The sequence below is a fragment of the Pseudoalteromonas sp. BZB3 genome (assembly GCF_040104455.1).
In the GTDB taxonomy this organism is placed as follows: Bacteria; Pseudomonadota; Gammaproteobacteria; order Enterobacterales; family Alteromonadaceae; genus Pseudoalteromonas.
Genome location: NZ_JBECOS010000010.1, coordinates 1 through 115,343, shown reverse-complemented (window position 1 = coordinate 115,343; position 115,343 = coordinate 1). Strand labels below are relative to the sequence as shown.

The 115,343-nt window shown below is 40.3% G+C and carries 109 protein-coding genes and 3 tRNA genes (1 of these 112 running past the window's edge); 76 read left to right on the top strand and 36 right to left on the bottom strand.

Annotated features, from left to right (window positions below; all coding sequences use genetic code 11):
• The 12 genes from ABMY35_RS10855 to ABMY35_RS10800 all read left to right on the top strand — a co-directional run.
• Positions 1-278, top strand: partial view of a homocysteine S-methyltransferase family protein gene (locus ABMY35_RS10855; protein ID WP_349286213.1) — the end only. 778 nt of this gene lie to the left of the window's left edge; only the last 278 of its 1,056 coding nucleotides appear in the window; its start codon lies off the left edge, out of view; its stop codon occupies positions 276-278.
• A gap of 10 nt (positions 279-288) precedes the next feature.
• Positions 289-2,922: a methionine synthase gene (metH, locus tag ABMY35_RS10850; protein ID WP_349286212.1), complete on the top strand. Its 2,634-nt coding sequence runs from the start codon at positions 289-291 to the stop codon at positions 2,920-2,922.
• A 257-nt stretch (positions 2,923-3,179) separates the two neighbouring features.
• Entirely contained in the window at positions 3,180-5,147 is a 1,968-nt protein-coding gene (betT, locus tag ABMY35_RS10845; RefSeq protein WP_349286211.1) for a choline BCCT transporter BetT, read from the top strand.
• A 336-nt stretch (positions 5,148-5,483) separates the two neighbouring features.
• On the top strand, positions 5,484-6,524 hold the full coding sequence (locus tag ABMY35_RS10840) for a Glu/Leu/Phe/Val dehydrogenase (RefSeq protein WP_349286466.1): 1,041 nt from the start codon (positions 5,484-5,486) through the stop codon (positions 6,522-6,524).
• Between the two features lie 63 nt (positions 6,525-6,587).
• Positions 6,588-7,223, top strand: coding sequence for a CatA-like O-acetyltransferase (locus ABMY35_RS10835; protein ID WP_349286210.1), 636 nt, complete (start codon positions 6,588-6,590; stop codon positions 7,221-7,223).
• Positions 7,224-7,626: 403 nt separating this feature from the next.
• On the top strand, positions 7,627-8,397 hold the full coding sequence (locus tag ABMY35_RS10830; protein ID WP_058030195.1) for a DUF3450 domain-containing protein: 771 nt from the start codon (positions 7,627-7,629) through the stop codon (positions 8,395-8,397).
• Between the two features lie 6 nt (positions 8,398-8,403).
• Entirely contained in the window at positions 8,404-9,768 is a 1,365-nt protein-coding gene (locus ABMY35_RS10825; RefSeq protein WP_349286209.1) for a MotA/TolQ/ExbB proton channel family protein, read from the top strand.
• Positions 9,768-10,292: a MotA/TolQ/ExbB proton channel family protein gene (locus ABMY35_RS10820; RefSeq protein WP_058030193.1), complete on the top strand. Its 525-nt coding sequence runs from the start codon at positions 9,768-9,770 to the stop codon at positions 10,290-10,292. Before ABMY35_RS10825 ends, ABMY35_RS10820 begins: the two co-directional genes overlap by 1 nt.
• Before the next feature lie 14 nt (positions 10,293-10,306).
• Positions 10,307-10,711: a biopolymer transporter ExbD gene (locus ABMY35_RS10815; protein WP_130255180.1), complete on the top strand. Its 405-nt coding sequence runs from the start codon at positions 10,307-10,309 to the stop codon at positions 10,709-10,711.
• Positions 10,711-11,325, top strand: a complete 615-nt coding sequence (locus ABMY35_RS10810) for an energy transducer TonB (RefSeq protein WP_058030191.1) — start codon at positions 10,711-10,713, stop codon at positions 11,323-11,325. The genes ABMY35_RS10815 and ABMY35_RS10810 overlap by 1 nt, the downstream gene beginning before the upstream one ends.
• A gap of 14 nt (positions 11,326-11,339) precedes the next feature.
• Positions 11,340-12,593, top strand: coding sequence for a hypothetical protein (locus ABMY35_RS10805; RefSeq protein ID WP_349286208.1), 1,254 nt, complete (start codon positions 11,340-11,342; stop codon positions 12,591-12,593).
• 44 nt (positions 12,594-12,637) lie between these two features.
• A complete protein-coding gene (locus tag ABMY35_RS10800; RefSeq protein WP_349286207.1) occupies positions 12,638-13,600 on the top strand; it encodes a hypothetical protein in 963 nt (320 codons plus the stop codon).
• 65 nt (positions 13,601-13,665) lie between these two features.
• Here ABMY35_RS10800 and ABMY35_RS10795 read toward each other — a convergent pair whose 3' ends face one another.
• Positions 13,666-14,025 carry a conjugal transfer protein TraR gene (locus ABMY35_RS10795; RefSeq protein WP_349286206.1) on the bottom strand — a complete coding sequence of 120 codons (360 nt, stop codon included), beginning with the start codon at positions 14,023-14,025 and terminating at the stop codon, positions 13,666-13,668.
• A gap of 34 nt (positions 14,026-14,059) precedes the next feature.
• Entirely contained in the window at positions 14,060-15,046 is a 987-nt protein-coding gene (locus tag ABMY35_RS10790; RefSeq protein WP_349286205.1) for a tRNA-dihydrouridine synthase, read from the bottom strand.
• Between the two features lie 152 nt (positions 15,047-15,198).
• Here ABMY35_RS10790 and ABMY35_RS10785 point away from each other — a divergent pair, with 152 nt between their 5' ends.
• The 7 genes from ABMY35_RS10785 to ABMY35_RS10755 all read left to right on the top strand — a co-directional run bounded on the left by ABMY35_RS10785 (position 15,199) and on the right by ABMY35_RS10755 (position 21,113).
• On the top strand, positions 15,199-15,669 hold the full coding sequence (locus ABMY35_RS10785; RefSeq protein ID WP_349286204.1) for a hypothetical protein: 471 nt from the start codon (positions 15,199-15,201) through the stop codon (positions 15,667-15,669).
• A 138-nt stretch (positions 15,670-15,807) separates the two neighbouring features.
• The gene (locus ABMY35_RS10780; RefSeq protein WP_349286465.1) at positions 15,808-16,629 is read left to right on the top strand and encodes a DUF692 domain-containing protein; all 822 of its coding nucleotides are present in this window, start codon (positions 15,808-15,810) and stop codon (positions 16,627-16,629) included.
• The gene (locus ABMY35_RS10775) at positions 16,629-17,366 is read left to right on the top strand and encodes a putative DNA-binding domain-containing protein (protein ID WP_349286203.1); all 738 of its coding nucleotides are present in this window, start codon (positions 16,629-16,631) and stop codon (positions 17,364-17,366) included. The genes ABMY35_RS10780 and ABMY35_RS10775 overlap by 1 nt, the downstream gene beginning before the upstream one ends.
• 110 nt (positions 17,367-17,476) lie before the next feature.
• Positions 17,477-17,599: a hypothetical protein gene (locus ABMY35_RS10770; protein ID WP_257720514.1), complete on the top strand. Its 123-nt coding sequence runs from the start codon at positions 17,477-17,479 to the stop codon at positions 17,597-17,599.
• 168 nt (positions 17,600-17,767) lie between these two features.
• Complete coding sequence (gene apt / locus ABMY35_RS10765; RefSeq protein WP_349286202.1) at positions 17,768-18,313, top strand: adenine phosphoribosyltransferase; 546 nt, start codon at positions 17,768-17,770, stop codon at positions 18,311-18,313.
• A 1-nt stretch (position 18,314) separates the two neighbouring features.
• Positions 18,315-20,729 carry a DNA polymerase III subunit gamma/tau gene (gene dnaX / locus ABMY35_RS10760; RefSeq protein WP_349286201.1) on the top strand — a complete coding sequence of 805 codons (2,415 nt, stop codon included), beginning with the start codon at positions 18,315-18,317 and terminating at the stop codon, positions 20,727-20,729.
• A gap of 57 nt (positions 20,730-20,786) precedes the next feature.
• Positions 20,787-21,113: a YbaB/EbfC family nucleoid-associated protein gene (locus ABMY35_RS10755; protein ID WP_058030182.1), complete on the top strand. Its 327-nt coding sequence runs from the start codon at positions 20,787-20,789 to the stop codon at positions 21,111-21,113.
• A gap of 172 nt (positions 21,114-21,285) precedes the next feature.
• Here the strand turns inward: ABMY35_RS10755 and ABMY35_RS10750 are convergent, their stop codons facing one another.
• Together ABMY35_RS10750 and ABMY35_RS10745 are read right to left on the bottom strand one after the other, a co-directional pair.
• Positions 21,286-21,918 carry a LysE family transporter gene (locus tag ABMY35_RS10750; protein ID WP_349286200.1) on the bottom strand — a complete coding sequence of 211 codons (633 nt, stop codon included), beginning with the start codon at positions 21,916-21,918 and terminating at the stop codon, positions 21,286-21,288.
• An 808-nt stretch (positions 21,919-22,726) separates the two neighbouring features.
• Positions 22,727-24,793, bottom strand: coding sequence for a M13 family metallopeptidase (locus tag ABMY35_RS10745; protein ID WP_349286199.1), 2,067 nt, complete (start codon positions 24,791-24,793; stop codon positions 22,727-22,729).
• Positions 24,794-25,044: 251 nt separating this feature from the next.
• Here ABMY35_RS10745 and ABMY35_RS10740 point away from each other — a divergent pair, with 251 nt between their 5' ends.
• Positions 25,045-25,662 (top strand): rhomboid family intramembrane serine protease, encoded by a 618-nt coding sequence (locus ABMY35_RS10740; protein ID WP_349286198.1) that lies wholly within the window; start codon positions 25,045-25,047, stop codon positions 25,660-25,662.
• Here ABMY35_RS10740 and iadA read toward each other — a convergent pair.
• The 3 genes from iadA to ABMY35_RS10725 are packed head-to-tail and all read right to left on the bottom strand — an operon-like array spanning position 25,659 to position 31,191.
• Complete coding sequence (gene iadA, locus ABMY35_RS10735) at positions 25,659-26,831, bottom strand: beta-aspartyl-peptidase (protein ID WP_349286197.1); 1,173 nt, start codon at positions 26,829-26,831, stop codon at positions 25,659-25,661. The two genes, ABMY35_RS10740 and iadA, sit on opposite strands and share 4 nt — an antisense overlap.
• A 3-nt stretch (positions 26,832-26,834) precedes the next feature.
• Complete coding sequence (gene yfcC, locus ABMY35_RS10730; protein ID WP_349286196.1) at positions 26,835-28,235, bottom strand: putative basic amino acid antiporter YfcC; 1,401 nt, start codon at positions 28,233-28,235, stop codon at positions 26,835-26,837.
• Positions 28,236-28,269: 34 nt separating this feature from the next.
• Positions 28,270-31,191 carry a TonB-dependent receptor gene (locus tag ABMY35_RS10725; protein ID WP_349286195.1) on the bottom strand — a complete coding sequence of 974 codons (2,922 nt, stop codon included), beginning with the start codon at positions 31,189-31,191 and terminating at the stop codon, positions 28,270-28,272.
• A 452-nt stretch (positions 31,192-31,643) separates the two neighbouring features.
• Between ABMY35_RS10725 and ABMY35_RS10720 the strand changes: the two genes are divergently transcribed.
• Positions 31,644-33,257, top strand: coding sequence for a cyanophycinase (locus ABMY35_RS10720; RefSeq protein WP_349286194.1), 1,614 nt, complete (start codon positions 31,644-31,646; stop codon positions 33,255-33,257).
• A gap of 21 nt (positions 33,258-33,278) precedes the next feature.
• Here the strand turns inward: ABMY35_RS10720 and dctP are convergent, their stop codons facing one another.
• Positions 33,279-34,406 carry a TRAP transporter substrate-binding protein DctP gene (gene dctP, locus ABMY35_RS10715; RefSeq protein WP_349286193.1) on the bottom strand — a complete coding sequence of 376 codons (1,128 nt, stop codon included), beginning with the start codon at positions 34,404-34,406 and terminating at the stop codon, positions 33,279-33,281.
• A 335-nt stretch (positions 34,407-34,741) separates the two neighbouring features.
• Here dctP and recR point away from each other — a divergent pair, with 335 nt between their 5' ends.
• Positions 34,742-35,344 (top strand): recombination mediator RecR, encoded by a 603-nt coding sequence (recR, locus tag ABMY35_RS10710; RefSeq protein WP_138482184.1) that lies wholly within the window; start codon positions 34,742-34,744, stop codon positions 35,342-35,344.
• 230 nt (positions 35,345-35,574) lie between these two features.
• Positions 35,575-36,381 carry a DUF3667 domain-containing protein gene (locus ABMY35_RS10705; RefSeq protein WP_349286192.1) on the top strand — a complete coding sequence of 269 codons (807 nt, stop codon included), beginning with the start codon at positions 35,575-35,577 and terminating at the stop codon, positions 36,379-36,381.
• Positions 36,382-36,416: 35 nt separating this feature from the next.
• On the opposite strand, the gene ABMY35_RS10700 is transcribed toward ABMY35_RS10705, so the two are convergent.
• The 7 genes from ABMY35_RS10700 to ABMY35_RS10670 form a co-directional block, all read right to left on the bottom strand.
• Entirely contained in the window at positions 36,417-36,635 is a 219-nt protein-coding gene (locus tag ABMY35_RS10700) for a helix-turn-helix transcriptional regulator (protein ID WP_058030153.1), read from the bottom strand.
• Positions 36,628-37,125 carry a hypothetical protein gene (locus ABMY35_RS10695; RefSeq protein WP_349286191.1) on the bottom strand — a complete coding sequence of 166 codons (498 nt, stop codon included), beginning with the start codon at positions 37,123-37,125 and terminating at the stop codon, positions 36,628-36,630. The genes ABMY35_RS10700 and ABMY35_RS10695 overlap by 8 nt, the downstream gene beginning before the upstream one ends.
• A gap of 189 nt (positions 37,126-37,314) precedes the next feature.
• Positions 37,315-38,253, bottom strand: coding sequence for a LysR family transcriptional regulator (locus ABMY35_RS10690; protein WP_130255821.1), 939 nt, complete (start codon positions 38,251-38,253; stop codon positions 37,315-37,317).
• Positions 38,250-39,983 carry a bifunctional isocitrate dehydrogenase kinase/phosphatase gene (gene aceK, locus ABMY35_RS10685; protein WP_349286464.1) on the bottom strand — a complete coding sequence of 578 codons (1,734 nt, stop codon included), beginning with the start codon at positions 39,981-39,983 and terminating at the stop codon, positions 38,250-38,252. The genes ABMY35_RS10690 and aceK overlap by 4 nt, the downstream gene beginning before the upstream one ends.
• A 154-nt stretch (positions 39,984-40,137) precedes the next feature.
• Positions 40,138-40,614 carry a DUF4124 domain-containing protein gene (locus tag ABMY35_RS10680; RefSeq protein WP_349286190.1) on the bottom strand — a complete coding sequence of 159 codons (477 nt, stop codon included), beginning with the start codon at positions 40,612-40,614 and terminating at the stop codon, positions 40,138-40,140.
• A gap of 76 nt (positions 40,615-40,690) precedes the next feature.
• Positions 40,691-42,190, bottom strand: coding sequence for a DUF3413 domain-containing protein (locus ABMY35_RS10675; RefSeq protein ID WP_349286189.1), 1,500 nt, complete (start codon positions 42,188-42,190; stop codon positions 40,691-40,693).
• Between the two features lie 4 nt (positions 42,191-42,194).
• Complete coding sequence (locus tag ABMY35_RS10670; RefSeq protein ID WP_138482174.1) at positions 42,195-42,407, bottom strand: DUF1414 domain-containing protein; 213 nt, start codon at positions 42,405-42,407, stop codon at positions 42,195-42,197.
• A gap of 64 nt (positions 42,408-42,471) precedes the next feature.
• Between ABMY35_RS10670 and yejK the strand changes: the two genes are divergently transcribed.
• Positions 42,472-43,485 (top strand): nucleoid-associated protein YejK, encoded by a 1,014-nt coding sequence (yejK, locus tag ABMY35_RS10665; protein WP_349286188.1) that lies wholly within the window; start codon positions 42,472-42,474, stop codon positions 43,483-43,485.
• Between the two features lie 376 nt (positions 43,486-43,861).
• Entirely contained in the window at positions 43,862-45,349 is a 1,488-nt protein-coding gene (locus ABMY35_RS10660; protein ID WP_349286187.1) for a diguanylate cyclase, read from the top strand.
• Positions 45,350-45,363: 14 nt separating this feature from the next.
• Here the strand turns inward: ABMY35_RS10660 and ABMY35_RS10655 are convergent, their stop codons facing one another.
• From ABMY35_RS10655 to ABMY35_RS10645, 3 genes are read right to left on the bottom strand one after another with little or no spacing between them, the layout of a single operon-like run.
• Complete coding sequence (locus ABMY35_RS10655; RefSeq protein WP_349286186.1) at positions 45,364-46,386, bottom strand: hypothetical protein; 1,023 nt, start codon at positions 46,384-46,386, stop codon at positions 45,364-45,366.
• Positions 46,334-46,948 carry a penicillin-binding protein activator LpoB gene (locus tag ABMY35_RS10650; protein WP_349286185.1) on the bottom strand — a complete coding sequence of 205 codons (615 nt, stop codon included), beginning with the start codon at positions 46,946-46,948 and terminating at the stop codon, positions 46,334-46,336. Before ABMY35_RS10650 ends, ABMY35_RS10655 begins: the two co-directional genes overlap by 53 nt.
• A gap of 12 nt (positions 46,949-46,960) precedes the next feature.
• A complete protein-coding gene (locus tag ABMY35_RS10645) occupies positions 46,961-48,550 on the bottom strand; it encodes a hypothetical protein (protein WP_349286184.1) in 1,590 nt (529 codons plus the stop codon).
• A 292-nt stretch (positions 48,551-48,842) separates the two neighbouring features.
• On the opposite strand from ABMY35_RS10645, the gene ABMY35_RS10640 reads away from it, so the two are divergent.
• On the top strand, positions 48,843-49,421 hold the full coding sequence (locus ABMY35_RS10640; RefSeq protein WP_349286183.1) for an LPP20 family lipoprotein: 579 nt from the start codon (positions 48,843-48,845) through the stop codon (positions 49,419-49,421).
• Positions 49,422-49,475: 54 nt separating this feature from the next.
• Positions 49,476-50,822, top strand: coding sequence for a transglycosylase SLT domain-containing protein (locus tag ABMY35_RS10635; protein ID WP_349286182.1), 1,347 nt, complete (start codon positions 49,476-49,478; stop codon positions 50,820-50,822).
• Between the two features lie 58 nt (positions 50,823-50,880).
• Here ABMY35_RS10635 and rne read toward each other — a convergent pair whose 3' ends face one another.
• Entirely contained in the window at positions 50,881-54,042 is a 3,162-nt protein-coding gene (gene rne, locus ABMY35_RS10630) for a ribonuclease E (RefSeq protein WP_349286181.1), read from the bottom strand.
• 500 nt (positions 54,043-54,542) lie between these two features.
• Between rne and rluC the strand changes: the two genes are divergently transcribed.
• Positions 54,543-55,496 carry a 23S rRNA pseudouridine(955/2504/2580) synthase RluC gene (gene rluC / locus ABMY35_RS10625; RefSeq protein ID WP_349286180.1) on the top strand — a complete coding sequence of 318 codons (954 nt, stop codon included), beginning with the start codon at positions 54,543-54,545 and terminating at the stop codon, positions 55,494-55,496.
• Positions 55,496-56,167, top strand: a complete 672-nt coding sequence (locus ABMY35_RS10620) for an HAD-IA family hydrolase (protein ID WP_349286179.1) — start codon at positions 55,496-55,498, stop codon at positions 56,165-56,167. Before rluC ends, ABMY35_RS10620 begins: the two co-directional genes overlap by 1 nt.
• Here ABMY35_RS10620 and ABMY35_RS10615 read toward each other — a convergent pair.
• Positions 56,117-56,719 carry a Maf family protein gene (locus tag ABMY35_RS10615; RefSeq protein ID WP_349286178.1) on the bottom strand — a complete coding sequence of 201 codons (603 nt, stop codon included), beginning with the start codon at positions 56,717-56,719 and terminating at the stop codon, positions 56,117-56,119. The genes ABMY35_RS10620 and ABMY35_RS10615 overlap by 51 nt on opposite strands.
• A gap of 119 nt (positions 56,720-56,838) precedes the next feature.
• Between ABMY35_RS10615 and yceD the strand changes: the two genes are divergently transcribed.
• From yceD to ABMY35_RS10530, 17 genes are all read left to right on the top strand, one after another.
• On the top strand, positions 56,839-57,363 hold the full coding sequence (gene yceD, locus ABMY35_RS10610) for a 23S rRNA accumulation protein YceD (RefSeq protein ID WP_058030135.1): 525 nt from the start codon (positions 56,839-56,841) through the stop codon (positions 57,361-57,363).
• A gap of 10 nt (positions 57,364-57,373) precedes the next feature.
• The gene (gene rpmF, locus ABMY35_RS10605) at positions 57,374-57,544 is read left to right on the top strand and encodes a 50S ribosomal protein L32 (protein WP_058030134.1); all 171 of its coding nucleotides are present in this window, start codon (positions 57,374-57,376) and stop codon (positions 57,542-57,544) included.
• Between the two features lie 12 nt (positions 57,545-57,556).
• Positions 57,557-58,612 carry a phosphate acyltransferase PlsX gene (plsX, locus tag ABMY35_RS10600; RefSeq protein WP_349286177.1) on the top strand — a complete coding sequence of 352 codons (1,056 nt, stop codon included), beginning with the start codon at positions 57,557-57,559 and terminating at the stop codon, positions 58,610-58,612.
• A gap of 43 nt (positions 58,613-58,655) precedes the next feature.
• On the top strand, positions 58,656-59,582 hold the full coding sequence (gene fabD / locus ABMY35_RS10595) for an ACP S-malonyltransferase (protein WP_349286176.1): 927 nt from the start codon (positions 58,656-58,658) through the stop codon (positions 59,580-59,582).
• Between the two features lie 13 nt (positions 59,583-59,595).
• Complete coding sequence (gene fabG / locus ABMY35_RS10590; RefSeq protein WP_349286175.1) at positions 59,596-60,342, top strand: 3-oxoacyl-ACP reductase FabG; 747 nt, start codon at positions 59,596-59,598, stop codon at positions 60,340-60,342.
• Between the two features lie 220 nt (positions 60,343-60,562).
• A complete protein-coding gene (gene acpP, locus ABMY35_RS10585) occupies positions 60,563-60,799 on the top strand; it encodes an acyl carrier protein (RefSeq protein ID WP_058030130.1) in 237 nt (78 codons plus the stop codon).
• 86 nt (positions 60,800-60,885) lie between these two features.
• Complete coding sequence (fabF, locus tag ABMY35_RS10580; RefSeq protein WP_349286174.1) at positions 60,886-62,124, top strand: beta-ketoacyl-ACP synthase II; 1,239 nt, start codon at positions 60,886-60,888, stop codon at positions 62,122-62,124.
• Positions 62,125-62,164: 40 nt separating this feature from the next.
• Positions 62,165-62,980 (top strand): aminodeoxychorismate lyase, encoded by an 816-nt coding sequence (gene pabC, locus ABMY35_RS10575; RefSeq protein ID WP_349286173.1) that lies wholly within the window; start codon positions 62,165-62,167, stop codon positions 62,978-62,980.
• Positions 62,973-63,962 carry an endolytic transglycosylase MltG gene (gene mltG / locus ABMY35_RS10570; RefSeq protein WP_349286172.1) on the top strand — a complete coding sequence of 330 codons (990 nt, stop codon included), beginning with the start codon at positions 62,973-62,975 and terminating at the stop codon, positions 63,960-63,962. The genes pabC and mltG overlap by 8 nt, the downstream gene beginning before the upstream one ends.
• The gene (gene tmk, locus ABMY35_RS10565) at positions 63,952-64,581 is read left to right on the top strand and encodes a dTMP kinase (protein ID WP_349286171.1); all 630 of its coding nucleotides are present in this window, start codon (positions 63,952-63,954) and stop codon (positions 64,579-64,581) included. Before mltG ends, tmk begins: the two co-directional genes overlap by 11 nt.
• Positions 64,581-65,480: a DNA polymerase III subunit delta' gene (holB, locus tag ABMY35_RS10560; protein ID WP_349286170.1), complete on the top strand. Its 900-nt coding sequence runs from the start codon at positions 64,581-64,583 to the stop codon at positions 65,478-65,480. Before tmk ends, holB begins: the two co-directional genes overlap by 1 nt.
• A 9-nt stretch (positions 65,481-65,489) precedes the next feature.
• Positions 65,490-65,816, top strand: a complete 327-nt coding sequence (locus ABMY35_RS10555; protein WP_058030124.1) for a PilZ domain-containing protein — start codon at positions 65,490-65,492, stop codon at positions 65,814-65,816.
• Positions 65,817-65,824: 8 nt separating this feature from the next.
• Positions 65,825-66,604, top strand: a complete 780-nt coding sequence (locus tag ABMY35_RS10550; RefSeq protein ID WP_349286169.1) for a YchF/TatD family DNA exonuclease — start codon at positions 65,825-65,827, stop codon at positions 66,602-66,604.
• 5 nt (positions 66,605-66,609) lie between these two features.
• A complete protein-coding gene (locus ABMY35_RS10545; RefSeq protein WP_349286168.1) occupies positions 66,610-68,466 on the top strand; it encodes a metallophosphatase in 1,857 nt (618 codons plus the stop codon).
• Between the two features lie 75 nt (positions 68,467-68,541).
• Positions 68,542-72,174, top strand: a complete 3,633-nt coding sequence (locus ABMY35_RS10540; RefSeq protein WP_349286167.1) for a two-component regulator propeller domain-containing protein — start codon at positions 68,542-68,544, stop codon at positions 72,172-72,174.
• A 105-nt stretch (positions 72,175-72,279) separates the two neighbouring features.
• Positions 72,280-72,531: a succinate dehydrogenase assembly factor 2 gene (locus ABMY35_RS10535; RefSeq protein WP_349286166.1), complete on the top strand. Its 252-nt coding sequence runs from the start codon at positions 72,280-72,282 to the stop codon at positions 72,529-72,531.
• Positions 72,518-72,955 (top strand): hypothetical protein, encoded by a 438-nt coding sequence (locus ABMY35_RS10530; RefSeq protein ID WP_349286165.1) that lies wholly within the window; start codon positions 72,518-72,520, stop codon positions 72,953-72,955. Before ABMY35_RS10535 ends, ABMY35_RS10530 begins: the two co-directional genes overlap by 14 nt.
• A 36-nt stretch (positions 72,956-72,991) precedes the next feature.
• Here the strand turns inward: ABMY35_RS10530 and nadB are convergent, their stop codons facing one another.
• Positions 72,992-74,587, bottom strand: coding sequence for an L-aspartate oxidase (gene nadB / locus ABMY35_RS10525; protein WP_349286164.1), 1,596 nt, complete (start codon positions 74,585-74,587; stop codon positions 72,992-72,994).
• A 235-nt stretch (positions 74,588-74,822) separates the two neighbouring features.
• Here nadB and rpoE point away from each other — a divergent pair, with 235 nt between their 5' ends.
• The 11 genes from rpoE (at position 74,823) to ABMY35_RS10470 (ending at position 84,122) form a co-directional block, all read left to right on the top strand.
• On the top strand, positions 74,823-75,404 hold the full coding sequence (gene rpoE, locus ABMY35_RS10520; protein WP_058030117.1) for an RNA polymerase sigma factor RpoE: 582 nt from the start codon (positions 74,823-74,825) through the stop codon (positions 75,402-75,404).
• A 2-nt stretch (positions 75,405-75,406) separates the two neighbouring features.
• The gene (locus ABMY35_RS10515) at positions 75,407-76,012 is read left to right on the top strand and encodes an anti sigma-E factor RseA C-terminal domain-containing protein (protein ID WP_349286163.1); all 606 of its coding nucleotides are present in this window, start codon (positions 75,407-75,409) and stop codon (positions 76,010-76,012) included.
• Complete coding sequence (locus ABMY35_RS10510; protein ID WP_349286162.1) at positions 76,012-76,962, top strand: MucB/RseB C-terminal domain-containing protein; 951 nt, start codon at positions 76,012-76,014, stop codon at positions 76,960-76,962. Before ABMY35_RS10515 ends, ABMY35_RS10510 begins: the two co-directional genes overlap by 1 nt.
• Positions 76,959-77,408, top strand: coding sequence for a SoxR reducing system RseC family protein (locus ABMY35_RS10505; protein ID WP_349286161.1), 450 nt, complete (start codon positions 76,959-76,961; stop codon positions 77,406-77,408). The genes ABMY35_RS10510 and ABMY35_RS10505 overlap by 4 nt, the downstream gene beginning before the upstream one ends.
• A 69-nt stretch (positions 77,409-77,477) precedes the next feature.
• Complete coding sequence (gene lepA / locus ABMY35_RS10500; protein ID WP_058030113.1) at positions 77,478-79,265, top strand: translation elongation factor 4; 1,788 nt, start codon at positions 77,478-77,480, stop codon at positions 79,263-79,265.
• A gap of 12 nt (positions 79,266-79,277) precedes the next feature.
• On the top strand, positions 79,278-80,213 hold the full coding sequence (lepB, locus tag ABMY35_RS10495) for a signal peptidase I (RefSeq protein WP_138482106.1): 936 nt from the start codon (positions 79,278-79,280) through the stop codon (positions 80,211-80,213).
• A 1-nt stretch (position 80,214) separates the two neighbouring features.
• Positions 80,215-80,892, top strand: coding sequence for a ribonuclease III (rnc, locus tag ABMY35_RS10490; RefSeq protein WP_138482104.1), 678 nt, complete (start codon positions 80,215-80,217; stop codon positions 80,890-80,892).
• Positions 80,882-81,781 carry a GTPase Era gene (era, locus tag ABMY35_RS10485; protein ID WP_349286160.1) on the top strand — a complete coding sequence of 300 codons (900 nt, stop codon included), beginning with the start codon at positions 80,882-80,884 and terminating at the stop codon, positions 81,779-81,781. The genes rnc and era overlap by 11 nt, the downstream gene beginning before the upstream one ends.
• On the top strand, positions 81,782-82,471 hold the full coding sequence (gene recO / locus ABMY35_RS10480) for a DNA repair protein RecO (RefSeq protein WP_349286159.1): 690 nt from the start codon (positions 81,782-81,784) through the stop codon (positions 82,469-82,471).
• A gap of 4 nt (positions 82,472-82,475) precedes the next feature.
• Positions 82,476-83,210 carry a pyridoxine 5'-phosphate synthase gene (gene pdxJ, locus ABMY35_RS10475; protein ID WP_349286158.1) on the top strand — a complete coding sequence of 245 codons (735 nt, stop codon included), beginning with the start codon at positions 82,476-82,478 and terminating at the stop codon, positions 83,208-83,210.
• A 72-nt stretch (positions 83,211-83,282) separates the two neighbouring features.
• Entirely contained in the window at positions 83,283-84,122 is an 840-nt protein-coding gene (locus ABMY35_RS10470; protein ID WP_349286157.1) for a kinase, read from the top strand.
• A gap of 12 nt (positions 84,123-84,134) precedes the next feature.
• Here ABMY35_RS10470 and ABMY35_RS10465 read toward each other — a convergent pair whose 3' ends face one another.
• Positions 84,135-85,115, bottom strand: coding sequence for a 2-hydroxyacid dehydrogenase (locus ABMY35_RS10465; RefSeq protein ID WP_349286463.1), 981 nt, complete (start codon positions 85,113-85,115; stop codon positions 84,135-84,137).
• Entirely contained in the window at positions 85,081-85,665 is a 585-nt protein-coding gene (locus ABMY35_RS10460) for a glutathione peroxidase (RefSeq protein ID WP_349286156.1), read from the bottom strand. Before ABMY35_RS10460 ends, ABMY35_RS10465 begins: the two co-directional genes overlap by 35 nt.
• A gap of 64 nt (positions 85,666-85,729) precedes the next feature.
• Here ABMY35_RS10460 and ABMY35_RS10455 point away from each other — a divergent pair, with 64 nt between their 5' ends.
• The gene (locus ABMY35_RS10455) at positions 85,730-86,614 is read left to right on the top strand and encodes an NAD(P)-dependent oxidoreductase (protein WP_349286155.1); all 885 of its coding nucleotides are present in this window, start codon (positions 85,730-85,732) and stop codon (positions 86,612-86,614) included.
• A gap of 67 nt (positions 86,615-86,681) precedes the next feature.
• Here the strand turns inward: ABMY35_RS10455 and bcp are convergent, their stop codons facing one another.
• A complete protein-coding gene (gene bcp, locus ABMY35_RS10450; RefSeq protein WP_349286154.1) occupies positions 86,682-87,155 on the bottom strand; it encodes a thioredoxin-dependent thiol peroxidase in 474 nt (157 codons plus the stop codon).
• Between the two features lie 8 nt (positions 87,156-87,163).
• Positions 87,164-87,697 (bottom strand): ACT domain-containing protein, encoded by a 534-nt coding sequence (locus tag ABMY35_RS10445; protein WP_138482089.1) that lies wholly within the window; start codon positions 87,695-87,697, stop codon positions 87,164-87,166.
• A 524-nt stretch (positions 87,698-88,221) separates the two neighbouring features.
• Here ABMY35_RS10445 and bamC point away from each other — a divergent pair.
• Together bamC and ABMY35_RS10435 are read left to right on the top strand one after the other, a co-directional pair.
• Positions 88,222-89,283, top strand: coding sequence for an outer membrane protein assembly factor BamC (bamC, locus tag ABMY35_RS10440; protein WP_349286153.1), 1,062 nt, complete (start codon positions 88,222-88,224; stop codon positions 89,281-89,283).
• Between the two features lie 66 nt (positions 89,284-89,349).
• Entirely contained in the window at positions 89,350-90,720 is a 1,371-nt protein-coding gene (locus tag ABMY35_RS10435) for a YjiH family protein (protein ID WP_349286152.1), read from the top strand.
• Between the two features lie 30 nt (positions 90,721-90,750).
• Here ABMY35_RS10435 and ABMY35_RS10430 read toward each other — a convergent pair whose 3' ends face one another.
• Positions 90,751-90,912: a DUF2897 family protein gene (locus tag ABMY35_RS10430; RefSeq protein ID WP_349286151.1), complete on the bottom strand. Its 162-nt coding sequence runs from the start codon at positions 90,910-90,912 to the stop codon at positions 90,751-90,753.
• A gap of 165 nt (positions 90,913-91,077) precedes the next feature.
• On the opposite strand from ABMY35_RS10430, the gene ABMY35_RS10425 reads away from it, so the two are divergent.
• Entirely contained in the window at positions 91,078-92,406 is a 1,329-nt protein-coding gene (locus ABMY35_RS10425; RefSeq protein WP_349286150.1) for an ankyrin repeat domain-containing protein, read from the top strand.
• 92 nt (positions 92,407-92,498) lie between these two features.
• Here the strand turns inward: ABMY35_RS10425 and ABMY35_RS10420 are convergent, their stop codons facing one another.
• From ABMY35_RS10420 to ABMY35_RS10400, 5 genes are read right to left on the bottom strand one after another with little or no spacing between them, the layout of a single operon-like run.
• The gene (locus ABMY35_RS10420; RefSeq protein ID WP_349286149.1) at positions 92,499-92,942 is read right to left on the bottom strand and encodes a DUF2069 domain-containing protein; all 444 of its coding nucleotides are present in this window, start codon (positions 92,940-92,942) and stop codon (positions 92,499-92,501) included.
• The gene (wrbA, locus tag ABMY35_RS10415; protein WP_349286148.1) at positions 92,939-93,490 is read right to left on the bottom strand and encodes an NAD(P)H:quinone oxidoreductase; all 552 of its coding nucleotides are present in this window, start codon (positions 93,488-93,490) and stop codon (positions 92,939-92,941) included. The genes ABMY35_RS10420 and wrbA overlap by 4 nt, the downstream gene beginning before the upstream one ends.
• Positions 93,490-93,837, bottom strand: a complete 348-nt coding sequence (gene arsC / locus ABMY35_RS10410) for an arsenate reductase (glutaredoxin) (protein WP_349286147.1) — start codon at positions 93,835-93,837, stop codon at positions 93,490-93,492. Before arsC ends, wrbA begins: the two co-directional genes overlap by 1 nt.
• A 51-nt stretch (positions 93,838-93,888) precedes the next feature.
• Positions 93,889-95,298 carry a M48 family metalloprotease gene (locus tag ABMY35_RS10405; RefSeq protein WP_349286462.1) on the bottom strand — a complete coding sequence of 470 codons (1,410 nt, stop codon included), beginning with the start codon at positions 95,296-95,298 and terminating at the stop codon, positions 93,889-93,891.
• A 40-nt stretch (positions 95,299-95,338) separates the two neighbouring features.
• Positions 95,339-96,010, bottom strand: a complete 672-nt coding sequence (locus ABMY35_RS10400; protein WP_349286146.1) for a hypothetical protein — start codon at positions 96,008-96,010, stop codon at positions 95,339-95,341.
• Between the two features lie 351 nt (positions 96,011-96,361).
• Between ABMY35_RS10400 and ABMY35_RS10395 the strand changes: the two genes are divergently transcribed.
• The 3 genes from ABMY35_RS10395 (at position 96,362) to adk (ending at position 100,267) form a co-directional block, all read left to right on the top strand.
• On the top strand, positions 96,362-97,429 hold the full coding sequence (locus ABMY35_RS10395) for an AI-2E family transporter (protein WP_349286145.1): 1,068 nt from the start codon (positions 96,362-96,364) through the stop codon (positions 97,427-97,429).
• 125 nt (positions 97,430-97,554) lie between these two features.
• Positions 97,555-99,468 (top strand): molecular chaperone HtpG, encoded by a 1,914-nt coding sequence (gene htpG / locus ABMY35_RS10390; protein WP_349286144.1) that lies wholly within the window; start codon positions 97,555-97,557, stop codon positions 99,466-99,468.
• A gap of 154 nt (positions 99,469-99,622) precedes the next feature.
• The gene (gene adk / locus ABMY35_RS10385; RefSeq protein ID WP_138482065.1) at positions 99,623-100,267 is read left to right on the top strand and encodes an adenylate kinase; all 645 of its coding nucleotides are present in this window, start codon (positions 99,623-99,625) and stop codon (positions 100,265-100,267) included.
• A gap of 54 nt (positions 100,268-100,321) precedes the next feature.
• Here the strand turns inward: adk and tpx are convergent, their stop codons facing one another.
• Positions 100,322-100,939 carry a thiol peroxidase gene (tpx, locus tag ABMY35_RS10380; RefSeq protein WP_349286143.1) on the bottom strand — a complete coding sequence of 206 codons (618 nt, stop codon included), beginning with the start codon at positions 100,937-100,939 and terminating at the stop codon, positions 100,322-100,324.
• Between the two features lie 193 nt (positions 100,940-101,132).
• On the opposite strand from tpx, the gene ABMY35_RS10375 reads away from it, so the two are divergent.
• Both ABMY35_RS10375 and ABMY35_RS10370 read left to right on the top strand, forming a co-directional pair.
• Complete coding sequence (locus ABMY35_RS10375; protein WP_349286142.1) at positions 101,133-102,137, top strand: response regulator; 1,005 nt, start codon at positions 101,133-101,135, stop codon at positions 102,135-102,137.
• A gap of 4 nt (positions 102,138-102,141) precedes the next feature.
• Positions 102,142-103,113 (top strand): diguanylate cyclase, encoded by a 972-nt coding sequence (locus ABMY35_RS10370; RefSeq protein ID WP_349286141.1) that lies wholly within the window; start codon positions 102,142-102,144, stop codon positions 103,111-103,113.
• A 16-nt stretch (positions 103,114-103,129) separates the two neighbouring features.
• Here the strand turns inward: ABMY35_RS10370 and ABMY35_RS10365 are convergent, their stop codons facing one another.
• From ABMY35_RS10365 to ABMY35_RS10350, 4 genes are all read right to left on the bottom strand, one after another.
• Positions 103,130-104,638: a SpoVR family protein gene (locus tag ABMY35_RS10365; protein WP_349286140.1), complete on the bottom strand. Its 1,509-nt coding sequence runs from the start codon at positions 104,636-104,638 to the stop codon at positions 103,130-103,132.
• 15 nt (positions 104,639-104,653) lie between these two features.
• Complete coding sequence (locus tag ABMY35_RS10360) at positions 104,654-105,940, bottom strand: YeaH/YhbH family protein (RefSeq protein WP_349286139.1); 1,287 nt, start codon at positions 105,938-105,940, stop codon at positions 104,654-104,656.
• Positions 105,941-105,965: 25 nt separating this feature from the next.
• A complete protein-coding gene (locus ABMY35_RS10355) occupies positions 105,966-107,888 on the bottom strand; it encodes a PrkA family serine protein kinase (RefSeq protein ID WP_349286138.1) in 1,923 nt (640 codons plus the stop codon).
• Positions 107,889-108,082: 194 nt separating this feature from the next.
• Entirely contained in the window at positions 108,083-108,664 is a 582-nt protein-coding gene (locus ABMY35_RS10350) for a Fe-Mn family superoxide dismutase (RefSeq protein WP_349286137.1), read from the bottom strand.
• A 240-nt stretch (positions 108,665-108,904) separates the two neighbouring features.
• On the opposite strand from ABMY35_RS10350, the gene ABMY35_RS10345 reads away from it, so the two are divergent.
• The 10 genes from ABMY35_RS10345 (at position 108,905) to ABMY35_RS10300 (ending at position 115,289) form a co-directional block, all read left to right on the top strand.
• Complete coding sequence (locus tag ABMY35_RS10345; RefSeq protein WP_058030084.1) at positions 108,905-109,246, top strand: Grx4 family monothiol glutaredoxin; 342 nt, start codon at positions 108,905-108,907, stop codon at positions 109,244-109,246.
• Between the two features lie 848 nt (positions 109,247-110,094).
• Positions 110,095-110,784 carry a protein TolQ gene (gene tolQ / locus ABMY35_RS10340; protein WP_349286136.1) on the top strand — a complete coding sequence of 230 codons (690 nt, stop codon included), beginning with the start codon at positions 110,095-110,097 and terminating at the stop codon, positions 110,782-110,784.
• Between the two features lies 1 nt (position 110,785).
• Positions 110,786-111,211, top strand: a complete 426-nt coding sequence (gene tolR / locus ABMY35_RS10335; RefSeq protein ID WP_058030082.1) for a protein TolR — start codon at positions 110,786-110,788, stop codon at positions 111,209-111,211.
• A 2-nt stretch (positions 111,212-111,213) separates the two neighbouring features.
• Entirely contained in the window at positions 111,214-112,152 is a 939-nt protein-coding gene (tolA, locus tag ABMY35_RS10330) for a cell envelope integrity protein TolA (RefSeq protein WP_349286135.1), read from the top strand.
• Positions 112,153-112,160: 8 nt separating this feature from the next.
• Positions 112,161-113,519: a Tol-Pal system beta propeller repeat protein TolB gene (gene tolB, locus ABMY35_RS10325; RefSeq protein WP_349286134.1), complete on the top strand. Its 1,359-nt coding sequence runs from the start codon at positions 112,161-112,163 to the stop codon at positions 113,517-113,519.
• A gap of 38 nt (positions 113,520-113,557) precedes the next feature.
• On the top strand, positions 113,558-114,094 hold the full coding sequence (gene pal / locus ABMY35_RS10320) for a peptidoglycan-associated lipoprotein Pal (RefSeq protein ID WP_138482044.1): 537 nt from the start codon (positions 113,558-113,560) through the stop codon (positions 114,092-114,094).
• A 15-nt stretch (positions 114,095-114,109) separates the two neighbouring features.
• A complete protein-coding gene (gene ybgF, locus ABMY35_RS10315) occupies positions 114,110-114,859 on the top strand; it encodes a tol-pal system protein YbgF (protein ID WP_349286133.1) in 750 nt (249 codons plus the stop codon).
• Positions 114,860-115,009: 150 nt separating this feature from the next.
• A tRNA-Lys gene (locus ABMY35_RS10310) sits at positions 115,010-115,085 on the top strand.
• Between the two features lie 24 nt (positions 115,086-115,109).
• Positions 115,110-115,185, top strand: a tRNA-Lys gene (locus ABMY35_RS10305).
• A gap of 28 nt (positions 115,186-115,213) precedes the next feature.
• Positions 115,214-115,289 (top strand) — tRNA-Lys (locus ABMY35_RS10300).
• Positions 115,290-115,343 lie beyond the last annotated feature (54 nt).

The following is a 115,343-nucleotide window of genomic DNA, read 5'->3' as shown; positions in this document are numbered from 1 at the left end:
AGCTGTCGCGTGTGTGTGAAACCTTTACTTCTGTTCACCCTAACGCAGGTTTACCGAATGAATTTGGTGAGTACGACCTAGAAGCTGATGAAATGTCAGTAGAAATCATCGACTGGGGCAAAGAAGGCTTCATCAATATCGTCGGTGGCTGTTGTGGTACAACACCTGAACATATTAAGGCATTTGCTAATGGCCTTGCGCAAATTAAACCAAGATCTCTGCCTGAGCTAGATGTGCGTATGCGCTTAGCGGGCCTTGAAGCGTGTAACTTGAATTAGGAAGTATCAGATGACGCAACAAAATACCGCAATTTTTACCAACGTTGGTGAGCGTACCAATGTTACCGGTTCTGCAAAGTTCAAACGCCTAATTTTAGAAGAAGATTACGAAACAGCCCTTGATGTCGCGCGTGAGCAAGTAGAAAACGGCGCACAAGTTATCGACATCAACATGGATGAAGCCATGTTAGATTCGAAAGCGGCGATGACAAAATTCTTAAACCTGATTGCTTCTGAGCCAGACATCTCGCGAGTGCCTATCATGGTTGATTCGTCTAAATGGGAAGTTATTGAAGCGGGCCTAAAATGTATTCAAGGTAAGGCGATCGTTAACTCGATTTCACTTAAAGAAGGTGAAGAGCCGTTTATCCGCCAGGCTAAAATCATTAAACGATTCGGCGCTGCAGCCGTTGTCATGGCGTTTGATGAAACAGGGCAAGCTGAAACAGCCGACCGCAAATTTGAAATTTGTGAACGCTCTTACCGTATTTTAGTGGACCAACTAGGCTTCCCACCCGAAGATATTATCTTTGACCCGAATATCTTTGCAGTTGCAACAGGTATTGAAGAGCACGATAACTACGCGGTTGACTTTATCGAAGGCACACGTCGCATTAAGCAAAACCTGCCACACTGTAAAGTGTCGGGTGGTGTATCTAACGTGTCATTCTCGTTCCGTGGCAATAACCCAGTACGTGAAGCCATTCACTCAGTGTTCTTATACCACGCCATTCAAGCGGGTATGGATATGGGCATTGTAAACGCCGGTCAGCTTGCAGTTTATGATGATATTCCCCTTGAGCTGAGAAAAGCTGTTGAAGATGTTGTATTAAATACTGATCCTGGCGCAGGTGAGCGTCTGGTTGAGTTGGCACCTAAGTATTCAGGTTTGGCGCAAGCAGAAAAAGTGGAAGACCTAGAGTGGCGTACTTGGTCAGTCGAAAAACGTTTAGAGCATGCACTTGTTAAAGGCATTACCGAATATATTGAAGAAGATACCGAAGAGTGTCGCGCTTCGATGGATAAACCAATTCAAGTGATTGAAGGTCCATTGATGGACGGCATGAACGTGGTGGGTGATTTATTCGGTGCTGGTAAAATGTTCTTACCTCAGGTTGTAAAATCAGCCCGTGTAATGAAACGTGCTGTTGCTTACCTAGACCCGTATATCGAAGCGGAGAAAGAAGAGGGCGCAACCAATGGTAAAATTATCATGGCAACGGTTAAAGGCGACGTACACGACATTGGTAAAAACATTGTGGGCGTAGTACTGCAATGTAACAACTATGAAGTGGTCGATTTAGGTGTGATGGTACCTGCTGAGAAAATTTTGCAAACTGCCATAGATGAAAAAGCCGATGCCATTGGTTTGTCAGGCCTTATTACGCCATCGCTTGATGAAATGGTGCATGTGGCAAAAGAAATGACGCGTCGTGGTTTTGATATTCCACTTTTAATTGGTGGTGCAACGACTTCTAAAGCTCACACTGCGGTTAAAATTGAGCCTCAGTACAACAAAGGCGTAGTGTATGTGAACAATGCCAGCCGTGCGGTAGGTGTGGTATCAAGCTTATTAAGCAAAACACAAAAACCGGAGTTTTTAGCAAAAACCACTGCTGAGTACGAAAAGGTTCGTGAGCAACAAGCGCGTAAAAAGCCACGTAGTAAACCTGTTACTATCCAGCGTGCCCGTGATAATGCCGCAAAACTTGATTGGGATAGCTACACGCCACCTGTGCCGAAAAAGCTGGGTGTTACAGAGTTTAGAGATGTCAGCATCAAAACATTGCGTGAATACATCGACTGGACACCTTACTTTATGACTTGGTCATTGGCTGGTAAATTCCCTCGTATTCTCGACGACGAAATTGTTGGTGAAGAGGCGAAAAAGCTTTATCACGATGCTAATGCGATGCTTGATGAGTTTGAAAAAACACAAGCGCTGAAACCACTTGGCGTGATTGGTTTATTCCCAGCAAACCGTGTAGGTGATGACATTGAGATCTACACAGATGAAACTCGTTCTGAAGTATTAGAGTTAAGTTGTCACTTACGTCAGCAAACGGAGAAAACTGATTTCCCGAATTACTGTTTAGCCGACTATGTCGCGCCGAAAGGCACACCTGACTACTTTGGTGCATTTGCTGTAACTGGCGGTCTTGAAGAAGACGACTTAGCTGAAGCATTCGACGCGCAACAAGATGACTACAACAAGATCATGGTTAAAGCGGTTGCTGACCGTTTAGCCGAGGCGTTTGCTGAATATCTTCATGAGCAAGTTCGTAAAGAGTACTGGGGTTATGCAGCTGATGAAAACCTCAGTAATGAAGAGCTTATTCGTGAAAATTACCAAGGTATTCGTCCTGCTCCAGGTTATCCTGCCTGTCCTGAACATACTGAGAAGAAAAAAATCTGGTCGTTACTGCAAACTGAAGATCGTATCGGTATGCAACTTACTAGCTCATATGCAATGTGGCCGGGTGCTGCCGTATCGGGGTGGTATTTCTCTCACCCTGATTCGAAATATTATGCAGTAGCACAAATTCAAAAGGATCAGGTTGAAGACTACGCGAAGCGAACTAACATGACGCTTGCTGAAGCTGAGCGCTGGTTGTCACCAAATCTTGGCTACGAGCCTGAATAGGTATTCAGCTTAAAATCAAATCACTCTAAAAAGCACTTACTTAGTTAAGTGCTTTTTTTATACATCACTTGTTACTCTAGAGCTTTTACTTAGAGCCGGGATTACTTTTGTAAGAAAACTTCATATAATTAGTTAGAGATGAAATTAATTATTCATGAAGTTGTCATCTATTTCTTTATCTTTCAGTTTAAAGCGTGCAACTTTAATTGGCATTTTTATTTATAGATGAAAGCTTTTTTTAGCGAAAAAGGTGTTACATGCTCGGACAACAAGCAAAATTAAACAAAGCGGTGTTTTACCCCGCTTCTCTAGTTATCCTGCTACTGATGATAGTCACTGTTTCAGCCCCAAATATGGCAAAGGCATTATTTGCAGATATTCAAAACGCAATCACAGCCAATGGCAGTTGGTTTTATGTGCTTACCGTTGCCATCATTTTGGGCTTTGTATTGTATCTTAGCTTATCTCGATTTGGCTCGGTAAAACTAGGGCCTGACCATGCCACCCCTGATTACTCATTAGGCACCTGGATCTCCATGCTTTTCGCAGCAGGCATGGGAATTGGCTTGATGTTTTTTGGCGTGGCAGAACCTATTATGCACTATTTGTCTCCGCCAACGGCGGAACCGGGCTCTTTAGAAGCCATCAAAGAAGCAATGAAAATTACCTTTTTCCACTGGGGCTTTCATGCTTGGGCTATTTACGCCATCGTTGCTTTAGTGCTGGCTTACTTTAGCTATCGTCATAAACTACCTTTAACATTACGCTCTGCGCTTCATCCAATCATTGGCGATAAAATCTATGGTTGGCAAGGGCACTTAGTGGATATTTTTGCGGTTGTCAGTACAGTTTTTGGTGTGGCGACTTCTTTGGGGTTAGGTGCAAGTCAGGTAAATGCCGGACTTAATTATTTATTCGAGTTTGACGTCAGCCAAACCAATCAAGTCATTATCATGGTGGTCATCACCACACTGGCGTCGGTGTCGGTGGCAACGGGATTAGATAAAGGCATTAAAATACTCTCTGAAGCGAATATGCTAATGGCGATAGCTTTACTTGCATTTATCTTCATACTAGGCCCTAGCGTATTTTTACTTCAAGCCTATGTACAAAACGTTGGCGCTTATCTCTCAGAAATTGTCTCGAATACATTCAACTTATTTGCATATGAGAAGAAAAGTTGGATTGGCGGTTGGACCATTTTCTATTGGGGTTGGTGGTTAGCTTGGGCACCTTTTGTCGGTTTATTTATTGCACGTATTTCAAAAGGCAGAACCATTAGGGAGTTCGTATTAGGCGTGATGGTGGTGCCAACCGCATTTACACTGCTTTGGATGACTGTTTTTGGAAATAGTGCAATTTATATGGTGGTTGAGCAGGGCGCTCAGCAAGTTGCAAATATGGTGAGCGAAAACTCTTCTGTGGCTTTATTTGTGTTCTTAGAGCAATTTCCGTGGTCAACAATATTAACGCTTTTGTCGGTGGCCATGATTGTGATTTTCTTTGTTACATCTTGTGATTCAGGCGCTATGGTAATCGATATGCTGTGTTCAAATGGTGAAAATGATACACCAGTCTGGCAGCGTTTGTTCTGGGCAATCAGTGTTGGTGTTGTTGCAGCTGTGCTCAGTTTAGTTGGTGGTTTAGAGGCCCTGCAAACCATGACTATTGCCAGTGCTTTACCATTCTCACTTGTGCTCCTGTTTTCATGTTTCGGGTTAGTGAAAGCTCTTGAAGTAGAAAGCGCAAAGCGTGAGAGCTTGCAGCATCATGCTGTGATAAATATGAGTGGAGAAGAAACCGCAGATTGGAAAGAAAAACTGAATAACATAGTCTCAACGCCAGATAAAAAAGACATCAATCAGTTTCTAAATAAAGAAGTGAAACGTGCGTTCAAAGCGTTAAAAGCACAGTTTGAGTTAAATGATATTGAGGTAAAAATTAAAACTTCAGAAAAGAGTATTTCTCTCGTTGTGAACCACGGTGAAGAGCATGACTTTATATATGGCGTGTATAAAAAAGAACACGTGCAACCAAGCTTTAGTCATGACCAAGAGGAAGGTTATGAAAGTTATTATCGTGCAGAGGTGCACTTACTTGAAGGTGGACAAGATTACGACATTATGGGGTGGTCAGAAACTGCAGTGATCAATGATGTGATAAATCAATATCAAAAACATATGCACTTTTTACATATCCTTCGAGATGAAGGGCCTGTTTTATAGAATCTGAGCATTTATCACAATACAGTACTTATCAAACAAAAAACCGCCAAATGGCGGTTTTTTGTATTAAAAATTTTACACTCAGCATAACCTTTACGTTAACGTAAGCTCTTTATGCCGCTTGAGTAACTATTTTTAACTTAAGCAAATATTTACTGGTTTTAATTTAACTATAATTACCGGTAAATTTACATTTTTTGAATTAAAATTGTCAATTAAGATAATTGTAGGGGATGATTGCCTCAATTTATAGAGAATTTAAAAATATAGTGATAGAGTCGATGCAGTTTCAGCGCTATGCCCGATTATTGGGTAAAAATTTCGGAGAACTATAAAGTGGCTGTATTTAACCAAGTTGAATTTGATAACCATGAACAAGTGGTGTTTTGCTCTGATAAAGAATCAGGCTTAAAAGCAATTATTGCTGTACATAGCACAAAGTTAGGTCCTGCAGTGGGTGGCTGCCGAATGTGGGATTATGCAAAAGATGAAGATGCTGTTTATGATGTATTGCGTCTTTCTAAGGGCATGACTTATAAAAATGCAGTTGCTCGTTTGCCATTTGGCGGTGGCAAGTCTGTGATCATTGGTGATGCGAAATCAATTAAATCAGAAGCTTTATTCAGAGCATTTGGTAAGCAACTTGAGCGTTTAGGTGGCACTTATTATTCAGCAGAAGACGTGAACATCACAACAGGTGATGTAATGACGATGCACAAAGAAACTAATTACGTAATGGGCTTAGAAGGTAAAAGTGGTAACCCTTCGCCGTTTACAGCCCTTGGTACTTTCCTTGGTATTAAAGCTGCTTTTAAACACAAGCACGGCCATGAAGATCTAAATGGCGTTAAAGTATCTGTTCAAGGTTTAGGGGCAGTAGCTTATACATTATGTAAATATTTGCATGAAGCGGGCGCACAGTTATTCGTTACTGATATTAATCAAGAATCTGTAGAAAGAGTTGTAAACGATTTTGGCGCTACAGCAGTGAATATCGACGAGATTTACGACCTAGACGTTGATGTATATGCGCCGTGTGCACTTGGTGCAACGGTAAATGACGAAACAATTCCTCGTTTGAAAGCACAAATCATTGCTGGTTGTGCGAATAATCAGCTAGCAGAGTCTCGCCACGGTGAAATTTTACGAGAAAAAGGCGTTTTATACGCACCAGATTATGTGATTAATGCTGGTGGTATTATTAACGTTTACTACGAAACTAAGCCGGCTGGTTATAATGAAGCAGATGCCACTAAGCATGTGGAAGGCATTTATGACACACTAGCTGAAATCTTCAAGCGTTCAGAAGAAGAGCAAAAGTCGACACATATAATTGCTGATGAACTAGCACAAGAAATTATCGCGAACGGTCTATAATTCCTTTGCTTTGAATAATGTAATTGTTCTAATAGAGGGATGTAATCAAGCATCCCTTTTTTTATGAAAAAAATTGATCTCGACACTTGGCCGAGAGCCGAGCACTTCAAGTTCTTCTTACCTTTCTCACAACCCTTCTTTAATGTAGTTATTGACCTTGAAATGAAAGCGCTGTTTAAGTTTGCAAAATCACAGCAATTGAGTTTCACAGCTTGCTACTTATATTGCTTGCAAGAAGCGGTAGCGCGTTATGCACCAATAAGGTATCGAATAGTTGATAATGAACCTGTTGAAGTAACAGATATTACCTTGAGTACTGTATTTTTGCGCTCAGATGAGAGTTTTAGGTTCGTTCCATTAGAAACACAAAATTCATTATTAGCATTTTGTGAACATTACACACAGCAAAAACATACTTTTTTAGATAAACCATTGTTAAATCCTTCTTTTATTGAAGGTGCCGATAAAATTACACAAATGTATATTTCAATCTTGCCATGGTTTAAATTCTCAGGTTTTAAACACGCTGAGCATACGCCTATTGCTTCGGGCATTCCGAAAATTGTATTTGGACAATATCAAAAAGAGCAAGGAATAATACCCGTCTCAATTGAAGTACATCATGCATTAATGGATGGATTACATATATCGCAGTTCATCGATGTTTTTAATCAAGTCGTCGCAGAAATTTGTACATAAAACTGAGCCATTTAAGTGTAGTTTTGCTATCACAAGTAAAAAAAACACAAAAAAACAAGGATTAATAAAAGTGATTTTAAAACAACCACTTAAAATTAAAGTTCGGTATTTTAAAACTTCAGTTACAGGATGTTTTTACCCTGTAACAAAATGTAAAAACAATGTGTGCTTTGTCCGTTTTTCATAGGTAGAATGCTTTGGTGAATGATTTGTGATGTTAATATTATGTTTTATATAAAAAATATTAATCCATTTTCAAAAAATTAGTTTTGCCTATGAAGTTGACACATGGCCTTGCATTTAGCATTATTGGAAAGTTGATATCTGTAGAAAGATATCAGGGTAGCTCTACTATAAAGAGCAAAAAATTATAAAAGTAACATTACTTAATTGGTTGGGAACTATGTCTGTTAAAATCAGAAAGAGTCTTGTAGCTACAGCACTTCTAGGTGCAACAGCTTTCGCAAGCAGCAACGTGATTGCAGATCCTTTGAATGACATACAAAAAGTAGGTCAGCAAACTCAAACGGCTGCAAAAAAATCACAAGAAAAAATTGATAACATTTATGGTCAAACTCAAGAGATGATCGGTGAGTACCGCAGTGTTGTTGATGAAACAGAATTATTAAAAGTTTATAACGACCACGTAGCACGTTTGGTAGCTGACCAAAATGCTAGCATCGAGTCACTTAATCGTCAGATTGGTACGATTGAGAAAACTAAACAGGACGTTGTGCCTCTGATGTATCGCATGATCGATACGCTTGAGCAATTCATCAAAGCGGACGTTCCGTTTGACACTGAAACTCGTTTAGGTCGTGTTGAAAAACTACGTGATCTTCTTTCTAACTCTAAAGTAACGACTTCAGAGAAGTTCCGTCAGGTTCTTGAAGCATACACAATTGAGACTGATTACAGCTCAACAATGGTTGCATCTCAAGGCTCACTAGAAATCAACGGTAAAAACATCAACGTTGACTTCGCACGTATTGGCCGTGTTGCATTTGTTGCTCAATCATTCGACCTTAAGCACGCTTGGGTTTGGAACAACAGCGCAAAACAGTGGGATGAGCTAGGCGAAGAGTACATCAAGCCAGTTAAAACTTTCATCCGTATCGCACGTGGTCAGGCTGCACCTGAACTACTAGCACTTCCAATCTTTGGCGCGGAGTAATAAATAATGAAGAAATTATTTAAAGGTTTTGCAGTAGCGGCTGCTCTATCTGTTTCAGCTGGTGCAGCTCTAAACGCGCACGCAAACACTGAAACTCTAGACAAAATCCTTCAAGAAGTTAAACAAAACCGTATTTCTGAAGGTAAAATCAACAAGCAACGTGAGCAAGAGTTCCTTTCTGCTCGTGCTGATAAGCAAGCACTTCTAAACAAAGCTAAGCGTGATTTAGCTAACGAGAAGGCACGTGGTGAGCGTTTAAACAACCAGTTTAAACAAAACGAAATCACACTTGCTGAAAAAGAAGTTGAGCTTCAAAACGCAACGGGTACTTTAGGTGAGATGTTCGGTGTTGTTCGTCGTTCAGCTTCTGAAGCGATTGGTTCAATCGAAGCATCACTTGTAAGTGCACAAAAGCCAGGTCGTGCAGAAGTTCTTCGTTCACTAGCTGCTGCTAAAGAACTACCGACTACTCGCGAACTAGAAGAGCTTTGGATTGCATTCCAAACTGAAATGACTGAATCTGCAAAAGTATCTACTTTCGAAGCACAAGTTGCTGAGCTAAGTGGTGAAATCAATACTAAGCAGGTTACTCGTATTGGTAACTTCAACCTAATCACAAAAGACGGCTACGTAGTATACGATGCAGCTAACAAAGCTATCGTTCCACTAGGTAAGCAGCCAGATGGTCACATCTTCAACACTGTTGCTGATCTTCTAAATACACAAGCTGGTTCATACACTAAGTTCTATGTTGACCCTGCGCGTGGCGGTATCCTACGTCTAAACACTCAGCGTGCAACTGTTGAAGAACGTTGGCACCAGGGTGACACAGTTGGTTACATCATCACTGCATTACTTGCAATCGGTGCGTTACTAGCGTTAGTTCGTTTCCTAGACCTTCTAATGGTTAGTGCTAAAATCAAAGCACAGGTTAAGAACATCAACACGCCTAACGAAAACAACCCACTTGGTCGTATTCTTAAAGTATACCATGACAACAAAAACCAAGACGTTGAAAACCTTGAGCTTAAGTTAGACGAAGCAATTCTTCGTGAAACGCCTCGTATCGAAGCTGGTATCAACATCATCAAGATCTTAGCTGCTATCGCACCGCTACTAGGTCTACTTGGTACAGTTGTTGGTATGATCTTAACGTTCGAATCAATCACACTATTCGGTACTGGTGATCCGAAGATCATGGCAGGTAACATCTCTCTAGCGCTTGTAACAACAGCTCTAGGTCTGATTGCTGCACTACCACTAATCCTATTACACGCAATCGTTTCAGGTCGTAGTAAAGCAGTTCTACATATCCTAGACGAGCAGAGTGCAGGTATTGTTGCTGCACATGCGGAGAAGGAGAAAGCCTAATGCTAGTCCTGATGGAGATTTGGGAATCTATCAGGGATTTTGTTGGCACAGGCGGCCAGGTATTATACGTGGTCGCGATAGCACTCTTTCTAATGTGGGTATTAATGATTGAGCGCTATTGGTTCCTACTCGCCGAGTATCCGAAAATGAAAGCGGATATCGTAGCGAAGTGGGACGCCCGCCAAGACACTACGTCTTGGTACGCACACAGAATCCGCGATGCATGGATTTCTGAAGCGTCTGAAAAATTAGAAGCGCGCATGTTGATTATCAAAACATTGGTAGCCATGTGTCCATTAATCGGCCTACTAGGTACTGTAACGGGTATGATCAGCGTTTTCGAAACGATGGCTACTCAAGGTACTGGTAACGCTCGTCTAATGGCATCGGGTATTTCAATGGCAACGATACCAACAATGGCAGGAATGGTTGCGGCACTATCTGGTGTATTCTTCAGCACTCGCCTAGAAGCTAGAGCGAAAATGGCTAAAGAAAAGCTAGTAGATAGTTTGCCTCATCACTAAAGAGAGATATTAATATGGCACGTAAACAACGTTTTCGTGAGGAAGAAGAAGCAGCAGTAGACATGACACCGATGCTAGACATCGTATTCATCATGCTTATCTTCTTCATCGTAACAACTTCTTTCGTGAAAGAAGCTGGTATTGAAGTACAAAAGCCAAAGGCTGCACAAGCTCAAACTAAAAAGAATGCTAACGTCTTTATCGCTATTAAAGAAAATGGTGAGATCTGGATGGATAAGCGTGCTGTTGACGTTGAGCGTGTTAGTGCAAACCTTGAGAGCATCCTAGCTGAGCAACCTACTGAAACCGTAATTATTCAAGCTGATAAAGGCGCGAAGCACGGTGTGGTTGTTAAAGTTATGGACCAAATCAAGGCGACTGACGATCAATTAAAAATCTCAATCGCTGGAGCTAAGTAATGATTCGTTTTCTGTTTTCACTTGTAACAGGTGGGGCAGTTACTTTCGGCTTGTTTTATTTTATGGCATTTCTGATCTCTGGCGGAGCAGATAGAGCTGAAAATAAAAAAGAAGAAATTGTAGTCGAAATTTTGACGAATCCACCTGAATCTGAGGTTCAAGAGCGCAGACGTGTTCCGCCTCCACCTCCGCCGCCGCCGCAGCAGCCGCCTAAACCGCAGCCGCCGCAGCCTGACAATGCTAACCCAAACCCGGGTGCTATTGGCTTTAACATGCCAAGCATCGACATTGGTGGTACTGCAGGTGGCCTAAGTGGGCCTGGTGAATTTGGTCGTGATGGTGATGCAACACCTATCGTACGTATTGAGCCGAAATACCCGACTCAAGCGGCACGTGATGGTAAAGAAGGTTGGGTACAACTTTCATTCACTATTAACGAGCTTGGTGGTGTTGAAGATGTAAAAGTTATTGATGCTGAACCGAAGCGTATTTTCAACCGTGAAGCGATGAGAGCCTTGCGTAAGTGGAAATACCGTCCGAAAATCATCGATGGCAAACCGCAAAAACAACCTGGTCTTACTGTACAGTTAGACTTTAAACTTAACCAAGATTAATAAGGAGCGAAGAAATGAAGCAATTACATAAAGTAACAGCTCTTGCGCTACTTATGACGCTTACAGGTGTATGCAGCAACGCTGTTGCTGCGCCTGACCCAGCTAAGATCGAAGCTCGTAAAAAAGCTAAGACTAAGATCATGGGTGAGCGTACTGGTAAGAAAGTTGTTAAAGCATTTGAGCTTTACAACAACGACCAACTTGACGAAGCAATTGCGTTGATGGAAGAGTTAGATCCGTCTAATGATTTCGACAAAGCAACTGTAGATAGATACTTAGGTAACTTCTATGCTCAAAAAGAAGATTACGTTAAGGCACTTGATTTCGTTAAACGCTCTGTTGAACCGGATGTTTTAAACTTCAAAGACCAAGCCGATACCCTTAAATTTGTTGCAGATCTTTACTTTGGCCAGCAAAAGTATGTTGAAGGTATTAAAGCCTACAATGCTTGGATGGACTTTACTGGTGAGGAAGATGACAAAGTATATGCCAAAATGGCACAAGGCTACTTTGAGTTAAAACAGTTCGCTAAGGTTATCGAACCAGCAGACAAAGCAATTAAGTTGGCAAAAGAGCCAAATAAAACTTACTTCATGCTGAAGGTCGGTTCATACTTTGAACTTAAGCAGTTTAATAAAGTTGTAGAAGTTGGTGAGACTCTAGTTAAGTTGTTCCCTGATGACAAACAAAACTGGACTCGTCTAGGTTCTTTCTATATGTCTACCGAGCAGTTCAGTAAAGGTCAGACAATTATGGAAGTAGCTTACAGAAAAGGCTATTTCGAGAAAGAGAACCACTACAAAATTTTAAGCAGCTATTACTCGCTAAATGATATTCCTTACAAAGCAGCCATCGTTATGGAAAAAGCTTTGAAGGAAGACAAAGTTAAGCGTACTAAGCAAAACGTTACTGCTGTTGCAAGTTACTTCCACCAATCGAAGCACCTTGTAACTGCCGCTAAATACTATGAAGAAGCAGCTAAATTTGATGACGATGCAGATCTTTATAGAAAAGCAGGTAACTTGTTACTTACTGAGCAAAAGTACAGTGCTGCAGTTGAGCGTTTGAACAAAGCGCTTGAATTAGGTACTGACAAGAAGGGCTCGACTTACTCTGACTTAGCTGAAGCTTACTTATACCAAGAGAAGTATAAGCAAGCTTATAGAGCGATTGTCAAAGCACAAGAAGACCCACGTACACGTAAGTTTGCTAGAGGTTGGGCAACGTTCATTAAAGACAAAGCACAACGCAAAGGCATAAGCTTATAAATAAAAAGCCCCGAAAGGGGCTTTTTTTATAGTTGGAAGTGAAGGTGAATAATAAATTTCTTTTAATCATACTCCCCATTCTGTTTTTGTTATCAGCGTGCACTGAACAGCAGAAACTTAGTTCTTTTGAAGAAGTGCAATCACAGCTGAAAAATATCAATGCTGTTTTATTGACCGACAGCAAAAATGAACTACCAGAAGTATTACCTTTCAGTGAGGCCTATTTAAAGCAAAGGCACATAGCTTTAAACTCTGCTGACCCTCAGTCACTCACTGAGTATCAAGTTAATGAACTTCAATATTTGATAATTCAAGAACGTTACCCCGAGAGATATTTACCCTGGCCAGCAGCAATTAATGTTGCAAAGAATCTTAGTGAAGCACAAAGAAAGAAATGGCAAAACCTGGTTCTTACTAGGTTAGAAGATGCTAAACAAAGCAAAATACTTTATAACAGGTATGAACTGAAAAAGTTAAAAGCGTACTCTGAATCTGCATCATTAACGGGTCTAACTGACTATTTTAAAACATACAAACCAAGAAGCCGTTTAGGCATTTACCAACTACCTAACGGTAAAGAGTGGTATCAAAGCAAAGTGAATCATTATTTAGGTAATGTAGAAAACCCTCAGGTTATTTTAGCGAATATTCAAGCTTTAACAAATGAGTATGATAATCATGAAAACCATTTAGAAGCACTAAGCTTAGTTGAGATTGCAAAAAAGCATTGCTCTATTGTTGGAGGTTTAAACTGGGAACATGAGTTTGTTAACTTACATGAGACTTTCGAACAGTGTGAAAAACAGAAGCTAGTAGCCTATAAACAGCTAATATTAGTATTGGCTGAGATAGATTTGGGCATTCACTTTCAGGCTTGGTCAGAACAACAAGCCATGGTGGTATTAAATCAAAAGTTATCACTGCAACCAGAGCAAGCAATGCATTTCTTAGATTATATCGTCATGAAACCTTCTGCAGTTTTATCTTTAGCTAGAATTTATTTTTAGAGTGCAACTGTGAGTGATGGACAATAAAAAGGCCTTTTCTTACTAAGGCCCTTTCAATCAGTTATTTACTTTTTTTGCTTTTTCTCTTCACAAACCGGGCAACGTTGTTTGGCAGGATCTTTTGAAAGCACCAGAAGATCAAGTTTTGTCTCACAATCACAGCAATATCCAAATTGGCCAATATCTATTTGGCATAAAGCAGCTTCTAGCTCCATAAGCCGCTGAAAGCGGGGAAACTGATTTGGGTTAATTTTAGTGACCGCTAAGTCAATCCACTCTCCTGGTGTTGAGTTTTCTAACATTGAAGCTAATTCGCCAGTAAACTCATGTTGTGCGTCTTTAAGCTCATTTAAAAACTCACATCGAACAGAGTCTAATTCAATTTTTAGCTTGCTTTGAAAGTCTTTAGTTTGATTTGCATTCATGATCGCTCTCCTATGAGCAATCATTATGGTACTTCTAGTCGAATTCGTTATGATTTGAATCAATGCTAGGACACTTTGCATATTTCTCTAGCACAGCGACAACCTCGTCTTTATTTTTAAGTTTTCTAATTTCGTCAAAAAGATCATTGGCTTGTGGATATTGAAGCTTAAGATAGCCAAGCCATTGCTTAGTTCGTGATGAAAAATACTTTTCACTTAAAGAAGGGTCTTGGTGCATAGACGAATGCAAAATATGGTAAATCACATTTTCCCAAGATAAAGGTGTGTAAGGCTTATTTTCTCTATGTGCTTTAATCTTTGCAGCTAAGTCTGGAGTTGCTAATGCACCGCGGCCAAGCATTAGATCTGAGCAACCACTGCGCTCTTGACAGCGATAAGCGTCTTCGACTTGCCAAATCTCACCGTTTGCGACGATGGGCATTGTCACTCGATCTAGAAGAGGTTTTATTTTTTCCCAGTATGCAGGCGGTTTATAGCCATCTCGCTTGGTTCTCGCATGAATTGCCAAGCTTGAAGCGCCCGCACTTTGAACAGCATCGACAATTTCGGCAGTATTGCTGTCATCATCAAAGCCTAAACGTATCTTGGCGCTGACTTCATGCTCGGTTGGTACCGCTTCTCTTACTGCTTTAATAATTTGATACATGAGTTCAGGCTCTTTTAACAGAACCGCACCACCTTTACTTTTATTCACTGTTTTTGCAGGGCAGCCAAAGTTAAGGTCGATACCATGTGAGCCAAGCATGACGGCTTTACGCGCATTTGCAGCAAGCGCATGGGGAACTTGACCCAGAAGCTGAATGCGAACAGGGGTGCCAGACTCGGTATAGCCATTATTTAATAGTTCAGGGCAAGTTTTGATAAATACTCTACGTGGAAAAGTGAGATCAACAACACGAATAAACTCAGTTACACATAAATCAAAGTCACCAAGGTTAGTTAAAAGTTGGCGCATTTTAAAATCTACAACGCCTTCCATTGGTGCCAAAATCAATTTCATAACTTGCTCTATACTACTTAAAGGGCGCTTATTTTAAACGAGAGGGAGAGTGTTGCTAAGTTAAAATTGAATTTTTTTAGATTTAATGAAATATTCTTTTTTGTCGTAGGGTCTACTAAGTGAATTGAACGAAATATCCCAAAGGGTCGAGTATGAAAAATTTAAAAACAAAATCAATCGCTGCTACGTTAGGTGCTGTAGTTGTCGGCACAGCAAGTTTAACTGCCTCAGCAGAAGTAAATGCAAACCCATTTGCATTTACTACCATGTCTTCTGGTTATCAATTAGATGCTGCAGAAGGTAAGTGCGGTGAAGGCAAATGCGGCGAAGGCAAATGTGGCGGCAAAGCTAAGAAAGAAGGCAAGTGCGGCGAAGGAAAATGCGGTGGCAAAGCTAAAAAAGAAGGCAAGTGCGGCGAAGGTAAATGTGGCGGTAAAGCTAAAAAAGAAGGCAAGTGCGGCGAAGGTAAATGTGGCGGCAAAGCTAAAAAAGAAGGCAAGTGCGGCGAAGGTAAATGTGGTGGCAAAGCTAAAAAAGAAGGCAAGTGCGGCGAAGGTAAATGTGGCGGCAAAGCTAAAAAAGAAGGTAAGTGTGGCGAAGGTAAATGTGGTGGCGCTCACTAATTCTTAGTTTTCTTCTTTGAGGCAGGTTATCTGCCTCAAACTTCTTAGTAAAATTTCCTCTTATTTTATTATCCAGAACTCAGGTTAAATACAAGCCATGAACTCAAAGGTATTAATATGGTAGTTAATGATATAGGCATGGTAGGTCTAGGCCTCAGACGTGAAATGTTGGATGACTTTATTGAGTCACCACCGGGTCAAGTTGATTTTCTAGAGGTTGCGCCCGAAAATTGGCTGAAAATGGGCGGGAAATTTGGTAAGCAGTTTAAACAACTTACCGAAAAACACACTTTTATTTGCCATGGCTTATCACTATCAATAGGTTCACCTGAGCCGCTTGATGTTGAATTTGTAAAGTCTCTTAAAAGCTTCTTCAAAACTCACAATATCAAACTTTATAGTGAGCATTTGAGCTACTGCTCGGGTACAGGTCATATGTATGATCTGATGCCAATTCCATTTACTGCAGATGCAATTAAACACGTAGCTGCTCGAATTAAACAAGTACAAGATATTTTAGAGCAGCGGATCGCTGTAGAAAATGTTTCTTATTATGCCGCACCCGGTCAAGAAATGTCAGAGCAAGAATTTACGCTCGAAGTTTTAAAGCAAGCCGACTGTGACTTACTACTTGATGTAAATAACATTTATGTAAACAGTGTCAATCACGGTTACGATGCAATTGAGTTTTTACAAGCCATGCCAAGTGAACGTGTTTTATATGGTCATGTCGCTGGGCATTATGAGGAAAGTACTTCTTTGCTAGTTGATACACATGGTGCGGATGTATGTGATCCTGTGTGGAATCTACTCGCAAAAGCCTATGATTATCACGGTTTGTTTCCTACTTTACTCGAACGTGACTTTAATATTCCGAGCATGCCAGAAGTGCTGAGCGAAGTAGACATAATTAAAAAACTTCAGTCTGAGTTTTTAGCTAAAAGTAAAGGAGTTGCCTAGTGTCATTCATCGATGTTCAAAATGCATTTATGGCTCATATTCGTGATCCCGATAATATTGAAAAGCCTCATGATGTAACTGAAGAAAGAATGACAGTTTATAAAGAGCTGTTTTTTAACAACGTCGAAGGGTTTGTCAGCTCCGCCTTTCCGGTTCTAAAAAGCTTATATTGTGAATCACATTGGCAGACACTTGTTCGCACCTTTTTCATTAGCCATGATTGCTCATCTCCGTATTTTTTGGACATCAGTGCAGAGTTTTTAGCTTTTCTGCAGCATGAATATGTTATGCAAGGAAGTGACCCCATATTTATGTTAGAGCTTGCACATTATGAGTGGGTTGAGTTGGATGTGTCAGTTTGTTTTGAAGATGAAATGCAAAAACAGCTTACAAACTTAGATAATCAGCCTTTGTATCTGTCAAACACCGCGCGTAACCTATCTTATCAATACCCAGTTCATCAAATTAGTGAAGACTTTCAACCAACTGAGCCCAGTGAACAACCCCATTATTTTGTTGTGTATCGTGACGAAGAGGATGATGTAGGCTTCATCGCTTCAAACCCTATGACCGCGATTTTGTTAGAGCAACTAGAGAATAATCCGGGTATTAGCTTGTTAGAGCTTGTGTCAAAAGTGCATGAAATTATTCCACAATTTAGTGAGGAGCAGCTAATAGGTGGTGCAACACAAACACTAAACGCTTTGACAGAGTTGGGTATTGTAGTCACCAAATAGCCTTTTTGTGTAACCAGCTTAGCGAATTTTTGCACTTCTCACTTTAACGCATAGCTCGGATCGTCTATTATGAGCGCCGTTCTTCGTGCTTAAAAATTTATAGGTGTACTATGTCAAAGGGTGATTTTAAAGATCCGTTTAATGCTAAATACTTCATTGCTTTCTTAGCTGTTTTTGTAGGTATTGGCTGTCTAAATGCAATTCTTGGTTTAGCAACGGCTTTTACAGCTTAATCATCAAAGAAAATAAAGACATTTTGTCTTAACTAAAGGCTACGTTATGTAGCCTTTTGCCGTTTTATTGCGCAAACAAGCTAAAAACATGGCTTTGTGATTTCTCAAAGTTTCAACTTTTCTCATTCTTGTTATAATCACTTTCTTTACAAAATAGAAAGCTTCATTATGACACAAGCTAATCTCACGCTGATCAAAGACAGTATCGCTACGGTACCTAACTACCCTAAAGAAGGTATTATGTTCCGTGACGTAACCACTTTACTTGCTGATCCTAAAGCGTTTAAAGAAACGATTGATGCATTCATTACAGCATACAAAGATCAAGGCTTCACTAAAATTATTGGTACAGAGTCGCGCGGTTTCATTTTTGGCGCACCTTTATCTTATGCTTTAGGTATTCCTTTTATTCCAGTGCGCAAGCCAGGTAAATTACCGCGTGAGGTGATAAGCCAGTCTTACCAGTTAGAGTATGGTCAAGATGTGCTTGAGTTACACACTGATGCAATTGTTGAAGGCGACAAAGTATTGTTAGTTGACGACTTACTTGCAACAGGTGGCACCATTGAAGCAACAGCTAAGCTTGTGCAGAAGCTTGGCGGTAATGCAACTGACGCAGCTTTTGTTGTATCGTTACCTGAACTAGGCGGTGAGCAACGTGTTGCAGACTTAGGTATTAATATTCTTAAGTTAGTTGAGTTCGAAGGCGAATAATATGAGTTATCAAGTCCTAGCACGGAAGTGGCGTCCGCAAACCTTTCACCAACTTGTCGGCCAAGAGCATGTCAAACAGGCGCTTGTAAATGCCCTCAATGAGCAAAGGTTGCACCACGCTTATCTTTTCACTGGGACTCGGGGCGTTGGTAAAACCACCATCGCCCGTATATTCGCGAAAAGTCTAAACTGCGATGAAGGGATCACTTCAAATCCTTGTGGCAAGTGCCAAAGCTGTTTAGATATTGAAGCGGGTAAATTTATTGATTTAATAGAAATCGATGCTGCTTCCAGAACGAAGGTTGAAGATACGCGAGAGATCCTCGACAACGTTCAATATGCGCCGACTCGCGGTCGCTATAAAGTGTACCTCATCGATGAAGTGCACATGTTGTCAAAGCACAGTTTTAACGCGCTTTTAAAAACACTTGAAGAGCCGCCAGAGCATGTTAAATTCTTATTGGCGACGACAGATCCACAAAAACTACCGATTACTATTTTGTCACGTTGCTTACAGTTTAATTTGAATGCGATGTCGCAGTCACAAATTGTATCGCAGCTGACTCATATTCTGCCGCAAGAGCAAATTCAGTTTGAAGAGCCAGCTTTAAAAGCACTGGCGAAAGCCGCTGATGGTAGTATGCGTGATGCGTTGAGTTTGACTGATCAAGCCATAGCTCAAACCAATGCTCAGCTTACTTTAGCTGCTGTTCAAGAAATGCTTGGTCTGATGGATGTAAGTCATGCCGTGAGTATTTTGGCTTCAGTACTTTGCCAAGATGCACCGGCAGTCTTAGAAGAAGTAGAGCAAATTGCAGTTAAAAATGGTAATTATCTTGCCGTTTTAGACGATTTAATCGCACTTCTACATGCCATTCAGCTCACACAATTGGTGCCGCAGGCAGCAAAAATATCGGTATTTTCAGAATCTGATATTGCAACACTGAGTGAGCAGATTAATCCGCAGCAAGTTCAGCTGTTTTATCAACTGCTGTTAAATGGTAAAAAAGACCTTCAGTGGGCACCAGAGCAAAAACTTGGCCTTGAAATGGTGTTGCTGCGTTTAATTGCGTTTGAGCATGCAGATAGTCAATCTTCTGCCACGTCTAATATCCAAGCCGACCCTGCATTAAACAGCTCTGTTGAAGCTCAGCCTGCACCATCTGCGTCACCAAGACAAGGTTTGCAAGATATTCGCGCTCGCTTAAAGCAAAATAATGCTTCAGTAGGTGGCAGTACCACTCAGCAACCTCATGCTACACCTGAGATGCCTGTAAAATCAGCAACGCCTCAGATTGAAGCAGAAGCTGTTCAAGTTCAGCCTATTCAGGCCGAACCTAAGCAGGCTGAACCTATCCAGGTCGAAGCTAGCCAGCAGTCGGGGGTAGAAAATAGTGTTACTGATCAGCATTCAGAATTAACTCAATCGGTTGCACAAAGTTCACAAGAGCATTCTATTGAGCAACCACACAATCAACTGAATGTTGAAAGCAATGCGTTTAATCAGCAAGCTCAGCAAAATCCGCAAGCACCAGCGCAACAAGAATATGCGCCAGAGCCTCAAGAGCAAGAATTAGCCGCGCAATATGAGCAAGTGATGCAAGATGCGCAAGAGCAAGGCTATACGCCGGCTTATGAACCTCAGGCTACACAAGAGGTGCAGCAAGAAGCTAGCTCTCAAAACTCAGAGTCAGCTTCTGCACGTTTACAAGCTCAACAAGGGCAGGCACAATCTGCCATTGCACGTATTTTGCAAAACCGAAATATCTCAGGGGCAGGGCAGTTATTATCTGCTCGAGGAGATGAGCCAAAAAAGTCTGAGGCGCAAAACGCGCCAGACTCAAGTGTGGCGCCAATAATACCGAAGAAAAAACCAGTACCATTTAGCGAAAGGCACAAAGCGGACGAGAGTAAACTAGCGCCTGAGTTGTTAGAGCAAATTGCACCGCAAACTTCTCAAGCGCAAGAAACGCCTAAAGAAGAAGCTGTGCCTGTGCCTGAAGGGTTTGCGAGCCCAATCAGTGAAATTCGTTTTGCCCATCAGCAAGATGACTGGGCGAAGTTGATTGAGAAAATGGCACTGGGTGGTCGTATGCGCCAATTTGCGCTGCATTCGATCTACCACTACGAGAGTAATCAAGCCAACATTCAAGTTGATATCAGTCAGCGTCATTTAGACAGTGCCGTTTTAAGACAAAAACTGCAAGCTGCACTGAATGATATGTACAACTCTGAGGTTGAGCTTATCGTTGAATTTGCAGAAGGGGTGATAGACTCACCGTATCTCATTCAACAAAAAATAGATGCACATAGGCATCAGCAAGCGATAGAAACGATTAATCAAGATCCTATTGTATTACAACTTATCGAGCAATTTAGTGCCGAGGTCGATGAAAATACCATACAGGCATTGTAATCGAGTACAATAGACCTTATCTTTTAGCCAAATAAAATATATGTAAGAGAGCGTATTATGTTTAAAGGTGGAATGGGCAATATCATGAAGCAAGCTCAGCAGATGCAAGAGCGCATGGAAAAAGCCCAAGAAGAGATCAAAAGCCTAGAAGTAACAGGCGAAGCTGGTGCAGGCCTAGTTAAAGTCACTATGCTAGGTAGCCACAATGTTAAGCGCGTTGAAATTGACGAAAGCTTAATGGAAGACGACAAAGACATGATTGAAGATCTTCTAGCTGCAGCTGTAAACGATGCAGTGCGTCGTGTGGGTGAAGAGTCAGCTAAACGTATGTCTGATGTTACTGGCGGTATGCAGATGCCTCCAGGCTTCAAAATGCCATTCTAAGCTTAATGCTCTGAATTAAAAAGTTTTTATTCTGTTTATTCCCGCAAGGGACAAATAGGGGACAAAAACTAATGAAAGCTCAGGTAATAAATCGCCAGAGCTTTTTTGTATTTAAGAGGTGTTTAAACTAATTTGTAACAATCTGCCTAATAATACAGTTTATTTTTAGTTGTTAAGCCAGTACCTGAAATACTTCTGGTGCTGAAGTATATAAAGCGAAACAGGCTATCAGTAATAAGATTGTCCCAGAACATTTATTTATTTTATTTGCAGTGTTTTCTTTTGATACTTTAGTGAAGAAAAAAGAAAGTAAAAATAACAGTGCGTAATCTAATATTACCCAAATCGTCAGTAACACAAACATTGAGGCGGTTTTATTGTCTGTGACATTAAAAAATGTCGGAAAGAAAGCAATAAAAAATAAGATATCTTTTGGATTTGAAATACCAATTAAAAAGCCGCTTCTTAACCAAGACTTGCTTTTGTTCTGGTCTAAACTTTCTTGCGATAAATTAACTTTTGATTTGAGAGTGTCTATAGAGAAGTAGATAAGATACAGCGCGCCAAAAAATGTTAGAAAGCTGAGTGCATGGTCATTGGCTGAAAATAAACCATTTATCATCAAAAATGATACGGAGATTAAAATAATAGATGCTAAGTTAGTCCCAATGATTGTTTTCATCCCCGCTGATATTCCGCCATTTACGCTGCTATTGGCGACCAAAACTGCAACAGGCCCTGGAGTACCTAAGAAAACCACAATTGAGCTTATGTATAATAATATTAGAGTGTAATCAATCAGCATGTTTAGTTTCCTTTCTTGAATTTATTAATGGGCAGCTTGTAACCCATTGGTTGTTTGATGGAAGTATGTAACGCTTCCATTTCCTTTTGAAAAATCACAAATCCTTTGTGCAAATTTTTTGCATAACAATATCCATCGTAAGTTAAAGAAAAAGAGTGGGGCAAGTGAATTTTAAGAAAGTTAAATTGACTTAGATATAACCAATACGATCTTAGACTTTAGTGCAGTTATGTTTATATTAGCTTTCATGTAACTTAAGAGGTTTTAGTAGGTCACTAATATTGTGTAGGGCAAAATTGTAGCCGCATTTTGATATGAGTGATCCTGCGGTATAGACATATTTATAACGTATCATTTTTAAGTCGGTTTTTATTTCATAATCCGGATTCTATCTGTAAATTATTTAGTATGAAAAATATTCAGCAATTATAGATTTTATATATTCAACATAAATAAGGCTGAATATAATTGTTATTTAACAATCTTAGCCTCTGTAATCCCTGTGACTAAATTCGCGATAAAAGTCCAAATGCCTCATTCAGTTTATTAATATACTTATGTGGCAACATGTGCTCACCTTGGATACACGATAAATGAAGCTTGCATTAAAGCTGTGTGAGTGTTTGGAACTTTGGTTGTAAATACCGCTATTGATATATCTATATTATTGGTGCACTAGAAGAATTATGTAGGTGGGATAATTGCTATTGAAATGTATTTTAAAAGGAATAAAGCGGTTTAGCAGTAAGCGTAAATATAAAAGCCCAGCAAAAATGCTGGGCTTTTTAAGTATTAAGCTTTTTGCTTTTTACCAGATGCGTACGCGATCTTCAGGTTTAAGATATAACTTATCACCTGGTTTTACGTCGAACGCTTTGTACCATGCGTCATGGTTACGTGGAGCAAGGGCACGGAAGCGACCTGGTGCGTGTGTACCTGCACGAAGCTGGTTTAGCATGCTTTGCTCAGTGCGCTTTTCTTTCCAAACTTGTGCCCAAGCTAAGAAGAAACGTTGGTCGCCAGTCAGACCATCGATAATTGGTGCTTCTTTACCATTTAAGCTCAGCTTGTACGCGTGGTAAGCCATTGCTAAGCCACCTACGTCACCAATGTTTTCACCAAGGCTGTTACGGCCGTTTACGAAGTTACCTTCGATTGGCTCGTACTGGCTGTACTGAGCTGCAAGCTTGTCAGCTTTTGCTTCGAAAGCTGCTCGGTCTGAGTCAGTCCACCAGTTACGTTGGATACCTTCAGCATCAGACTTAGAGCCTTGGTCGTCAAAACCGTGACCCATTTCGTGACCGATAACTGCGCCGATGCCACCGTAGTTCACAGCTGCGTCAGCATTTGGATCGAAAAATGGTGGTTGTAAAATCGCTGCAGGGAATACAATCTCATTAAATGAGCTGTTGTAGTAAGCGTTTACTCGTTGAGGTGTCATACCCCAACGGTTACGGTCAGTTTTCTCAAGCTCTTTTGATGCGCTGTCATCTCTGAAGAATTGACGCAGGTTTTTAACATTGCCCATTAGGTCATTGTTCTTAAGTGCTAGGCCATCAAATGACTGCCATACATCTGGGTAACCAATTTTAGGCACGAATGCCGCTAGTTTAGCTTGTGCATTGACTTTGGTTTCTTCGCCCATCCAGTCTAAACCTTCAATGCGCTCGCCAAGGGCTTTACGCAGGTTTTCAACTAATTCAGACATTTGCTCTTTCGAAGACTCAGGGAAGTGCTTATCAACGTACACTTTACCAATTGCAAAGCCTAAAGATTGTGTACCAGACATTTGGCTTACAGCACGCTTCCAACGAGGGCGAGGTTCTTGCTGACCACTCAGGTGCTTACCATAGAACTCGAAAGATGCGTTGAAGATATCTTCTGAAAGTAGGTTTGCATTGCCACTGATAGCGTGGAAAGTCAGGTAATCTTTCCAAACAGCCAGGTCTTCTTTATTCACAAGGTCAATCATTGCTTTGATTGGCTCAGGCTGAGACATATTTAGCTGAGGCACTTTGTAACCTGTTTGTGCAAAGTACAGATCCCAATTGAAACCAGGGTACTCTTTAGCTAAATCTTCACGCTTGATTTGGTTTAGTGTCAAGTCGCGGTTACGACGCTTTTCACGTGGCCAATGGCCTTCAGCCATTTTAGTTTCTAGTGCAAGGATCGCTTGTGCGCGCTCAGTTGTATTCTCTAAGCCTGCAAATTTAAGCATGTTTGCGATATGAGCAACATATTCTGCGCGTGTCTTCTCAAAACGCTCTGCTTCTTCTAAATAATATGAACGATCCGGTAAACCTAGACCGCCCGCACCCATAGACATTTCATATTTGTTAGGGTCAAGGCGGTTAAACCACATGCCACCGCCAATCGGTGAGTTTACGCCTGTAAGCCAAGACTGACCGAACGCTTTTGTTAGGCCGTCTGTATTATCAATGGCTTTGATCTCATCAAGTAAGCCTTGAATTGGTGTGATCCCTAATTTGTTAAGGGTTTCAACATCCATAAATGCGTTGTAGAAATCAGCAATCAATTGCTCTTCTGCATTTAAGTTATCGCGAGAAATAATGTCTTCGATGATGGCATTAACTTGTTTTTCACTGCGCTCAGCAAGTGACGTGAATGCGCCGTAACGCGTTTTGTCAGCAGGCATTTCGTAGTTTTTATACCAAGTGCCACTTGCATACATGAAGAAGTCGTCACCAGGTTTAACGCTTTCATCACGTGCTTTTAGGTCAACACCGAATGTGCCTAGTTCAGCTTTGCCAGCTGTTTGTTCTACTTGTTGTACTTTTTCAACTTTTGGTTCTGACTCAGAACAGCCAGCTAAAAAGACAGCAGCTAAGGCTGTCGCAATAACAGTTCTTTTCATTGTTATCTTCTCTTTTTAATTGAGTAAAATCTCAATCTATGTTTTAAGTAAGAAATGTTCCTCATTAAACAACAATAGAGGAATAAACCCATTGTCAGCCCACAAACAGTGAAGGGCAAGTTTTTTAGGTAAATGAGGGGAAAATACCGTTGAATAGTGAAAGTTCGTGTTAATTTTCTCTAAAATGACGTCAATTAGATGAACGATGTCTAACTACAAATTTTTGCAAATAATGAAAGATGCCAAATGCAATGAATGAAAAAAAGCGCACAAAGCTTTTTCCATACAACTTCAGATTATTATTGTTAGCTATGTTGCTTATGCATGTGCTTATGGCAATGGCATCGTTTTATCCTCCTATTATTTCTAATTTTGGGTTAGTGCCTCAGCTACCCGAGCGTTTATACGGTATTTTTACAGCACCTTTCATCCATGCGAGTTGGGGTCACTTAACAGGGAATAGCATTGGTCTATTTATTAGCGGATATTTAGCGAGTTTGCAGGCTGGGTTTAAACGTGTCACTGTTTTTATCATGGTTGTGACGGGATGTTTGGTCTGGGTATTTGGTGAATATGGTAATCATATTGGCGCATCGGGCATTGTGATGGGCTATTATGGCTTTTTATTTGGCACTGCAGTGTTCAATCGTAACTTGATTGGTGCAATTAGTTTTACCGTGTTAGTTGCCGTTACCTATTACATGGACTTTGCTTTTTTGGCGACATTATTAGACTTTTCTGCTCAAACCAGCAGTTCTAATCATATTTTTGGTTTTATAAGTGGTTTATTGGGTGCCTACATTTTTAGGAGGAAAGTAAAAAAGCCTAAATCCGCCAAAAACGAAAATAGGCTTGGGACGAAACTTTAGGCTTTTGCAAAGAATCCAGATGTAATGACTTTTTGCTCTGCAACCATTAGCTTTCCATTACTCCAAACATTTTCAACTGCTAAGTTGTCTTGTTTTAACAAAACTAAATCAGCATCGCCTGTGACTTTTATCTGTCCTTTAGGCAAGCCGAGTATATGTGCAGGGTTTTGAGTGATAGCCATTAACGCCTTTCCAATTGGTACGTTAAATTCTAATACAGCTTGTCGAAATGCATGTAAAAGCGATGACTCTTGGCCCACTTCAAAGCCAACCAAGTTATTGTGTGTATCATAAATAGGCAAGCTTGCATGCCCATCCGAGCTCATGGTGAGCTGACTCTCAGAGACACCTTTTTCAAGGCAGTAGGCAAGGGCTTCTGCGGCAGCGAGCTCTCCATGTGCTAAATCATAGTCTGTGGTACTGGTGGTGAAGTCTATGGTGCCACCCGCTCTGCAAAACGCAATACCAGCCATCAGCAGCTCTGAATTACGATTCATATGCGTTGGGTAAAACATATCTAAAGGTAGCTCAGTTGTTTGAGCGACTTCATGCAATAAGTCGAGTTTTGTATCGCCACTACCGACATGAATTGAGACTGTGCCTCTTTTGCCGCTGAGCAATCCTGCAGTGCGTGATTCAGCGGTGACTTCGGCAAGTTGTTGGACGGTGATTTGGCGACCGCGATGATCTGCGATGGCGACTTCACCGACACCGATTATTTCATCGATAAACATGATGTCTTTACTGATTGAATCAGTGAGCGTTTTTATAGGCAAATGATAAGAGCCTGTATGGCAAAAAGCATTTAGGCCTTCTTGTTTTAACCCTTTTGCTTTGGCAACCAAATCAGCATGTGTTCGGCTAATATCGTCAGTACCAAGCGCGCCAACAACAGTTGTTATACCATTTAAAGTTGCATCAGTGAGGTGCATTTCGGGTGTACGACTGGCAAATCCGGCTTCACCTCCACCACCAATAAAATGCACCAAGGAGTCAACAAACCCAGGCACTAGGATAAAACCATTACCGTCAACTAGATTGACGAGTGTGTCATGATGAAGTGTGATGCTTTCTTCGATGGCAATGATTTTTTCACCGCCGAAGAGCACGTCTTTTTTACCAAGATAGCGTGGAGCATATACCTCAGCATCTTTTATAAGTGTAAGCATAATTTATTGATAATTAATGAGTTGAGCGAAAACCATGGCAAGTGTAGAAAGACCAAAAAGCACCAACATAAAGCGCCAAATGAACTTTGCCCAATCGCCCCAGGATAAGTTAACCACCCCTAAGCAGCCAATGAGACTCGCAGAGGTTGGAATGATGATATTGGTAAGACCGTCACCGAGTTGAAATGCGAGCACTGCCGTTTGCCTAGAAACGCCAACTAAGTCAGCCAAAGGCGCCATGATTGGCATAGTTATGGCCGCTTGTCCTGAGCCCGAAGAAACAAAAAAATTGAATACAGACTGGAAGACATACATTGACCAGGCAGCTATTACATCGGGTATATGTGATATCACACTGGCACAATGATAAAGCAAGGTGTTAAGCATAGACGGTGAATTTAATTCACTGCCGCCAAGTAATAAAACCAGTCCTTTTGCTAAGCCAACCAGCATAGCAGCCGGTAATAATGCGGCACTACCGTGTTTAAATGCGTCAACTGACTCAGATATGCTTTGGCGTTTACCAAGCTTGGCAATGATGGCCACAATCAAGCCTAAAACAAAGAATTGTGCAGCAAGCTCAGGAATGTAATAACCTTTTGCAGTAACGCCATAAATCACCCATATAATTACAGCTAAAAACGCAATGAGCAGTACTTTATCGACCGTACCGAGTTGAGTATGTGACTGTGGTGTTGAGCAGTCCACACTTTTACGAGATTGCTTTGCGTAGTGCATGGTAAACACCATGCCTACCACAATAAAAATAGCGGTTAATGCAACACGCAGCTCCACACCTGAGAACACCTCAAGCCCAGCAATGCTTTGTGCGATGGCAATACTAAATGGATTCATCGGTGAGGTGGCAAAGCCAATTTGTGTGGCAACATAAGTGACTAACACGGTTACATACGCGTTATATCCAAGCTTTTGCATAATTGGGTAGAGCACAATACAAAACGCAATGGCTTCTTCCCCCATACCAAAAATGGCGCCACCTAGGCTAAAGGCAATAAATAAGCTGGGAATAAATAACCAATCAATTTTTTGTGTGTTATTTATTAGCGACATCACGCCATTATCGATGGCTTTGGTTTGCATAAGCACGCCAAATGCCCCGCCAGTGATTAAAATGAATGCGATAACGCCGATAGCCGCGCCATTTTTGTCACCACTGACTAGCCCTTCAAATAAGACGTTAAAGAAGCCGAGAGTCCCACCTTCGCCAAACAATGCCATCGGGGCAGGTGATGCAATTTGACTAAACTGCGACAGCATGACCGTATTTGTTTGCTCCGGCGTATTAAAAAAACCGGGGAGTACAAAAAAAGAGGCCAGATAACATAGTACGACCATCATCATTAAGATGACGAAGGCATCTGGCATTTTATATTTTTGATGCATGTTAATTTAGAATGGGGTTGCCCCCATTCCTCCATTAGAACTTAGCTGATAAGCCAATTTGATAAGTCGTACCAAACGCATCGTGGTTAATTGAATCAAAGCCACGCTTTGAACCAAATACTGCTGGTGGTGCTTTATCAAATAAATTTTTGATACTGGCTCTAATGAACAGGTTTTCACTCAACTCCAGACCTGCATTGAGATCCATAACAGTCCAGCTATCTACTGTGTGTTGCTGTTGTGCATCGAGTAAGCCTAGTTCGTCAAGCTCATCAATTTCACGGCCTTTTAAACCTTCAATATCATCAAAGTAACTGTCAGTATAGTTGGCAGACAATGAGATGTAGTAGCTATCAGTATCTAATGTGACTGACAGGCGCCCGACATTTTCAGGGTATCTAAATGTGCCGACAAGAGATTCAATTTGATCTGAGCCTGGCTTATTGCGGTCATATTCAAGATAGTGCGTCGCATCTAACGCCAGTTTTAAATCGGCAAAACCCAGTTCGAATCTGTGATCGAACTTAATATCTAACCCGCGAATATCCTGAGTGCCAGTATTTTCAAGTTGGATTACATGATCGCGATATAGCTGAAGTGATTGTGAACGTGGATCAAACTCTGAGATATAAGCACCTAATATTTCTGATAAGTTCGCGCCAGATTCATCAATTTTAAGCCCTGCATTATCGGTGACACTACAAACATCTTCACCATATGATATGCCCATTTGATTTTGCGGTACGATGCCACAGTGGCGAAGTGAGGCGTCTGAAATAGCGCGTTCTAACACTGCAGTCATGTTGGTATCAATGACTTCTTTGTAATCAAACTGCCAATAATCGATCATCACTGTGGTCTGCCTAGAAGGACTCCATGCAAAGCCAATTGAAAGTGAATCAGACTCTTCAGCGTTTAAGTTTTCATTACCTAACTCTAAGCTGTTTACGCTGACAAGTGTGCCGTCACCTTCACAATATAGGTCAGCAATTGCTTGGTTTGTACCGCAATCAAAAGTTGAGGTAGTAGTACGAAGCTTGACACCTGCTTGCGTTAAAGACGGTGCTCTGAAAGACGTTGCCCAACCCGCGCGAAGTAAAATGGTGTCAGTTGGTCGATAACTGATACTGACTTTTGGGTTAAACGTTGAGCCAAAATCATCAAAGTGATCGTAACGCCCTGCTAATTGCATCTCGACTTGCTCAGTGAGTGGAACATAAAGCTCGGCAAAAGCACCATATTGCGTACGCTCTGCTTCAGCTATACTCGAGCCATAACCAAATACATCGACCAAATACTCGTTTTCAGCTTTTGCCACTGCATTTGCAGATGGAATATCGGAAAGCTCTTCTTTACGGGCTTCAAATCCAAATGAAGATTGCACATTAATATCACCGAGCGTGAATAACTCGCCCGAGAAAGTGAGATCTATACCATAGACTCTACTTTTGCCTTCGCGTGTTGGCATAGCTTGTGTGAGTGCAAGAATTGCATCATTGTTTGCGTCTGCGACTAAGAATGGATTATAAAAATCAAGCAACTGACCGCTGTTACAGGTGACACCATTATCGCTGAGAGCACCAATCGAACCATCAGAGCATAGCTCGCCAGCCAATGCTGCATGGAATTGGTAACGGTTATACACGCCCTTTATTGCTTGCTGCTCTGAGCGAGACTCAGAGAACAGCACGCCCGATTGCCAATCCCACTCTCCAAATTGACCTTCAAGACTAGAAACTAGGCGGAAGTTTTTAGATTCTACCTCAATGGTTCTTGGGTCGTTAAATCGTGCATCAAACCGAAAACCCCATTGCTCTTGGCCTAAAAAAGTATCGAATGGGTCGATATACAAAGCATCTAAAAGGGCGTTATTGCCTTGGGCATCATCAAATATAAACAACGCATCCTCTTTCACCCAAGGACCTTCAGCATCATCAAGTTGATTAATGGCAGCTGGCGTTGAATAGGCAGTTGATTTAGTGGTGCTGTAAAAAAACTCAGAGTTCCAAATTAGGTCACTAAATGCTTTATTAACCATAAAGCCTGCAGATAAGCTTTCAAATGGCGCGCTTAATACGTCATCTCGATTACCATAATAGGCGCAAATTTCTTCCCCATATTCCGTTGTGACGAGTTCAGTTTTACAGCCCGGTGCGCCTATTTCATTACCATCTTGGCTGCTGTAGTAGTAAATGTTGGGGGTATTTTCGAGTTTAGGTAGGTAAGAGTAACTGTTAATCAAAGACGGATTAGCTGTGTAATCACGATCTGAGGCATTAAACTGGTTTTTATCGAAGTAATCAGCAAATACGGTGACATTGCCACCTTCAATTTCGCTACCCCAGATCAGGTTAAGTTGTTTTTTGCTTTCATCGCTGTCTTCAAAGCTATCTGAAAATGACACATCCAGCTCTGCACCTGTGAAGTCTTTTTTAAGAATGTAGTTGATAACGCCTGCAACCGCATCTGCGCCATAAATCGCAGAAGCCCCGGTCGCTAAAATTTCAACACGCTCAATGGCAGCCAGTGGAATGGCGTTTACATCGACAAAGTTTTGTGTACCTGCTGCAAAAGAGCTTGGTGCAATTCTTCGCCCATTGATGAGTGTCAATGTAGCTGAAGGCCCCATACCACGAAGGCTGGCAGCTGCTTGACCTGCAGGGGTTGAAGTCGACGTACTGCCACTTTCACTGGTTGTAAAGGTGCCCGCACCACCTTTAAGTTGTGGTAAATCTTGTAAAAGTTCAATGACAGAGGTTGCGCCAGAGCGGCTAATGTCTTCTGAAGAGATAATGGTTATTGGTTGAGTACCTTCTAGGTCAACGCCTTTAATGCGAGAGCCTGTGACTTCAATACGTTCGACTTTTTCTAAACTTGCTTGTTCTGATTGTTGTGCATGAGTGTAGCCACTGTTCAGCAGCGCAGCAGCAACACCAAGAAATAACTTGTTGTACATGTTTCACCTAACTTTTGGTTAGCCGTCGATGCAATTTGGGTGAACAGGTAGGAGTCTTACCATCCTCACAAACACTTAACTGAATAATGAGAGCAGGTAAAAAACGTAACTATCCTGTAAATGGCATTAATCAGCATAGAGCTCGCAAGATGATCAAGGCCTTCGACAGCTAGAATTTATTTTTTATGATTTTTTGAGGTGGGTTGCATACCAATAGACAACACCACGGTGTTGATACCGTGTGTCTACTCGTCGAACCACTCCGAAAGGTAGTGAGGTGAGTAGAAGTAGCAAACAAGCTTAAACGCTTTTTTATACATAGCTTCATCTCTTCATTTTTGACAATGCAAACTGGCCTGTGCTAGCTTGCTTCCTGCAATGTTCATAAAAGTTATATCACAGCTTTTTTTGTGATGACAAGTCTGATTTTTTAAATTTATGGAAAAGTCCGTATGAACTTTGCTCGTTTTTTGTCCAGTATCAGTCTGGGCTATTTGTTACTTTTTAGCGCGTCATCTTTAGCGCAAACCCTTTATCTTATTGGCGGTTCGCTTAAAACTTGCTCAAGTCAAAGTACTCAAAATTGTTCAAAAAAAGTCAATTTTGAAAGTGCTGCTAAGCGCCAACAATTATTTTTAGTTCATGACCTCACGTTAAATGCTGTGAATGAAAAATGGCCAACTCATAACACACAACATAAACATCGCACTAGAAAGCTGCTAAAAGCAATTAAATCGAAGACGTTGTATTCAAAATCAGCGCTGATAGCTGCAATTAAGCAACAAGATAGCTACTTGTATAAGCGTTGGAGTAATGAAGAATATTACTTTGTTTTTGATATGTTAGAAGTACCTGTTTTGTATGAACAACGTAGAGCGAAAGAGCAGGTGTTAACGCAGTTTAATAATGAACCTGCCAGCACTGAAATCTTAAATGACATTGTAGAAACGCTAAAACAGCAAAATAATGCAAAATTACTCCTGAGTACCGCGTCTTCTCGTGACCCATACGAGTCAGCTGATTTCTATCAGGGTCTTTTTAGTGCATATGGTATAGAAGCAACCTGGTTTGCATTGACCCCAGCTTTAGCCAAAGCAATCAGTAATAACGATTGTGACAACCTAGATATTTACCGAAACAAGCTGAATAACGTGTTTAATCGTGAATTGGTTTATCCCGACTTAACCGCGCAAGAGCTAGCTCTGTGTAAAAAAGGCATCGACAACCTCACTCAAGAAATTACAAGCGCTGGTGGCATGATGTTTAATGGCGGCGATCAGTCTCTGACAAAACAGGTCATGGTTGATAACGAAACAGGCAAGGCGTTTCCTTGGTTTGAGGCGATACAAAATCGCCCAGTGTTGATTGGAACCAGTGCAGGTACAGCGGTGCAGTCTGGTGGCCAAAATGCATCTGGACAAGTGCCTATGATTACCAATGGCACAAGCTTAAGTGCGCTTGAGTCAGGGGCATTTGCGAAAGCGCCACCTAAGCAGAACTGTCAGCAACATGGCGGATGTGACATTTTACCCCATGATGCGTTGACGTATGACAATCGAGGTGGGTTAGGCAGCTTTAATTTCGGTATTCTAGACACGCATTTTAGTGAAAGAGGTCGCACACCAAGGCTAGCGGTGTTATTAGCCGAAACTAACCAAAAGTGGGGTTTTGGGGTGGATGAAACCACGGTACTTAAAGTTGAAAAAGCAGTAAATAAATTTTCTGTGCTCGGAAAACAAGGTGTTGTGTTACTCGAAAGGCTTTCAGAACAGTCATTTTTATATAATTTTTACCCTACTGGTAGTGAGTTGGAGTTGCATCCAAATGTGGAAAATTTAGCTGATGGTAAAGTAAAAGGGCGAGTTGAGTATTCAGTTGATTTGATCTCGGACGGTTTAATAAGAGAAAGGCTAAGAGCGTTTTGTGCAGACGACATATCAAGCCTAATTAACAAAGAGCAAGGCATAAAGAATAAGGAACTCATATTCAAAAAGCTTGAGCAAACTCGGTGCGAAGAATTAGGCCTAAGTATGAAAATTGAAAACCTGTTGATGGAGATTAATTAACACATACGGGTGATCACAATACTAAGAAAGCTGGAAGCGGCTGGTTTCATTGGTGGCATCTAGTAATTTATCAAAGGTCTTGAGATCACCTAATAAATCTTTTTTTATGTCCCGCCAGGCAGGTTGGTGATGACCAAACTGCCTTATCCATCCTGATTGCTCTTCGTTGCTTGGTTCGTAAATAGCGGTGCCATATTTTGAGAGTCCTTTTATACATTCGGTATGAATGGCATTAAAATTATTAATGTGATGATCAAATGTCTTTTCAGCGGCAATGGTAACTACCTCTTTTAAAGAGGCTGGTAACTGTTTTAGCCAAGCTTGGCTGATAACGGTTACCCATGCATCCGGTACCGTGTCGATTTTAGTAACATGTTTTAAGTAACTTTTTAAACCGTCAGGACCTGAATGAAGTCCAACTATACTAGGATCAAGTGCGTGTATTAGACCTAGGCGTGCCATTTTTGCGGTTTTACTCCATGGCACCTCGATAATGTTCGCCTGCGTCAGGGTATAAAAGTGATTGAGTACTTTCGATGCGGGTACGCGTAAATTCACGCCTTTCAAGTCTTCAGGCATTATGACGCGTTTATTTGAGCGTTTTACCGTCGTTAATGTACGTGAACCCACAATATGGTGTAAAAGAATTTGAAATTTACTCTGCTCCTTGATGGGGGTGAGTACCAAATCGTGCCATTGTTTAGAACTGATTAAATTTAAGTAAGCTTGGTTGCTACTAGCCCAAAAAGGGATGTTTAAGATGTCGAGTAATGGCAATGCACGAGATAAGTTAGAGACTGAAATTAATGCAGCATCTATTCGTTTATGGCTAATTGCAGCCATTAACTCTGTTCCAACACCTAGCTGGCCATTGTCAAACAGCGATACGTATATTTTATCTTCAGATAATGACTCTAAATAAAATTTTAATTGTTGGTGAAGGTGAGGGGTTGTTTTGTATTGGCTGGTTGTATAAGGAGAAGCAAAGTTAAGAATGTAGTCAGCTCTACTTCGTTTATCTCGCTCTTCCATTAGGTCATATTCCATTTGAATAGTTTCAATTGGAAGGCACAAAAGCGGGGCGCAATAATTTAGAGCACCAACACTCAATGCCCCTTTTATAAACAAGCGTCGATTTATCTTCATCATTTCAGTATAGCTGGAAATATTAAGCTGGCACGAAACGACACTTATCTATGATTTTTCTATAAGTCATTCAATTATGCTTGTGACTGGTTTGTCGCACTTTTATAATCACATCAATCTAACAAGACATACTTAGTACACAATACTAACCCTTAGTAATATTTAATCATTTTGAGGGACTAAAACTGACGCTAACTTCGTTGAAAACATCTTATTTAGAACAACTAAATAGAAAAAATTTTCGCCTTGTTATCGACATGTTTCACTTGCCTTAAAATAGATCACTTAATAAAGAGGGTTGGTATAAGTGTTGAGTTTTAAATAAAAAAAGAAGCGTTATGCAACTATCTGGAACCTTATCACAACTCATTGAAGCCTTGCGCTGTTTACCCGGCATTGGCCCTAAATCGGCTCAGCGTATTGCTTTTCACCTGCTTGAAAGAGACAGAGAAGGCGGCAGCCAGTTAGGGCAAAGCCTAACTAAAGCGATGCAAGTTATTGGGCACTGCCAAACTTGTCGCACGTTTTGTGAAGAGCCAGAGTGTTCGCTTTGTCAAAATATTAAACGCCAAGATAGTCGTTTGTTGTGTGTAGTTGAATCGCCAACTGATGTGCTTGCCATCGAGCAAACAGGCCAGTATACGGGCTTGTATTTTGTATTAATGGGGCATTTATCACCGTTAGATGGCATTGGCCCAAATGAAATTGGTTTAGATGTGTTAGAGCGACGCCTTTCTGAAGGTAATATTGATGAGGTGATTCTCGCTACTAACCCAACCGTAGAAGGTGAAGCAACTGCACATTTTATCTCTGAGCTTTGTCAAAAGTATGATGTACTTGCTTCTCGTATTGCTCATGGTATGCCTGTAGGTGGCGAGCTTGACTTAGTTGATGGTATGACGCTAATGCATGCGTTTTCAGGGCGAAAAGCCATTACCTAAAGTGTACTCTGACCTATGAAGCATTTAGAAAAGCTAATCATATAACATGATTAGCTTTTTTATTTTCTGTGGCTATTGATTAATACAGAAAAGGAAGTTGTTTTATTTAATGCATTGATATCGTAAATGTAAATAAACCTTTGACAGGAAGTATCAGGTTAGGGACAATTTAATTTCAAGAATAGTATTTAACACTCTATTTTTAGTCGTTTTCGATAGGGATATATCACGTGGTAAACTTTGACGAGCAAGTAAATTGCTTAAACTGTGGTGCAAAATTAACAACGCGCTTTTGTGGCGAATGTGGTCAAAAGAAAGCAAAACGCATTACTCTAAAAGAGCTGTTTAAGACAGCTCAAAGAGCGCTGTTAGAGTTTGAATCTCCTTTTCTACATACTTTCATTAAAATGACCGTTCAGCCTGCTGTAGTTTGTAAGGATTACATTGAAGGTAAAAGAGCTAGATATTTTAATCCAATAAAATATGCGTTTTGGAGTATTACATTTCTGGTATTTTTAACCGCATTTACCGATCAATCTTTGGCTGAGCACTATAGCTTCTCAACCTCTTCTTACAACAGTGAGTTTGCAAAAAATATGGGGAGAGTGGTTGAGAGCTCTCTGTTATTTTTGACCTTTCTAAATTCTGTTTTGTTTGCTGCCATGCTGAAATTGATGTTTAGAAAATCAGGCTATAACCTGACTGAATTGTATTTACTTGCTTTATTGCCTTCTGCACATGTCTCTTGGTTTACTTCACTTTTACTTATTCTAGGGCTGATAAACTCCCAAATAGGGCAAGTTATCTCTGCCACTATTGGAATCGTTTTTCCTTTATACGCATTCACGACCTTCTTTACAGGTAGTAAAATTAAAGCCTTTATTAAATCTAGTTGTGTGAGTTTGGTATCCTTGGTATTGATGGGTGTGCTAGCAATATTTCAAACAAGTATTTTTTTGGGCTATGAGGAAGCAGAACTTCAGCGTAAATTAGAACAAGCTGAAAGTGAAAAGCAGGTTGAAACTAATAATCTCTAACCCTTTTCAAAGAGAGTAAAGCCAACCCTTTGGCTTTACTCAGCTTCTTTATATTGAAATACTTCTTCAAGTGGTAAAGAGAAGACCTCAGCAATTTTGAAAGCCACTTCTAAACTTGGCGAGTATTTATTGGCTTCTATTGCCATCACTGTTTGACGAGTCACCCCGATGGCTTCAGCAAGTTGCTTTTGCGTCATCTCATTGTTTAAAAATCTCAACGTTCTAATCGAATTTGTGATAACGCGATCAGTCATAAATCGCTCCTGTACGGCCTTTAATGAGTTGTACACCATAAAAAACGATTTCAGCTAAGATAAAGGCGATGACCATAATATGTAGTGGTAAAAATGGTATACTGATTTTATCTGCAAAAAACGGGTTAGCTTCAATCTGATATTGGAAAATGCCTATACCCAAACCTATTTGTAAGATCCAGGCTGAGTATTTGTAGCCGATTAAGTTGATTTGCTTTTCACGCACATCCATGGGTTGCTCTAGTTCTTTGTCACTTGCAAATGCTAAAAGAATATAACTAGCTATCATCAAAACAATACTATAAAAAATTACATTACCAAGAAGCCCTGATAACCAAGTTATATCACTCAACTGCTCGGTACTTGCTAATAACACAGCTCGTAAATAATAAAACAAGATGTAGCCACAAATCAGCAAGTCAACGAGTAATGTCACTTCTCGAAAGCTACAGCTATCAAGCCATTCTTTAAATTTCTGTTGTCTAGTCATGTTCGCTCCATTTTACTTTAGGTTAAATATTTTTAACATGAACAAAATTACGTCAAAATAGCAGTTGGGTCAAAAATTTTTTACTTCGAGTTAGCTTTATTTGCCATTTTAAATGTAACGACGTGTGTATTTTGAACAAAAAAATACCTGCATAAGCAGGTATTCGTTTTTAATTTCATAAGGTTAGGTTTATTTTAACTCTTCGGCGACTTCTGCCACTTTCTGTCGCAGCCAAATATGGCTCGCGTCGCGGTGAAGGAGAGGGCTCCAGATCATATCCAACTCGAAAGGTGGAATAGGGAACGGCGGCTCTAAAATAGCTAACTGTGGATCATCTTTATAAATGTTGGCGGCTTTTGATGGCAGTGTAGCAATCAAGTTTTGCTCTTTAGCCAGATGAATAGCGACATGATAGTTACGGGTAAAGGTAGCTATGTTTCTGTGTTTACCAAAGTGCGCAAGTGCTTCATCAACCCACCCCAGTTTTTGCACATCTTCTGGGTCCATACCAACACCCACACCAAAGCCAGTTTTACTTACCCAAATATGGCGTGCTTTTAAATATGCATCGAGGTTAAATTTATCTATGATTGGGTTATCAGACTTAATTAAACAGCAGAAACTGTCTTTCCAGATACGTTTATGGTGGAAAGATTGAGGTAGATTTTCAAAACGGTTGATGGCCATATCTACCTTACCATTTTCTACATCATGAAAGGTGACGTCACTTGGCGTTAATATATCTAGTGTGGTGTCAGGTGCTTCTTCATGTAACTTAGTTAATAACTTTGGCGCAAGCGTACTTGCGGCGTAGTCACTTGCCATGATCCTAAATACACGCTTACTTTGACTTGCTTCAAATTCTCGATTTGGTGCAAGGGTTTCTTCAAGCGTCATTAAAATACCACGGATAACGGGCTGTAACTCTAAGGCACGCTCTGTAGGCACCATGCCATCACTGGTTCGAACCAAAATAGGATCATTGAATAAGTTACGCAGTCTCTTTAGGCCATTACTCATGGCTGGTTGCGTAATACTAAGCTGGTTTGCAGCTCGAGTAACATTGCATTCTCGTAATAAAGTGTCGAGATATACTAATAAATTTAAATCTATTTTACTGATATTCACATTAATCTCTTTTGTTTCGCAATGTGGTTAAATCTTTGCTCTGGCGGGTATGGGTAAATATGCTTACTTATTTTATTGACGATATCGGCTTGTGCATTTTGCCAATACTCAACGGTTAATAATTCGGGATGCGTCTGCTCAAAGAATGTTTTCAATTTAGGGTTCGTCATCACAAAAGTTAATAACTGCTCAGGAAATACATCTTGTGGTGCAACTGAATATAAATCAGCCCCTGAGTATAAGTCATCTAAACTTGGCTTCGGCAAGGCTCTAAAATTCATTTCTGTTAGGTATTGCACTTCGTCGTAATCATAAAATATCACCCTGTGGTGTTTACTGACACCAAAGTTTTTCAGCAACATATCTCCAGGGAAGATATTAGCCTGCAACATCTCTTTGATGGCTAATCCATAATCGTCAATCACTTTAAAACTTTGTTCGTCAGAAGCTTGCTCAATAAAAAGGTTGAGCGGATTCATTCGTCTCTCGATGTATAAATGTTTAATGACTAAATGATCATTCTCTATCTTGATACTGCCAGCAATGGTTGCTTGTAATTGCTTTAGTAATTCAGGGCAGAATCTATTTAGCGGCAGTACAACATCTGAGTATTCAATGGTGTCAGCCATTCGACCAACACGGTCGTGATTTTTGACCAATTGATATCGAGCTAATACTGTATCGCGTCCAAAAGGCTTACTTTCAGAGAATTTATCTTTAATGATTTTAAAAACATAGGGAAAGTTTGGGAGCGTAAATACCATCATCACCATGCCTGGGGTTCCTGGAGCGATCACAAACTTATCATTACTGTTATCTAGATGATGTAAAAACTCACGATAAAACTCGGTTTTGCCTTGTTTATGAAAACCTATGGCATTGTAGAGCTCTGCGGGCGTTTTATTCGGCATTAACTGATTTAAGAAATGCACCATAGCTGATGGGGTATTAGTCGAAACCAAAAAATACGCGCGCGCAAAGCCAAAAATGACCCGCATCTGTGAAGAGTTGGTAAGTAAAGCATCTATGCACAGCTTACCATTCTCATTATGCAACACAGAAATAATAAAGGGTTGAATACCACTCTGGGACACAACCCGACCTATGATGTACGCGCCTTTATTGCGATAAAATGGGGAGGGCAGCATATCAAAACGCATTTGATGGTGCTGGTGGTGCGTATCGGGTGCTTGTTGAATAAATGCTTTTACTAATAATCTAATATCTTGCTCTAAATTGGCAAATTCGCACTTAAAGTCAAACTCATTGATAATCTGTTTGATAGTGGGCTTTAACCCTTTAACAACTGGAAAATAACTACTATATTCGGTTTCAACAGCAACCGCAGGGGCATCTTTCAAAGTTGTTTCGACGAAAATAAAATCATTATTGAAATACTGCCTGTCGAATAAACGACAAAATACTGAGTTATAAAAGGTTTCAGCCAGTTCAGCTTGAGGATGAAAGGTTAATAAGTCTAGATAGTGCTGTTTCACTTGATACCAAAAAGATTCATCAAGCACATCGCAGTTTAATAGTTCTTTTACGTCATTGATGGTTTCGTTGACTCGAGCATCATAATGATGGATACGTGCTTTGCTGATTTGCTGGATTTTCCCCCAGTCTTGTGTGGCAAAAGCGATAGGGGCTTGCCCTGTTATCTCTTGAAATAATTGATAGTGCTTAGCAAAGCCAGAAAGTATCAATTGGGCTAGACTGAAAGCGTGCATCATCATCCTCGATATTTAGGTAATTTGCCGCCAAAATAGAGGTAAAATTACCAAAAACGCATTATCTTGCTAACACTATATAATGAAAATGGGGTGTTTGGCTATCCCACAATGGTCTACAGATGATTATGATTTGCTTAACTTGTGCTAAGCCTTATTGATAGCGGGCTAGTTGCTTCTCTAATTTCGCTATTTGTTTATCAATGTCTTTAATATCTTTTAAATATTGCTTATTGATAGATTTGAGCTGCTTTTTAACATCTCGGATAGTTTGTTGTTTTTTTCGGTCATCCATAACGCGATTCAAGCGAGCTTGTTGCTCTCTAGAGTCTCTGTCTCTGTCACGACTCAAAATAGCAGATTTCTGACGCTTAGCACGGATCTCATGCTTTAAATTTCGAACTATTTGTTGCTTCTCAAGGTTATTGAGTGTTTTGAAATGCTGTTCAGCAGGTATTTTTGCTTCAGGGTTGGAATGCGTTAATGTGTGAATAGTGCCATTTTTACCACAAGGGTGCTGACTAAAAATAGTGCCTCTATCTGTAACGCACTTATAGTAACTGACAGAGACCTTTTCAGCAGACACACCCATAGATAGTAGTATAAGAATAATGGCATATGTTCTTCGCATAAACAGCTCCTTTTAGTTTTCTCCATGACCCTCAGTAGGATTATAGAAATATAGTAAAGCTAAAAGGAGATGCAAGTTAATTGCCACCACTACTGTGAGTGAACTTCTGTAACTCTTTGATACTGTGGATAAGGAAAGGGATATCTAAACTTTGCTCTAATAGGAAACCCTCTGAACCTGACATTTGTTTATAACTGCCATCTGGGTTAACTAAAGTAATTCGGTCTTTCTTGAACGTAATCAATACACCGTTAGAGTAGTTCACGCCCTCTTGGCGGAAGTCTTGATTTAGGTTTCTACCTAACATGGTAGCTTCTGCAAGTGTAGGGCAATTGAGTTGCTCTGATATCAGAGAATAGACTATGTCGTTAAGCTGTTTAAAACTGTCACTATTTTTTATTTGAATAGAATCTGACACATATGCCTGTGAGGTGGTAATTAGCTCTTTGCCATTGTCGTCAGCAAGAGAAAGTGCAATCAAATTTTCAGTAGGAAGACCTTCAAGTTTATCTGCTAAGATGATGTTGACTGGGTGCTCACCATCAGTATCTTTGAAGCCTGAATCTGCAAAGCCAGATAGGCCCAGTAGCGCATTTTTCTGTGACCAAGCGGGTAAAGAGCCTCGTAGCTTTTCAGAATTGTAATATGCAGGTAGCCCATAAATAAGGTTAAACAGTGCATCTTGGCGATTACCTGGCTGTAAAACATTGTCGAGCACAGAAAAATTCGAACGCTCAGTAACAAAAGCATTCAATTGTTCACTATTTTCAAATACGACAATATTGACGATTTGTGTTTCAGCTTCACAATTTGGCAATGAAGACTTAAGTACAAATTCACCCTTTGAGCCTTCTAATTGTACACTTCTCGCCTGTTGATATTTTTCAATATCAAGTAAATCGTGACGTGCTAATAAGGTCTTTGCCGTTGTAGGGTAAGAGAGCGGCAATACGTTATCTTGTTTTGTAATATCGAAATAGTTGTTTGCATCGGCCCATATGTGAATACTATGACTTAAGGCAAAGCAAGTAACCAGTACACTCGTAGCGTAACGGGCAAATTTTAGGTTTTTCAGTCTATCTAGGTGTCGCCATGCATGGTTACTGGCAATCAATTCCAGTCCCAAAATAATAATAATAATAGAACCAGCAATGACAGTCGTTATGGCTGGTGAGCTTGTGAGTGTTGACCAAAGTAAGCTAATTATCTCAGGTAGCGACTGAATGTTAATATGGTAGCCGAGGCTGTAGTATACGAATGCATCTAAGCATAAAGTTGAAACACCAATCGTTGCAATGGCCGCAGCCATGCCCCGTATGTGCCTAGGATAAGGGAATACTAAACTCAGTGGAAATATGGTTAAGACAAAGGCACAAAACGTAATAAAGCTGGTATGACTCACCCAAGTTATCAGCATATAGAACCAACCAAGCGGTGTGCTCGGTTGGCTATCGGCAAATAAATAAATCGTACTGATCAGCAGTACTAAGCCAATATTAGCGAAAGTAAACCAGTGTCCCCAACTCAAAAGTTGGCTGGCTTTCGAAGAAAACTGGTTGTCAGGGGTGAGATTCATTCAGTTATTTTACCGATTGCACGAGCGCTTTAGCGAAATTGTCGGCAACAGCTTGTCTTTTATTTTCTGGCACATGTTCTTTTAGAATATGCGTGATAGAATTTCCTAAACACATTAGACTTAAATCAACAGGTGCCTGTTGTTGAGTTAACACATCGATAAGCTGGTCGACAATTTGTTCTACTTGTTTGTTGGAATATTTAGATTGGATAGGCATCAGTTGGTTCAAAATCAATAAATAATAATTTTTTATTTTAACACCAGAGGCGCGAAAAACAAAGATGAGCATTGAGGTGAATAAACTGGTTGTCCATTATGTCGACAAACAGGACGAAGATACCCAAATCCATTTACGCAATGATGAGATGTCGATTAACGACCGAGTGAATGTATTTATTGAACAATTACATCATGCTTACACCAGTAAACCTGGCAAGGGATATTGTGCGTTTAGCCCAGATAAAAATAGCCAAGTTGCATCGGCGATGCAGAGTTATCGCAATAATGAACTCAATTTTTATAATGTGACCGAACAAGCGACGCAGGTATTAAAAGAAGAGCTGAATAAATACGCCTTTAACGAAACAGGGTACTTGGTATTTTGCCACTACCAATATGTGGCAACAGAATATGTACTAATCGCATTAATAAACATTAAAGAGCATTACTCGATTACTTCAGAGCTAGATTTATCTGCTTCGCGCCATTTAGATATTTCTCGCATGCAGCTTGCAGCAAGAATTGATTTGTCTGCTTGGGATACGCAACCTGAAGATGCGCGTTACATCTCGTTCATTAAAGGGCGAGCAGGTCGAAAAGTGGCTGACTTTTTCTTAGACTTTTTAGGCTGTGAAGAAGGCATTGATGCTAAACAGCAGTCGAATGTGATGTTGGCAGCTGTGGAAGATTATTTGAGTGAACAGCAGTTTAATAAGGAAGAAAAAGACGACTTAAGGAAAGAAGTCTTTGATTACTGTAACGACTGCATTACAACAGGTGAAGACGCCAATATAGCTGACTTATCTGAAACACTGTCAAAATCTTCAGAGACTCAATTTGAAGACTTTTATAAAGATCAAAGCTATGACTTAGCTGAATCTTTCCCAGTTGATAAGAAGACGTTAACAACTATGGTAAAATTTTCAGGTCTAGGCGGTGGTGTAAGTGTGGGTTTTGAGCGTAAACACTTAGGTGAGCGGATATTGTATGATGCTCAAAATGACACGCTTACAATTAAAGGTATACCACCAAATCTAAAAGAGCAATTACAGCGCTTTTATGAAGAAAACGATTAGGGCGTGTTTATCTTTGAGGTATGAATTTTGTTCAAATCAAAGGCTTTCAATACACGAAATGAGCTACGAAGCATAATGGGTTATGTGAGTGGCGAATGACAAAGTATTGGAAGCCTTTGGTTGAACTCTCCGAGCAGCGCGAGTTGGTCATTTATTCGGCGTTATCGGCTGACTTACATAGAGCAACTATGCTACGCAGCCTCTGCCTTGCCTAAATATCCAACTCACTGCTGCAAAAACAAACAGCAAAGGTCAACACGCCCTAGTATCAATTATGATAATTCCAAAAAAAGAGCCTCGGCTCTTTTTTTATTGGCTTACTCTAAGGTAAAGTCTTGTCTATATTTAATAATATACTTCAATGTGCCTGACTATTATGAATCAAAGACCGTTTGTTTATGCTGATATAAATTGCCCGTTTTGTTTTGTACTACACGAGCGGTTAAAAAATCTCGATTTAATTAACGAAATAGAGTGGCGGTTAGTAGAGCATGCACCCTCTGCAACTGTTCAAGAGTTAAAGTATATTGATATTCTCAATGCCGAATTTAAAGCCGTAATAGATAAAGCCCCTGACATTGAGATCCATAATCCAAAATTTATGGTTAATACTTCAATGCTGAATGAAACGCTCAATGCGGTGTCAGGCTGTTATCCAGATAAAGCCCTTGAGTTTAGAGATGCTTTATACCGAGCACTATGGATAGAGAATTTAGATATATCAGATCCTACAATTTTAGATTCTTTACTTGTTAAATATGGTGTAGATGAATTTGAGTTTAGTGAACAGCAGCAAGTACAGCTGTTGCAATGGCAATCGGGCTGGGAAAAAGGTGATTTTGGGCATAAAGTACCTGTTTTGGCAAACGGAGCCGGAGATTCTATTACAGGTTTACAAAATGAAAGTACTTTACGGTCTTTTTTTAAAAATGAAGCCGTGCAACAAGTTGATCAGTACAGTGCCTGCAATCTTAAATTTAATGAAAAAGTGTTTATGCTTGGAGACTCATTATCATCTCAAGTAGTTTCAAGTTATTTGTCTCATGCAGAATATGATTTTTATAAACTTGAGTCGCAAGATGCTTTATTGAGTAAAGCGCTGAAACAAAACGGTGCTTTGATACTCGTTGAACACCAAGCGGATCCTGACTTTAAGTTCTGTAAACAGTTTCGTGCAATGTCGCAAAGTACAACCCCTGTTATTTATTATAGCGATAAGTTAACCGATAAAGTCGAGGCACAAGGTTTTGCCGTTGGCGTATCTGACATGCTTGATGTAAGCAGACAAAAAGAGAGCTTACTTGGTAGGTTAGCCATGCATATTCGTACTAAACATCAATTAGATATTATTAGTGGTTATGCAACTCATGATGCATTAACCGGGTTTTATAATCGTCGTGAAATTGAACGTGTTTTACAACGCAGTTGGCAAACAGCTTGCCGTTATAGTATAGAGTTAACCGTATTTTTGATTGATGTAGATGACCTAAAAAAATATAACCTTAAATATGGTTATGCGGCAGGCGACGAAGCACTTATGGGCATTGCGAATGTGTTATCTGCAGGCAGAAGCGAAGATATAGTAGGGCGCTTTTCTGGTGAAGAATTTGTGATGATTTTACACAATACCCCAGAAAAAGAACTACTAAAAATAGCAAACCGCATTCAAAATAATATTTTATCTCGCAAAATCTGTTATAACAAAGATGATGGCAATGACTTTGTGACTGTCTCTATTGGTATTTCGACGACCTTAGCAAATAAAGCAAATAATTACACAGATCTACTGGCTTTGGCTGATACAGCCTTAAATGAAACAAAAACGCTTGGCCGTAACCAAGCGATTAAGTTAAGAATGGCTTAATTGTAAGTGTGTACTTACATATAAGATGAAGAAATAAAGTCAGCGATTTGTGCAGCTAGGTTATCTGCAATCTTATCCATGGCTTTATTTTTTGCCATACTTTGATAAGAAGAAGCCGCTTTTACTTTACTGTTGAAGTGTGCTCTTTCTTCCCCATTCTCAACGATAGAGACAAAGGTCTGTGCAACGCTGTAATGGGTGCTGTCTTGGTTAATATTTTGCCAATCAGTTCTGATCTTGATGGTAAAGTCCGGTTTAAATGTCGAAACTTTTAAACCTTGATCTGTGAGCGCTTTAGCCAGGTGATCTCTTAAATTTGATTCTTTCTCAGAAGTTACTTCAAGATTGAAGCTCAAATCGGCAATCACTTCTTCAGCTTGTTTGGCTTTATAAAATACTGATTCACTTAAGATCACTTGTTGGCTTTGCAGCATAGACAAAAATTCATTCTTTTGAATACGTTCAGCTAAAAGCTTCTTAACTCTCAATGCCGATTTTAAACGTTGTGTTTTTGTCGGCTGGGTTAAACTCACACCGGCAATTTGACTATCAATACCTGAAATTTCGAGTTCAGTTTGCATAATTGCATTAGTTTTATTGAACTCAGCCAGTGCATAAATGGTATTGCCTTGTTGAAACTCTTCACTTATACGTAACCCTTGTAACTTTAAGTCAGGCACTTGGGATCGAATTAATTCGTTAAGTTTAAACTTACTACTGCCATTACTGGCTTGTTGCACAATACGGGTATCGGCAGTGATCACGACATTGAGCTGTTTAGCCAACGCAACACGGGCTGATTCAATCGCGGTGTTTTTAGCTTGTTGTAAATCGCCATAATTCTGCGCCTGACCAACGCCGTATACCACATTCGGTGCACTTGGAGTTTGTGTGATCCAAGCCGGGGTGACAGGCTCACTTCTTGAAGAGGTAGACTGACAACCCGATAACATCAGCAAAGATAAGCACGCAGCTATAGGGGCTTTAGAAACCAAAGCGCGAACGTTTTTGATGTTTTTGAATTTTCTTCTGGCCATTCCATACCTCACGGTTGCTTGTCATATCGATTAATCTTAAGTCTACTTGGTAGAACGTCACTCTTTGTCCATCTTGTTCATCTACAAATGAGTTGATACTCCCTGAGAGGGCATAATCAGCACCTAGCTCTTGCCCCATTTCATTTTGCGTTTCGATAGAGGCATTAAGTTCTTGGTCTTTCCGCTCTTCACGGATCTCATTTCGAATACTGCTGTTTGCCACAAAATCAGCCTGACCCGTTCTTAGAATGGCACGTTTTAAATCATTTAAAAAAGTATCAACCGCAATATGCTGATGAGATTTGTTACGAACACTTTGAATGATAATGGCAGGTTTACTGCTGTGATATTTTAAGTGGTCGCTAACCCATGGAAAGGTAAGCATATCATTGACCATAGCTTCGGCGACAAGTTGCGAATCCTTAGCATTCCAATTGTCAGAAAGAGCAATCTCTTGATTGCTGTCTACGCGTTCAATCTTTGTACTTTGGCAGCCTGATAGGAATAAAGTGCCTGAAAGTAAAAGGCCAGAGTAGGTTAAAAAGTTTTTTGTTCTCTGCATTGTGTTTTCCATTTATAGAGCATTAACTGTTGGCACAGCATTTAAAAAGGTACGCGTATGCCAAACCGTCATTGAACCTTGTACTTCTATGTTAGCCGATTGTTGTATCACTCGTCCCGAGTTTAGGGTGGTTTTTATTGTTAAATTTTGTAGCCCGGGCTCGAGAGAAAACTGAGCTAGCCTGATTTGTGCAGGCAATGACTGCCATTGTCTTGTGTCAGCCGATGCGGTAATTGCGTTCACTGCGGTTGAAGCAATTTTCACAAAGCTACCTAATAGATTGTTTTGATCTGCGCCGGCTACCAGCATCGCTTTGCGAGCGGTTAAGGCTTTGACGATTTCTCGCGTAAATGCGATACGGATTTCAGATTGTGCATCAATCAAGGCCTTTTGTAAGGCTAATTGGCTTATTGAATGAAATTGCTCAAGATCAGCTAATTTTTTATTGCCTTGCCAAATCTCAGTCTTACGGACCGGTAATTTGGGTGGAGCTAAATAACTTACTGAGATCCTACCCCCATATTCGAGGGCATCAATTAGCCCGATATCTTCAGCTTCATCCCATAAAGAGCCTAATGGGATCCGCTTAGTCATGGTCCCTAACAGTACATCGCTTACATCACCGAGTATGTAATTTTGCATCAGGTCAAATAAGCTAGTATCAGCATAAAGCATTTGAAACCAAAGTCGCTGCTCACGCTTTTCTTGCTCTGAGCCAATAAAAATAGGGTACATCACCAAAGCTTTTGATCGCGCTTCGGCTCTTAGCATAAAGTTTAACTGTTTTTTTTCTGGTGCAATCCCTAGGTTTTGGATAATCGTAACTTGTTTACCCTTGGGAACTTCAATAGAACTATGTTTACTCAGCAGGGTTTGCAGCTCTGAGCTGTATCCACCTGCTAATTTCATCGTCCGCGCCAAGTTTTTTAGTGCAAGTTTTTCGGTTGTATCAGCTAACCCATATTGCTTAGTAAAGCCATTTTCATATGCGTGAGCGGCCCTCTGGTACTGCAATCTAGCAGCATCTAAATCGTTATTTTGCTCATTTAGTAAACCACTGAATAAATGAATGAAAGCATCATCTTTATATTCAATATTTTCTAAAAGCGTTTCAGGTGCAGCAATTGGTTTTAAAATGTCATATATAATATCGGTAAGGGAGCCTTCATCTTCTTGTTCAGAACTTTTGTAACCCCCCGTTTTAGACTTTAAATTTTCCATGTAAACATCAAGCTGTCGCATTTCAACTTGGGTCGAATCTAGGTAGGTTTCACGCATACTCGGGTTAAGTTGAGCGAGTGCATTAAAGTTTAACGCTTTCAGATAATGTATCAGAGGTAAATAATAGTTTTTGCCTTCATAGTTGGCAAAACTGGGCCCGCTTAACATTGCTAGGGCTTGCTCAGATACGCTAACCGTGTAAAACGACTCGATGTGTGCTTTAGCTCTCTCTAAATGCTGATTACTTTGTAAGTAGTCTTTTTCTAGATGAAGAATGGTTGCTAACTCTATTTCATACAGTAGTCTATCTCTACCAACTGCGGAGTAGTTTTGATTGATAGTTTGCTTTGCTTGAGTAAATTGCCCTTGTTCTATTTGCAAGATAGCGCTTTTGTTAGCATGAAGGGTATTACAACCCGATAGAAATATAAGCGTTAGGCTGCATACAAAAAGTTGTTTTAATAGGAAAAAATGAAATACTTTCAAAGACACATCCTTTGCACTGAAAATAAATAAAGAATATAGTAACTTATAACCAAGTAAGTTAAATAAAAATAGTAACATTTGAAAGTGTAAAATTGTTAAAAGATGTTTTTACACTTTATTACTGTTTAGCTTGATTAACTTTGCTACAGTAACTCTAACATTGCTTAAGGCTATAAAGGAAAACAAGATGAAAGTTAAACCACTAATTGCATCAGTGTTCATGGCAGGTATGCTATCAGCGTGTAGTTCAACGTCAGACAGCACGGCATCAAGCTCTCGTGTAAATGTACCCGATTGGGTTTTAAACCCTGTTGTCGAAAATGGTATTGCTGCTGCTGATTGTATTAAGTACTCAGGTAATATTTCGATAGATCAAAAAATGGCAGTTGCAAATGCACGTTTGGCATTGGCGCAGCAAATTGAGACACGTATTGAAGGTTTAGATAAAACTTTTGCAAACCGTGTTGATGCAAATGATAAAACGACTGTGGGCTCAACTTTTAGTTCTGTCTCTAAACAGTTAACCAAACAAACTTTACGAGGCTCTCGAGTAGTTAAAGCAGACATTGTTGATATTGCTGGCAAAGATTATTTTTGTGCATTAACAACTTTATCTCCAGAGCTGACAAAAACACTGTTTCAAGACCTAGTGCAAGAAACAAAGCTTAAAATTGATCCACAAGATGAGCAGTTTTTATATCAGGAATTTAAAGCGTTTAAAGCAGAGCAAGATTTAGAAAAGGAAATTGCTAGATTAACAAACTAAAGCAATTCTAAGCGCATCATTCGATGCGCTTTTTTTGTCATTGAGGACAAGTAAATGAAACGTCAATTAATGCTATTAGCAGCATCCCCCATCTTAGCACTGCATGTGCAAGCTACGCCTTCTACTCTTTATACTGAACTCGATAAAGCCATGCAGTCCTGGCAGGCAGAGCAAAAGCCTTCTCAAGAAAACAACTTATCTGAATTTGAGGCGTTTAAACAGCAGCACTTAAAAGATTTTAACCGCTATGTTGAAACGCAAATGGCTGAGTATGATAAGTTCAGGGATAAGCTTTTGAAGTCCTGGGGTGATGCGCAAGTAACAAACCAAAATCAGTTTGTGAGTTATTCTGAGGATGATTCAGCTAGACTGAATGTTGATTTTGAGAATAATACGCTCACTTTGAGTGTTAAGCATAAGGCGGGTATCGCACCTAAAAAACACGAAGTAGAGGCGTTATTTCAGCAATTCCTTCGTTCTGAACAAGCACTTTTACAAGAGTTTTATAACAGTGAGCCGTCATCTTTAGATGAGCGAGACTTTAAACGAGCAGACACCACAAAGATCGATAAAAAATCTCAAGCGAAAGCATTGAAGAAGGCTTTACAAGAGATAAAGAAGCAAACGCGTCTTCAACAACAAGCGCTTGATAAAAAATATGACGAACAGCTTGTAAATGAAAATGTAGATGAGCAATCGCTCAAATCTTTAGAAAAAGATAAAGCAGTCTTAAAGCAGTTAGAACAAAAACGTATGCTTTCTCTTAAAAAGAGTGTGCCTGAAATTATCTCTGAGGCACCAAAGAACACGCTTATTACTGAATTTGTAATCACCTTGCCTAAAAGCAGTGAGGTATCACAGCGTGCAGAGAAATATCTTGCGCCGATAAAAAAGCAAAGTGCACGATTTGAGTTGCCTCCTGCGACGATATTGGCTGTGATGCATACCGAAAGTCATTTTAATCCGATGGCGAAGTCTCATATACCTGCTTTTGGTTTAATGCAAGTTGTGCCTACAAGCGCGGGTATTGATGTGAATCGTTTCTTGTATGATATAGACGCGCCAATGTCAGCCCCATATTTATACGTTTCTGATAATAATATAGAAGCGGGCTCGGCTTATTTGCATTTGCTAGATAAACGCTACTTAAAACATATCTCAGATCCTTTAAGTAGAAAGTATTGCATGATAGCAGCTTACAATACTGGTGCCGGGAATGTAGCGAGGGCTTTCAATGGCGATGGCTCTAGAAGCATTCGCAATGCCAGCAAAGTCATTAACTCTATGTCTCCTGATCGTGTTTTAGAAGTATTAAGCGCAAATTTACCTTATGACGAAACTAGAAAGTACATTCACAAGGTGCTTGAGAAAGAGAAGCTATACGTAGTTGATAGACTTTAATATTTTACAAAAAACAAAAAAGGCTGCATTTGCAGCCTTTTTTAGTCAGTAGTGATACTTAGTCAACTTGAGCAGGAGAGGCCATGTCGGCACTTGCCCTCGCCGTTGGTGCTTTAGAACCCGCAGACATACCTGAGTTATGGGTAGGTGTACGTTGTTCTAAAGGCATCGCAGATGGCATTTCAAATGCATCAATTTCATCACTGCTTTGTGCTTTCGTCATTGGCGCTGATGCATTGGCATGGAAACGAACGCGAGGTAGTGCTGACAAAGCGTTAACAGCTTTAGAGGCTTCAACCACTTTAACAGTTTCTTCAGCTTGAGGGGCTTCAACTACTTTAACAGTTTCCTCAGCCTTAGGCGTTTCAACCACTTCAACAGTTTCTTCTGCTTTAGGCGTTTCAACCACTTTAACAGTTACCTCAGCCTTAGGCGTTTCAACCACTTCAACAGTTTCTTCTGCTTTAGGTGCTTCAGCTACTTCAACAGTTTCTTCTGCTTTAGGTGCTTCAGCTACTTCAACAGTTTCTTCTGCTTTAGGTGCTTCAGCTACTTCAACAGTTTCTTCTGATTGAGGTGCTTCAGCTACTTCAACAGTTTCTTCTGTTTGAGGTGCTTCGGCTACTGCAATAGCTTCTTCTGCTTTATGTGCTTCAGCTACTTCAACAGCTTCTTCTGCTTGAGGTGCTTCAGCTACTGCAACAGTTTCTTCTGCTTTAGGCGTTTCAGCTACTTCAACAATCTCTTCTGTTACTTGCTTAGCTTTAAGCTCTGCTTCGTATTCTGCTGCAGCTTGGTCTGCTACAGGGATGAATGCAGGCTCTTGCTCTTTTTCTGCAGATTCAGGTTTTCTTCTACGCTGACCTGCTGCACGAAGGTGACGAGGAGAGCGACGAGAACGTGTTCTTGGTGCTTCTTCACCTTGTTCTACAGATTCAGTAATCACTTCCGTTACCGGAGTTGCTTCTTCAGAACTAACCTCTACAGGTTTATCTTCAGTTTTAGCTGCTTTTTTAAGCTTCTCAGCGCGCTTTGTCTCAGAGCGTGCGGCTTTTTCTTCACTCTGATTTTTAATTTGAGTTTGCTCTTGAGAAACAATCGCACTTTCAGATTCAGAAATTCCTACTGTATTGTTACTATCTTGATTATCAATAGCAGCTTCTTGATCAGCAATGCGTACTTTTTTGCGAAGGTTGCGACGCTGACGTCTCGGTTTTACGCGAACTTCAGCATTTGCAGTCCCTTCGGTATTAGTTTGTTGCTTTTCTTCAGCTTCTTTATTAGTGCGATTGTCAGGACGACGACGCGTATTTTGACGACGGCGCTTATTGCGATTTTCCTGACCTTCTTTTTTCTCATTCTGGTCTTTGCTTTCGGAATTGTCTTTAGCTTGGGCATCATCACGTTTTTTGTGATTGCGGCGCTTCTGCTGATTACGACGGCGATTATCATTATTGCGACGTGGTTTACGTTCTTGGTTTTTGTTTTCTGTTTCTTTCTTTTCAGGTTCTTCCTCTGATGCAAACAGACCTTTTAACCAATTACCTATGCGCGTTAATAACCCTTCAGACTTAACCTCTTCTGCTTTAGGAGCAACAGCTGCTTCAGGCTGAGGTGTAGGCGCTGGTGCAGAAGGCATAACAACACCTTTAAGTACCGGCTCTTCTTTAGGGGTTGTGCTGACAGCAACTTCGATTACTTCAGGTTCAGGTGTAGCAATCTGCTCGTAACTTGCCGTCTCCGGTGTTTCATCTTTGCGCAAACGAACCACTTCATAGTGAGGTGTTTCTAAATGCTGATTTGGAATGATGAATACATTACAGTTATGACGTTTCTCGATACGATGAACAGACTTGCGCTTTTCATTTAAAAGGTATGCTGCAACAGCTACTGGCACTTGCGCATTGACTTGGGCAGTATTCTCTTTAATCGCCTCTTCTTCGATTAAACGCAAGATAGAAAGGGCGATAGATTCGTTCGAGCGAATTGTACCTTGGCCATTACAACGCGGGCATGAATGCTGGCTTGCTTCACCTAATGAAGGACGAAGACGTTGACGTGACATCTCAAGTAAGCCAAAGCGTGAAATCTTACCAATTTGAACGCGCGCTCGGTCTGGACGTACAGCATCTTTTAAACGGTTTTCAACTTCACGTTGATGGCGTGGTGGAGTCATATCAATGAAATCAATAACTATGAGACCACCTAAATCACGCAAACGTAATTGACGCGCAATCTCATCAGCCGCCTCAAGGTTAGTATTTAACGCGGTTTCTTCAATGTCGCCACCTTTGGTCGCCTTCGAAGAGTTGATGTCAATTGATGTTAGTGCTTCTGTTGGGTCAATGACAATTGAACCACCAGAAGGTAAGCGCACTTCACGTTGGAAAGCAGATTCAATTTGGCTTTCGATTTGGTAATGCGTGAATAGTGGCACGTCGTTTTGATAAAGTTTAACGCGGTTGATAAAGTCAGGACGGAAGCGCTCGATATGTGCTTTAGCTTCTTCAAAAACACGGGCTTTATCAATTAAAATTTCACCAATATCACGACGTAAATAATCACGGATCGCGCGGAAAATTACATTACTTTCTTGATGGATCAAGAATGGTGCTTTACCACTGTCAGCAGCTTGTTGGATTGCATCCCAATGAACAAGAAGTGCTTTTAAATCGTACTCGAGTTCTTCAAATGATTTACCAACCCCAGCAGTACGAACAATCAGTCCCATGCCTTTTGGTAAATCCAAACGGCTTAGCGCCTCTTTTAATTGAATCCGCTCGTCACCTTCAATACGGCGTGAAATTCCACCTGCACGAGGGTTATTTGGCATTAGGACTAAGTAACTACCTGCAACACTAATAAATGTTGTTAAAGCAGCCCCTTTTTGGCCTCGCTCTTCTTTATCAACCTGAACGATAACTTCTTGGCCTTCTTTGATAACATCTTTGATGTTAGGGCGGCCATTGAATGTGTAACCTTCTGGGAAGTAAGTTTTAGCTATTTCTTTAAGAGGAAGGAAACCGTGTCTCTCAGCACCGTAATCAACAAATGCAGCTTCTAGAGATGGTTCGATTCGAGTGATTTTACCTTTGTAAATATTGGCTTTTTTCTGTTCGTGGCCAGGACTTTCGATATCTAAGTCATATAATTTCTGACCGTCAACCAGTGCGACGCGCATTTCTTCTTGCTGCGTAGCATTGATCAGCATACGTTTCATATTGTTAACTCTACTTTCAAATTAAGTCGAGTCTGATGTGCAAAGCGTGGACCTGACGAGTGCCCCATATTTAATGATGCAGTCTCACGACTGGGGTCAATGGAATGTTCTTACAACTTATTTTTTAAGCACACGGTGACGGTTATCACTACCAGTTTATTCGCACGGTAAGGGCGCTTCTTAGTGAATAAGTTTTATCTCGTTTTTGGCTTTTACTTACGCAATCAGACATTTATTTCTATTTTTGCTTTCTTTTTTAATCATGCTTAGCCTTCACTGCGATCTGTTACGCGCATCGAAGTGAGCTAAAGGCACGTGTTATTCGGGTGACAAAAGCTTTGGAAATCCAAGCCGCTATCTGTATGATCGTCACCCATGATGTGCATCACGATTATTGTCTTTGCGATAAAAAGCAGTTTCGCAAAAAAATTGCGCGTCGATTATCCCATTAATAACGTCGTGATAGCAACTAAATTATTACTCAAATCAGTGATTAGGCAATGTCAGAAAAATCTCCTTTAAAAGTCAGCTTTGTAACCGTAACTGAAGATCAGCAAGGTCAGAGGATTGATAACTTCTTAGTGACCCATTTGAAGGGGGTGCCTAAGAGTGCAATTTATAAAATTCTTCGCAAGGGAGAGGTAAGAGTTAATAAAAAGCGCGTTAAGCCGGTTTATAAATTACAAATGGAAGACTTAATTCGTATTCCTCCCATTAAAGTGGCTGAGCGAGAAGAGTTTGTACCAAAAAATCTAGATAAAATATCAGCATTAGAGGATGCGATTTTATTTGAAGATCAATATCTCATTGTGATTAATAAGCCTTCAGGCATGGCTGTTCATGGCGGAAGCGGTTTGAGTTATGGCTTAATCGAAGCGTTACGCGTTTTAAGACCACACGAAAAAAACTTAGAGCTTGTGCATCGTTTAGATAGAGATACATCCGGTTGTCTTCTGATTTCAAAGAAACGCTCTATTTTAAAAGGACTCCACGAGCAGCTCCGTGAAAAAACCATGGAGAAAAACTACTGGGCATTAGTAGTAGGTGAGTGGGCGGCGAAAATTAAAAATGTTACAGAGCCTCTTCGAAAAAATACCCTACAGTCAGGCGAACGTGTTGTTCGAGTAGATGAAGAGCAGGGGAAAGCATCTCATACTCGTTTTAGAGTGCTTGAGCGTTTTGATGGTTGCACGTTGGTACAAGCATCGCCAGTGACAGGTCGAACTCACCAAATTCGTGTTCACACCCAATGTAAAGGCCATCCTATTGCGTGTGATGATAAGTATGGCGACCAAGTTTTCGATAGCCGTATGAGAGAAATGGGACTGAGCCGTTTATTCTTACACGCTCATGATCTTCGCTTTTTGCATCCGAAACATGAAACAACCATGCATGTTGAGGCACCACTAGATAAAGCATTAAATAATGCTTTGAAAACATTAAGAGCAAAGTAATGCAGTTCAAGCTTGTTATTTTTGATTGGGATGGCACTTTAATGGATTCAGTGCCAAAAATTGTGAATGTTTTAAAACTTGCAGCCAAGCAATGTGATGCGGTAATTCCGACCGATGATGCTGCTAAATCTATTATAGGTTTATCTTTACCGACCGCGGTTGCAAAGCTGTTTCCAAACGATGAAGATAAGTGGGAAGCGTTAGCTCAAGCTTATAAAAAAGTTTATAAAGAATGGGATGATACGCCCACACCGTTATTTACAGGAGCAAATGACCTATTAGATGCTTTAGCTGCGAGTCAGGTGCAACTGGCGGTTGCGACTGGTAAATCTCGTACAGGGTTAAACCGCTTAATGGCTGAAACATCGACAGAAGAATACTTTGTTACCACTAAAACAGCTGATGAAGCGCAGTCGAAGCCAAGTCCTGATATGCTAAATCAGATTTTAGCATTGACAGGTGTGGCTGCTGAAGATGCCATTATGATTGGTGACTCATTATTAGATATCGAAATGGCCAAGCAAGCGGGTATTGCAGCGGTTGGATTGACCCATGGCGCAGCAACTCGAGCAGCGCTTGAAAAAACGCAAGCGCTGACAGTACTAGACAGCCTAACTGACTTACATACTTTTCTGTTGGCTGAGCAACACATCGACGTCAAAGCGAGTTAATAACTCGTTTAATCTAATTAATGGCAGCCCAATCAATGAATTTGGATCGCTGCCTTCTAATTTTTCAAACAAACAAATCCCCAAACCTTCGCTTTTAAAGCTGCCAGCACATTGATAGGGCGTTTCAGCATCACAATATGCCTCGATTTGTGCAAGAGTTAACTTCTTAAAATGAACGTTGAACGGTTCGACAATGACCTCATATCGGTTCGTTGCTATATCGTATAGGCACAATCCGGTTAAAAACTTCACTTTATTGCCACTAAAACTTTGCAGCTGTTTGATGGCATTTTCTTTTGTATGGGGTTTACCAAGTATTTTTCCGACGTGAACAGCTACTTGGTCTGAGCCAATCACCAAGCCTTCTTTGAATTTGCCATTGGCTGCTTTTGCTTTTAACACACTTAACCTAGACACTAATTCGTCAGGCGACTCATCGCATAAATGACTTTCATCAACATCAGGTGAAAATGATGAGAAAGGAAGGTTTAATTTTTTTAAAATTTGCTGCCTAAATGGCGAGCTTGACGCTAAAATAAGAAGAGTTTTCATAAACACTTAGTTCTCAAAATACCAATAGCGCTAGAATAGGGCGCAATAGAGCGAAAAACAAAGGAAACTTTGATTTTTATTTTGACTAAAACATTAACTATCTATATGATGCAGCCCCTATGCAAAAGGTGAAAATTCCCATCACTCTTGATCCTTGCAGAGCAGCTCAACGCAGACTTAGTTATGACGGCGTTGTTCAGCTTGAAGAACTTTCTCGCTTAGAGCAAGTTGTGCAAGATCAAACTGGTGAAATAGCGGTAGACATTCATTGCAGTAATGATGAACAAGGGTTGGTTGTAATTCGCGGTTCTTTCCGTGCACATCTGACCGTTATTTGTCAGCGTTGTAATGGAGATTTAGGGTTGGATTTGGAACATGACTTTGCTTATTCACCGGTTAAAGCGGGTGATGAGTCGGACCATCTTCCTGATTGCTACGATGTGGTTGAACTGGATGAAGAAGGTGAAATAAATCTTCGTCAACTTATAGAAGACGAGCTTATTTTAGCGATTCCTATAGTGCCAACTCACGACGAAGCATCTTGCGCTTATTCCGAAGAGCCTGCGAGCTTTGGTGAAGTAGTCGCAACAGAGAGCAAACCAAATCCATTTGAAATTTTAAAACAACTTAAGAAAGATTCTTAGGAGAAGGCTAATGGCTGTACAAAAAAGCAAAAAGTCTCGCGCAAGACGTGGCATGCGCCGTTCACACGACGCAATCAGTGGACCAGCTCTAACTGTAGATCAGGTTTCTGGTGAGACTCATCTTCGTCACCACGTGACTGCTGATGGTTACTACAAAGGCGAAAAAGTAATTTCTAAATAAGAGATTGCTTTTATGCTGACTCATCTAACCATTGCGTTAGATATGATGGGGGGCGATTACGGCCCCCGTTCATCTATTCCAGCCGCCATTTCTGCGGTAAATAAATATCCTAATCTTACATTGCTTCTTTGCGGCGATGAAAATTCCATTGCTGACGCTTTAAGAAAACACAAAGCAGACACACACCCACGATTGATCATTAAGCACTGTAGTGAAGTTGTTTCTAATAATTGCGAACCTGCGCAAGCACTTCGAAACAAGAAAGACTCTTCAATGCGTATCGCTTTAGATTTAGTAAAAAACAAACAAGCACAAGCTTGCGTTAGTTCAGGCAATACTGGTGCACTTTTACTGATAGCGCACTTTGTACTAAAAATGCTACCCGGCATCAAACGACCTGCACTCATTTCTGCTGTACCTACAGAAAAAAAACAACCTGTCTATTTACTGGATCTGGGTGCTAATGTGCATTGTGATGCACAGACTTTGTTTCAGTTTGGTATTATGGGCAGCATTGTTGCTGGTGAGACATGCAAAGGAGATAGACCAAAAGTCTGTTTACTTAACATTGGCTCTGAAGACATTAAAGGCAATGACACAATTAAAGAAGCCGCGAATATGATGAAGGCAACGCCTTATATTAACTACACGGGGTTTTGTGAAGGCAGCGATATGTTTTCTGGTAAGGCCGATGTTGTCGTTTGTGAGGGGTTTGTGGGAAATGTCGCTCTAAAAACATGTGAAGGCATTGCTAAACTTATTATGTATAAGTTTACAAAAGCGTTGAAAAAACGTTTTTTCTACCGATTATTAGCCGTATTACTTAGCCCAATCATAAAAAAACTCTATAGAAGGGTGAACCCCGACCAGTATAACGGTGCAAGTCTGGTAGGATTGCGTGGTATTGTTGTGAAAAGTCACGGAAATGCTTCGAACAAGGCGTTTCTTGCTGCAATCGAAGAAGCAATCAGAGAAGTTGAAAAACAGGTTCCTGAAAAAATAGAAGCGACCTTCGAACAAATTACATTAGATGAAGAACACTCGCCATCGTCCCTCGAACATCACTGACTTGGGGTGAGGGTGGCATAACTATTATTATAAAGAGCATTATATGTCACAGAAAATTGCACTTTTATTCCCAGGTCAAGGCTCGCAAGCAGTTGGCATGCTTGCAGAGTTACTTGAATCATCAGAAATTGTAAAAGCAACATTTGCAGAAGCATCAGAAGCGCTGGGTTATGACTTAGCAAATCTAGTTGTTAACGGTCCAGCTGAAGAACTAAATCAAACTCATCGTACACAACCTGCATTACTAACTGCGAGCGTTGCTGTTTACCGTGAATGGTTAGCAAGCAATGCAGAAGTTGAGACTGTTCTAGCTGGTCACAGCCTAGGTGAGTACTCAGCTTTGGTGTGTGCAGGTGTAGTAAGTCTTGCTGAAGCCGTAAAATTGGTTGAGAACCGAGGTCTATACATGCAAGAAGCCGTACCAGCAGGTGTAGGTTCAATGGCTGCTATTATCGGTCTTGATGACGACAAAATCCAAGCAATTTGTACTGAGCTTTCGGGTGAGCAAGTGGTTGCGCCAGTTAACTATAACTCTCCTGGTCAGGTTGTCATTGCAGGTCATAAAGAAGCTGTAGAAAAAGCATCTGAAGCTTGTAAAGAAGCAGGCGCAAAACGCGCACTTCCACTGGCTGTAAGCGTGCCTTCTCACTGTGAACTAATGAAGCCTGCAGCAGAAAAACTTGCTGCTGATTTAGAAGCTCTTGCATTCAATGCACCGAAATCAAGCGTGATCAATAACGTTGATGTTGCCATTGAAACAGAAGCGGCAGCGATTAAAGATGCGCTAGTGCGTCAGCTTTACAGTCCTGTTCGTTGGACTGAAACAGTTCAAGAACTTGCAAAGCTAGGTATTACACAGAGTTATGAGTTCGGCCCAGGTAAAGTACTGAGTGGCTTAGTTAAACGTATTGATAAGTCAATTGCATGTGCATCTGTGAACGATGCAGCAGCAATTGAGTCTGCTAAATAAGAAGAGATAAATAATGAGCAATCTATTTTCATTAGAAGGTAAAATTGTTTTAGTGACAGGTGCAAGCCGTGGTATCGGTAAATCTGTTGCTAATGCACTAGTTGCACAAGGTGCGATTGTTGCGGGTACTGCGACGAGCGAATCTGGCGCTGAAAGAATTAGTGAATATTTAGGCGAAAACGGCAAAGGTTACGCGCTAAACGTGACGGATGCTGATTCAATCACAGCAACGTTAGCGGCAATTAAAGCTGATTTTGGTGATATTGATGTACTTGTTAACAACGCTGGTATCACACGTGATAACCTACTTATGCGTATGAAAGACGATGAGTGGAACGATATCATTGATACCAACCTAAGCTCTATCTACCGTCTTTCTAAAGCGGTTCTTCGTCCTATGATGAAGAAAAAAGCTGGGCGTATCATTAACATTGGTTCTGTTGTGGGCACAATGGGTAATGCAGGTCAAGCAAACTACGCAGCTGCAAAAGCGGGTGTAATTGGTTTTTCTAAATCTCTAGCACGTGAAGTGGCTTCTCGTGGTATTACAGTGAACGTTGTTGCACCAGGTTTTATTCAAACCGACATGACTGATGAGTTAACTGACGAGCAAAAAGCAGCAACACTTGCTAACGTGCCTGCAGGTCGTTTAGGTCAGCCTGAAGAAATCGCAGCTGCTGTATGTTATTTAGCGTCTGATGCGGCTGCGTACGTATCAGGTGAGACTTTGCACGTAAATGGTGCGATGTACATGGTTTAATTGCTGTAAATCATAAAAAAGATTCAATTAATTTTTTGTGATCTTGCTGCAATCTTACTTGAAATTGCTATCAAAATAAGCGATAAAAGTATAAATTAATTTATAACAGGTTTGACCAGATCAAAATATCTGAGCAAATCCTTGAAACACAGAATTATGCGCCGTACACTACGCCGCAATCTGAAAATAACGCAAATGCGTTTTAATAAAGGAAAGAAGAATGAGCGATATCCAAGAACGCGTAACGAAAATCATTGTTGAGCAACTAGGTGTTAAAGAAGAAGAAGTTAAAAACGAAGCGTCTTTCGTAGACGACTTAGGTGCTGACTCTCTAGACACTGTTGAGCTAGTAATGGCTCTAGAAGAAGAATTCGACACTGAGATCCCTGACGAAGAAGCAGAGAAAATCACTACTGTTCAAGCAGCGATCGACTACGTTACTGCTCACGCTGAGTAATCAAACGTATCACTTGGGGCAGCATTCGCTGCCCTTAGTCTTTTCTACCCCCTCATAAAAATAATCAATCCCTTTTGGAGGAAACCGTGGCTAAACGTCGAGTCGTAGTAACTGGCTTAGGTATGTTGACGCCGCTAGGCAATGATGTTGCATCAACCTGGCAAGGCTTACTAGAAGGCCAAAGTGGCATTTCTAACATCACGCACTTTGATACCACAAATTTTGGAACTAAATTCGCAGGTCTGATCAATGACTTTGATGTCACTGAGTACATGCCTAAGAAGGAAGCCAAAAAAATGGACTTGTTTATCCAATATGGTGTTGCAGCAGGGGTTCAAGCTTTAAAAGACTCAGGTCTTGAAATCACTGACGAAAATGCAGCACGTGTAGGTGTAGCTGTAGGTTCAGGTATCGGTGGTTTAACATTAATCGAAGAAAACCATGTAAAACTACTCAATAGTGGCCCACGTAAGCTGTCACCGTTTTATGTACCTTCGACAATTATCAATATGATCTCTGGTCACTTGTCTATCATGCATGGCTTGAGAGGTCCAAATATTTCAATCGTTACTGCTTGTACAACCGGTTTGCATAACATCGGCCATGCCGCGCGCATGATTGCCTATGGTGATGCAGATGCGATGGTTGCAGGTGGTGCGGAAAAAGCATCTACACCAATTGGTATGGGTGGTTTTAGTGCAGCACGTGCACTTTCAACACGTAATGACGATCCACAAGCTGCTTCTCGTCCTTGGGACAAAGACCGTGATGGTTTTGTACTTGCGGATGGTGCAGGCGTGATGGTACTTGAAGAGTACGAACATGCAAAAGCACGCGGCGCAAAAATTTATGCCGAGCTTGTTGGCTTTGGTATGAGTGGCGATGCATTCCACATGACGTCACCACCTGAAGATGGCTCAGGTGCAGCGCTTGCGATGGAAAATGCCCTTAAAGACGCGGGTGTAAACGCAGAAGAAGTGGGCTATATCAACGCACACGGTACTTCAACGCATGCGGGCGACAAGGCTGAAACGCAAGCGGTTAAGTCTATTTTCGGTGCCGCTGCTGATAAAGTGATGGTTGGTTCATCTAAATCAATGATGGGTCACCTATTAGGTGCTGCGGGCTCTGTTGAGTCAATTATCACTGCGCTATCGTTACATGACCAAAAAGTATCACCGACCATTAACCTAGATAACCCAGATGAAGGGTGCGATCTAGATTATATTGCTCACACAGGTCGTGACGCAAAACTTGAGTACGCTTTATGTAACTCATTTGGTTTTGGTGGAACCAATGGCTCGTTGCTATTTAAAAAGGTATAATCCTTAAATACGGCGAAAAACTACTAAAGAAAGCCTGGCAATGCCGGGCTTTTTTGTGATTAAAATGAGCTTAAAAATAACAACTGCAATCACACCTCAAGACCGCGGCTTCCAATATGGCGATGGCTTCTTTACTACTGCAGCCATCAAATTTGGCAAAGCCGAACACTGGGACTTACATCTCACACGCCTGCAATCATGTGCCAAAGCACTCCATTTTCCAAAAATTGATTGGCAACAGTTGCAACTCGATTGTGAAAAGCATGCGTTAGAGCATGAATTAGCCGTATTAAAAGTGGTTATCACCAGAGGTGAGGGAGGACGGGGTTACCAAGCGCCTGACGAGCCAAGCCTAAATGCGATTGTTTCCATCCTTCCTTTTCCAATGCATTATGCTGACTGGCAGGCTGATGGGATCAAAGTAAGCACTTCAAACGTAAAACTAGGTCATCAACCATTGTTGGCTGGCTTAAAAACATTGAATAGACTCGAACAAGTGCTGATTAAACAAGATGCCAAGCAGTTTACTGACAGCCATGATGTGGTAGTGTTAGACATTCATAATCAAGTTATTGAAACATCAGCAGGAAATTTGATTGGTTTTAAAAATGGTGATTTTTTTACGCCAAAATTGTCTAAGGCAGGAATAAAAGGTGTTTACCTTAGTGCATTACAGCAAGTAAATACCATTACTGAAGTTGAAGAAAGTATTGGTTTTTGGACTGATATGGATGCGTTGTTCACTTGTAATAGTTTGATGGAGTTAGTGCCAATTATTCAATTAGATACAAAACAGTTTGAGCTTGAAGTAGCCTTAATCGTCAAACAGAGTTTAATGAGTTCCTTACATGCTTAGGAAGATAACCGCAGTCTTTGTGCTCTTGATGTTATTCGCTGCCATATTTATTCAACAGCAAATAACACACTTTAAGCAGTTACAACTGACAAATCTCCCTGAGCTGTTCGAAGTGAAACGTGGTACAGGTGTTCATCGACTTTGTAATGAGTGGTTAGCGAAAGGTAATATTGATTCGTGTTTTGCACTGCAAGTATATACCAAGTTATATCCTGCAAATACTTCGCTAAAACCAGGCTTATATGAGTTACAAAATTTAACCGTGTTAGAGACCATTGACAAAATTCACCAAGGTCAGCAAAAACAGTTTAGTTTTACTGTGATCGAAGGTGACACTTTAAAAATGGTCCTCAACAAGCTCAAATCAGCCGCTTTCATACAATATAATATTGACGAGGCAAAGCTTTCAGAGCAATTAGAAGTGACTAACTATGCGGAAGGCTGGTTACTACCCGAAACTTATTTTTATCATGCAAACGACAGCGCGTTGTCGATTGTGACACGCGCACATGAGGCAATGAAAACAGAACTCGCGCAAGTTTGGGAAAATCGAATGGCTAATTTGCCACTGCAAAATGCTTATGAGGCGCTAATATTGGCATCGATCATTGAGAAAGAAACGGGTTACGCTGGAGAGCGCAAAAAAATCGCTTCAGTGTTTATTAATCGACTCAATAAGAAAATGCGTTTGCAAACTGATCCTACGGTAATTTATGGATTGGGTGAACGATTTGATGGCGATATTAAACGCAAAGATTTAAAAGAGCATACGCCTTATAATACATACAGAATAAATGGTTTGCCGCCAACACCCATTGCCATGCCATCAAAAGAGGCAATCATAGCGGCGACACAACCTGATACAACTGATTACTATTATTTTGTTGCCAAAGGCAACGGCCAGCATCAGTTTTCTAAAAACTTAACGGATCATAATAAGGCCGTAAGACAGTATATTTTAAAGAGAAGTAATGACAGCTAAATTTATTGTGATTGAAGGCCTTGAAGGGGCTGGTAAATCAACAGCAATGCAAATTTGCCAACAGTTTCTTGCAGATAAGCAAATTGACTTTATTAACACCCGAGAGCCGGGTGGCACGCCAATGGCTGAAGCACTTAGAACGCTTGTTAAAAACCAGTATGAAGAAGAAGTGGCAGGTGAAACTGAGCTACTTATTATGTACGCTGCACGAGCGCAGTTACTGCATAATGTGATCAGACCTAGCCTTGCCGCCAACAAGTGGGTACTGGGTGACAGACATGACATGTCTTCACAAGCTTACCAAGGTGGTGGCAGAGGTTTATCTCAAGCAACATTGAACAGTCTTTCTGATATTGTATTACAAGGTTTAAAACCCGATCTCACCTTATATCTAGACATTTCACCAGAGGTGGGTTTATCACGCGCACGTGGGCGTGGAGAGCTCGATAGAATTGAGTTAGAGGCGATTGAGTTTTTCGAAAAAACTCGCGCTCGTTATTTAGCATTAGCAGAATCGGATGAAAACTGCGTGGTCATAAACGCAGAGCAAGCGATGGATAAAGTGCATGCTGATATTTTGGCGGCATTAGAAAACTTTTATCAGCAGGTTAATTTGTGATGATGCCTTGGTTAGAGCGTCCTTGGCAACAGCTCAATACGAGCTTTAAAGCGGGTCGCTTTCATCATGCTCAGCTGCTTGCTGGGTTGCAAGGAGTAGGCAAGTTAGCATTAGCAAAGGGGCTAGCTGATGCCATCTTGTGTGAAAATACTTCAGAGCTTTTGGCATGTGGCCAATGTAAAAGTTGTGCCTTAATTGCAGCACAAACTCACCCTGATAAACTGCTTGTCAGCTCTGAGGGGGCGACCTTAGGTGTCGATGAAATAAGAGCAATCGCCGATTTCATCTATCATTCGGCGCAGCAAGGTGGTAACAAAGTAGTTATTGTTCACCAAGCGCATAAAATGACGCATTCAGCGGCCAATGCATTGCTGAAAACACTTGAAGAGCCAAACGCAAAACGCTTTTTGATTTTAACTTGTGATGATGTCGCGCAATTGCCAGCGACGATTGTAAGTCGCTGTGCAAAGAGCAATATAGCGGTTCAATCTGAGCAGCAAGTTAGGGCTTGGTTGACGCAGCAATTAGGTGACTACGGTGAACAGCCATGGATTAACTTGTTTATATCACAACCTTTGAAAATTAAGCATTGGTTTGAAACGGGTCAAGTTGAACAAATTAACCAATTATTCCATAGTATTGAAACACTCAATCATACGACTGATGTTTCGCAATGTGTTGAATTATTGGTAAAATCGCCAGAATTGGTAAATGAAATGGGGCGCTTTGTTCAAGGGCGAATAAAGCAAGGTTTATACAATGGTGCTGACTTCTTGAAAATAACAGTCGCACAACATGCTTTGGCTGACTTTATAAAGGATCATCAACAGATCCCAGGCTTGAATTTACAATTAGCCTTGCTTAAGTTATTTACAGCGCTAAAACAGGCTTTGCAGTAGGGGAGCACTATGCAAGTTTTACTTCTAGATTTTGAAGATTTTGACGAGTTATATCGTTGTTATATGCCCGCATTAAAGCACGGCGGCTTGTTTGTTAAAACTAATTCTCGTTTTGATATGGGGCAGCCTTTATCGTTGCGCGTGACTTTGCCAGATGCATTAGAAGAAGATGTCATTGAAGGCAAAGTTGTATGGATAACACCGCAAGGTGCGCAAAATTCAAATCCACCAGGCGTGGGCGTTGGCTTTTCTGAGGGGAATGAAACAGTCAACGATAAAATCATAAAGTTGCTGGGGACAGCACTTAATTCAGAAAAACCCACCTACACCATGTAAGAGTTGTTATGATTGTAGATTCGCACTGCCATTTAGATAGATTAGATTTTGATAAACTTGGTTTATCACTCCCAGAAGCTTTAGATGCGGCAAGACAAAAGCAAGTCGAGCACTTTTTATGTGTGAGCGTCACACTTGAACAATTCCCGAGTATGCTAGAAAAGGTACGAGCATTTGATGATATTTCAGTCTCATGTGGTGTGCACCCTTTAAACCAAGATCAAGCCTTGGATAAAAGTCAGCTATTGTCATTGGCGCAACATGATAAAGTGGTTGCGATTGGCGAAACGGGCTTAGATTATTACTACTCAAAAGACTCGCATTCTGTACAACAAGAGAGTTTTATTGGACATATTGAGGTGGCTAATGAACTACAAAAGCCGCTGATCATTCATACCCGAGATGCCCGAACTGATACCATAGATCTAATGAAAGCCCATGGTGCCGATAAATGCGGTGGTGTTTTGCATTGTTTTACAGAAGATTGGAGCATGGCAAAGCAAGCACTAGATTTAGGTTTTTATATTTCAATTTCAGGTATTGTGACATTTAAAAATGCGGTTGAGTTAAAAGAGGTGGTGAAGCAAATACCACTAGATAGATTACTTATCGAAACTGACTCACCTTACCTTGCGCCAGTGCCTTATCGTGGCAAAACTAACCAACCTGCTTATGTGCAAGATGTTGCTTATTATATTGCTGACTTGAAAGGCATCACATACAAAGAACTCGCAACGGCAACAACCAAAAACTTCTATGATCTATTTAGCTTAGCCAAGCGCAAATAATCGTTATGTCAGTTGTAAACACAGATCTTCCAGAACTTTTACTTGGCCCGATGATTCGTCGGGCTGAGGCTAGTAATGTGTGTTTGCAACTTGTTACCTCAATGCCTCGGGCTGTACGTTTTGAGTTTACAGGTACAGAGGTTGAAAACGAAGTACTCGAAATACCACTGGGGAAGCATTGTTTTTTCTACATAGTGAATGTGAAACCAAAAAGTGGTGAGTTTATTTATGATACAGCAATAGGCTATACGTTGTATCTCGATGAGATTAAAACGGATTTGTCAGCTTATTGTTACCCTCATGCCAATATGCCTGAGTTTGTGATCCCAAATGTTTTAAAGCAGGTATTACACGGCTCTTGCCGTAACCCGCATTATCCTGTTGAAGATTCGCTGGCGAGTGCAGATGAAACGCTTTCTCAGGCGAGACTCAATGAAACAACAGCACCAACATTATTATTGCTTTCTGGCGATCAAATCTATGCCGATGATGTGGCTGGGTCAATGCTTCAAGCCATCTATGCTGTTATTGAGCAACTCGGTTTGTTCAAAGAAGCCCGAACTGAATATATAAATTTACCTGGTAATTTATCAGAGCAATTATTTGCAAGAACGCCGTACTTACCAAAAACACCATGGCAAGAGCGTTCAAAACGCAGTTTAGGATATTGGCTTCGCAAAGATGACCCACACTTCACCAGCGCGCATGCAGTCAATCACCTTGTTTATTTAGAAGAGTTTGTTGCTTATTATTTATTGGCGCATAGTGAAGCGTGCTGGCGGTTATTTGATTTTGAAAAAGCACATTTTAAAACTACCAACGCCAAACAAACTGAGTTATATGAATTACAAAAAAACAGCCTAAAGGGGTTTGTAAAGAGTTTACCAAAGGTTGCAAGGTTATTTGCTAACATCTCAACTTTAATGATGTTTGACGATCATGATGTTACCGACGATTGGAATTTAACCGCTCAATGGGAACAAAACATTTCGTCTAACCCTGCCAGTCAACGAATTATCAGCAATGGTTTGTTGTCTTATTGGCTCTTCCAAGGGCTTGGTAATGACGCAGTTTCAATGTCTAAATCACTTTTAACTCACTTCAGCTCTAGTCTAAAGTCAAGTGAGTGGCATCTGACAGAATTTGATACGCACATTCATCAGTTCGATAACTGGCATTACTGTCTTGAAACAACGCCGAAGCTAGTTGTATTAGATACAAGAACTCACCGTTGGCGTAATGAGCAAGACTTTAATGAGCCCAGTGGCTTAATGGACTGGGAAATGCTGATGTTTCTGCAAACTCAGCTTCAGCATCAAAAAGAAACAATTATAGTGTCTCCTGCACCAGTATTTGGGGTAAAAGCCATTGAAGCGGTGCAAGCCATTTTTAACGCCTGTGGTCACCCTTTGGTGGTCGATGTTGAGAACTGGATGGCACATGAAGGCGCGGCAAGAAAGCTAATGGATATTTTTAGGCGAAGTGATACGCCGATAGAAACTATTATTTTATCGGGCGACGTACATTATTCGTTTTGTTTTTCTGTGCAAGCACGCTTTGGTCAACACGATAACCGTATTTGGCAATTAACTGCATCAGGGATTAAAAATGAATTCCCTAAAACCCTGTTGAAGTGTTTTGATCATTTAGACTCATTTTTATACGCGAGATGGAGCCCGCTCAACTTTTTTACTAAACGTTGGCAAATGAAAGTGACCAAGCATCTTTGTCGCTCTGAGCATCTGCGCTCACCTTATCTTTTATCTCACGCTGCAATCAGTCTTATTGAGCTTGAAAACAACAAACTCGCAGGCTACTACCTGTTGCATGCTGACGGGTCAAAAAGCGATTTCGAACTCTAAAAACTTGTTTATTTTTTAGTGAGTTTTAATAGCTTTGCTATATTTAAAACACTTTGGTGTGTTTGATGGCAGGGTATGAGAGCGACAATTCTATCTTTTCTATTTCTGCTTTTTTCTAGTCAATTGGTACTGGCTGTGCCGCAGTTTACCGATACGGCTCAGATCATGCGTTCTTACGATTATAGTGCAGGCCTTACGCAAAGCTCTATTACAGCGCTAGCTCAAGATCAGTTTGGTTATATTTGGGTGGGTACCCAAGCGGGCTTGAATAGATTCGATGGCCATGAATTCAAACAGTTTCAACCAAAGCAGCAAGATAAAAATAGCCTCTCTGGTGGTTTCATCACCGACATTTGTATCAGTGATCAAGATGTATGGGTAGGCACACACACAGGGTTAAGTCGATACAATACGCAAAATGGCCGGTTTCATTCTTTTTTGGCAAGTGACTATGACGCGATAACCTCTGACAGAGTGAATGATTTAACTTGTCAAAGTGCTCATGTGTTGGTGTCGACCGCCAACGGTGAAAGTTATCAAATTAATAAAAGTACATTAGAAGTAAGCCGCTCTCCCGTTGTTGGCAATTTCATTCGCTCACCAGAGACACAAAATAACAATATTTATTATCTTACCGACAAAGGTTTAATGAAAATTAACGAGCAGCAACAGTCGCTATTGCTATTCGAAGGTGAGTTCAAGATGCTCAAGGTTAGGGGGCAAAGAGTATTCCTGCTGACGAAAAGTGAAGAGCTGATAGTTTATGATTTGTTATACAGCAGAGTTTTATGGTCTAAAACGTTTGCTGAGGTCTCGAACATCACCCTAAATAACTTGTATCTTTCGAGCAATGAAATATTACTGGCGACAAATAACGGTGTTTATCTATTCCATTTCGATGGCACTTTGCTGAATCATTGGTATAAGCGTCAGCAAGCAAATGGCCTACAAGATAATAATATTTTGTCAGTAATGAGAGATGAAAATAAAGGCATTTGGATTGGTACAGAAACACGAGGGCTACATTTTTTTAGCCAACTCAGTGAGTCATTTGGACATGTTAGTACAGATAACTATCCAGATTCGCCTTTATCGACGCCAGACACTCGCAGTTTTGCCATCGATGAACTAGATAGAGTTTGGGTAGGCACCTCCGCTGGTGTTTATGTTTTTAATGGGCAAGGGTTCATCGAGTCTCAATTTATTTATAAGGCTTTAGTTGCTGTACAAGGCAGTTTTATAACTAAGTTATTTATGCATGGCAGCGATTTATGGATAACAACACGAGGTAATGGTGTCTTTCGGTTCTCATTTGACACAGAGACCCTTGACCATTTTAAGCCCGATTTTGGTAATGGACCGGAGTTAAGTTTTAACGATATTACTCTTTATGACGGCGTGTTATTACTCTCTTCAAGAACAATGGGTTTGATGTTTTTTAATGAAAATACGAGTAAGTTAATGCCGTATTTTGCAAGTTCACTCGATGCACCTTCTCATGTTTCTTCATTACTTGTTGTAAAAGAAGAGCTCTGGTTTGGCAGTATTGGCAATGGATTATTCCGCTATAAAGGGGATGAACTACAACAGATTAATACATCAGATGGCTTACTATCTAATTTGGTTTTCATGCTTGTTCAAGATGCTTATGGCAGAGTATGGGTCGCCAGTGAGCAAGGGATCACGCTGATCCATAGCGACTTTAGTATCGACCATACTTTCGCACAAAATGAAGGGTTAAGTAATACAGCAATTTGGGGTCTGATTTATGACGGTGTTGGGCACGTTTGGGCTGGAACAAGTGGTGGGCTTAGCCGTATTGATATTAGTAACTTTAATGTGCACAACTTTTCGCCTACAGATGGTATTCAAGATAATGAGTTTAATTATAATGCCGCTTGGTTGGCACCGGATGGGCGGTTGTTTGTTGGTGGCGCGAAAGGGTTCAATCAATTTTACCCGCAAAAACTCGATGTAGATAACTCTGCAAGGCCATTATTAGTAAGCGAAATTGAGCTATTGGGCGAGTCACTTAAGCCAGCAGAGGGCTCTGTATTGTCAGTTGCCCCTGAACTGGCTGAGGGACTAAGTCTAAAACATAACCAAGACATTATTTCTTTGAACTATTCCAGCTTGGACTATGGCGCAGAACAAAACCAGTTTTATTATCGTGTTATTGGATTGAGCGAGCAATGGCTAAAGCTTGCAAATGGGGTAAGACAAGTTAGTTTATTAAAACTCAAACCAGGAAGCTACATAGTTGAAGCTTATACCATTAATCGATTTAATGTCGCTTCACCAGTTCATCAGTTTTCACTCAGTATTGCAGCGCCTTGGTGGTGGAATACTGGCTCTAAAAGCTTTTATATCTTTTTAGTATTAACCCTCATAGCCTCTGTTGTTTATGCCCGCCAACAGAGATACAAAAAAGTTGTTCGTGACAATATTAAAATGTCAGAGTTGAGGCAGCGCTTAGAGTGGTCACTGTGGGCCAGTGGTGACGAGCTTTGGGACTGGCATGTGAATAGCAATCAAATATATCGTCACACAGTGTCTTCGAAAGTTGATTATGGTGATGCAGGCACAGTGATGACCATTGACGATTTTGATCAATTCGTCCATCCAAAAGATTGTATATTGATTGAAGAGAAAGTTCGTGAATGTATAGAAGGTAAAACAGACAGCTACGAAATAGCAATACGGGTTAAAGATTTGTTTGAGCAATGGACTTGGGTACTTGATAGAGGAAAAGTCGTTAAACGTGATCAGAATGGCAAAGCAACGCGCATAGCAGGGGCATTAAAGGACATTGCAGAACTAAAGAAAAATCAAGAAGCACTCCAGAAGCTAAATGAACAACTAGAGATCAACGTCGCTATGCGAACCGATGAGCTTTATAAAAAGAATCAGAAACTTGAGCAGGCGATGATGGAGTTGCAACATACACAACAAGAATTGATCGAAAGTGAAAAAATGGCTTCATTAGGTAGTTTAGTTGCAGGGGTTGCTCACGAAATAAACACGCCTTTAGGTGTTGCATTGACGGCACTTACTTACAACCAAGAAAGTTTGGCAGCGATAGAGTATAAGCTTGAGAACAAGTCACTGAGGCAGCAAGATTTAGATAATGCAATCAATGAACAAAACCAAGGTTATGCACTGATTTTAAGGAACTTAGATAGGGCGCAAAGCTTAATTAGTAATTTCAAGCAAGTTGCTGTTGACCAATCAAGCGAACAAGCAAGAAACATCTTTATAAAATCTTATCTAAAAGAAGTATTTGATTCATTGGTCCCCTTAACAAAGGGAAAGCAACTAGAGATAGATATAGAAGGAGAAGATTTTGAATTGCACACTTACCCTGGCGCAATATATCAAGTAATGACTAATTTATTGAACAATTCGATGATCCATGGCTTTGAAGGCGTTGATTTTGGCAATATCAAAGTTTCTATCCACCAAGACGGAGAGTTTTGGCATCTGAGCTATGACGAAAATGGTAAGGGAATGAGTGCTGAAATGCTTAAAGCAGTGTTTGACCCTTTTGTAACCACTAAGCGAAATCAAGGCGGATGTGGTTTGGGTATGCATATAGTCTATAACCTGATTACGCAGCTTTTAAAAGGGGAAATCAAGTGTAACTCTACATTAGGTGAAGGTATCACTGTAAAACTCAAATTACCTATCGAGTTACTCAAAGATTACTGATATACATTGCTTAATATCAACTTTTCGGCTGTGTAGCATTTTAATGTGTTACCTGATTTTATATACTCACCACTCTAGATTATTCTAATTACTTTGAGGTTATAGATGACTCAGCTTTTTCCAAAATCACGACTAAAATGGGCCTGTAGAAGGGGAATGCTAGAACTAGATGTACTGCTTGGACCGTTTGTTGAAGAAGCTTTTGACGAGTTGCCTGACCCTGAAAAACTAATTTTTCAACGTTTACTCGAAGTGGAAGATCCTGATTTATTTGCTTGGTTTATGGGCCATGAAAAGTGTCCAGATCCAGAGCTAAACAAAATGGTTCAGTTTATACTTGGCCGTGTCAAAGTATAAAATCATATTTGCAGATAACCGGCAAGACTTCAGGGTCTTAGCGCTGTTCTTGTCGGTTTTAAGCTTTGCCACTTTTCTCGTTTCTGGGCATCTGATTTCTTTCTTGTTTATTAGTATCGCTGCAGTTTTAGCGTTTCTACTTTTTTATAAAATTACCCAAAATACGACGCCACTTAGTGGAACACTGTTACTTGACTGTGAAGATAATTATATCGAAGTGCATAGTGAAAGGGCGGTATCTGGGCATATTATTTCAGCACAACTACAGTTTTCCGTCTTATCTTTAAAAATCAGAACTATCCAAGAAAAATCAGAAACCATACAAATTCTGGCTTCTTCGATGAGTGAAAAAGATTGGCGAAGAATATGTCGATTCGCTTTGAATGAAAAAGATCCAATCCTCAAAAATGATTCGAACATTTAAGAGGATTGGTTTTGAAGAACGAGAACTGCTTTTTGTCTACGGTTTTAAAACCGTGGGTCTAGGGTTGTCACTCTGTTCAGGATAGTCGAGTGTGTAGTGCAAGCCACGACTCTCTTTACGTTCTAAGGCACTACGAATGATTAATTCAGCAACTTGTACTAGGTTTCTAAGTTCTAACAAGTTATTACTAACTCTGAAGTTGGCATAATATTCTTGGATCTCTTGTTGTAAAAGCTCAACTCGTCGTAATGCTCGTTCTAAGCGTTTTGTTGAACGAACTATGCCGACATAATCCCACATAAATAATCTTAGCTCATGCCAGTTATGGGTGATCACGACTTCTTCGTCTGAATTGCCTACTTGGCTTTCATCCCACTGATTGATTGGAACAGGCGCCTGTGAGTTTTCAAGTTTGGACAAAATATCTTTGGCTGCAGCATGTGCGAACACAATGCACTCAAGTAATGAGTTACTCGCCATACGGTTCGCGCCATGAAGACCTGTATAAGCGACTTCTCCAATCGCATATAGATTTTGTAAATCAGTCTTACCATTAAAGTCTGTCATGACACCACCACAGGTATAATGTGCAGCTGGTACAACAGGAATTGGCTCTTTTGTAATATCTAGCCCTACACTCAAACATTTTGCGTAAATGGTAGGAAAGTGCTCAATGATAAAGTCTTTGTCTTTGTGTGAGATGTCTAAATAAACACAATTGGCGCCTAAACGCTTCATCTCGAAATCGATCGCTCTGGCAACAATATCACGCGGTGCGAGTTCTTCGCGCTCGTCAAAATCAGGCATAAATCGCGTGCCATCTGGGCGCTTTAAGTGGGCACCTTCACCGCGCATTGCTTCTGTTATCAAAAAGTTTTGCAACTCGGGGTGATAGAGGCTAGTTGGATGGAATTGATTAAATTCCATATTCGCAACACGACAACCAGCGCGCCACGCCATTGCGATACCGTCACCGCTAGACACATCAGGGTTAGAAGTATAAAGATAGACTTTACTCGCGCCACCGGTGGCAAGGGCAACAAACTTAGCAGAAATCGTTTCTACTTTGTCGGCAAGGCGATTATAAACATAGACACCTTTTACAGGTTGAATGTCACACTCAGTATCTTTTACCAAATCAATGGCATTGTAGTTTTCAAGCAGCTTAATATTGTTATGAGATTGTACTTGGCTAACTAAGGTAGTTTGAACGGCCTTACCTGTTGCATCCGCGGCATGCAGAATACGTCTGTGGCTATGTCCACCTTCACGTGTTAAGTGATAGCGCTCTTTACCTTTGCTATCAAACTCCATGTCGAAAGGAACACCTTGTTCAATTAACCATTTTAAACAAGCTTTTGCATTACTTGCCGTGTAGTGCACAGCATCCCTGTCACATAAACCGCCGCCGGCTGCTAACGTGTCTTCAACGTGCGATTCAATACTGTCATTTTTTTTATCAAAAACAGCTGCTATGCCACCTTGAGCATAAAGTGTAGACCCTTCTTTTAAAGACCCTTTACTGATCACCGTAACGCTACAGTGCTCAGCAAGTGAAAGTGCAAGGCTCAATCCGGCAGCACCACTACCAATGACAACCACGTCAGTTTCATGGTTATTGATTTGTTTCATATTCGAATCTTCGTTTTTCTATGTGATGTACATTAACAAGTGTACTATGATCGTAAAAGTACGAACGTTTGGCCAAAATAGACTTTCAAAAAGAGGTTATTTTAGGCGTTTGAACGATATTTTAAAAAAAATTTCAAAAAAACAGAACTTTTTATTTATTAGTGTGTCTCAATTGCTGTGAAAGATGGCAACTCACATTTAGTTACAATTATAAAAAAGAGGAGTACCGGCTCGAATGAGCGAGCAGGAATTGGATTTAGCATTGGTCAAGCGGGTACAGCAAGGAGATAAAAACGCCTTCAACCTCTTAGTTGCCAAATATCAAAACAGAATCGCAGGTCTTATCTCTCGATATGTATCAAATCAAAGCGATATAGCTGACGTAGCACAAGAAGCGTTTATAAAAGCGTATCGTGCTCTGCCTAATTTTAGAGGTGAGAGTGCATTTTATACTTGGCTGTACCGTATTGCGGTTAACTGTTCTAAAAATTATTTGGTGGCTCAAGGTCGTAAACCGCCAGCCAACGATATTGATGCTGAAGAAGCTGAACTCTACGACAACGCAGATTCTCTTCGTTCAAATGCATCACCCGAGAATTTATTGCTGAGTGATGAAGTTAAAGCAGTTATTTATAAAACCATAGATGGCTTGCCTGATGACTTAAAAACAGCTATTACCCTTCGAGAAATAGAGGGGATGAGCTATGAGGAAATTGCAGTGATTATGGACTGTCCGGTTGGAACAGTCAGATCGCGAATTTTCAGAGCGCGAGAAGCAATTGATAATAATTTAAACCCAATGATTAGTGAGTCTTAAATATGGCCCAAGCTAATAAAGCTGAGAATGAACAAGTAAGCACTTCAGAGATCTTTGACGGTGAGCGCATCCTAGATGATGCAAGTTTAAGTCAATTAGACTCTGAAAAGTTTTCGCGTTATGCCATGATTGGTGATGCATTGAGAGCTAAAAGCGACAATGCAATAACGATTGACATTACTGCAAGCGTTGCAGCAGCATTGGCCGATGAACCTTGCCACAATGTAAAAGGCATTGAAGAAGTCGCTCATCAACCTGCGCAATCTAATGTTGTCAGTATCAGTAGTTGGAAAAAGCCGTTTTCTCAAATCGCGATAGCGGCGAGCGTTGCATTAGTTGCGGTATTAGGTGTAAACACCATGCAGCAGACACCTGTTGTTGGTGATGATTTACCTGTACTACAGTCCATTCCTGTGGCGGGTGGTGTTGCTCCGGTGAGTTTCTCATCTGAGGGTTCTGCATTACAAAGTGCCCAGCAAGGAGTAAGAGAGCTTCAGCAGCAACGCATTGGCGCACTTGTTCTTGAACATCAACGTCAATCTAGAATGGCCCATGCTTTACATCAGGCAAAAACTGAAAAAGTAGAAGAGAGTAAAGAATCTAATTAATGAAGCCGTTTATTTTTCTTATTAGTTTATGTTTTTCTATAGTAGTTCAGGCATCTGAGCTACTTTCTGCAAAACAGTTACTTCAAAATATGGCAACTGCTGTGCATCAAAGAAATTTTGATGCTTCTTTTGTAGTGATGAAAGAAAAGGGTATGGAGCCATACCGTTGGTTACATGCCCAACATCAAAACCAAGAGTTAGAGCTGTTAAGTTTACTTAATGGTGCAGGCCTTGAAATTGTCCGTGTTGATGACAAGGTCACTTACTTTGAGCCACAATCGACACCTTATTCAATTAAAACTGACACAATTGCTGGCCCAATCCCTGAAGTGCTTTTTAAAGACATAGCGGTTTTAGAACAAGATTATGATTTTGTTCTTGGCGGAAAAGGGCGGATCGCAGGACGTCCTGCTCAGCTCGTTCGTTTAGAATCAAAAGACAGTGGTAAATACAATTACTGGCTGTGGATCGATACCGAATCATCACTGTTATTAAAAGCGGCGTATGTGAATCAGGCGGGTGAATTGCTCGAACAACTCCAGCTAACACACATTAGTGTTACGCCTGAGCCTGCACAACAGCTTGTCGAGCTCCTAAACAGAGAGTTCCCTGAACCAACTCTAGTTAGCGAAAATGTGATAAGCCCACAATCTCAGTCTAATTGGCAGATCGATTGGTTACCGCAAGGATTTACCTTGTTAAAAGCCGATAGACATAAATTAGATTTAAATAATGAGCTTGCAGATTATTATTTATTTTCAGACGGGTTAGTTGAGTTTTCAGTGTTTGTGCAAAGACCGCTGGCTGGTAAAAGACCGAGCGGCGCGTTATCATCAGGCGCAACAACTGTTTATGTTCACAACTCAGGTGCTTTTGATGTATCTGTGGTAGGTAAAATTCCACCGCAAACAGCAAAGAGCATTGCTGAGTCTGTAAAACGAGCTCTATGATAGAACAAACCTTGAGTGTCGCGAAAATTCGCGGCACAACTGCTTATCTTCAAGCCGAACCAAAACCAGCCTGTGAAGGATGTAATGGCAAATGTGGTTCAAAAATATTTAGCCGCCTTTTTGGTACACATAAGAAACTCTTTCCCATTGACCTAAATGAATCGGTTGAAGTTGGTCAAAAAATAAAACTCTCTCTTGATGACAGTCAGTTAGTACATCATGGCGCGTGGGTTTATATGGCACCGTTAATGGGCGCATTTATGATGATGTTCATTGGCGCGCTGTTGTTAAATTTATCTGAACCATTACAGATTTTGTTTGCGTTAATGGGTGGTGTATTGGGGTTTTTATTAGCACGTTATCGAGTTAGTCGCATTAAACACCAAGTAAAAGTGGTAAAAATTTACCCAATTAGTTTCTCTGTGAAGCAAATAGATGGTGATTAGCGCAAATAAAATGTAAAATCCCACCCTAATATCTAATTTAATGACTTAAGAAGTTTAGAATCCAGAAATATGAAGCATATCCGTAACTTTTCTATTATCGCCCATATCGACCATGGCAAATCAACTTTGTCTGACCGCTTAATCCAAGTCTGTGGTGGTTTAACAGATCGTGAAATGCAGCAGCAAGTTCTGGATTCGATGGACATCGAACGTGAGCGTGGTATCACAATCAAAGCACAGAGTGTAACGTTAAACTACACGGCTGATGACGGTGAAACTTACCAGCTTAACTTCATTGATACGCCAGGACACGTTGACTTCACCTATGAAGTATCACGTTCACTTGCTGCTTGTGAAGGTGCACTATTAGTTGTAGATGCGGGTCAAGGTGTAGAAGCACAAACCCTTGCAAACTGCTACACAGCCATCGAAATGGACTTAGAAGTCATTCCAATTTTAAACAAAATTGACTTGCCTCAGGCCGATCCACTTCGCGTTGCTGAAGAAATTGAAGAAATCGTCGGTATTGACGCGTTAGAAGCCGTTCAATGTTCAGCAAAAACAGGTATTGGTATTAAAGACGTATTAGAAAACATTGTACGCGATGTACCACCGCCAGTAGGCGATTCTGAAGCACCTCTTCAAGCACTCATTATCGATTCATGGTTTGACCCATACCAAGGTGTTGTATCACTGGTACGTATTAAGCATGGTGAATTACGTAAAGGCGATAAAATCAAGATTATGTCAACAGATCAAACACATATTGCTGATCATGTTGGTATTTTCACACCTAAGCAGACAAACACAGGAGTGTTGAAAACCGGCGAAGTAGGCTTTGTGATTGCGGGTATTAAAGATATCCATGGTGCACCTGTAGGTGACACAATTACTTTGACACAAAATGCAGCGCCTGAACGCCTACCTGGTTTCCAACGCGTTAAGCCACAGGTTTACGCGGGTATGTTCCCGATTGCTTCAGACGAATATGACGCTTTCCGTGATGCGCTTAACAAACTAAGCCTAAATGATGCGTCATTATTCTTCGAGCCTGAAAACTCAACGGCACTTGGTTTTGGTTTCCGTGTTGGCTTCTTAGGTATGCTACACATGGAAATTATTCAAGAGCGTCTTGAACGTGAATATAACATGGACCTTATTACTACTGCACCAACGGTAGTGTATGAGGTAGAAACAAAAGATGGCGTTATTCAAATCGATAACCCGTCAGAGTTACCTCCAGTTAATGACATCATTGAAATTCGTGAGCCGATTGTGGAAGCGAATATTCTTGTTCCTCAAGAATACCTTGGCAATGTAATTACATTGTGTATTGAGAAGCGTGGTGTTCAAACTAAGATGGCTTACCACGGTAACCAAGTTGCTGTGACTTACGAGCTACCGATGGCGGAAGTGGTGATGGACTTCTTTGATAAGCTTAAGTCAACGAGCCGTGGTTTTGCGTCACTAGATTATAACTTTAAGCGCTTCCAAGCTTCTGATATGGTTAGGGTTGATATTTTAATTAACGGCGACCGTGTTGATGCATTGGCGATTATCGCGCACCGTGAGGGTTCACAGCAGCGTGGCCGTCAATTAGCTGATGCGTTGAAAGAGCTAATTCCTCGTCAAATGTTCGATATTGCGATCCAAGCAGCTATTGGTACGCATGTTATTGCGCGTACAACAGTTAAGCAGTTACGTAAGAACGTAATCGCGAAATGTTACGGTGGCGACGTGAGTCGTAAGAAAAAGCTACTTCAAAAACAAAAAGAAGGTAAAAAGCGAATGAAGCAACTGGGTAACGTTGAAGTTCCTCAAGATGCATTCTTAGCAATCCTTAAAGTAGGTAAATAACAGGATTTATTAATGGCAGGCTATTTTTCTGTATTCTTGGTGCTTTTGACTCTTGGGTCAGGCTTGATTTGGTTGATTGACCATTACATGTTCGCACCAAAGCGAAAAGAACGAATTGCGTTGGCACAAGGCGCCACGCAAACTCCTCTTGATGATGATGTGATTGCGCAGATTGCCCCTGAGCCTGCCATTGTAGAGGGTGCAAAATCGATTTTTCCGATGATTGCTGCTATCACCATCTTCCGTTCGTTTATTTTTGAACCATTTCAAATACCATCAGGCTCCATGATGCCAACGCTATTAGATGGTGATTTTATTTTGGTTCAAAAATATGCGTATGGCATTAAAGATCCGGTTTGGCGTTCACAGATGATTGAAGTCGGTGAACCTGAGCGCGGTGATATTACGGTATTTAAATTCCCACTGGATGAGCGAATTGACTTTATCAAACGCGTCATTGGCCTACCGGGAGACAGTATTGTGTATCGTAATCGCCAACTTTTTATCAAGCCTAATTGTGAAGCAGGTAAAGAGCGCACTGACAACTTAGTGTGTGGTGAATACAATAAAATAGGCCTTGATATTGTAAACCGTGATGAATTTATGCAAGGACCAATGCCTTTGGTAAGACTGACTGAAGACTTACCAGGTGCACAACATGACATTCTAATAAATCCACAGGCTTTAGAGTCTACTGATCGCTATTACCAGCAAACTGGTACTCGTAAAGATGAGTGGGTTGTACCAAAAGACAGTTATTTTGTAATGGGTGATAACCGTAATAACAGTCAAGATGGTCGTATGTGGGGGTTTGTTCCTAAAGAAAACTTAGTGGGCAAAGCTGTATTCATTTGGATGAGTTTTGATTTTGATAATGGCCCAGATAGCCTGTTACCAGGGTGGGTTCCAACCGGTGTTCGTTTTGAACGCCTAGGTAATATTCAATAAAATGAAAAGAAGTGTAGCAGAATTATATAAAAAAATAGGCTATGAATTTAGTGACGAGTCATTGCTTGAACAAGCCATGACCCACCGTAGTCACAAAGGCCAACATAATGAACGTTTGGAGTTTCTGGGCGATTCTATCTTGAGCTACGTGATTGCCGATGCGTTATACAAAAAGTTCCCTAAAGCACGTGAGGGCGATCTAAGTCGCATGCGTTCGACGCTTGTACGCGGTCAAACTTTAGCTGAATTTGGTGTTGAGTTTAATTTAGGTGATTACCTTCGTTTAGGACCAGGCGAACTAAAAAGCGGTGGCTTTAGACGCGAATCGACACTTGCTGACGCTGTTGAGGCGATCATTGGCGCGGTTTTCTTAGATTCAGATATCGATTCTTGTACTAAGCTTATTTTGACATGGTATGAATCTCGTTTAGCGGCAATTTCTCCGGGTCACAATCAAAAAGATCCTAAAACATTACTGCAAGAGTTTCTACAGGCTCGAAAACTGCCTTTGCCAAATTACACAGTGATCGACACGAAAGGTCAGGCACATAACCAGACATTCACGGTTGAATGTGAAGTGGAAGGGATGGAAAGCATTATTTCTGTGGGCAGTTCACGTCGAAAGGCGGAACAAAAAGCAGCAGAGCAAGCATTGAAGATTTTAAAGAATGACGCCTAATACGCACTGCGGCATGATCGCAATCGTTGGTCGCCCTAATGTGGGTAAATCGACGTTACTAAATAAAATTGTTGAACAAAAAGTCAGTATCACCTCGCGTAAACCGCAAACTACCCGTCACCGTATCATGGGTATTCATACTGAAGACAACTATCAAGCCGTTTATGTCGACACGCCTGGTCTTCATATTGAAGAAAAGCGTGCGATTAACCGTTTAATGAACCGTGCAGCATCAAGCTCAATTGGTGATGTTGAATTGATCATTTTTGTGGTTGAAGGTACGCTGTGGACGAAAGACGATGAAATGGTACTAAAAAAAGTCCAAGATAGTGGTCGTCCGGTGCTTATCGTTATGAACAAAACGGATAATGTAAAAGACAAAGAAGCCGTGCTTCCACACATGCAGTGGTTGAGTGAGCAGGGTGACTTTGTTGGCATCGTACCAATTTCTGCCAAGAATGGTAAGAATATCGATATGGTAAAAGATGAGGTTCGCAAACGTCTTCCTGCATGTGAGTTTTACTTCCCAGAAGATTACGTGACCGATCGCTCAATGCGATTCTTAGCGGCCGAAATCATTCGTGAAAAGCTCATGCGTTTCATGGGTGACGAACTCCCTTACTCTGTTACTGTAGAAATCGAACAGTTTAAATGGCAAGACAACGGTGTTTGGCAGATCAATGGCTTGATCTTAGTCGAGCGTCAATCACAAAAGCGTATGGTAATTGGTAATAAAGGCGAAAAGCTTAAAGTTATCGGTCGCGAAGCGCGCAAAGATCTTGAAGATATGCTTGATAACAAAGTATTTCTTGAACTTTGGGTAAAAGTGAAGTCTGGCTGGGCTGACGATGAGCGTGCACTTCGCTCTCTAGGCTACGGAGAAGACTGATTGCATAACGACTTTCGACAAGCTTACTTACTGCATAGACGTCCGTATAGTGACTCTCAGGCAATGCTGAGTATGCTTGTTGAAGGTGTTGGCCATCTAACCATGTTGGCCAGGCTAAAAGGCAAACAGTCGGTTAAACACAGTGCTCAACTTCAACCATTCACCCCAATTTTGTGCCGTTATGCTGGCAACTATGACCTAAAATACTTAAACCAATTCGAGTTAGTACAAAACCCACTTCCTTTAAAAGGCAAGCCGCTATATTGTGCGTTTTATTTGAATGAGCTCAGCTATAGAGTGATCCCAGCCAGTGAGCCACAAGAATATATTTACGAGCTATATCAAAAACACCTAAAACAATTAGTAGACTGTAATGACTTTGAACCCGTATTACGTTCATATGAGTATCAATTACTTGAAGCTTTGGGGTTTGGGGTTGAGTTTGACATGGATGCCGATGGTGATGAGATAAAAGATAAATATTATTACCAATATATTCCAGAATTAGGCTTTGTTGTTACCGACAACCCACAAATGGGGTTTAATGGTAAAGTACTTAATCGTATGGCAAGCGGGGAGTTTGCAGATCCTGAGGTGCGCAAACCTGCAAAGTATTTAAGTCGGTATTTATTAAAACCACTTTTAGGAAACAAGGCTTTAAAGAGCCGAGAACTATTTTTATCAAGGTAAGGCAATGAAAGATATTTTATTAGGCGTTAACGTCGACCATATTGCAACGCTAAGACAAGCTCGTGGTACAAGTTATCCAGACCCAGCGCATGCGGCAGCGGTTGCTGAGCATGCCGGTGCTGATGGTATTACCATACATTTACGTGAAGACAGACGTCATATTCAAGACAGAGATGTCTATGTAATGGCAAAAACCATTCAAACTCGTATGAATCTTGAAATCGCGCTGACTGAAGAAATGATCAATATTGCGCTTGAAGTGAAGCCTGCATATGTGTGCCTAGTACCTGAAAAGCGTGAAGAATTAACCACTGAAGGTGGCCTTGATGTTATTTCATATCAAGCAGCAATCACTGACGCAGTAAGCAAACTAGAAGCTGCGGGTATTAAAGTATCGTTATTCATTGATGCTGATAAAGCACAAATCGATGCTGCAAAAGCAACCGGTGCACCTTATATCGAAATCCACACAGGTGCTTATGCTGATGCTGAAACAGACAAAGAAATGACACAAGAGCTTGACCGTATTCGTGAAGGCGTGAAATATGCACATAGTTTAGGGATCATAGTGAATGCAGGTCATGGTCTGCATTACCACAATGTAAAGCCAATTGCTGAAATGCCTGAAATCTATGAGCTAAACATTGGTCATGCCATAATTGCACGCGCAGCGATTGACGGCCTTGAAAAAGCCGTACGTGATATGAAACGTATTATGTTAGAAGCAAGACAAGCTTAATAAGCATACCCTTATGCTAGAAGGCCGCCCATGCGGCCTTTTCTATATGTGTTTCATTTATAAGAGGTCAATATGCGTTGGCAAACAGAGTTTTTAGAGAAGAATAGTCTTTTAAAAAGTTACCCAGAAAATGTGCAGTGTGTGATCGACTGGTTAGAGCCAGTATTATCACATCAAAAGAGCCCATTTTGTTTAGCCATTAATGGTGCTCAGGGCAGCGGTAAGTCAACACTATCGGAGTATTTAAAGGCGTACTTAGAGAGCCAAGGTATTGCCACTGAGATTGTTTCTTTAGACGACTTTTATTTATCAAAAGCACTAAGAGCAGAGCGAGCTATTCAATACCATCCACTTTTCACAGTACGAGGCGTGCCAGGTACGCACGATGTTTCTTTTGCCATTGAGCAAGTAAAACGATTTAAAAATAGTGAGAATTTTATCTTGCCTCGTTTTAATAAGGCGACTGATGAACCTCATAGCACTGGTAGGTGGTTAAATTGCAAAAATAAGCCCAAGGTGCTTATTTTTGAGGGTTGGTGTTTAGGACTACTGCCACAAAGTGAAGCGCAGTTAAATATACCTATGAATAATCTTGAAGCTACGCAAGACTCAAATGGGAAGTATCGTGCCCGAGTAAATCAATTTTTATCGGATGATTATCAAACCTTGTTTGCACTTTTCGATAAATTAGTCTTTTTGAATGCGCAAAGCTTCGAGTGTGTGTACAGTTGGCGTTTGCAGCAAGAACACCAGTTGATAAAACGAGCTGGAACCGGCATGAGTAGCAAAGAAGTCATTGCATTTATTCAATATTTTGAGCGATTAACGCGTTGGGGTATTGAAAGCTTGAGTGCGCGTAGCGACTTGCACATCAAGCTTGATGAAAACCGACAATTTAGTGTGGCTACTTGAACTTAGTTTAAGTTAACTCACTTCATTCAATAGTGGTTTGTTTTGACTAAAGTCGCTCAAGTTACTAACTGTCACATTAGCAATTTGCTCCAGTGCCTCTTCTGTGAAGAAACCCTGATGACCTGTAATCAGTACATTAGGAAAACTCACTAAGCGAGCGAATAAGTCATCTTGCAAAATTTCTTCACTGCGATTTTTGAAGAACAGTTCAGACTCTTGTTCATAGACATCTAGTCCCAAGTAACCTAATTTTCTTGATTTAAGTGCTTGAATACAGGCCTGAGTATTTATAAGCGCACCGCGGCTAGTATTAATGAGCATGACTCCGTCTTGCATTTTATTAAACGCAGTTTCATCAATAATATGATGAGTTGCTTCATTTAAAGGGCAGTGCAACGAAATGATGTCACTTTGGGCCAATAACATATCCAGGCTAACTTGAGTATAAGAGCCTTCGCCAACATTGGGATCAAACACTAAAACTTCAGCACCAAAGCCATTGAGAATTCGGATCAAGGCTTGGCCAATTTTCCCTGCACCAACAATACCGGCTGTTTTTTTATGCAGATTAAAACCGAGTAAGCCATTTAGGTCGAAGTTATCTTCTCTTACTCGGTTATAAGCTTTATGGGTTTTACGACTAAGCGTTAGCATTAAGGCAATACAATGCTCTGCAACGGCTTCAGGGCTGTATGCGGGTACTCGTACTACTGCGATCCCGAGTTTTTTAGCGCATGCTATATCGACATTATTAAAGCCTGCGCACCTTAGTGCGATACAGCGTATGCCCTGCTCAGCTAACAATTCTAATACAGGGCTTGATAAGTCATCGTTTACAAAGGCGCAGACAGCTTGAAAGCCCGAACATAGCGGTGCAGTTTGAACATTTAATGTTTCGCTAAAATGTGAGACGCTAATATTGCTGTTATTTGATAATGCGTGTTCGAAATAGGGTTGTTCATACCTTTGCGAGCTGAACAAGGCGACTTTCATCATAAAGCTGACTCTCAATAGCTGTTTTTAGTGATTCCGGCTTAGTTCTAGGCGCATAACGTGCGACGAGTTCACCCTTTGAGTTTACTAAAAACTTAGTGAAATTCCATTTAATTGCCCGATTTTGCACTATGCCTCGTGTATGGGTTTTCAAATAGTTAAAAATAGGGTGTGCATCAGGGCCTAGCACATGATGTTTTTGGGAAATATAAAAACTGGCAGTGAAGTACTTGTTATAAGAGTCGAGTAAAGGCTCACCTGATAAAGGCTCGCTATGACCAAATTGATCACAGGGCACTGATAATATTTCAAAACCATCTTTTTTGTATTCTCTATAGAGAGATTCTAATCCGGCAACTTGGTTTGCAAAGCTGCATTTACTGGCAATGTTTACGATGAGCAAGGTTTTACCTTCAAAGGTACTCATTGGAAGTTTTTTGCCATTAAGTAAATCAATACTGTATCTATAAATGTTATCCATAATTAATACATCCAAAGCGAGTAGATTGCTTTTTATTTTTAATCCGCATGTGTCTATTTCATTTGCCATACCCAAGCGTCTTGGGTATAAAAGCTCCAATCTTCATACCCTAACAAACAAATAGGACAATTTTATGTCAATGAATGTGGCTTTTATCGGTTTAGGTGTCATGGGCTTTCCAATGGCTGGACATTTACAGAAAGCGGGTTACCAAGTAACCGTGTTTAATCGCACCACAGCCAAAGCAGAAGCTTGGGCTAAAGAGCACGGTGGAGATTTTGCAATTACGCCAAAATTGGCAGTAGAGCAGGCTGAAATTGTGTTTATGTGTGTTGGTAATGATGATGACTTGCGCTCGGTTGTGTATGGTGAAGAAGGCGTGCTTGCGGGTATGAAGTCAGGAGCTATCTTGGTCGACCATACAACCACATCAGCAAAAGTTGCGAAAGAAGTGGCTAAAAAGGCGGCAGAGCAATCAGTCGCATTTCTTGATGCGCCCGTATCAGGTGGTCAGGCGGGGGCAGAAAATGGCGTGTTGACCGTTATGGTCGGTGGTGAACAATCTGTGTTTGATAAAGTACAACCAACCATGGCTGCGTTTAGTCGCTTTAGCCAGTTACTAGGTCCTGTTGGTGCAGGTCAAACCTGTAAAATGGTTAATCAAATTTGTATTGCAGGTGTAGTACAAGGTTTAGCTGAGGGACTTCATTTTGCTAAGCAAGCAGGTCTAGATGGTGAAAAAGTCATTGAGACAATTTCAAAAGGCGCAGCTGGTTCATGGCAAATGGAAAACCGTTATAAAACCATGTTAGCGGGTGAATATGAGTTTGGCTTTGCGGTGGATTGGATGCGTAAAGATTTGGGTATTGCCCTTGATGAAGCGCGAAACAACGGCGCAAGTATTCCACTGACCGCAATGGTTGACCAATATTATGCTGACGTTCAAGCTTTAGGTGGTGGACGTTTTGATACATCGAGCTTATTAGCACGCTTAGATGCGATTCACGACAAGAAGTAATTTAGGTCGAGCGTAAAACAAAAAAGGTATGCGTATAGCATACCTTTTTACTTTTAGAAGAATACGATTATGCGTTTTCTTTTAGGAAGTTAATAACGACTTCGTGATGGTCTTTCGTCTTAAATTTATCAAACACATGTTTGATTTTGCCATCTTGAGATACTAAGAAACTAATTCTGTGAATACCGTCGTATTCTTTACCCATAAACTTCTTTAAACCCCACACACCGAAGGCATCTGCAATGGCATGATCTTCGTCAGATAATAGATCAAAGTTTAACTCTTTCTTAGTTTCGAAGTTCTTTAAACGCTTGATTGGATCTGGGCTAATACCAACCGCCACAGTATTAAGTTCAGCAAGTTGTGCCTTTTCGTTACGCAGGTTTTCTGCCTGTACCGTACAACCCGGCGTTGACGCTTTAGGGTAGAAGTAAACTAAAACTTGGTTTGATTCTAATAAGGCTTTTAGCTCGACTGTTTTGTCATTTTGGTTTTGTAACGAGAATAAAGGTGCGTTGTCACCTGCTTTTAATGTGTTCATATATATCCTTAGCGAATACGTCTTAAAATGTAATCTACATTGAGTGTACTTGAAAGTGCTTCGAATTGTACTTTGAAATCGTCAAGATCGATCTGTGCAGGTAAATTTAATTCTAACTCACAGCGCATATGTAATTCATTGTCTTGTTCATACGTGTCAGATTTTAATGATGCGATACTGACATTATGCTCTGCGATAAAACGAGTCACTTTGCTGAGTGTGCCTGGCGCGTCTATGCCCGTGTATTCTAAATTATAAGCACCAATATAATCGTCTTCAGTATGAGAGCTGGTACGTTTCATCATTGTAAGCAAACCGAGCTCCATGCCTTTAACAGGTAAGGTGTGCTCAACACGGCTGATGGCGGCCATATCGCCACTAAGAAGCATTATGAAGGTAAACTCTCGCCCCAGAATGGCGATACGGCTATCAATGATATTGCAATGGCAGTCGCTGACGAGTTGAGTGAGTTCACTAACGATACCAGAGCGATCTTCGCCGATTGCAGTTAGTACTAATTGTTGGTTTGTAAATGCGGTCATTAAGTCGCCAAATTAATTTATTTGTTTCGTATGCATCTAAACGAAAACAGCAACGCTGCTTCTCTAAGTAAAATGCGTTTTCTTAATGCTTTATTTCGACACAACTGAACTTTACATGCTTTGAGCTAACGCAAGTTCATCATGCTTGTCGAATTCTAAAATATTCGATAATTTACTTTTTGCATTGCGCTGAGTAAAAGCCATCTGAGCATTCAGACAATGTGTTTGTTAATGTATTGGACATGAACAAACCTTTACCAATGAAAAAGCCGCGCGAGAGTGTATCACAATACGCTTAATAACGCACAGTAACTGTGGTTATCAACTTTTAAAAGGCTGGCGTTTCTTGTGTTTGTGTGGATAGACAAGTAACATATTGAGAATTTTTTAAGTAAAAGATTCTAAGTGATTAAAATTCATAAGAAAGATTAGTCACAATAATAATTTTCGCTTTTACAGTGAACCAAACTAAGCATGCCCGACTCATATAATTAAATAACAGGGTCTGCTAAGGAGAATAATCAGTGCAGTATTGGATCCCAAAAACGGTCGCGTTAGGCGTGATCCTTGGTTTATCTGGATGTAGTGTTTTCACAAATGACACCCACCACGAAAGAAATTACCGTATTAATAAAGCAGTTCAAGTTCCGGGTGATCTAAAACAGCCTTACAAAGATCCAACGTATGTTATGCAAGAAGCACAGTACAATAATGATACTGAGGTACTTGCATTGCGCCCGCCTCAACAAGTACTCACACTTGCTGCAGGTTCTTGGGTTGAACAAAATGACAAGCTCGCGAGAGTGTTTTTTGATAAAAACGATGGCATTGAAGATTTAACTTCATTCATTTGGCAAGCGGTTAATTTCGTTGTTGCTGAAAACCAAATTGGTTTTGAAAGTATGAACAAAGTTCAAGGTGAGGCACTTACCGATTGGTATTCAGTGATCACGCCTTCTTCAAAGTGGTTTTGGCAAGAAGAGACTACGCCGTCGAAACAAAAATATAAATTCACGGTTTCTCAAAGTGAACACCAAAGAACCGCGTCGTTAAGTGCTGAACTTGTCGATTACCAAAGTGATGAAGTTGAATTGACAGATCTACTTAAACAGCAATTGGAAGTACGTGCGCTTAATCAAGTTGTTGCTGAGTTCGATTATCAATACCGTTTATTACTTGTTGAACTTCGTAAACAGCAAGGACAACTGGCATTAGATATGGGTTTTGACCCGAAAGGCAATGCAGCTATGGTTGCAGCACAACCCCTTAATATTGTGATTGCAAATCTAGCTAATGTCTTAGAGCGTCTTAATTTTACTATCATCAGTGTTGATGGTGAAAAAGACGAATTACATGTTAGATATGAAAAGCCTGAAGATAGCGTATGGGACTCTATTTGGGGTGATGAAGTGACTATTCTACCAATTGAAGAAGGTGATTACCGTATTAAAATAGCTTCGTTATCAGATAAAGAGTCATCAGTGACATGGCGCAACAATGATGGTGAAGCTTTAACCGCTGAGTTGTTAAGTGAATTACAACAGAAGCTAAATAAAGCAATTGGTAGCAAAGGCTTATCAATCTAAACAAGTAATATTTAAAGAACAGAAAAGAGCTTCGGCTCTTTTCTGCGTTTTTATAGGTAAATAATAATGACAACTCAACCTTATCAACAAAATAAAGTGCACTGGCGTACTTTGTTTGCGTTTATTGTACCTTCTTTAATCGGTGTATTTTTGTTTATGACACCGGTCTCAGAAGGTGAGGGAATGACTATCCCCATTGCAAAATTAGCTAAAGAATTACAGGCTTTTGTTTCACCTTTTATTCATGCCATGATTGTGGGAGTTGTGTGTGTTACAGCTGTTTTAAGTCTAGTCGCTAGACTATTGAAACCAAAAGCTCTGATGCAGTTCTCGCTGTTTAAACATTTGTTTGATGTCAGTTGGGTTTGGTTAGTGACCCGTTTATTGGGTGCAGCATTTATATTAATGACTTTTTTTAAAGTAGGTCCTGTTTTTATCCATTCTGAGCATACCGGTGCCTTGGTACTGAACGACCTGTTACCAGTGCTCTTTTCTGTGTTTGTACTTGCGGGATTATTGTTACCTTTATTACTTAATTTCGGTTTATTAGAACTGGTGGGTACTTTGCTTACAAAAGTAATGCGTCCACTGTTCGGAGTGCCTGGTAGAAGTGCGGTTAACTGTGTGGCTTCTTGGTTAGGTGACGGTAGTGTCGGTATTTTAATGACAGCCCGTCAATATGAAGAAAAATACTATACACAAAAAGAAGCTGCCATTATTGGAACGACCTTCTCTGCTGTTTCGATTACTTTTTGCTTAGTAGTAATCGGCCAAGTAAAGCTTGAACATTTATTTGCCCCTTTCTATTTAACCGTATGTTTAGCGGGTTTTGTTGCTGCGATTATCGTGCCTCGATTACCGCCTTTAAGCTTTAAAAAATCAACTTATATTGATGGCACTGAGCCTGCGCACGATGCGGAAGCAGTACCAGAAGGTAAAACCTTGTTTCAACATGCATTATCTGTAGCATTAGAGAAGGCTGAAAAAGCACCAGGTGTTAAAGGTACATTGAAAGAGGGGATGACCAACGCACTAGATATGGTGTTTGCCGTGCTTCCAGTGGTGATGGCTGTTGGTACGTTTGCACTGGTCATTGCTGAATATACGCCAGTTTTTCAGTATTTAGGTACGCCATTCGTTCCATACCTTGAATTGCTACAAGTACCAGAAGCGGCCCAAGCTGCACAAACTATCGTTGTTGGCTTTGCAGATATGTTTATTCCTTCAATTCTTGCTGCCAGCAGTATTGAAAGCGATGTAACACGCTTTATTGTTGCAGGAATGAGTGTGACACAGCTTATCTATATGTCTGAGGTTGGCGCTCTACTTCTGGGGAGTAAAATCCCGGTTAACATCCTAGAATTATTCACAATTTTTATTCTAAGAACGTTAGTAACATTACCGGTGATTGCTTTAATGGCGCATTGGTTAGTGTAAGGTATTCAGGAAGAGTAAAGGATGTAAGCTTTACTCTTCTTTTTCATTATCTGGTTTTATCTGCTTATCAATTTTCTTCTTTATATCATATTTAGCTGAGTACTTAAGCAGCGCGATATTACTCCAAATAATACCTAGAACACCAATAATGATAAGGATGACTTGCCAAGTCTCGAATTTAGTTGATGCCATGATAGGGCCCTTAAATCGGTTTAAAATTATATTGTCATTATAATTTCGAAAGTTTCATTAAGATACCTTGAATTCAACTGAAAAAATAAGATTTTCTATATATGAGCTGCTATGATTTGCGCATTTAAGATTAATACATATAGCTTCAAACTTTGTGAGTAATTGATGGAAAAAGTTTTAATTTGGCCTGCACAATATCCATTACTTCTTAAAGGGCTTGCGGAGCAAAATGGCGCATTCATTCTCGATGCACTAGAAGCTTGGCCTGAATGTCAGACCTTAACTGATGAGCAAGGCGTTGAAAGTACCATTTTACCGCCAGTTTTCTATTTGATTTGGCTTAAGCCACTAGACCCATTTGAAGCCTGTCATTTTCAACATATCGATGAATATGAAGAAGAACACCGCACGTATACGGAAATGCTGGTTTCTCATTTCAATCAGGCAGGGCTCGATCATCAAGCAATCGTGTTAATGCTCATTCAGCGTCTAGCGCAATACAGCCAAATTAACGCCCAGCTCAACTGTGTTTCAGACCCTGACTTTTTCGAGTTGTTGTCTGATAAAGTCATGGCTGATGTCATACTTTGGACGATTCAAAATGGCGTAAATTTGTCACCAAAACAACTACTCACCTGTTGGCGACAAGATGTTTTAAAAGAACCTGTGATAGCACTTCTTCCTGACTGTTTGCAAAGCCTGGATGAAACGACACAATATTTACTTGCTCAAACTAATACAGAAGAACCTGTTTTTAATTTACTAAGTCATTTAATTGATGAAGATGAAGTTAAAAACCTACTAGAACAAGCTCTGCTCAATTTGATCACCTCAGAGCATGTAAAACAAGCAGAACTTATTGAATATATTAAGCAAGGTGCAAGGGCCACATTAGTTGACGAGCATGGCAAAAATGCATTTATGTATGCTATCGAGCAGGGCTTTGTGAGTATTGTGGAACAACTTATTGATTCACAAGACCTTAGCCAAAAAGACGAACAGGGAAATGGATTAATGCACTTCGCAGTTCTATCTAATTCTTCAGCCATGATAGCTTTGCTATTTAAGCATGATTGTAAGGCAAAAGTTGTTAATGAGTTAGGGCAAACACCTTATCGTTTAGCACTGAAGCATGGTGCTTTTATCGCGAAGAAGACGCTTGAACAGCGTGGTATCAAAGAGCTGTCAGAAGGGGAGCAATATAATAAAATCAGATTAGTGCACATATTCGTGGCAATAGTATGTTTTGCATTTCCACTTCAGCTGTCGTTATTCTTTAGTGATACTTTTGATTATAAAAGTGAAAGTGTTTGGCTTTTTTCTATCTTGAGCATTGCGCTTATTACGCTATCTCGGAAAATTAAAAAAGGGGCCTTGTATCCGGTTAAACGTCACCCGTGGTCTTTAAAGCTTCTTTACGGAAAAGCCTATTTGAGTACGAGCTTGCAAATCATGTTATCACTGCTTGTACTATTTACCGTCTTAACAAGTTAATTTATCTTCTGTTTTAAAATGCAGACTACAAATAAGAAGAGCACCAGTTGGTGCTCTTTTTCTATATTTAAACTGAATATTAAGGATTGGTATCAATCACGATCTTCAGTATGCTCGTGTGCTGCTTTTTCATCAGCGAGATCTTGTTTAAGCTTACGAATTCTTAACCCCAGTTCTTGGCCTCTATGTTTCGCGTAATAAGTACAGCCAACAAACATCAAACTTGCAAAGAGTAGTTCTAACAGCACCCAAAGTAGTTCATCAGTTGCAATCCACAATAAGGTGAATCCATGCAAGAAGTAAATCAATACGATAAAGTTTGCCCATGCGTATGTGTAAGGGTTATCTTTTATGAATCCTCTTAAGGGTAACAGTAGGGGAAGAATATATACCGTAAACATAAACCCAAGACTGTGAGCTTCTCTAGGAGAAAGTACAAATAACCACAGTGGCATTAAAATCAGCAAGCCTACGTAGCCTGTTAAAGCCATATTTTGAAAGCGCTTAGTTAGCGGTTTTTTTTCTACAGATGTCATTTTAATTTTTCAGCAATTGTAATGAGACGTTTTCCAACAGAGCGACAGATTTTCGTTTCTGTCTCACTGAGCATTGATGTATTTGCAGTGCCTGCAACATGACTGGCACCGTAAGGTGTGCCACCAGTGGTAGTTTGAGATAATTCAGGCACATCATAGGGTACACCTAATAACATCATGCCATGATGTAGCAATGGTAGCGACAAGTTAAGTAATGTTGCCTCATTACCACCATGCATACTACTTGAAGAAGTAAATACGCAAGCCGGCTTGTCAATTAGCTGACCTTTTAACCATATATCACTGGTTGTTTCCCAGAATAGTTTAGCTTGTGCTGCCATCATGCCAAACCGAGTTGGTGTTCCAAATGCAAGTGCATCACAACGCAACAGGTCTTCTTTTGAGACGACGATGTCATGAGCTTCTCGTTGTTCGAAAGTGCGAAGCAACACGGTTGCGCCTTGTGCCTCTGCAGCTTCTGCAATTTCATTGGCCATGGCTCTTACAGAGCCGTGGCTAGAATGAAACAAAACCAATAATGTGGACATTAAAGAATAGCCAGCACAGACTCAGGTGGACGACCAATTGCTGCTTTATCGCCTTTCACTACGATAGGGCGCTCAATCAGTTTAGGGTGCTCTAACATTGCTTGTTTAAGGGCAGCTTCATCAGTGTCTTTATTCAGACCCAATTCTTTGTAAAGTGTTTCTTTACTGCGGACAAGTTGATGCGCTGATTCAAAACCTAACTGAGCAAGTAAAGTATTTAAAGTGGTTAAATCAACGGGCGTTTTTAAATATTCAACGATTTCTGGTGTCACACCATTCGTTTCTAGTAAAGCGAGCGTTTCTCGTGATTTTGAACAACGCGGGTTATGATAAATGGTTACAGACATATTCATTTCCTAAATTAAATTTTGCGTATTTTAAGTGAACGAGGCAAAGACTTAAAGTTTGGCAAGCTCTTTCTGCATCTGTCTATATTGTTTTAAAAGCGCTTTGAGTCTGGTTTTCTTGACGGTTTCTAAAGTATCAACATGATTTAGTGCACGTTGTACCTCATCAGCTGCTTTGAGGAAAGCACCGTAAGAAGCGAGTACACTTGCTTTGGCTTCGTAATAAGCAGCCTGGTTGCCATTATTCTTATAGAGCTCAGTGAGCAATTCTTTGGCAAGTAAATGTTCTGGCTCATCGAGTAGAAATAATTTTAGGGTTTGCTCAGCAATATCATACTGCTTCGCTTTAATTGCTGAGTTGGCGTAATTTAAAGCCAATACCTGATTATTTGGTCGTAAATTATTATGTTTAGTTAATACTTCTACCGCCTGTTCCGATTGCCCAAGGCTAATTAAAATATCGGTATAAACATCTAAATAAAATAAGTTGTTAGGCTCGTCATCAAGTAGGGGCAGCAATATTTTTTCAGCTTCTTTAGCTTGTTTTTGGTCTAGTAAGCTGATGGCAAGACCGTATTCTAGATGCTTTTTATCTAGTGAAGTTGATTTCCGAATTTCATTCTCAAAAAAAGCTTGAGCATCTTTGCTGTCTAATTGATATCTTGCAATGACACGGCTTTTAGCTAAGTTAAAGTCTTGACTTGGCTGTATTTGCCTTGGTTGATATTGTTGCGCTCTTAATCTCACATCTGAAACCCGAGAATCAGGCAGTGGGTGAGTCAGTAAAAATGCAGGCGGTTTGGTTTGAAAACGTACTTGGTTTGACAATTTTGTTAAAAAGGCACCAGCTTGAGAGGGATCGAATCCTGCGTTATGTAAGGTTTGCATCCCAAAGCGATCTGCTTCTTGCTCAGCTTTTCGACTGTGAGACAATTGACTTAAACCCGCCTGAGTAGTACTTGCCGACAGGATTGCCATGCCAGCATCAGGCGCAATTATCGTTGCAAGTATGCCAGTGACAATACCTGCGACAGTCATTGCTGAATTATCTTTTTGATGTTGTAAACGTCTCGCTAGGTGTCTTTGAGTAACATGAGCAATTTCGTGACCTAGCACCGAGGCAAGTTGACTTTCGTTATCTGATTGCGCAATTAAGCCGGTATGAATACCGACATGACCACCATAAAAAGCAAATGCATTAATAGCTTGATTGTTGATCATAAAGAATGTGAAAGGAAAACGCACATTATTGGCATTTGCAACCAGCTTATTGCCAAGAGAAGATATGTATTCATCCAAAACAGGGTCTTGGACGAGTGGTGACCCGCCTCTTATCTGCATCATCATGACTTTACCCAAGGCTTTTTCTTTATCTATAGGGAGCACTTCTAAAGCAGATGATCCTAAGTCGGGCAATTTAAAGTCTGTTTGGGCGTTTGAACTACTTGAAAACAGTAGCATAGTGCTGAGCAAACCACTCAGCAATAAGCTTTTGAGCATGTTATTCCTTATTGCCGCTAAGTCCGAGCATGATCTGAGCTAAGTCAATTTCATCACTACACATGCGGCTGTCTTTTTCGCACAGTTGATAGAATTCTTTTATTGAGACCCCTTTAACTGTAACAACGTTCATTTCTTTTTTTAGATACGTAATAATTTTATGTACTACTTTATGAGAATGAAGGATAAGGGCTTTGTCTGCAACATCGCCACGCTCGAAATAGAATGCAATAAATTTATGAAGTTGATTGAAGCGCAGTAACGTCTTCATCGAGTGAGGGTCCCAAGTATTAAATTCTAGAAACTTATTGTCTTTAATTAACATATCAGTTTCTAAGGGTTTATCTTTTGCGTATGGAAGTGCCCATAACTCAAACCCACGGTCAGTAAACACTTGGTCTATGGCTATTCTAGGTTTATTTTCACAAAAGATGTTGCCATTATCATCTTCTTCACCATCGAGAATCGTTAAATTCCAGTTACGTTTATCAACTAGGCGAGTCACTGCATTATCAAACCCATGTTGGAAAAGCCCGTCACTCTCACTTACAGATGAAGCAACTAAATGATAGAAAGGCGGTAGCTCACCCCAATTAAGCTGCTTTTTGTACCAGTTGATGTCTTTTAATGTCGGGTTATCAGGTAGCTTTGCTTTGTTGTTAACTCTTGCCATAAATACGCGTATAGAAAAATAAAACTATTTATAGAATAAACGATTGTTGCAGAGCTATCTACTTTGTAGATGGTTATGTGTAATTTTTTAGTGTTACACTATCGCGGGTGAAACTTGGTAAAGCAGTTATGTGTTTAAGAATTGATTTAAGTACTTATCAGTGTCCACAGTTATTTGTGCAATTTAAACTTCAGTTAAAGCAAGCAGAAGCGAAGAAACGATCTGTATGTTTTATTTATGAAAGAAAGCAACTGATAAATGACATTTTAGCTTTTTTAGAAGCAAAAAAATTTAGCTACACTCAGCATCATGATGCTAAACCTTATCCTTATATAGAGGTGAATCTTTAATATGTTTGAACTTGTTTCAAAGTGGTACAAGAATAAATTTTCTGACCCTAATTCTGTCACGCTTTTGTTTATTGTGTTAGGCCTGGCTGTTTCGCTCTATTTATTTGGCCCATTTATTCTTCCTGTATTGGTGGCTTTGGTTATTGCATATTTATTAGAGTGGCCAGTTGCTAAAATTGAAAATGTTATAAAAAGCCGTGTGTTAGCAACAAGTTTTATTATTTTACTTTTTTCTAGCGTGTTGCTGACCATGGCATTGGGGCTTATACCAGTATTATGGCAACAGCTAAGTAATTTATTACAAGAAGCGCCAGTGATGTTAGAAGAGGGCAAAGACTTACTTTTACATCTTCCAGATCAATATCCCACGCTTATCTCAGGTGAACAAGTAAAAGCATTAGTTGCCAGTACAGAGAATAAAATTCTTGAAGCAGGCCAAGTAATCTTATCGTTCTCATTAACCTCCATTAAAGATATTGTCGCTTGGATGATATATTTAATCTTAGTGCCATTATTGGTTTTCTTTATGTTAAAAGACAAAGATGTACTTACTAAAAGTATGTCTGTATTGGTGCCAAAAGATAGAAAGCTGATACAACAAGTTTGGCATGAAATGGATCATCAGATCATGAACTACATTCGTGGTAAGGTGCTAGAAATTCTCATCATTGGTACTGCCACATTTGTCGCGTTCTGGATTCTAGATTTACGCTATGCGGCGCTACTAGGAGCATTAGTTGGTTTCTCTGTGCTTATTCCATTTGTAGGAGCAGCGTTAGTGACTATTCCGGTTGCGGCGGTGGCCATGTTCCAATTCGGATTAGATACGCAATTTTGGACCATCTTGATTGTGTATGGGATCATTCAAGCCTTAGACGGTAATGTTTTAGTTCCACTTTTATTCTCTGAAGCGGTAGACCTGAACCCAGTATTTATTATTGTTGCAGTGCTATTCTTTGGCGGTTTGTGGGGCTTTTGGGGGGTATTTTTTGCAATCCCAATGGCATCGCTTGTGAAAGCATTGTTCAATGCTTGGTCAGATAGTTGGAAGCCCCAAGTTCAAAACTAAACATGCTTTTTTTTGCGCTGTAGTCTTTGCAGCGCAAAAAATTTCAAATTTCCTCTTGAAGTTATTTTTCCTCGCCCCATATACCTCATAACACTGTGCAAATACTGGTTTAATCGGAGATAAAGATGACCACAGCTCAAAAAGAAACATTAGGCTTTCAAACAGAAGTCAAACAATTACTAAACCTAATGATCCACTCTTTATATTCAAACAAAGAGATCTTTTTACGTGAATTGGTTTCAAACGCATCGGATGCTGCTGACAAGCTTCGCTTTTTAGCGCTGCAAAACGGTGACCTTTACGAGGGTGATGCAAACTTACGCGTTCGTATCAGTGCCGATAAAGACGCAAAAACCGTGACTATCTCAGATAACGGTATTGGCATGACCCGCGAAGAAGTGATCAACTCATTGGGTACGATTGCAAAGTCGGGTACTGCCGAATTTTTCCAAAACTTATCTGGTGACCAAGCAAAAGACTCACAATTAATAGGTCAATTTGGTGTTGGTTTCTATTCAGCATTTATTGTTGCTGATGCAGTAACGGTTGTAACACGTAAAGCAGGTGAAGAAAAAGCTGTAGAGTGGCACTCAAAAGGCGAAGGTGAATTCACACTGGCTGAAGTTGAGAAAGCATCGCGCGGTACAGAGATTATCCTTCATTTACGTGAAGACGAAACAGAATTTTTAGAAGAGTACCGTTTACGTAGCATTGTAACTAAGTATTCAGATCATATTTCAATTCCTGTTGAAATGTATAAGCAACCAGTTGAAGAGTCTGAAGGCCCTGACGGTGAGAAAATCCCGGCGCAACCAGGCGAGTGGGAAGCAATCAACCGTGCGACAGCGCTTTGGACGCGTGACAAATCAGAAGTGTCTGACGAAGAATACAAAGAGTTCTATAAGCACGTAGGTCATGACTGGGAAGAGCCTCTAACGTGGGCTCACAACAAAGTAGAAGGCAAGACTGAGTATACGAGCTTGCTTTATATTCCTAAAAAAGCACCATTCGATTTATGGAACCGTGACCATCAAAGTGGTTTGAAACTTTACGTGCAACGCGTATTCATTATGGATGATGCTGAGCAGTTTATGCCAAGCTATCTTCGTTTTGTGAAAGGTCTACTAGATTCAAACGATTTACCACTAAACGTATCGCGTGAAATTCTTCAAGATAACAAGATCACTCAAGCGATCCGCAAAGGTTGTACATCTCGAGTACTTAAGATGCTTGACCGGATGGGCAAGAATAAACCAGAAGAGTATCAAACATTCTGGAATGAATTCGGTAAGGTATTAAAAGAAGGTCCTGCTGAAGATATCTCAAATAAAGAAGCCATTGCGAAACTACTTCGTTTCAGCTCAACACATACTGACGGAAGCACTGAAAATGTGTCTTTAGAGCAATATATTGAGCGTATGAAAGAAGGCCAAGATAAGATTTACTATGTTGTTGCAGATAGCTTTGAAGCAGCTAAGAGCTCTCCTCATTTAGAAATCTTCCGCAAAAAAGGCATCGAAGTACTATTGATGGCTGATCGCGTTGACGAGTGGATGATGAATCACTTAACAGAATTCAACGAAAAGCAGTTTGCATCAATTACTCGCGGTGACTTAGACCTAGGTGATTTAGACGACGAAGAAACAAAGAAAGCGCAAGAAGAAAGTGAAAAAGAAATTCAAGGCTTAGTTGAGCGCATTAAAACAGTATTAGGCGACAAAGTAAAAGAAGTGCGCTTCACACACCGTTTGACTGATTCTCCGGCCTGTGTGGTTGTCGATGACAACGACATGAGTTCGCAAATGCAAAAACTGATGGAATCAGTGGGTCAAGCAGTACCAGAAGCAAAGCCAATCTTTGAACTAAACCCTGAACATCAACTTGTGAAACACTTAAACGTTGAGCAAGATGAAGAGAAATTTGCACAATGGTCTGATGTATTACTAGACCAAGCCTTGTTAGCAGAGCGCGGTAGCTTAAAAGATCCTGCTGCATTCGTAGCGAAACTTAACAAGCTAATGCTTGATTTAAGCAAGTAGCCGCTTAATTGAATATTAAAGGGGCCAAAGTATCACTTTGGCCCCTTTTTTTGTGCAGTTAATCAGCAATTAGTATAAGTTGCTTGAGATAACATGCAGCTTGTGAAAAAATCCCAACAACTTCAAATAAACTCCCGAATAAGAGGAACACACTATGCGCATCATCCTTCTAGGCGCGCCGGGTGCAGGTAAAGGCACTCAAGCTCAATTTTTAATGGACAAATACGGCATTCCACAGATCTCAACAGGTGATATGCTACGTGCTGCAATCAAAGAGGGCACGCCTCTGGGTCTTGAAGCTAAGAAAGTAATGGACGCAGGTCAGCTAGTTTCTGATGAAATCATCATTGGTCTAGTGAAAGAGCGTATTGCTAAAGCTGATTGCGAAAATGGTTTCTTACTAGATGGGTTCCCACGCACTATTCCTCAAGCGGATGCAATGAAAGACAATGGCATTGCTATTGACCACGTTATTGAATTTGACGTTGCAGATGAGATCATTGTTGAGCGTATGGGCGGTCGTCGAGTTCACCCTGGTTCAGGTCGTGTTTACCATGTAGTTTATAATCCACCTAAGGTGGAAGGTAAAGATGATGTAACGGGTGAAGACCTTATCATTCGTGATGATGACGTTGAAGAAACAGTGCGTAAGCGTTTAGGTATCTACCACGACCAAACAAAACCACTAGTTGATTACTACCAAGCAGAAGCGGAGCAGGGCAATACTCAGTACCACCGTTTAGATGGTACTCAGGCTGTAGAAGCGGTAAGCGCTCAGCTAGGTGAATTACTAGGTTAATTTCCTAGATTATTAGCCAGTAATTAAAAAGCCGCATTCGCGGCTTTTTAAGTTTTATTCTGTGTCAGTTTTGAGCTCTGTCGTTTTCCCAGATAGCTGATTGAGGTGTGTGATAACCTCTTCGTAATTTGGCTCTGTGGCAAGGTTTGACACTAGTTGTTTATATGTCACTTTGTGCTCATTGTCTAAAACCAGAATAGCCCTGCTCAAAAGGCCCATATCCTTAATATAAAGCCCATATTGCTGACCGAAATCTCGCCAAACTGAGTCGGATAGCGTTTGGATTTTATCTATGCCTTCAACTGCACAGAAGCGTTTTTGTGCGAATGGTAGGTCAGCACTGATGGTGAGCATTTCTATGTTGTTGTATTTGTCTGCGACTTCTTGATTAAAGAATTTAGTTTGTAAACTACATACACCGGTATCAAGGCTAGGCACTATGCTTATTAATACCGCTTTGCCTGAAAAATCATTTAATGTAACCGCTTTGAACTGAGCATCAACTACTTTGAAATTTGGCGCTTGCTGTCCAATTGTTACGCCTTTACCCAACAAAGTAACTTCTTTACCTTGTGCAAATACTTTACCTTTATCGATTTGATTCTCTTCAATTTCTAGAGCAAGAGTGGCTGATGAAGCTAAACTCAATGCCAGTATGATTTTTTTCAGCATAAAGTATTCCTTATTGGGTTAACTTAATTGTTTCAACTGTATTATACTTATAATCAAACAATATGTTACTAAGAATAATTGCGTTGTAAATCTAAGCCAAATTTATTAACATTTGCAATCGTTCTGCACTTCAAATAATTATAATCAAAAGTGAATTACGGTAACTTGTAGTTCAACAGTGAAGAGAGCTTTTATGTCAACATTGGTATTAATTTGTGATGATTCCAAACTTGCGCGTCGGCAATTGGCCCGTTCGTTACCAGAAGACTGGGATATCAAAGTTGAATTTGCAGAGCACGGTTTAGACTGCCTTGAAAAAATCAAACAGTTCTCTCCAGAAATACTTTTCCTAGATTTAAACATGCCACATATGGACGGCTACGAAGTACTTCAAGCTATCAATGAGCAGCAATTAAATGTGCTTACAGTGGTTGTTTCTGGTGATATTCAGCCAAATGCCCATGAACGTGTGATGTCTTTAGGTGCAATTGATTTTATTCGAAAACCCTGTGATAAAGAAAAGCTGATAGAAATCATAGAGCAGCATGGTATTCGGGATAGAGCAATTCGTGAAAGCTTAGTTCATAAATTAGGTGAACAAGTAGACTCTGAATTACGAGACATTTATCAAGAATTAACCAACGTAGCAATGGGTCAAGCAGGTGATTTACTTGCACGATTACTAAATGTGTTTGTTGAATTACCAATACCAAATGTTAATGTCTTGGAAGTGAGCGAACTTCACATGGCGCTTCAAGCCATTGATGCCAATGCATCGACATCTGGCGTATGTCAGGGGTTTATCGGCGGCGGCGTGTCTGGTGAAGCCTTGCTATTATTAAATGACTCCAGCTTTAAAGAAATCGCCTCTTTAATGAATTACTCAGGGGAATTAAATAATAAGGTTGAGTTAGAGCTTTTGATGGATATTAGCAACATATTAATTGGTGCTATTTTATCAGGATTGTCTCGCCAGCTAGATATGCCATTTAGTCAAGGACACCCGGTTGTATTGGGTCAACATTGTGAAGTGTCAGATCTGGTTAAAGCTAATAAAGGTCGTTGGCAAAGAACATTAGCGATTGAGATTAGCTACGGTATTGAAGATCACGATATTAAGTGCGACCTGATGCTGTTATTTACTGAGGATTCAATAAAGACCCTCAAATATAAAGTTGCTTATTTACTAGAAGAATAATCATATGCCTGCTGCAGATTTTGACATGAATGAAGTTCACTGGCTGATGGATATGTTCAACACAGTTGACGTCGGTCTAGTTGTGTTAGACAGAAATTATCAGGTCTGTGTATGGAATGGTTTTATGGAAAACCATTCAGGGCTATTACCGAGTGCGGTAAAAGACAAAGATATTTTTGATTTATTTCCAAGCCTTGATGAGAAGTGGTTCAGAAGTAAAACTGAGCCAGTTTTTGTTTTAAAAAATCGCTCTTTCACTATTTGGGAGCAGCAACCTTATATTTTTAGGTTTAAAAATTACCGCCCGATCACTGGTAAAGCTGAACATATGTATCAGAATTCAACCATAATACCACTGACCACGCTTACAGGTGAAGTGAGCCATATTTGCCTAATAATATACGATGTGACAGATGAGGCGGTGAACAAGCAAGACCTTGAGCTTGCTAACCGTCAGCTTGAAAAAATGAGCCGAACAGATAGCTTAACTAAGCTTTCAAACCGAGGTTACTGGGAAGATCAACTTAAAAAAGAGTTTCTAAGATTACAAAGAAGCCAAGGCGCCAGTAGCTTATTAATGTTTGATATTGATTTCTTTAAGAAAATCAATGATGAGTATGGTCATGGTGGCGGTGATGAAGCAATTAGACATATTTCTGACCTGCTCAAGAAAACGTTAAGAGAATCGGATACTGCTGGTCGTTATGGTGGCGAAGAGTTTGCAGTTACTTTAGTCGATACCCCTCAAGAGGGGGCAGTGATTTTCGCTGATAGACTGCGTTCTTTAATCGAAAAATCATCCATTTTTTATGATGATAAAGTTATTAAAGTCACTGTCAGTATTGGAGTCGCTACTTTTTCAAGCGATTTCCAAAAACATGAGGAATGGATTGAAGCGGCTGATATTGCTTTATACCACGCTAAAGAAACAGGGCGTAACCGCGTTGCTTGTTTTAGTAAAGAAATGAAAGAGTAAGCTGATTAAGTTCAGCTTACTTTTTTACATCTTCTTCTTTAGGGCATTGTGCAATTGTTTCAACCATATCCGATTCATTCACTTGTTCAAGTCGAACAGTAAAACCCCAAAGTCTATAAAGGTGTTTAATCACTTCTGCTTTTGAGTCATGAAGTGGAATACCATTTTGTGGCACGTAGCGAAGTGTGAGAGATCTATCACCTCTCACATCAACGTTATAGACTTGTATATTGGGCTCATGGTTACTCAAATTGTACTGTGCGGAAAGAGCAGAGCGAACCTTTTGATAACCTTCTTCATTATGAATAGCACCGACCTCTAAATGTGGCGCTTTTTGTTTGTCGATAATGGTAAAGAGTTTGAAGTCTCTAATTAGTTTCGGGGATAAAAACTGACTAATAAAGCTTTCATCTTTAAAGTTCTGCATAGCAAAATGCAGTGTATCAAGCCAATCTGCACCGGCAAACTCCGGAAACCAACGTTTATCTTCTTCAGTTGGGTTTTCGCAAATACGCCTAATATCTGTCATCATATTAAAACCAAGCGCATAGGGGTTTATACCGGAGTAGAATTTGCTATTGTAAGGCGGTTGAAAAACAACATTAGTGTGACTTTGCAAAAACTCTAGCATAAACGCGTCAGATAATTTTCCTTCATCATATAAGTGATTTAGGATGGTGTAATGCCAGAATGTCGCCCATCCCTCATTCATCACCTGAGTTTGTTTTTGCGGATAAAAATATTGCGATATTTTTCGAACTATTCTGATAACTTCCCGTTGCCATGACTCCAGTAATGGTGCATTTTTCTCAATAAAATATAGAATATTCTCTTGTGGCTCAGAAGGGAATCTTGGCTGATCTATCGTTTCTTCTTGTTGGTTTTTAGGAATGGTACGCCAAAGCTCATTTACCTGAGATTGTAAGTAGTCTTCCCGCTCCTTTTGACGCTTTTGTTCTTCATACATTGAAATCTGTTGGGGTCGTTTATATCTATCAACACCGTAGTTCATCAACGCATGGCAAGAATCAATTAGGTTTTCTACTTCATCAATACCATATTTTTGTTCGCAATCAGAAATGTAATTTTTGGCGAATAGTAGATAATCTATGATAGAAGATGCATCTGTCCAGGTCTTAAATAAATAGTTGCCCTTGAAAAAAGAGTTGTGTCCGTAACAGGCATGTGCCATCACAAGTGCCTGCATGGGCAGGGTGTTTTCTTCCATCAAATAAGCGATACAAGGGTTAGAGTTAATAACAATCTCATACGCTAGGCCCATTTGACCTCGGCGATAATTTTGCTCAGTTTGAATAAACTTTTTACCGTAAGACCAATGACTATAACCGATGGGCATACCAACACTTGAGTATGCGTCCATCATCTGCTCAGCAGTGATCACTTCAATTTGATTAGGATAGGTGTCTAAACGGTAAAACTCTGCTACACGAGCAATTTCAGCTTGGTACTCTTCAAGTAGTTCAAATGTCCAGTCAGGACCATCGTTGATCGGATTATATGTCATAACCCCTCCTTAAGACTAAGCAGCGCCTTGGTGTTGTTTTTGGTTCTTTTTAAATAACTCTCTGAAGATTGGATAAATATCTTCAACACTTCGAATATGCTGCATGGCAAAGTTGCTATGCGTTTGCGCAATGCCCTGATATTCACGCCAAAGGCTTTGGTGAGCGCGAGTTGTTATTTCTATATAAGCGTAATAACGAACCGTTTTAAGCAGTTTATTGGTAAGAATATCTGTACAATGTGGTGAATCATCAGCCCAGTTGTCTCCGTCAGAAGCCTGCGCTGCATAGATATTCCAATCACCTTGCGAATAACGCTCTTTAACTATTTCATCCATGAGTTTAAGTGCGCTAGAGACAATGGTGCCACCCGTTTCTTGAGAATAAAAAAACTCTTGTTCATCGACTTCTTTTGCTTGGGTATGATGCCTAATATAAACGACTTCAATATCTTTATAGGTACGAGTTAGAAACTGGTAAAGTAAAATATAAAAACGCTTTGCCATATCTTTAGTAGCCTGATCCATTGAACCTGAGACATCCATTAAACAAAACATAACAGCTTTGCTTGTTGGGTGAGGGCGCTTTTCGTAATTACGAAAACGCAAATCGTAATTATCTATAAAAGGTACGGCTGCGATCTTACGTTTAAGCTCGTCTATTTCTAACTTAAGATTATTAATTTGATGTTCTGGAGGCACGCTTTCATTTAATAATGCCTTAAGCTCTTCTTCAGCCTCTTTTAATCGACGTTTTTTCCCAGCAGACATAGCAACTCTTCTAGATAATGAACCTTGCAGGGAACGAACAATATCTAGATTGCTTGGCATGCCATCATTACAAAAGCCTGCTCTGTGGGTTTTCATTTGCACTAATTTATCAAGTTGACTTTGTTGAAGATTAGGCAGTTCTAAGTCTTCAAACAACAGGTCAAGATACTCATCTTTCGAGATTGAAAAAACAAAGTCATCTTGACCTTCACCTTGATCACTAGCTTCACCTTCGCCGCCACCTCCTCCTTGACCAGAAGGGGGGCGTTGTATTTTATCGCCAGTACTGAATTGATCATTACCAGGGTGGATCATATCACGATCCCCCCCTTTTCCTTGATGAAAAACAGGTTCACTGATATCACGCTGTGGTATTGAAATACTTTCACCACTGCTTATATCTGTGACGCTTCTCTTATTGATTGCATCTGATACTGCTTCTTTTATTTGCTTCTTATACCGTCTAATGAAGCGCTGACGATTCAACGTACTTTTATTCTTCCCATTCAGGCGACGGTCTATAAAATGTGCCATAAATCACCCTCCAAGAACTCACGCTTTACTGAGACTTTCTAACTCTTAAATACCATTCAGATAACAAGCGAACTTGTTTCTCTGTGTAACCTTTTTCAACCATACGATTTACGAAGTCTTCGTGTTTCTTCTGATCCTCGGCAGACGTTTTGGCATTAAATGAAATCACAGGCAGAAGATCTTCTGTGTTAGAGAACATTTTCTTCTCTATGACAGTGCGTAATTTTTCATAACTTGTCCAAACAGGGTTTTCACCGTTATGGTGCGCTCTAGCTCTTAATACGAAGTTAACTATTTCATTTCTAAAATCTTTCGGGTTAGAAATGCCGGCAGGTTTCTCTATTTTCTCAAGTTCTGCATTTAAAGCCGCTCTATCGAATAGCTGCCCTGTATCAGGGTCGCGGTATTCTTGATCTTGGATCCAGAAGTCAGCATAAGTGACATAGCGGTCGAATATATTTTGACCGTACTCCGAGTACGACTCTAAATAAGCGGTTTGCAGCTCTTTGCCAATAAACTCAACATACTGAGGAATTAAGTAGCCTTTTAGGTGGCTTAAGTAACGCTCTTGTACTTCTGCATTAAATTGCTCACGCTCAATTTGTTGTTCTAGCACATAGAATAAATGAACTGGGTTGGCCGCAACCTCAGCATGATCGAAATTAAACACGCGAGATAGAATTTTGAATGCAAAGCGAGTAGATAACCCCGTCATACCTTCATCAACGCCCGCATAATCGCGATATTCCTGGTAGGACTTAGCTTTTGGATCTGTGTCTTTTAAGCTCTCACCATCATATACTCGCATTTTAGAATAAATGCTCGAGTTTTCAGGCTCTTGCAATCTTGAGAGCGAAACGAATTTTGCAAGGGTTTCTAGGGTGCCTGGTGCACAGGGCGCTGAAGAGAGTTCGCTATTATCTAAAAGTTTTTGATAAATTTTGACTTCTTCAGACACTCTCAAGCAATACGGCACTTTTACGATGTATACACGATCTAAGAATGCCTCATTATTTTTATTGTTTTTAAAACTTTGCCATTCAGACTCATTGGAGTGCGCCAATATCATGCCGTTGTATGGAAGCGCTGAAATGCCTTCTGTACCGTTGTAGTTGCCTTCTTGAGTTGCAGTTAACAAAGGGTGAAGCACTTTAATCGGTGCTTTGAACATTTCAACAAACTCCATAAGGCCTTGGTTTGCCAAACACAGTGAGCCTGAATATGCATAAGCATCTGGATCATTTTGTGCGTAATGTTCAAGTTTTCGAATATCTACCTTACCAACCAGAGCAGAAATGTCTTGATTGTTTTCATCACCAGGTTCAGTTTTCGCAATCCCAACCTGATCTAAAATAGACGGATAGCGTTTAACGACTTTGAATTGAGTGATGTCTCCACCAAACTCATGTAAGCGCTTAGTCGCCCAAGGAGACATGATTGTTTTTAAATAACGAGGCTTAATACCATATTCTTTCTCTAGTAAGTTTGCATCCTCTACAGGATTAAACAAAGAAAGGGGGTGGTCGTTAACTGGAGACCCTTTGATGGCATAAATAGGAACTTGCTGCATTAGATATTTCAATTTTTCTGCAATCGACGATTTACCACCGCCAACCGGGCCGAGAAGATAAAGTACTTGTTTACATTCTTCTAAACCTTGCGCAGCATGTTTTAAATATGAAACGATTTGTTCAATGGCCTCTTCCATACCATAAAATTCGCTAAAAGCTGGGTAGCGAGCAATTACACGGTTTGAAAATAACCGGCTCAACCTTGCATCTGTTGAAGTATCAACCATCTCAGGCTCACCAATAGCCATGAGTAATCGTTCTGCTGCACTTGCATACGCCGATTTATCGTTCTTACAGATTTCTAGAAATTCAGCGATTGAATATTCTTCTTCTTGGGAAGCTTCATATCTGGCTTGATAATGTTCGAATATTGTCATAACGACCTCCAAATAACCTGTGTGAGCTTTAGAATGAGAAACTATTTAATAGTAAAAGGTATAACTAAAGCTTAGACATGAAATTAGGAAATTGCCTAAAAAATCCAGATATTTAATTGATGAATGGCAAAGAGGGAAGTATAAAAAAGGCGTCCATAGACGCCTTTATTCAGTTATCTGCAATGAAAGAGATATTAAGCCAGGTTGCTGTTAGCAAATTCCCAGTTAACTAGTGCCCAAAAACCTTTTAGGTATTCAGGACGAACATTGCGGTAATCGATATAATAAGCGTGTTCCCAAAGGTCAACAGTTAGGATAGGCGTTACACCTTCTTCTGTTAGAGGAGTCGCTGCATTTGAAGTATTTACGATATCTAGTGAACCGTCAGCTAGTTGTACTAACCAAGTCCAGCTTGAACCGAAGTTGTTTACTGCTTTATCGTTGAAAGCTTCTTGGAATGCTGCGAATGAGCCCCATTTCGCATTAATTAGTTCAGCAACCTTACCAGTTGGCTCGCCACCTGCATTTGGTGCAAGGCTGTGCCAGTAGAAAGTGTGGTTCCAGATTTGTGCTGCGTTATTGAAAACGCCGCCTTCAGAGCTGCATACTACTTCTTCAAGAGTTTTCTCTGCAAAGTCAGTACCTTCAACTAAACCATTTAATTTCACTACATAAGTGTTGTGGTGCTTACCGTGGTGAAATTCTAAAGTCTCTTTAGAAATATGTGGTTCTAGCGCATCGATTGCATAAGGTAATGACGGTAGTTCAAAAGCCATGGTTATCTCCATTTGTTATGTATTTTGCTAATTACGACTGAAACATAGACTACTGAGGTCCAGATTTCTATACGAATTAACTTTATAGTGATACTATAATTCCTGAGTATTTTACTCAAGTTTAGGCAAACAGCAATGGCGTAGTTAGAGACTATTTGTTTTATTTGCCAAAAATGCGTGTTTTACCACGCAACGAATTCGATTTTTCATGGCTACGCATCGTCACATAGAGGTTAATAAATGGAAACCATTGATAAAATTAAGCAACAAATTTCTGAAAACCCAATCATTCTATATATGAAAGGCTCACCTAAATTGCCTAACTGTGGTTTTTCTTCACAAGCATCTCAGGCACTAATGGCTTGTGGTGAACAGTTTGCTTATGTTGATATTCTTTTAAACCCAGATATTCGTGCTGAGTTACCTCACTATGCGAACTGGCCGACTTTCCCTCAACTTTGGGTTGAAGGTGAGTTAATCGGTGGTTGTGACATTATTTTAGAAATGTTCCAAAAGGGTGAGTTACAGCCGTTAATTAAAGAAACTGCTGACAAATATAGAGATGAAAGCGAAGAGGCTTAATCTAATTTATTCAATACCAAGAGCTCGAACTGATGTTCGGGCTTTTTTTTGTCTGAATTTTACTTAAATAAAAAATGGGCAAAAAAAAGCCCGCTAAAAAAGCGGGCAAAACAACAAGTTGAAGGAAGTAATAAGGGAACATTAAATACATAAAGTTGTATCTAACTAAGCAATACGACAAATCAGGAATCATATTGCTAAAAACTGTTTCGGTAAGTTGTCTTACTGGAACGGGATATATAATACGAGTTCTATGATTTGTTATCAAACTAGAAAATTTATAGATTTCAGATAAAAAAATCTAATGTGAAAGGTTTTTTATTTGTTTTTCACACTAACTTAAACCTACCTGTTGTTTATTATGTGTATGATTTAAAAGTAAATGATATATTTCGAACAAGTTTTTTGTAATTAGTTTTATTGTTGGAAATTGGTATTACCAATAGGGTTTTGAGGGTTTATTCATTTATTTTGAATAAGAGCTTTGATTTATGCATTATCTTCTCATAAATAAGCGCCTATTCATTTTGCTATTTTATTATGGAACTTTTATTTCGGTTAGATAACTATTAATTACACTGAAATAAAACTTTGACGACAACATAAAGGTAAATTCTAAAGTGGTTTTTGAACAGTAAGCATCAAATTTGAGAAAGGAAACCAGTAGGTTAGTAAGATAAGAATGCTATTTAAACAGTTTGTCGTTAAATCACTTCAATTCGTAGTAATCAGATTGTCAGCGCTGCAATGTCTGGGTAAACTAAATGAACTATTGGCTTGTGGCATTGTCGATGAATAAGCTAATGGCGCTGAATGCCCAAACACAACTATTTTAGGAGTATTACAACGTGGAATCGGGTCTAAATTTCATTGATCTTATATTAAAAGCAAGTTTATTGGTTCAACTGGTTATGTTGACGTTAGTGGGTATGTCGATAGCTTCTTGGGCAATTATTTTTCAGCGCAAGTCAATTATTTCAAAAGCCATGCATGATACTAAAAGGTTCGAACAAAAATTTTGGTCAGGCATGGAACTTAGTAAGTTGTATAACGAAATTAGTGCACGCACAGGTAGCCCAGCAGGTTTAGAAGCATTATTTGTGTCAGGCTTTAAAGAGTTTGCAAGACAAAAGAAAAGTTCGAATCAAAGCACGGGCCTTGTCATTGAGGGCACTCACCGCTCAATGCGCGTGGCACTTTCAAGAGAAGTAGAAAAACTAGAATCAAGTCTTTCATTTTTGGCAACAGTAGGTTCAATTAGCCCTTACATCGGCTTATTCGGTACAGTGTGGGGTATTATGAATGCCTTTATTGCATTGGGTGAAGTGCAGCAAGCAACACTACAAATGGTTGCGCCAGGTATTGCTGAAGCACTTATTGCAACAGCTATTGGCTTATTCGCTGCGATTCCTGCTGTTATGGCGTATAACCGTTTTGCAAAGAATGTAGAAAAGCTTGAAAGTCATTACATTAACTTTATGGAAGAGTTTGCGAATATTCTTCATCGCCAAGCTGCAAATTCGGTAGAGGCCAAGTAATATGTACTTACGTAAAAAACGACGTCCGGTTGCAGAAATAAACGTGGTGCCGTACATCGATGTTATGTTGGTATTGCTTATTATTTTTATGGCGACAGCGCCACTTATTACTCATGGTGTAAAAGTCGACTTGCCTAAGATGTCAGAGTCTGATTTGGTGGAAACAAAAGAAGCACCACCTATTATAGCCAGTATTGATGCAGAGGGTCGTTATTACGTGAGTGTAGGCACTGATCCTGAGGCGCCTATGGATGCAGTTGAGGTTGCTGCAGTGATCAAACTTAAACTTCAGCAAAATCCTGAAACCCCAGTTTTAATAAAAGGCTCGGGTCGTGTGTCTTATCAAGAAGTACTTCTACTCATGGATTTCTTGAAAAATGCAGGCGTGCCGTCAGTAGGGTTAATGACCAAGTCTTTTGAGGAGTAATCATGGAATCATTAACCAGTGGATTTGTTAAGTCGTTTCTACTTCATATTGCTCTAGGTGGTTTTTTGTTTGTTACGGCAAATTTTGAAATGCCGACACCCACAGTCATGCAGGTTCAGTTAAATCCAGTTGTTGAGGAACAAGAAGAAAAAGTGGTCTCTGCTGTATCGGTTGACCAGAAACTCGTTGAGCAAAAAATTGCTGAACTCAAGCAGCAAGAAGACAATAAAAAACGTGCTGAAGAAAAGCGTATCAGAGATCTCGAAAAACGTGCACAACAAGCCAGAAAAGAGCGAGAAGCTGAAGCGCGTCGAATCAAAAAATTGGAGCAGCAAAGGTTAGCTAAGCTAGAAGAAAAGCGTAAAGCTGAAGCTCAAGCAAAGAAAGCCAAAAAGATTGAAGAGAAGCAAAGAGCGGATGCTGAAAAAGCTCGCGATGAAAAGCTCGCTGCAGAAAAAGCCGCTAAGGCTGCTTCGGATAAGCGAAAAGCCGAAGAAGATGCATTGCGCAAAGCTGAAATTGCACGTAAAAAACGTGAAGAAGATGAAAAGCGCAGAGCAGAAGAAGCTGAAAAAGCACGTTTGAAGGCTCTTGAAGAGCAACTACTTCAAGAGCAACTAGCACAAGAACAAGCTGCTCGAAATAAACTAAGAAAGCAGCAAGTGATGGGCGAAGTTGAAAAATTTCAGGCACTAATCTCTCAACGCATTCAGTCAAATTTATTGACCGATGAAGCGATGAGAGGGAAAGAGTGTCGTGTAAATATTCGACTTGCTTTTAATGGCTTAGTAACAAGTGTAAAACCTCTAGGGGGAGACAAGCTTGTTTGTGACGCTGCGCTTAGGGCTATTCGTTTAGCGGATACCCTACCTGTTTCCAAAGATAAAGATGTGTTTGAACAACTCAAGAACATTAACTTAACAATTAAACCAGAACTATAAGGAAAACTATGCTCAAGCGATTCAAAGTATTATTAGTTTGCTTAGTTTTATCTATTCAAAATTATGCTTTTGCGGCTCTTGAAATTGTCATTACCGAAGGGGTAGACAGTGCAAGACCTATTGCCATCGTTCCGTTTAAATTCGAAGGTGTAGGTGAGTTACCTATGCAATTAAGCGATGTTATTGCTGCTGACTTAACACGAAGTGGTAAATTTAAACCTCTTTCATTTGCTGATTTGCCTCAAATGCCTTCAACAGATGAAGACATTGACTACGATGCCTGGGTGTCTAAAGGCGTTGAAGCTGTTTTAGTCGGCTCTATCACTCAACAACCGGGTGGTCGTTACTTGGTTAAGTATGAGTTAATTGATGTGATAAGAGCGCAAATCACGGGTGGCGAAACGCGTATGATGACCAATGGTCAGTTAATGAAAAGTCAGGATCATATTCAAGAGTCTCGGCAGTCGATCATTAACGAAGCGGGTTTTAGAAGCTATGCGCACCAAATCAGTGATGTAGTTTATGAATCATTAACAGGTGAAAAAGGGGCGTTTAGAACTAAAATTGCTTATGTCATTGTGCGAGAAAATACAGATAAGCCTTACCAACTGGTTGTAGCGGATTATGATGGTTATAACGAGCAAGTATTGCTTCGTTCAAATGAGCCATTAATGTCACCAGCTTGGTCACCAGATGGTACCAAACTGGCTTATGTCACTTTTGAAAACCGCCAATCTCAAATCGTTATGCAAGACCTGTATACGGGTAAGCGAGATATCATAACTAGCTATCCGGGTATAAATGGTGCGCCGCAGTTTTCCCCTGATGGTACAAAGTTACTTATTGTACTTTCTAAAGACGCAGGAGGTGCAACAGAGGTTTACCTATTAGACTTAAAAACGCGAAAAGAAACGCGCCTAACAAAGCACAGAAGCATAGATACTGAACCATCTTGGCACCCGAATGGCAAAGAAATAGTCTATACATCGGAAAGGGGTGGTAATGCTCAGATATATAAGTTAAATTTACAAACTGGTAGATCTAAGCGTGTTACCTTTGATGGCGATATGAACTTGGCGGGTTCAATTACACCAGATGGCAAGCAACTTGTTATGGTGAATAGAACATTAGGAAAGTACCATATTGCGAAAAAAGAATTAAATTCAGGGTTATTCCAGGTGCTAACACGTACTCGTTTAGACGAGTCACCAAGTATTGCGCCGAATGGCTCTATGATTATGTATAGTACCTTGTACAATAACAAGCAGGTATTAGCTCTGGTTTCGATGGACGGCAGATTCAAAGCGCGTCTACCTGTTACTGATGGACAGGTTAAGGCACCAGCATGGTCACCTTTTTTACAGTAGTTTTACTGGTATAAATTTTTGATATAGGAATATACTCGATGCAACTTAACAAAACCTTAAAAGCTTTATTGGTCGCTTTACCAGTAATGACACTTGCAGCATGTAGCTCATCTTCAAGCGTTGACGAAAGTGCTGCGAATCAAAATAATGGTGCTAACGCATCACAATCTGGTAGCAATGTAGAAGTTAACACTTTAACACCAGAGCAAGCTGCAGCTGAGAAACTACAACAGAAATATGAAGCGCTTCGTCAAGAGCAAATCGTATACTTCGACTTCGATAAATCAAGTATTCGTGGTCAGTATGCAGAGTTACTTCAGGCTCACGCTGATTTCTTAGTAAAAAATCCAAGTGTTAAAGTACTAATCGAAGGTCATGCTGATGAGCGTGGTACACCTGAGTACAACATTGCACTAGGTGAGAGCCGTGGTAAGTCAGTTGCTAAATACTTACAAAGCCTAGGTGTTTCTGACAGCCAAATCTCTGTAGTGAGCTACGGTGAAGAGAAGCCAATGGTTAAGTCTCGCACTGAAGAAGCTTTTGCTAAAAACCGTCGTGCGGTTTTAGTTTACTAATTTGAAAGAATGATTATGAAGCCGAAATATATTTTGGCAGCCATAATGATGAGCGGGAGCACCCATGTATGGGCTGCTCCCGCTCCTGTATCTGAGGCTGCAAATTCAACCCAAACAATTGAACAGCGTTTAGCTCAGCTAGAAAGCATGATGAAAACGCGTAACTTGCTGCAAGTCGAACTCCAGCAACAACTTAATTTGTTGCAAGATGAAGTATCTCAAGTAAGGGGTGTGACAGAGGAGCAAAGTTATAAACTTGAAAAAGTATTACAAAGACAACGAGAGCTGTATCAAGAAATTGAAAATCGCGTGTCTAAAGTTTATGAGCAATCTAGTGCGACGACATCTTCCGATGTTGTGGTTGATAACTCACAAGCGATCAGCAGCGATTTATCAGAAAACGAAGCCTATGACCGAGCAGTTGCTTTGATCATGAAGGACAAGCGTTATGATGCTGCTATTCCAGAATTACAAAACTTTTTAACCGCTTTCCCTAACTCTGTATATATGCCAAATGCGCATTATTGGTTAGGACAGTTATTTTCTATCAAGAATAACGACGCACAAGCGCGAATTCACTTCCAAGATGTTGTGAGTAATTATCCGAATTCAAATAAACGTCCTGATGCTTTATTAAAGCTAGGTATTATCTTCCAAAAAGAAAACAACTTTGAAAAAGCCAAAGAGTTGTTAAATACTCTAATTAAAGAATACCCAAGTACGACTGCTGCAAAATTGGCCACAGAACGTCTTGGTAAGATGTAATGGCATAATATTTTGCCAGTATGGTTTAAAATTAGGCGCTTAGACGTAAAAACTGAAAAAAACTACGCATTTCAGTTGCACTCATTTTTTAAATAAGTATTATAAGCGCCCGCAGCAGGCGATTGATTCAAATCACTTGTTGCATTAAGTGGGTCATTAGCTCAGTTGGTAGAGCAGTGGACTTTTAATCCATTGGTCGATGGTTCAAGTCCATCATGACCCACCACTTATTAAGTTTTGATATACGAGCGGGTCATTAGCTCAGTTGGTAGAGCAGTGGACTTTTAATCCATTGGTCGATGGTTCAAGTCCATCATGACCCACCAATACTTAATTAAGAATAGATATCCGAGCGGGTCATTAGCTCAGATGGTAGAGCAGTGGACTTTTTATCCATTGGTCGATGGTTCAAGTCCATCATGACCCACCACTTTTACATAAGTTCAAGATATTACCGAGCGGGTCATTAGCTACATTGGTAGCG

Excerpts from the sequence above, each read along its gene's own strand:
- mltG (WP_349286172.1), top strand. The coding sequence starts at position 62,973 with ATGCTTAGGAAGATAACCGCAGTCTTTGTGCTCTTGATGTTATTCGCT.
- dctP (WP_349286193.1), bottom strand. The coding sequence starts at position 34,406 with ATGATGAAGATAAATCGACGCTTGTTTATAAAAGGGGCATTGAGTGTT.
- rluC (WP_349286180.1), top strand. The coding sequence starts at position 54,543 with ATGTCAGAAAAATCTCCTTTAAAAGTCAGCTTTGTAACCGTAACTGAA.
- ABMY35_RS10435 (WP_349286152.1), top strand. The coding sequence starts at position 89,350 with ATGACAACTCAACCTTATCAACAAAATAAAGTGCACTGGCGTACTTTG.
- rpoE (WP_058030117.1), top strand. The coding sequence starts at position 74,823 with ATGAGCGAGCAGGAATTGGATTTAGCATTGGTCAAGCGGGTACAGCAA.
- ABMY35_RS10430 (WP_349286151.1), bottom strand. The coding sequence starts at position 90,912 with ATGGCATCAACTAAATTCGAGACTTGGCAAGTCATCCTTATCATTATT.
- yceD (WP_058030135.1), top strand. The coding sequence starts at position 56,839 with ATGCAAAAGGTGAAAATTCCCATCACTCTTGATCCTTGCAGAGCAGCT.
- ABMY35_RS10400 (WP_349286146.1), bottom strand. The coding sequence starts at position 96,010 with ATGGCAAGAGTTAACAACAAAGCAAAGCTACCTGATAACCCGACATTA.
- ABMY35_RS10355 (WP_349286138.1), bottom strand. The coding sequence starts at position 107,888 with ATGACAATATTCGAACATTATCAAGCCAGATATGAAGCTTCCCAAGAA.
- ABMY35_RS10750 (WP_349286200.1), bottom strand. The coding sequence starts at position 21,918 with ATGCTGATTGATTACACTCTAATATTATTATACATAAGCTCAATTGTG.
- tmk (WP_349286171.1), top strand. The coding sequence starts at position 63,952 with ATGACAGCTAAATTTATTGTGATTGAAGGCCTTGAAGGGGCTGGTAAA.
- adk (WP_138482065.1), top strand. The coding sequence starts at position 99,623 with ATGCGCATCATCCTTCTAGGCGCGCCGGGTGCAGGTAAAGGCACTCAA.
- ABMY35_RS10745 (WP_349286199.1), bottom strand. The coding sequence starts at position 24,793 with ATGAAAAGAACTGTTATTGCGACAGCCTTAGCTGCTGTCTTTTTAGCT.
- ABMY35_RS10675 (WP_349286189.1), bottom strand. The coding sequence starts at position 42,190 with ATGAATCTCACCCCTGACAACCAGTTTTCTTCGAAAGCCAGCCAACTT.
- dnaX (WP_349286201.1), top strand. The coding sequence starts at position 18,315 with ATGAGTTATCAAGTCCTAGCACGGAAGTGGCGTCCGCAAACCTTTCAC.
- lepA (WP_058030113.1), top strand. The coding sequence starts at position 77,478 with ATGAAGCATATCCGTAACTTTTCTATTATCGCCCATATCGACCATGGC.
- ABMY35_RS10810 (WP_058030191.1), top strand. The coding sequence starts at position 10,711 with ATGATTCGTTTTCTGTTTTCACTTGTAACAGGTGGGGCAGTTACTTTC.
- recR (WP_138482184.1), top strand. The coding sequence starts at position 34,742 with ATGCAACTATCTGGAACCTTATCACAACTCATTGAAGCCTTGCGCTGT.
- aceK (WP_349286464.1), bottom strand. The coding sequence starts at position 39,983 with ATGCACGCTTTCAGTCTAGCCCAATTGATACTTTCTGGCTTTGCTAAG.
- ABMY35_RS10830 (WP_058030195.1), top strand. The coding sequence starts at position 7,627 with ATGTCTGTTAAAATCAGAAAGAGTCTTGTAGCTACAGCACTTCTAGGT.
- ABMY35_RS10795 (WP_349286206.1), bottom strand. The coding sequence starts at position 14,025 with ATGAATGCAAATCAAACTAAAGACTTTCAAAGCAAGCTAAAAATTGAA.
- fabD (WP_349286176.1), top strand. The coding sequence starts at position 58,656 with ATGTCACAGAAAATTGCACTTTTATTCCCAGGTCAAGGCTCGCAAGCA.
- ABMY35_RS10545 (WP_349286168.1), top strand. The coding sequence starts at position 66,610 with ATGTCAGTTGTAAACACAGATCTTCCAGAACTTTTACTTGGCCCGATG.
- ABMY35_RS10515 (WP_349286163.1), top strand. The coding sequence starts at position 75,407 with ATGGCCCAAGCTAATAAAGCTGAGAATGAACAAGTAAGCACTTCAGAG.
- apt (WP_349286202.1), top strand. The coding sequence starts at position 17,768 with ATGACACAAGCTAATCTCACGCTGATCAAAGACAGTATCGCTACGGTA.
- tolB (WP_349286134.1), top strand. The coding sequence starts at position 112,161 with ATGCTCAAGCGATTCAAAGTATTATTAGTTTGCTTAGTTTTATCTATT.
- ABMY35_RS10420 (WP_349286149.1), bottom strand. The coding sequence starts at position 92,942 with ATGACATCTGTAGAAAAAAAACCGCTAACTAAGCGCTTTCAAAATATG.
- ABMY35_RS10755 (WP_058030182.1), top strand. The coding sequence starts at position 20,787 with ATGTTTAAAGGTGGAATGGGCAATATCATGAAGCAAGCTCAGCAGATG.
- ABMY35_RS10535 (WP_349286166.1), top strand. The coding sequence starts at position 72,280 with ATGACTCAGCTTTTTCCAAAATCACGACTAAAATGGGCCTGTAGAAGG.
- ABMY35_RS10695 (WP_349286191.1), bottom strand. The coding sequence starts at position 37,125 with ATGACTAGACAACAGAAATTTAAAGAATGGCTTGATAGCTGTAGCTTT.
- ABMY35_RS10405 (WP_349286462.1), bottom strand. The coding sequence starts at position 95,298 with ATGCTACTGTTTTCAAGTAGTTCAAACGCCCAAACAGACTTTAAATTG.
- holB (WP_349286170.1), top strand. The coding sequence starts at position 64,581 with ATGATGCCTTGGTTAGAGCGTCCTTGGCAACAGCTCAATACGAGCTTT.
- wrbA (WP_349286148.1), bottom strand. The coding sequence starts at position 93,490 with ATGTCCACATTATTGGTTTTGTTTCATTCTAGCCACGGCTCTGTAAGA.
- nadB (WP_349286164.1), bottom strand. The coding sequence starts at position 74,587 with ATGAAACAAATCAATAACCATGAAACTGACGTGGTTGTCATTGGTAGT.
- ABMY35_RS10470 (WP_349286157.1), top strand. The coding sequence starts at position 83,283 with ATGCGTTGGCAAACAGAGTTTTTAGAGAAGAATAGTCTTTTAAAAAGT.
- ABMY35_RS10510 (WP_349286162.1), top strand. The coding sequence starts at position 76,012 with ATGAAGCCGTTTATTTTTCTTATTAGTTTATGTTTTTCTATAGTAGTT.
- ABMY35_RS10365 (WP_349286140.1), bottom strand. The coding sequence starts at position 104,638 with ATGACATATAATCCGATCAACGATGGTCCTGACTGGACATTTGAACTA.
- arsC (WP_349286147.1), bottom strand. The coding sequence starts at position 93,837 with ATGTCTGTAACCATTTATCATAACCCGCGTTGTTCAAAATCACGAGAA.
- ABMY35_RS10555 (WP_058030124.1), top strand. The coding sequence starts at position 65,490 with ATGCAAGTTTTACTTCTAGATTTTGAAGATTTTGACGAGTTATATCGT.
- ABMY35_RS10835 (WP_349286210.1), top strand. The coding sequence starts at position 6,588 with ATGAAAAAAATTGATCTCGACACTTGGCCGAGAGCCGAGCACTTCAAG.
- ABMY35_RS10550 (WP_349286169.1), top strand. The coding sequence starts at position 65,825 with ATGATTGTAGATTCGCACTGCCATTTAGATAGATTAGATTTTGATAAA.
- ABMY35_RS10360 (WP_349286139.1), bottom strand. The coding sequence starts at position 105,940 with ATGGCACATTTTATAGACCGTCGCCTGAATGGGAAGAATAAAAGTACG.
- ABMY35_RS10620 (WP_349286179.1), top strand. The coding sequence starts at position 55,496 with ATGCAGTTCAAGCTTGTTATTTTTGATTGGGATGGCACTTTAATGGAT.
- ABMY35_RS10785 (WP_349286204.1), top strand. The coding sequence starts at position 15,199 with ATGAAAAATTTAAAAACAAAATCAATCGCTGCTACGTTAGGTGCTGTA.
- ABMY35_RS10700 (WP_058030153.1), bottom strand. The coding sequence starts at position 36,635 with ATGACTGATCGCGTTATCACAAATTCGATTAGAACGTTGAGATTTTTA.
- ABMY35_RS10805 (WP_349286208.1), top strand. The coding sequence starts at position 11,340 with ATGAAGCAATTACATAAAGTAACAGCTCTTGCGCTACTTATGACGCTT.
- pdxJ (WP_349286158.1), top strand. The coding sequence starts at position 82,476 with ATGAAAGATATTTTATTAGGCGTTAACGTCGACCATATTGCAACGCTA.
- ABMY35_RS10680 (WP_349286190.1), bottom strand. The coding sequence starts at position 40,614 with ATGCGAAGAACATATGCCATTATTCTTATACTACTATCTATGGGTGTG.
- fabG (WP_349286175.1), top strand. The coding sequence starts at position 59,596 with ATGAGCAATCTATTTTCATTAGAAGGTAAAATTGTTTTAGTGACAGGT.
- betT (WP_349286211.1), top strand. The coding sequence starts at position 3,180 with ATGCTCGGACAACAAGCAAAATTAAACAAAGCGGTGTTTTACCCCGCT.
- yejK (WP_349286188.1), top strand. The coding sequence starts at position 42,472 with ATGAGCATTGAGGTGAATAAACTGGTTGTCCATTATGTCGACAAACAG.
- acpP (WP_058030130.1), top strand. The coding sequence starts at position 60,563 with ATGAGCGATATCCAAGAACGCGTAACGAAAATCATTGTTGAGCAACTA.
- tpx (WP_349286143.1), bottom strand. The coding sequence starts at position 100,939 with ATGCTGAAAAAAATCATACTGGCATTGAGTTTAGCTTCATCAGCCACT.
- ABMY35_RS10370 (WP_349286141.1), top strand. The coding sequence starts at position 102,142 with ATGCCTGCTGCAGATTTTGACATGAATGAAGTTCACTGGCTGATGGAT.
- ABMY35_RS10720 (WP_349286194.1), top strand. The coding sequence starts at position 31,644 with ATGAACTTTGCTCGTTTTTTGTCCAGTATCAGTCTGGGCTATTTGTTA.
- ABMY35_RS10770 (WP_257720514.1), top strand. The coding sequence starts at position 17,477 with ATGTCAAAGGGTGATTTTAAAGATCCGTTTAATGCTAAATACTTCATT.
- pal (WP_138482044.1), top strand. The coding sequence starts at position 113,558 with ATGCAACTTAACAAAACCTTAAAAGCTTTATTGGTCGCTTTACCAGTA.
- ABMY35_RS10460 (WP_349286156.1), bottom strand. The coding sequence starts at position 85,665 with ATGGCAAATGAAATAGACACATGCGGATTAAAAATAAAAAGCAATCTA.
- ABMY35_RS10425 (WP_349286150.1), top strand. The coding sequence starts at position 91,078 with ATGGAAAAAGTTTTAATTTGGCCTGCACAATATCCATTACTTCTTAAA.
- ABMY35_RS10505 (WP_349286161.1), top strand. The coding sequence starts at position 76,959 with ATGATAGAACAAACCTTGAGTGTCGCGAAAATTCGCGGCACAACTGCT.
- ABMY35_RS10820 (WP_058030193.1), top strand. The coding sequence starts at position 9,768 with ATGCTAGTCCTGATGGAGATTTGGGAATCTATCAGGGATTTTGTTGGC.
- lepB (WP_138482106.1), top strand. The coding sequence starts at position 79,278 with ATGGCAGGCTATTTTTCTGTATTCTTGGTGCTTTTGACTCTTGGGTCA.
- plsX (WP_349286177.1), top strand. The coding sequence starts at position 57,557 with ATGCTGACTCATCTAACCATTGCGTTAGATATGATGGGGGGCGATTAC.
- ABMY35_RS10465 (WP_349286463.1), bottom strand. The coding sequence starts at position 85,115 with ATGAAAGTCGCCTTGTTCAGCTCGCAAAGGTATGAACAACCCTATTTC.
- htpG (WP_349286144.1), top strand. The coding sequence starts at position 97,555 with ATGACCACAGCTCAAAAAGAAACATTAGGCTTTCAAACAGAAGTCAAA.
- ABMY35_RS10825 (WP_349286209.1), top strand. The coding sequence starts at position 8,404 with ATGAAGAAATTATTTAAAGGTTTTGCAGTAGCGGCTGCTCTATCTGTT.
- era (WP_349286160.1), top strand. The coding sequence starts at position 80,882 with ATGACGCCTAATACGCACTGCGGCATGATCGCAATCGTTGGTCGCCCT.
- ABMY35_RS10725 (WP_349286195.1), bottom strand. The coding sequence starts at position 31,191 with ATGTACAACAAGTTATTTCTTGGTGTTGCTGCTGCGCTGCTGAACAGT.
- bcp (WP_349286154.1), bottom strand. The coding sequence starts at position 87,155 with ATGAACACATTAAAAGCAGGTGACAACGCACCTTTATTCTCGTTACAA.
- ABMY35_RS10445 (WP_138482089.1), bottom strand. The coding sequence starts at position 87,697 with ATGACCGCATTTACAAACCAACAATTAGTACTAACTGCAATCGGCGAA.
- ABMY35_RS10375 (WP_349286142.1), top strand. The coding sequence starts at position 101,133 with ATGTCAACATTGGTATTAATTTGTGATGATTCCAAACTTGCGCGTCGG.
- ABMY35_RS10740 (WP_349286198.1), top strand. The coding sequence starts at position 25,045 with ATGAATGAAAAAAAGCGCACAAAGCTTTTTCCATACAACTTCAGATTA.
- ybgF (WP_349286133.1), top strand. The coding sequence starts at position 114,110 with ATGAAGCCGAAATATATTTTGGCAGCCATAATGATGAGCGGGAGCACC.
- pabC (WP_349286173.1), top strand. The coding sequence starts at position 62,165 with ATGCCGGGCTTTTTTGTGATTAAAATGAGCTTAAAAATAACAACTGCA.
- ABMY35_RS10780 (WP_349286465.1), top strand. The coding sequence starts at position 15,808 with ATGGTAGGTCTAGGCCTCAGACGTGAAATGTTGGATGACTTTATTGAG.
- ABMY35_RS10395 (WP_349286145.1), top strand. The coding sequence starts at position 96,362 with ATGTTTGAACTTGTTTCAAAGTGGTACAAGAATAAATTTTCTGACCCT.
- ABMY35_RS10655 (WP_349286186.1), bottom strand. The coding sequence starts at position 46,386 with ATGGCCAGAAGAAAATTCAAAAACATCAAAAACGTTCGCGCTTTGGTT.
- iadA (WP_349286197.1), bottom strand. The coding sequence starts at position 26,831 with ATGCTTACACTTATAAAAGATGCTGAGGTATATGCTCCACGCTATCTT.
- tolR (WP_058030082.1), top strand. The coding sequence starts at position 110,786 with ATGTACTTACGTAAAAAACGACGTCCGGTTGCAGAAATAAACGTGGTG.
- ABMY35_RS10350 (WP_349286137.1), bottom strand. The coding sequence starts at position 108,664 with ATGGCTTTTGAACTACCGTCATTACCTTATGCAATCGATGCGCTAGAA.
- ABMY35_RS10640 (WP_349286183.1), top strand. The coding sequence starts at position 48,843 with ATGAAAGTTAAACCACTAATTGCATCAGTGTTCATGGCAGGTATGCTA.
- ABMY35_RS10455 (WP_349286155.1), top strand. The coding sequence starts at position 85,730 with ATGTCAATGAATGTGGCTTTTATCGGTTTAGGTGTCATGGGCTTTCCA.
- ABMY35_RS10660 (WP_349286187.1), top strand. The coding sequence starts at position 43,862 with ATGAATCAAAGACCGTTTGTTTATGCTGATATAAATTGCCCGTTTTGT.
- ABMY35_RS10615 (WP_349286178.1), bottom strand. The coding sequence starts at position 56,719 with ATGAAAACTCTTCTTATTTTAGCGTCAAGCTCGCCATTTAGGCAGCAA.
- ABMY35_RS10670 (WP_138482174.1), bottom strand. The coding sequence starts at position 42,407 with ATGCCTATCCAATCTAAATATTCCAACAAACAAGTAGAACAAATTGTC.
- rpmF (WP_058030134.1), top strand. The coding sequence starts at position 57,374 with ATGGCTGTACAAAAAAGCAAAAAGTCTCGCGCAAGACGTGGCATGCGC.
- ABMY35_RS10345 (WP_058030084.1), top strand. The coding sequence starts at position 108,905 with ATGGAAACCATTGATAAAATTAAGCAACAAATTTCTGAAAACCCAATC.
- ABMY35_RS10815 (WP_130255180.1), top strand. The coding sequence starts at position 10,307 with ATGGCACGTAAACAACGTTTTCGTGAGGAAGAAGAAGCAGCAGTAGAC.
- ABMY35_RS10650 (WP_349286185.1), bottom strand. The coding sequence starts at position 46,948 with ATGCAGAGAACAAAAAACTTTTTAACCTACTCTGGCCTTTTACTTTCA.
- rne (WP_349286181.1), bottom strand. The coding sequence starts at position 54,042 with ATGAAACGTATGCTGATCAATGCTACGCAGCAAGAAGAAATGCGCGTC.
- yfcC (WP_349286196.1), bottom strand. The coding sequence starts at position 28,235 with ATGCATCAAAAATATAAAATGCCAGATGCCTTCGTCATCTTAATGATG.
- rnc (WP_138482104.1), top strand. The coding sequence starts at position 80,215 with ATGAAAAGAAGTGTAGCAGAATTATATAAAAAAATAGGCTATGAATTT.
- metH (WP_349286212.1), top strand. The coding sequence starts at position 289 with ATGACGCAACAAAATACCGCAATTTTTACCAACGTTGGTGAGCGTACC.
- ABMY35_RS10790 (WP_349286205.1), bottom strand. The coding sequence starts at position 15,046 with ATGAAATTGATTTTGGCACCAATGGAAGGCGTTGTAGATTTTAAAATG.
- ABMY35_RS10635 (WP_349286182.1), top strand. The coding sequence starts at position 49,476 with ATGAAACGTCAATTAATGCTATTAGCAGCATCCCCCATCTTAGCACTG.
- ABMY35_RS10540 (WP_349286167.1), top strand. The coding sequence starts at position 68,542 with ATGAGAGCGACAATTCTATCTTTTCTATTTCTGCTTTTTTCTAGTCAA.
- tolA (WP_349286135.1), top strand. The coding sequence starts at position 111,214 with ATGGAATCATTAACCAGTGGATTTGTTAAGTCGTTTCTACTTCATATT.